This window comes from Gardnerella sp. KA00255 (genome assembly GCF_049244095.1).
Taxonomy (GTDB): Bacteria; Actinomycetota; Actinomycetes; order Actinomycetales; family Bifidobacteriaceae; genus Bifidobacterium; species Bifidobacterium vaginale_F.
The window spans coordinates 57,672-173,014 of record NZ_CP058374.1; the positions used below are offsets into that span (position 1 = coordinate 57,672).

Annotated in this window: 90 protein-coding genes, 1 tRNA gene, 5 pseudogenes and 1 riboswitch (1 of these 97 only partly in view); of the genes and pseudogenes, 58 read left to right on the forward strand and 38 right to left on the reverse strand. The window is 38.8% G+C overall.

Features of this window, described 5'->3' with window-relative positions; translation table 11 throughout:
- Both HXT51_RS00210 and HXT51_RS00215 read right to left on the reverse strand, forming a co-directional pair.
- Window positions 1-556: the 5' portion of a fructosamine kinase family protein gene (locus tag HXT51_RS00210; protein ID WP_415692194.1), read on the reverse strand. The gene continues 293 nt to the left of window position 1, outside the view; only the first 556 of its 849 coding nucleotides appear in the window; it begins with the start codon at window positions 554-556; the stop codon falls past the left edge of the window.
- A gap of 227 nt (window positions 557-783) precedes the next feature.
- A complete protein-coding gene (locus HXT51_RS00215; protein WP_103084978.1) occupies window positions 784-1,215 on the reverse strand; it encodes a hypothetical protein in 432 nt (143 codons plus the stop codon).
- A gap of 210 nt (window positions 1,216-1,425) precedes the next feature.
- Here HXT51_RS00215 and leuS point away from each other — a divergent pair, with 210 nt between their 5' ends.
- From leuS to metF, 13 genes are all read left to right on the forward strand, one after another.
- Complete coding sequence (leuS, locus tag HXT51_RS00220) at window positions 1,426-4,407, forward strand: leucine--tRNA ligase (RefSeq protein ID WP_415691908.1); 2,982 nt, start codon at window positions 1,426-1,428, stop codon at window positions 4,405-4,407.
- Window positions 4,408-4,655: 248 nt separating this feature from the next.
- Window positions 4,656-5,414 (forward strand): ComEA family DNA-binding protein, encoded by a 759-nt coding sequence (locus HXT51_RS00225; RefSeq protein WP_180978616.1) that lies wholly within the window; start codon window positions 4,656-4,658, stop codon window positions 5,412-5,414.
- Between the two features lie 165 nt (window positions 5,415-5,579).
- A complete protein-coding gene (locus HXT51_RS00230; protein ID WP_421776500.1) occupies window positions 5,580-6,848 on the forward strand; it encodes a ComEC/Rec2 family competence protein in 1,269 nt (422 codons plus the stop codon).
- Window positions 6,842-7,579: a ComEC/Rec2 family competence protein gene (locus tag HXT51_RS00235; RefSeq protein WP_421776501.1), complete on the forward strand. Its 738-nt coding sequence runs from the start codon at window positions 6,842-6,844 to the stop codon at window positions 7,577-7,579. The genes HXT51_RS00230 and HXT51_RS00235 overlap by 7 nt, the downstream gene beginning before the upstream one ends.
- 90 nt (window positions 7,580-7,669) lie before the next feature.
- A complete protein-coding gene (holA, locus tag HXT51_RS00240) occupies window positions 7,670-8,650 on the forward strand; it encodes a DNA polymerase III subunit delta (protein ID WP_415705665.1) in 981 nt (326 codons plus the stop codon).
- Between the two features lie 14 nt (window positions 8,651-8,664).
- Window positions 8,665-9,231 carry a tRNA (adenosine(37)-N6)-threonylcarbamoyltransferase complex ATPase subunit type 1 TsaE gene (tsaE, locus tag HXT51_RS00245; RefSeq protein ID WP_415691912.1) on the forward strand — a complete coding sequence of 189 codons (567 nt, stop codon included), beginning with the start codon at window positions 8,665-8,667 and terminating at the stop codon, window positions 9,229-9,231.
- 144 nt (window positions 9,232-9,375) lie between these two features.
- Entirely contained in the window at window positions 9,376-10,203 is an 828-nt protein-coding gene (tsaB, locus tag HXT51_RS00250; protein WP_421776502.1) for a tRNA (adenosine(37)-N6)-threonylcarbamoyltransferase complex dimerization subunit type 1 TsaB, read from the forward strand.
- Between the two features lie 26 nt (window positions 10,204-10,229).
- Window positions 10,230-10,802 (forward strand): ribosomal protein S18-alanine N-acetyltransferase, encoded by a 573-nt coding sequence (rimI, locus tag HXT51_RS00255; protein WP_421776503.1) that lies wholly within the window; start codon window positions 10,230-10,232, stop codon window positions 10,800-10,802.
- A gap of 22 nt (window positions 10,803-10,824) precedes the next feature.
- On the forward strand, window positions 10,825-11,868 hold the full coding sequence (gene tsaD / locus HXT51_RS00260) for a tRNA (adenosine(37)-N6)-threonylcarbamoyltransferase complex transferase subunit TsaD (RefSeq protein ID WP_004106430.1): 1,044 nt from the start codon (window positions 10,825-10,827) through the stop codon (window positions 11,866-11,868).
- A 108-nt stretch (window positions 11,869-11,976) separates the two neighbouring features.
- On the forward strand, window positions 11,977-13,026 hold the full coding sequence (locus HXT51_RS00265) for a tRNA (adenine-N1)-methyltransferase (RefSeq protein WP_421776783.1): 1,050 nt from the start codon (window positions 11,977-11,979) through the stop codon (window positions 13,024-13,026).
- A gap of 2 nt (window positions 13,027-13,028) precedes the next feature.
- Entirely contained in the window at window positions 13,029-13,583 is a 555-nt protein-coding gene (locus tag HXT51_RS00270; protein ID WP_421776504.1) for a SixA phosphatase family protein, read from the forward strand.
- 168 nt (window positions 13,584-13,751) lie between these two features.
- Complete coding sequence (metE, locus tag HXT51_RS00275; protein WP_421776505.1) at window positions 13,752-16,112, forward strand: 5-methyltetrahydropteroyltriglutamate--homocysteine S-methyltransferase; 2,361 nt, start codon at window positions 13,752-13,754, stop codon at window positions 16,110-16,112.
- Window positions 16,113-16,125: 13 nt separating this feature from the next.
- Window positions 16,126-16,980, forward strand: coding sequence for a methylenetetrahydrofolate reductase [NAD(P)H] (metF, locus tag HXT51_RS00280; protein ID WP_103084989.1), 855 nt, complete (start codon window positions 16,126-16,128; stop codon window positions 16,978-16,980).
- A gap of 101 nt (window positions 16,981-17,081) precedes the next feature.
- On the opposite strand, the gene HXT51_RS00285 is transcribed toward metF, so the two are convergent.
- The 3 genes from HXT51_RS00285 to HXT51_RS00295 all read right to left on the reverse strand — a co-directional run bounded on the left by HXT51_RS00285 (window position 17,082) and on the right by HXT51_RS00295 (window position 19,885).
- Complete coding sequence (locus HXT51_RS00285; RefSeq protein ID WP_103084990.1) at window positions 17,082-18,020, reverse strand: LysR family transcriptional regulator; 939 nt, start codon at window positions 18,018-18,020, stop codon at window positions 17,082-17,084.
- Window positions 18,021-18,066: 46 nt separating this feature from the next.
- Window positions 18,067-18,717, reverse strand: coding sequence for an HAD family hydrolase (locus tag HXT51_RS00290; protein ID WP_421776506.1), 651 nt, complete (start codon window positions 18,715-18,717; stop codon window positions 18,067-18,069).
- Between the two features lie 79 nt (window positions 18,718-18,796).
- Window positions 18,797-19,885, reverse strand: coding sequence for an ADP-dependent NAD(P)H-hydrate dehydratase (locus HXT51_RS00295; protein ID WP_421776507.1), 1,089 nt, complete (start codon window positions 19,883-19,885; stop codon window positions 18,797-18,799).
- A gap of 353 nt (window positions 19,886-20,238) precedes the next feature.
- Here HXT51_RS00295 and HXT51_RS00300 point away from each other — a divergent pair, with 353 nt between their 5' ends.
- The 15 genes from HXT51_RS00300 (at window position 20,239) to HXT51_RS00370 (ending at window position 35,913) form a co-directional block, all read left to right on the forward strand.
- Entirely contained in the window at window positions 20,239-21,378 is a 1,140-nt protein-coding gene (locus tag HXT51_RS00300; protein ID WP_374703774.1) for a metal ABC transporter substrate-binding protein, read from the forward strand.
- Between the two features lie 45 nt (window positions 21,379-21,423).
- Entirely contained in the window at window positions 21,424-22,245 is an 822-nt protein-coding gene (locus HXT51_RS00305) for a metal ABC transporter ATP-binding protein (protein ID WP_421776784.1), read from the forward strand.
- Window positions 22,246-22,250: 5 nt separating this feature from the next.
- On the forward strand, window positions 22,251-23,201 hold the full coding sequence (locus tag HXT51_RS00310; RefSeq protein WP_421776508.1) for a metal ABC transporter permease: 951 nt from the start codon (window positions 22,251-22,253) through the stop codon (window positions 23,199-23,201).
- A gap of 9 nt (window positions 23,202-23,210) precedes the next feature.
- Entirely contained in the window at window positions 23,211-24,104 is an 894-nt protein-coding gene (locus tag HXT51_RS00315) for a metal ABC transporter permease (protein WP_103084996.1), read from the forward strand.
- Between the two features lie 182 nt (window positions 24,105-24,286).
- Window positions 24,287-26,317, forward strand: a complete 2,031-nt coding sequence (gene thrS / locus HXT51_RS00320) for a threonine--tRNA ligase (RefSeq protein ID WP_421776509.1) — start codon at window positions 24,287-24,289, stop codon at window positions 26,315-26,317.
- Window positions 26,318-26,537: 220 nt separating this feature from the next.
- Window positions 26,538-27,194: a CDP-alcohol phosphatidyltransferase family protein gene (locus HXT51_RS00325; protein WP_421776510.1), complete on the forward strand. Its 657-nt coding sequence runs from the start codon at window positions 26,538-26,540 to the stop codon at window positions 27,192-27,194.
- A gap of 62 nt (window positions 27,195-27,256) precedes the next feature.
- Window positions 27,257-28,015 carry a YebC/PmpR family DNA-binding transcriptional regulator gene (locus tag HXT51_RS00330; RefSeq protein ID WP_103084999.1) on the forward strand — a complete coding sequence of 253 codons (759 nt, stop codon included), beginning with the start codon at window positions 27,257-27,259 and terminating at the stop codon, window positions 28,013-28,015.
- Between the two features lie 6 nt (window positions 28,016-28,021).
- Window positions 28,022-28,603, forward strand: coding sequence for a crossover junction endodeoxyribonuclease RuvC (gene ruvC / locus HXT51_RS00335; protein ID WP_103085000.1), 582 nt, complete (start codon window positions 28,022-28,024; stop codon window positions 28,601-28,603).
- Between the two features lie 122 nt (window positions 28,604-28,725).
- Window positions 28,726-29,364: a Holliday junction branch migration protein RuvA gene (gene ruvA / locus HXT51_RS00340; protein ID WP_421776511.1), complete on the forward strand. Its 639-nt coding sequence runs from the start codon at window positions 28,726-28,728 to the stop codon at window positions 29,362-29,364.
- A gap of 77 nt (window positions 29,365-29,441) precedes the next feature.
- Entirely contained in the window at window positions 29,442-30,536 is a 1,095-nt protein-coding gene (gene ruvB, locus HXT51_RS00345; protein ID WP_415692195.1) for a Holliday junction branch migration DNA helicase RuvB, read from the forward strand.
- Between the two features lie 58 nt (window positions 30,537-30,594).
- Window positions 30,595-31,041, forward strand: a complete 447-nt coding sequence (yajC, locus tag HXT51_RS00350) for a preprotein translocase subunit YajC (protein ID WP_415691924.1) — start codon at window positions 30,595-30,597, stop codon at window positions 31,039-31,041.
- Window positions 31,042-31,305: 264 nt separating this feature from the next.
- Window positions 31,306-31,887, forward strand: a complete 582-nt coding sequence (locus tag HXT51_RS00355) for an adenine phosphoribosyltransferase (RefSeq protein ID WP_103085003.1) — start codon at window positions 31,306-31,308, stop codon at window positions 31,885-31,887.
- Between the two features lie 167 nt (window positions 31,888-32,054).
- A complete protein-coding gene (locus HXT51_RS00360; protein WP_421776512.1) occupies window positions 32,055-33,686 on the forward strand; it encodes a DUF6350 family protein in 1,632 nt (543 codons plus the stop codon).
- A gap of 73 nt (window positions 33,687-33,759) precedes the next feature.
- On the forward strand, window positions 33,760-35,421 hold the full coding sequence (gene purH / locus HXT51_RS00365) for a bifunctional phosphoribosylaminoimidazolecarboxamide formyltransferase/IMP cyclohydrolase (RefSeq protein ID WP_415692196.1): 1,662 nt from the start codon (window positions 33,760-33,762) through the stop codon (window positions 35,419-35,421).
- Window positions 35,422-35,595: 174 nt separating this feature from the next.
- Window positions 35,596-35,913, forward strand: coding sequence for a DUF3017 domain-containing protein (locus HXT51_RS00370; RefSeq protein WP_103085006.1), 318 nt, complete (start codon window positions 35,596-35,598; stop codon window positions 35,911-35,913).
- A gap of 81 nt (window positions 35,914-35,994) precedes the next feature.
- On the opposite strand, the gene HXT51_RS00375 is transcribed toward HXT51_RS00370, so the two are convergent.
- Window positions 35,995-36,972: an MIP/aquaporin family protein gene (locus HXT51_RS00375; protein WP_415691928.1), complete on the reverse strand. Its 978-nt coding sequence runs from the start codon at window positions 36,970-36,972 to the stop codon at window positions 35,995-35,997.
- A 247-nt stretch (window positions 36,973-37,219) separates the two neighbouring features.
- On the opposite strand from HXT51_RS00375, the gene HXT51_RS00380 reads away from it, so the two are divergent.
- From HXT51_RS00380 to HXT51_RS00395, 4 genes are all read left to right on the forward strand, one after another.
- A complete protein-coding gene (locus tag HXT51_RS00380) occupies window positions 37,220-37,993 on the forward strand; it encodes a pseudouridine synthase (protein WP_103085008.1) in 774 nt (257 codons plus the stop codon).
- On the forward strand, window positions 37,990-40,194 hold the full coding sequence (gene der, locus HXT51_RS00385) for a bifunctional cytidylate kinase/GTPase Der (RefSeq protein ID WP_421776513.1): 2,205 nt from the start codon (window positions 37,990-37,992) through the stop codon (window positions 40,192-40,194). Before HXT51_RS00380 ends, der begins: the two co-directional genes overlap by 4 nt.
- 82 nt (window positions 40,195-40,276) lie before the next feature.
- Complete coding sequence (locus tag HXT51_RS00390; RefSeq protein WP_421776514.1) at window positions 40,277-42,805, forward strand: DEAD/DEAH box helicase; 2,529 nt, start codon at window positions 40,277-40,279, stop codon at window positions 42,803-42,805.
- 93 nt (window positions 42,806-42,898) lie between these two features.
- The gene (locus HXT51_RS00395; protein WP_421776515.1) at window positions 42,899-44,272 is read left to right on the forward strand and encodes a replication-associated recombination protein A; all 1,374 of its coding nucleotides are present in this window, start codon (window positions 42,899-42,901) and stop codon (window positions 44,270-44,272) included.
- Window positions 44,273-44,440: 168 nt separating this feature from the next.
- On the opposite strand, the gene HXT51_RS00400 is transcribed toward HXT51_RS00395, so the two are convergent.
- The 3 genes and pseudogenes from HXT51_RS00400 to HXT51_RS00410 form a co-directional block, all read right to left on the reverse strand.
- Window positions 44,441-44,944: a hypothetical protein gene (locus HXT51_RS00400; RefSeq protein WP_421776516.1), complete on the reverse strand. Its 504-nt coding sequence runs from the start codon at window positions 44,942-44,944 to the stop codon at window positions 44,441-44,443.
- A gap of 373 nt (window positions 44,945-45,317) precedes the next feature.
- A complete protein-coding gene (locus HXT51_RS00405) occupies window positions 45,318-46,085 on the reverse strand; it encodes a hypothetical protein (protein ID WP_415705684.1) in 768 nt (255 codons plus the stop codon).
- A gap of 229 nt (window positions 46,086-46,314) precedes the next feature.
- Window positions 46,315-46,464, reverse strand: a pseudogene (locus HXT51_RS00410) (phage portal protein); the annotation flags it as partial.
- Between HXT51_RS00410 and HXT51_RS00415 the strand changes: the two are divergent.
- A pseudogene (locus HXT51_RS00415) lies at window positions 46,456-46,779 on the forward strand (IS256 family transposase); the annotation flags it as partial. The pseudogenes HXT51_RS00410 and HXT51_RS00415 overlap by 9 nt on opposite strands.
- 224 nt (window positions 46,780-47,003) lie before the next feature.
- Here HXT51_RS00415 and HXT51_RS00420 read toward each other — a convergent pair.
- The 4 genes from HXT51_RS00420 to HXT51_RS00435 all read right to left on the reverse strand — a co-directional run bounded on the left by HXT51_RS00420 (window position 47,004) and on the right by HXT51_RS00435 (window position 50,850).
- Window positions 47,004-47,309: a YhbY family RNA-binding protein gene (locus tag HXT51_RS00420; protein WP_103084277.1), complete on the reverse strand. Its 306-nt coding sequence runs from the start codon at window positions 47,307-47,309 to the stop codon at window positions 47,004-47,006.
- A 238-nt stretch (window positions 47,310-47,547) separates the two neighbouring features.
- A complete protein-coding gene (locus HXT51_RS00425; RefSeq protein ID WP_421776517.1) occupies window positions 47,548-47,673 on the reverse strand; it encodes a hypothetical protein in 126 nt (41 codons plus the stop codon).
- Between the two features lie 123 nt (window positions 47,674-47,796).
- A complete protein-coding gene (locus tag HXT51_RS00430) occupies window positions 47,797-50,262 on the reverse strand; it encodes an energy-coupling factor transporter ATPase (RefSeq protein WP_421776518.1) in 2,466 nt (821 codons plus the stop codon).
- A gap of 15 nt (window positions 50,263-50,277) precedes the next feature.
- Window positions 50,278-50,850, reverse strand: a complete 573-nt coding sequence (locus tag HXT51_RS00435; RefSeq protein WP_421776519.1) for an ECF transporter S component — start codon at window positions 50,848-50,850, stop codon at window positions 50,278-50,280.
- A gap of 6 nt (window positions 50,851-50,856) precedes the next feature.
- Window positions 50,857-50,990: riboswitch (FMN riboswitch) on the reverse strand.
- A 172-nt stretch (window positions 50,991-51,162) separates the two neighbouring features.
- Here HXT51_RS00435 and HXT51_RS00440 point away from each other — a divergent pair.
- From HXT51_RS00440 to HXT51_RS00450, 3 genes are all read left to right on the forward strand, one after another.
- Window positions 51,163-52,392 carry a glycosyltransferase gene (locus tag HXT51_RS00440; RefSeq protein ID WP_421776520.1) on the forward strand — a complete coding sequence of 410 codons (1,230 nt, stop codon included), beginning with the start codon at window positions 51,163-51,165 and terminating at the stop codon, window positions 52,390-52,392.
- Between the two features lie 179 nt (window positions 52,393-52,571).
- Entirely contained in the window at window positions 52,572-53,342 is a 771-nt protein-coding gene (gene ppgK / locus HXT51_RS00445) for a polyphosphate--glucose phosphotransferase (RefSeq protein ID WP_103084274.1), read from the forward strand.
- A gap of 227 nt (window positions 53,343-53,569) precedes the next feature.
- On the forward strand, window positions 53,570-54,832 hold the full coding sequence (locus tag HXT51_RS00450; RefSeq protein WP_103084273.1) for a pyridoxal phosphate-dependent aminotransferase: 1,263 nt from the start codon (window positions 53,570-53,572) through the stop codon (window positions 54,830-54,832).
- A 34-nt stretch (window positions 54,833-54,866) separates the two neighbouring features.
- Here the strand turns inward: HXT51_RS00450 and HXT51_RS00455 are convergent, their stop codons facing one another.
- Both HXT51_RS00455 and HXT51_RS00460 read right to left on the reverse strand, forming a co-directional pair.
- Window positions 54,867-57,065, reverse strand: a complete 2,199-nt coding sequence (locus HXT51_RS00455) for a beta-carotene 15,15'-monooxygenase (protein WP_421776521.1) — start codon at window positions 57,063-57,065, stop codon at window positions 54,867-54,869.
- 131 nt (window positions 57,066-57,196) lie between these two features.
- A complete protein-coding gene (locus tag HXT51_RS00460; protein WP_103084272.1) occupies window positions 57,197-58,798 on the reverse strand; it encodes an ABC-F family ATP-binding cassette domain-containing protein in 1,602 nt (533 codons plus the stop codon).
- A gap of 433 nt (window positions 58,799-59,231) precedes the next feature.
- Between HXT51_RS00460 and uvrA the strand changes: the two genes are divergently transcribed.
- The 20 genes and pseudogenes from uvrA to HXT51_RS00560 all read left to right on the forward strand — a co-directional run bounded on the left by uvrA (window position 59,232) and on the right by HXT51_RS00560 (window position 81,625).
- Entirely contained in the window at window positions 59,232-62,180 is a 2,949-nt protein-coding gene (gene uvrA / locus HXT51_RS00465; RefSeq protein ID WP_415691938.1) for an excinuclease ABC subunit UvrA, read from the forward strand.
- A gap of 46 nt (window positions 62,181-62,226) precedes the next feature.
- On the forward strand, window positions 62,227-64,419 hold the full coding sequence (uvrC, locus tag HXT51_RS00470; RefSeq protein WP_421776522.1) for an excinuclease ABC subunit UvrC: 2,193 nt from the start codon (window positions 62,227-62,229) through the stop codon (window positions 64,417-64,419).
- A gap of 157 nt (window positions 64,420-64,576) precedes the next feature.
- Window positions 64,577-65,707 carry a GuaB3 family IMP dehydrogenase-related protein gene (locus tag HXT51_RS00475; RefSeq protein WP_421776523.1) on the forward strand — a complete coding sequence of 377 codons (1,131 nt, stop codon included), beginning with the start codon at window positions 64,577-64,579 and terminating at the stop codon, window positions 65,705-65,707.
- Between the two features lie 504 nt (window positions 65,708-66,211).
- Window positions 66,212-66,808: a hypothetical protein gene (locus tag HXT51_RS00480; protein ID WP_421776524.1), complete on the forward strand. Its 597-nt coding sequence runs from the start codon at window positions 66,212-66,214 to the stop codon at window positions 66,806-66,808.
- A gap of 418 nt (window positions 66,809-67,226) precedes the next feature.
- A complete protein-coding gene (locus HXT51_RS00485; RefSeq protein ID WP_415692197.1) occupies window positions 67,227-69,254 on the forward strand; it encodes an AMP-dependent synthetase/ligase in 2,028 nt (675 codons plus the stop codon).
- Window positions 69,255-69,599: 345 nt separating this feature from the next.
- Window positions 69,600-70,085: a peptide deformylase gene (gene def, locus HXT51_RS00490; RefSeq protein WP_103084267.1), complete on the forward strand. Its 486-nt coding sequence runs from the start codon at window positions 69,600-69,602 to the stop codon at window positions 70,083-70,085.
- Window positions 70,086-70,383: 298 nt separating this feature from the next.
- The gene (gene rpsB, locus HXT51_RS00495) at window positions 70,384-71,202 is read left to right on the forward strand and encodes a 30S ribosomal protein S2 (RefSeq protein ID WP_415705693.1); all 819 of its coding nucleotides are present in this window, start codon (window positions 70,384-70,386) and stop codon (window positions 71,200-71,202) included.
- A 103-nt stretch (window positions 71,203-71,305) separates the two neighbouring features.
- A complete protein-coding gene (gene tsf / locus HXT51_RS00500; RefSeq protein WP_103084265.1) occupies window positions 71,306-72,157 on the forward strand; it encodes a translation elongation factor Ts in 852 nt (283 codons plus the stop codon).
- Window positions 72,158-72,458: 301 nt separating this feature from the next.
- Entirely contained in the window at window positions 72,459-73,208 is a 750-nt protein-coding gene (pyrH, locus tag HXT51_RS00505) for a UMP kinase (RefSeq protein ID WP_103084264.1), read from the forward strand.
- 109 nt (window positions 73,209-73,317) lie between these two features.
- On the forward strand, window positions 73,318-73,872 hold the full coding sequence (gene frr / locus HXT51_RS00510) for a ribosome recycling factor (RefSeq protein ID WP_103084263.1): 555 nt from the start codon (window positions 73,318-73,320) through the stop codon (window positions 73,870-73,872).
- Between the two features lie 64 nt (window positions 73,873-73,936).
- Window positions 73,937-74,995 carry a phosphatidate cytidylyltransferase gene (locus HXT51_RS00515; RefSeq protein ID WP_421776525.1) on the forward strand — a complete coding sequence of 353 codons (1,059 nt, stop codon included), beginning with the start codon at window positions 73,937-73,939 and terminating at the stop codon, window positions 74,993-74,995.
- Window positions 74,996-75,135: 140 nt separating this feature from the next.
- Window positions 75,136-76,053, forward strand: a complete 918-nt coding sequence (gene lgt / locus HXT51_RS00520) for a prolipoprotein diacylglyceryl transferase (protein ID WP_415705694.1) — start codon at window positions 75,136-75,138, stop codon at window positions 76,051-76,053.
- A 31-nt stretch (window positions 76,054-76,084) separates the two neighbouring features.
- Complete coding sequence (rpe, locus tag HXT51_RS00525) at window positions 76,085-76,750, forward strand: ribulose-phosphate 3-epimerase (protein ID WP_415705695.1); 666 nt, start codon at window positions 76,085-76,087, stop codon at window positions 76,748-76,750.
- Between the two features lie 286 nt (window positions 76,751-77,036).
- Window positions 77,037-77,642, forward strand: coding sequence for a CDP-alcohol phosphatidyltransferase family protein (locus HXT51_RS00530; protein ID WP_103084259.1), 606 nt, complete (start codon window positions 77,037-77,039; stop codon window positions 77,640-77,642).
- Between the two features lie 206 nt (window positions 77,643-77,848).
- Window positions 77,849-78,799, forward strand: a pseudogene (locus HXT51_RS00535) (DUF881 domain-containing protein); the annotation flags it as partial.
- 18 nt (window positions 78,800-78,817) lie between these two features.
- The gene (locus HXT51_RS00540) at window positions 78,818-79,150 is read left to right on the forward strand and encodes a small basic family protein (protein WP_103084258.1); all 333 of its coding nucleotides are present in this window, start codon (window positions 78,818-78,820) and stop codon (window positions 79,148-79,150) included.
- Between the two features lies 1 nt (window position 79,151).
- Entirely contained in the window at window positions 79,152-79,985 is an 834-nt protein-coding gene (locus tag HXT51_RS00545) for a DUF881 domain-containing protein (protein WP_103084257.1), read from the forward strand.
- Window positions 79,986-80,003: 18 nt separating this feature from the next.
- Window positions 80,004-80,441 (forward strand): FHA domain-containing protein, encoded by a 438-nt coding sequence (locus tag HXT51_RS00550; protein WP_103084256.1) that lies wholly within the window; start codon window positions 80,004-80,006, stop codon window positions 80,439-80,441.
- 136 nt (window positions 80,442-80,577) lie between these two features.
- Window positions 80,578-81,210 carry a MerR family transcriptional regulator gene (locus HXT51_RS00555; RefSeq protein WP_415691946.1) on the forward strand — a complete coding sequence of 211 codons (633 nt, stop codon included), beginning with the start codon at window positions 80,578-80,580 and terminating at the stop codon, window positions 81,208-81,210.
- 28 nt (window positions 81,211-81,238) lie between these two features.
- Window positions 81,239-81,625, forward strand: coding sequence for a hypothetical protein (locus tag HXT51_RS00560; protein ID WP_421776526.1), 387 nt, complete (start codon window positions 81,239-81,241; stop codon window positions 81,623-81,625).
- Between the two features lie 329 nt (window positions 81,626-81,954).
- Here the strand turns inward: HXT51_RS00560 and HXT51_RS00565 are convergent, their stop codons facing one another.
- The 13 genes and pseudogenes from HXT51_RS00565 to hisS all read right to left on the reverse strand — a co-directional run bounded on the left by HXT51_RS00565 (window position 81,955) and on the right by hisS (window position 97,550).
- Complete coding sequence (locus HXT51_RS00565; protein WP_421776527.1) at window positions 81,955-82,662, reverse strand: HAD hydrolase-like protein; 708 nt, start codon at window positions 82,660-82,662, stop codon at window positions 81,955-81,957.
- A 45-nt stretch (window positions 82,663-82,707) separates the two neighbouring features.
- Complete coding sequence (locus tag HXT51_RS00570; protein ID WP_103084252.1) at window positions 82,708-83,055, reverse strand: RNA polymerase-binding protein RbpA; 348 nt, start codon at window positions 83,053-83,055, stop codon at window positions 82,708-82,710.
- Between the two features lie 196 nt (window positions 83,056-83,251).
- On the reverse strand, window positions 83,252-85,933 hold the full coding sequence (locus HXT51_RS00575; protein ID WP_421776528.1) for a DEAD/DEAH box helicase: 2,682 nt from the start codon (window positions 85,931-85,933) through the stop codon (window positions 83,252-83,254).
- Window positions 85,934-86,036: 103 nt separating this feature from the next.
- Window positions 86,037-86,405, reverse strand: a complete 369-nt coding sequence (locus tag HXT51_RS00580; protein WP_421776529.1) for a hypothetical protein — start codon at window positions 86,403-86,405, stop codon at window positions 86,037-86,039.
- Window positions 86,405-87,544, reverse strand: a pseudogene (locus tag HXT51_RS00585) (helix-turn-helix transcriptional regulator); the annotation flags it as partial. The pseudogene HXT51_RS00585 and the gene HXT51_RS00580, both read right to left, overlap by 1 nt.
- Before the next feature lie 74 nt (window positions 87,545-87,618).
- Window positions 87,619-88,342 (reverse strand): annotated as a pseudogene (locus HXT51_RS00590) (WYL domain-containing protein); the annotation flags it as partial.
- 451 nt (window positions 88,343-88,793) lie between these two features.
- Window positions 88,794-90,221, reverse strand: coding sequence for a UTP--glucose-1-phosphate uridylyltransferase (locus HXT51_RS00595; RefSeq protein ID WP_421776530.1), 1,428 nt, complete (start codon window positions 90,219-90,221; stop codon window positions 88,794-88,796).
- A 307-nt stretch (window positions 90,222-90,528) separates the two neighbouring features.
- A complete protein-coding gene (locus HXT51_RS00600) occupies window positions 90,529-91,632 on the reverse strand; it encodes an amino acid ABC transporter permease (protein WP_421776531.1) in 1,104 nt (367 codons plus the stop codon).
- 16 nt (window positions 91,633-91,648) lie between these two features.
- Window positions 91,649-92,326 carry an amino acid ABC transporter permease gene (locus HXT51_RS00605; protein ID WP_103084247.1) on the reverse strand — a complete coding sequence of 226 codons (678 nt, stop codon included), beginning with the start codon at window positions 92,324-92,326 and terminating at the stop codon, window positions 91,649-91,651.
- Entirely contained in the window at window positions 92,326-93,159 is an 834-nt protein-coding gene (locus HXT51_RS00610) for a glutamate ABC transporter substrate-binding protein (RefSeq protein WP_415691952.1), read from the reverse strand. Before HXT51_RS00610 ends, HXT51_RS00605 begins: the two co-directional genes overlap by 1 nt.
- Before the next feature lie 69 nt (window positions 93,160-93,228).
- Complete coding sequence (locus HXT51_RS00615; RefSeq protein WP_103084245.1) at window positions 93,229-94,038, reverse strand: amino acid ABC transporter ATP-binding protein; 810 nt, start codon at window positions 94,036-94,038, stop codon at window positions 93,229-93,231.
- A 221-nt stretch (window positions 94,039-94,259) separates the two neighbouring features.
- Window positions 94,260-96,056, reverse strand: coding sequence for an aspartate--tRNA ligase (aspS, locus tag HXT51_RS00620; protein ID WP_415692198.1), 1,797 nt, complete (start codon window positions 96,054-96,056; stop codon window positions 94,260-94,262).
- A gap of 93 nt (window positions 96,057-96,149) precedes the next feature.
- Window positions 96,150-97,550 carry a histidine--tRNA ligase gene (hisS, locus tag HXT51_RS00625; RefSeq protein ID WP_103084243.1) on the reverse strand — a complete coding sequence of 467 codons (1,401 nt, stop codon included), beginning with the start codon at window positions 97,548-97,550 and terminating at the stop codon, window positions 96,150-96,152.
- A gap of 94 nt (window positions 97,551-97,644) precedes the next feature.
- Between hisS and HXT51_RS00630 the strand changes: the two genes are divergently transcribed.
- A complete protein-coding gene (locus HXT51_RS00630) occupies window positions 97,645-99,015 on the forward strand; it encodes a DUF349 domain-containing protein (protein WP_103084242.1) in 1,371 nt (456 codons plus the stop codon).
- Between the two features lie 120 nt (window positions 99,016-99,135).
- Here HXT51_RS00630 and HXT51_RS00635 read toward each other — a convergent pair whose 3' ends face one another.
- The 4 genes from HXT51_RS00635 to HXT51_RS00650 form a co-directional block, all read right to left on the reverse strand.
- Window positions 99,136-100,284 (reverse strand): Mrp/NBP35 family ATP-binding protein, encoded by a 1,149-nt coding sequence (locus HXT51_RS00635; RefSeq protein WP_421776532.1) that lies wholly within the window; start codon window positions 100,282-100,284, stop codon window positions 99,136-99,138.
- A 3-nt stretch (window positions 100,285-100,287) separates the two neighbouring features.
- Complete coding sequence (gene ligA / locus HXT51_RS00640; RefSeq protein ID WP_421776533.1) at window positions 100,288-103,284, reverse strand: NAD-dependent DNA ligase LigA; 2,997 nt, start codon at window positions 103,282-103,284, stop codon at window positions 100,288-100,290.
- Between the two features lie 95 nt (window positions 103,285-103,379).
- Window positions 103,380-107,129, reverse strand: a complete 3,750-nt coding sequence (locus tag HXT51_RS00645) for a tetratricopeptide repeat protein (RefSeq protein ID WP_421776534.1) — start codon at window positions 107,127-107,129, stop codon at window positions 103,380-103,382.
- 449 nt (window positions 107,130-107,578) lie between these two features.
- A tRNA-Gly gene (locus tag HXT51_RS00650) sits at window positions 107,579-107,654 on the reverse strand.
- 312 nt (window positions 107,655-107,966) lie between these two features.
- Between HXT51_RS00650 and adhP the strand changes: the two genes are divergently transcribed.
- Window positions 107,967-108,977 (forward strand): alcohol dehydrogenase AdhP, encoded by a 1,011-nt coding sequence (gene adhP, locus HXT51_RS00655; RefSeq protein ID WP_103084239.1) that lies wholly within the window; start codon window positions 107,967-107,969, stop codon window positions 108,975-108,977.
- A gap of 290 nt (window positions 108,978-109,267) precedes the next feature.
- Here adhP and HXT51_RS00660 read toward each other — a convergent pair whose 3' ends face one another.
- From HXT51_RS00660 to HXT51_RS00685, 6 genes are all read right to left on the reverse strand, one after another.
- Window positions 109,268-110,035, reverse strand: coding sequence for a thiazole synthase (locus HXT51_RS00660; RefSeq protein ID WP_004108959.1), 768 nt, complete (start codon window positions 110,033-110,035; stop codon window positions 109,268-109,270).
- Window positions 110,025-110,648, reverse strand: coding sequence for a sulfur carrier protein ThiS adenylyltransferase ThiF (gene thiF / locus HXT51_RS00665; protein ID WP_421776535.1), 624 nt, complete (start codon window positions 110,646-110,648; stop codon window positions 110,025-110,027). The genes HXT51_RS00660 and thiF overlap by 11 nt, the downstream gene beginning before the upstream one ends.
- Window positions 110,649-110,846 carry a sulfur carrier protein ThiS gene (gene thiS / locus HXT51_RS00670; RefSeq protein ID WP_415707576.1) on the reverse strand — a complete coding sequence of 66 codons (198 nt, stop codon included), beginning with the start codon at window positions 110,844-110,846 and terminating at the stop codon, window positions 110,649-110,651.
- Window positions 110,847-110,906: 60 nt separating this feature from the next.
- The gene (gene allB / locus HXT51_RS00675; protein ID WP_421776536.1) at window positions 110,907-112,283 is read right to left on the reverse strand and encodes an allantoinase AllB; all 1,377 of its coding nucleotides are present in this window, start codon (window positions 112,281-112,283) and stop codon (window positions 110,907-110,909) included.
- A gap of 1 nt (window position 112,284) precedes the next feature.
- Window positions 112,285-113,769, reverse strand: a complete 1,485-nt coding sequence (gene allW, locus HXT51_RS00680; protein ID WP_421776537.1) for an allantoin permease — start codon at window positions 113,767-113,769, stop codon at window positions 112,285-112,287.
- Window positions 113,770-114,095: 326 nt separating this feature from the next.
- Complete coding sequence (locus HXT51_RS00685; protein ID WP_415705711.1) at window positions 114,096-115,337, reverse strand: hydantoinase/carbamoylase family amidase; 1,242 nt, start codon at window positions 115,335-115,337, stop codon at window positions 114,096-114,098.
- Window positions 115,338-115,343: the final 6 nt, after the last annotated feature.

The following is a 115,343-nucleotide window of genomic DNA, read 5'->3' on the forward strand; positions in this document are numbered from 1 at the left end:
TCTGCGATTCGCTCGGAGTTGAAGTCCAAAGCACGTTTCCGCTCCATAAATCTCCATGAACGCGTGCAGGCTTATCTTCGCTAGCTTTACCAAGTAAATCAGGAAGAGCGTCAATAACTTGATTAGTAAGTTCTAAATCAGCTTTTGATAGCTCGCCACGCTCAATTGCGAGATTTACCATAGGTTTTAATCTGCCTTCAGCTAAATAATCTATTACGTTATCCCATTTACCTGTATCCATTTTTACTGGATCTGAAAGTGGCCCAAAATAGCATGTTCCATCATAATCTGCTGGTGGTTCTCCAAAATATTTTGCACCATAATCGTGCATATGCGCTAAAGCGGCACCAAAACGATATGCTGCTAATGGTGTAGGCCTTGATGACATGTTTATGCGCTCAATATTTAAATAGTTAGCGCCCCAATCGTATACTTTTGCAACTCTAGGTCCGCCATGATCGTGAGCTTCTTGTAACCATTGCAAACCTTTGCCTTCGCACTCAAAAAATCGATTTGGCGCGTATAACCTGCTTTTCTTATACACATCATTATTCATAGCAACCTCATTATTCATAGCAATTCTATGCGTGATTATGCCTTTTAATACCTTTATACTATTCTACGTCTAAAGATTTTATTAATGCTATTTTGCTATAAATACTATTTGTATTATTTGTATTTTGCATTACTTATATAGGTACTTTTGCTAAATAGCACGATTTGTGTATGTCTTTTAGATATGTATTTTTCTATTTCTTCTTTTCTTTTATTTTAAGAGATTAGTTAGTTATCGCTTTTGTTTTTAGTGGAGAAGCAAGATTTTAAAAAGTTGTATCCGAAAAGTATGCCAGCTAAAAATAGCGCTCCACCTAATCCTGTGTAAAATACTGCTATAAATTGTTCAGGTGCAAGATTGCTTGTTCGTAAAAGTATTCCGCCTGTCATCATAAACGCCATAATTGCGAATGATTTCACATCAAAGAATTTGAGGAAAAATTGTTTTTCTGTATATGCGATAATCCTTGAAGTATGTTTTTTAACAAGCTTACTGAAAATGAATATATAGAATATTGCAAAAACAATCAAAGATAAGCCGTAATTAATTATGGATAAATAATTTGGGTATGCTAAAACTCCTATGCGCAATATGTTAAATCCTGCTGCTGCCCAAACTAAGCATGCTATTGCTAAAAGAGTATTTTTTGATACTTTCATGATTCTTTCCTTAAATTCAAGCTATAAACAATTTTTAGCAATATTTTTTATATTTAATTTATATATTTTAGCAATAGTATAATTAGGAAAGATTATTAAAATAAATTTAGTTAAAAGAATAGTAAAATTTTTATTTATTAATGTTTTTTCTTTGCTAAAGTTGTAAAAAATGTTGCATAATGACGATATGAGTCGCTATAGTCCTTATTTATGAACGACAACATTAAACAATATGCAACAGCTGAAAATAAGCCTGCAATTAGTGAGCCAGCTTTTCGTTATAATGCACGCTTGGCTCAAGATATTGAAAAGCGTTGGCAAAAACTTTGGGATGACCAGGGTACATTCTGGGCCGCAAATGTTAAAGGCGATTTAAAAGATGGCGATGGTAATAATGCTAATGGCCGTCCAGCTTTCTTCGCTATGGATATGTTCCCATATCCATCGGGTAAAGGTTTGCATGTTGGACATCCTTTGGGATATTTAGCAACAGATGTTGTAAGCCGATATCATCGCATGAAGGGCGAAAATGTACTTCATGCTATGGGTTATGACGCTTTTGGTCTTCCTGCAGAACAATACGCAGTGCAAACAGGACAGCATCCTCGCATCACTACTGAGGCAAATATTGCTAATATGCGTCGCCAGTTGCATCGCATGGGTTTGAGTTTTGATGATCGTCGTTCTTTCGCAACGATTGATACGAATTATGTGCGTTGGACGCAATGGATTTTCTCAAGGCTTTATGACGCTTGGTATGATCCTGAGTTTACGCGTAAAGACGGCGGTAAGGGTTCAGCTCGTCCTATTAGTGAGTTGGTTGACGAGTTTAAGAGCGGTAAGCGCGAAATTCCAGGTTTTGCTGGAAAGAATTGGGAAGATTTAAGCAAGATCGAAAAAGCTGATGTGCTTAATGATTTCAGAATAGCTTATATTTCTAAATCTCCTGTTAATTGGTGCCCAGGTTTAGGCACAGTGCTTGCTAACGAGGAAGTTACTGCAGAAGGTCGTTCTGAGCGCGGTAATTTCCCTGTATTCCAGCGTCATCTTCGTCAGTGGTCTATGCGAATTACTGCTTATGGTCATCGTTTAGTTGAAGATCTTGACACTATTGATTGGCCAGAAAAAGTTAAGCTTATGCAGCGAAATTGGATTGGAGAATCTCACGGTGCTTCAGTTCATTTTGATGTTGAATGCTCTGATGGAAAAACTCGTGATTTGGAAGTTTATACTACTCGTCCAGATACGCTTTTTGGAACCACTTTTGCTGTAGTTTCTGTTGACCATCCTCTTCTTGAACATATTCCAGATTCTTGGGAATCTGACGTTCCTGAAAGCTGGAAGGGTGGATACGAAAATCTTAAAGAAGGTTTGGCTAAGTATCAAGCTCAGACTCGTGCAAAAACAGCTAAGGATCGTACAGAAGACGCTGGATCTAAAACTGGTTTATTCACAGGCTTATATGCAATTAATCCTGTAACAGGTGCAAAGTTGCCAATTTTTGCCGCTGACTATGTGCTTATGGATTATGGTACTGGTGCAATTATGGCTGTTCCTGGAGGAGATCAGCGAGATTATGACTTCGCTGCAGCTTTCGGACTTCCTGTAATTTATACAGTTAAGCCTTTGCCTGAATCTGATGAGAAACTTTCGGATTATGAAGGAAAAGCACCATTTGTTTCGCACGATGGAATTGTTATTAATTCCTCTGTAGATAAGACTTACAAGCGCGGTGACGCGTTGTCTATCGATGGTTTGCGTGTGGATGATGCTATTGAAAAAGTAAACGAATGGCTTGAATCTGCAGGAGTTGGCAAGGGTAGAGTTTCTTATAGACTTCGCGATTGGCTGTTCTCTCGCCAACGTTATTGGGGAGAGCCATTCCCAATTGTTTACGATGAGGATTCGGTTGCTTATTTGCTTCCTGATTCTAGTCTTCCAATTGCGCTTCCAGATGTTCCTGATTACCAGCCTAAGACTTATGCTCCTGACGATGCTAATTCTGAGCCAGAAGCTCCGCTAAGTCGCAATGAGGATTGGGTTAAAGTACAGCTGGATCTTGGTGATGGTGTAAAAACCTATTATCGAGATACAAATACTATGCCTAATTGGGCGGGATCTTGCTGGTATTACATGCGTTATCTTGATCCTAATAACTCTGAAAATATGGTTGATTCCGAAGAATACAAGTATTGGATGGGTGTTAAGGATGGGCAGAATTCTAAAGCCGGCGGTGTTGATTTATATATCGGCGGTGTAGAACATGCTGTTTTGCATTTGCTTTACGCAAGATTCTGGCATAAAGCTTTGTATGATTTAGGCTATGTTGGCACTCCAGAGCCTTTCCATCGCTTATTTAATCAAGGTATGATTCAGGCTTATGCTTACACAGATGATCGTGGTCAATATGTACCAGCAGCTGAAGTTGAAGAAGGTGCTCCAGATTCTAATGGTGAACCAACTTTCACTTGGCACGGAGAGCATGTTAATCGTGAATTTGGCAAAATGGGTAAGAGCTTGAAGAATATTATTACCCCAGATGACATGTACGAGAATTATGGAGCAGATACGTTCCGCTTGTATGAAATGAGTATGGGACCTCTTGCTGAATCTCGACCATGGAATACTCGTAATGTTGTTGGTGGTATGAGATTCTTGCAACGCTTGTGGAGAAATGTTGTAAATGAAGAAACAGGAGCTTTGGCAGTAACTGAAGATGCTCTTGACGATAAAACTTTGAAGCTTCTTAACAACACTATTGCGGAAGTAACTGTAGAGATGGAAGCTATGCGTCCTAATACAGCAATTGCTAAGCTTATTGTGCTCAACAATCATATTACTTCTTTGCCGCATGTTCCACGCGCTGCTGTAGAGCCGCTAGTGCTGATGCTTTCTCCTATTGCTCCTCATATTTGTGAGGAAATGTGGAGCAAGCTCGGGCACAACACGTCTATTGCACACGCAAAGTGGCCTGTAGCTGATTCCAGATATGTTGGTGAGGATACTGTAACTGCTGTTGTGCAAGTAAAGGGCAAAGTTCGCGCAAAACTTGAAGTTGATCCGAATATAGAGGCTAGCGAGCTTGAAAAGCTTGCGTTAGAGGCTGTTGCTGATCGTTTGGGTGGTAAAGCTCCTCGAAAGGTGATTGTAAAAGCTCCTAAGATTGTTTCTATAGTTCCTGACGAAAGTTGAAATTGACGGAAGTTGAAAGATAATTTAAGTTTTATTTGCAATGTTTTTTAGTTTCTTTGAGACTAAAAAACAAAGCTGTAGTTGCAATGTGGTTTTGTTTTGGCAATAGCTTGGAACTTCTGACCACATAGCACGATTTTTCTTGAAAGTGCTCATTCCTTCATGCATAGTTGGAATGGGCACTTTTGTATTTATTAAAGCGAAAGTTGGGGAATTTTATAGGGTATATAAACAAGTTGGGGGTGTATATGCAAGTAAACAAAGTTCAATCTCTTAATGAGCTTATGACAAGCGATTCTTGCGTATTAAAAAGAAACAGAGAAGATGAAGATAGTGATATTAATCGCGTTTCAGGAGTTAGATTACGTTTTAAGCCAATTCATGCTCTTTCGTTACTTCTTGTTTTAGTTGCCGCTTTATGTGCTAGTCTTACGCTTCTTATTACGCAATCTGTGAATTATTCTCGAGCTGAAACTTATAGAATTAATTCTTTAAAATCACCTTCTCATGACGATTCGTCTTATTTGCATTACGATGAGCATGAATCGGCAAGTGAAAGTAATAAAGAAGCCGAAGATGATGATGCTAAAAGTGTTGGCGTTGATCGTGTTGGCGTTGAGCGTGTGAATGGTAAGCGTGTTGATAGTAAAAAATCTAATGTTTCAGAAAATGTTTCAGAAAATGCTTCAGTAGAGAAGTCAGAAAATAAATCAGCATCGAAATCAGAAAATAGGTCGGAAGGTAAATCAAAAAGTAAGTCAGAAAGTAAGTCAAAAAATAAAGTAAATTCTGAAAGTAGTGCCGAAAAATCATCTTGTATAAATTTAAATACTGCTAGTGTTGAAAAATTGCAACAATTACGCGGAGTTGGTCCTAAGATGGCTGAACGCATTATTGCGCATAGAAAGCGTTTTGGTAGTTTTAAACGAATTAACGATTTGATGAATGTCAAAGGCATAGGTGCTAAAACTTTAGCTAAATTCCGCGAAAAAGTATGTTTTAAATAAATATTTATTTTTGCTTTAGTGATTGCTTTAGTTGTGTTGGATTTATTTGTGTTGGATTCGCGGGCATTTTGCTTTAGTTGTTTGAGTTAGTGATTTTAGTTTTCTTTCTTTTGTTTTGGCTTTAGAAATTCTGTGTTTTCGTGCGTATTTGTAAAGGCGTTAATTATGGAAGATGTATCGAGATTAGTTGTAGCGAAAAAATTAAAAATAGAAGAAGCTATATTCTTAGAAAATGGAAATAAAGATTTTAGAATGTTGCCTATTGCTGTAAGCATATGGATTGGGTGCTTTTGCGGAAAGTATTTAAGTGACTCTTTAGGGTATTCATTTAAAAAGCCATTTAAAACTTTCTCTAATAATTCCAAATATGCTACGAATTTTACTTTATTCGTATGTTTGATTGTGTTTACAGTACTTTTATTATGCTTAATAATCTATGTTGTAGTTTCAAAAAGTAGTAGTAGGACGAGCTTAAAGCTGAAAAAGCTGAAAACTATACGATCTGTTTTTAAAGTTTTTATTAGTAATTTACAAATTTTTGTTAGACGCTATAACCTACTTTTTCTTCTTGTAATTTACGCAGTTATGTTATCTTGCGTAGTTAGTTTTGCGTATTCTCGCGTTGAATCCGCAGATATAGTTAGGAAAATAGCTTATGGCAATGCAAATAATGAGAATTCTTATTCTCGTGCGTTAAGTAATAATGCGAGTTTGTATTTGCAGAAGAATCCAAGTTCTAAGATTATTGCAGATTTGACTGTTATTTCTCCGCCTAAGGTTTCAAAATCTTTTCGCGCAGATTGCTATGCGAATGTTTCTGTGTCTTATTTAAGATTTGAGAATAGTCAATCGGATGCTGTTCATAATCTTCAGGCTGTTCATAATCTTCATAATCTTCATAATGAAGTTGGTTCAAAGAATTTTGCTTATAAATCATATGCGAGCGCAAGATTGTATTCATATAAGCCTTTGTGCTCAAGTTTGTCTTATGGATCATCTTTTCGCTCTGAAGTAACGATTGGAATTTCGAAATTTAATCCAGATATTGTTGAATTAAGTATTCCAAAAAATATTAGTAATATTCTTTCATTTAAGAATCCAAGTTTGTATCATTCTGCGTTTAATTCGTTATGGAAATCTTTTTATAAAGTTGCTGAAAATCTTGATGATCAGGGGAAAATATTGGTTCCAGGGCTTACTGTTGGTTTGCTTGGGCAAGAATATGTGCTAACTGATTCTAAAGATAGTAGTAATAGCAGTCTCAAGGTTGATTCTACTTATGCTGATTGTGTTAAAGATAATTTTCAGCATGCTGGCATTATGCATTTAATGGCGGTATCAGGAGGTCATTTTTTGCTTCTTTCTGCATTTATACGTAAAGTCTTCTCTTATTTTCTTATTTCTAGGCGTATTACTGCTTTTTTGAAATGTTAGCTTGTGTTGCTCTTGCTGGAATTGTTTACCCGTCTGCTTCAGTTTTGCGAGCGCTTATTATGGGATTAATTTCCGCTTTAGCTTTTGCGATTGGAAGGCCTTATCAATCTATTAGTGCTTTAAGCTGGACTGTTTGCTTTGTATTACTAGCTAATCCAAGTTTTGCATGGGATTACGCTTTTGCTCTTTCTTGTTCTGCAACTTTAGGAATTATTGTTATGGGAATTCCTTTAAGTAATTGTTTTAATATGATCATGCCTAAATGTTTATCTTCTGCTTTAAGTATGACTATTGCTGCTCAATGTTTTACTTTGCCAATTCAAATATTGATACAGCCTGAAATATCTTTTATGGCGACTTTTGCGAATCTCATGGTTTCGCCATTCGTGGATTGGGCTACTGTATGTGGTCTAATTTCACTAGCATGTTCTATTTTTAATGCAACTTTAGGATTATTTTTTGCTCGAGCTGCTTGTATTGGTACGGATATTATTTCCAGGTGTGCTCAGTTCTGTAGTCAATGCGAATGGGCAGTATTTCCTTGGTTAAAAGGATCTTTAGGATCTTGGCTTATTTTTGCTGTTGAATTAAGTGTGTTTGTATCTTTATCTGCTTTATCTCGATTATCAAAAAAGTGCGATATTAGAAGTGAGTGTTATTTATCAATGCAATTAGTTTTTAGTAAAACTAGAAGAATTATTGATGATTCATTAAAATTATTTGCTTCATAGTAACATGGTCTATGCGTTATTGCTTGATTTTCTTAGACAATATCGTGATATTTTAGCGAGTAAATATAATTAGCGAAATATGGGGGATTTATGGCGTCTAGTCATGTGATTGATCCTCTGACACTTGTTGTTGGAGGTGATGCATATCTTAATGAATTAAATGCTAAAGATGTGCGAGATAGTATTCGCTTAAAATATCCTGAGGCAGAAATATTAACTTTAGATGCGAGTGTTGCAAATAGTTATGCTTTTGATGAAGCTATTGGGCCTTCGCTTTTAGGCGATGAGACAATAGTAGTTGTTAATGATATTCAAAATGCAGACGATTCGCTTGTTGAAGCTATTGAATCGTTTGCTAAATCTTATTCTATTAATGATTCGTCTTCTCAAAATAATCGTTGGGTTATTGCTCGTCACGAAGGTGGGTTAAAAGGTAAATCTGTTATAACGCGTTTAACTCGTGCTGGTGCTCATGTTATTAACGTTCCCGATATGAAAAAGCCTGCAGCGCAATTGAATTTTATAATGAGCATTTTTGAAAGATCGTCTAGAAGTATTGATCCTCAAGCAGCTCAGCGCTTAGTTGCAGTGTTAGGGAATAAAACAGATGAATTAGCTTCGTTGTGTTCTCAGTTATGCTATGACTTTGATGAGAATCCTATTAGTTTGAAAACTGTTGACAAATATTTAGTTTCAGATCCTCAAGTAACTGGATTTTTTGTGGCGGATAAAGCTGTTGCAGGTCGTACTGGTGAAGCTGTTTTAGCTGCTCGTACTGCTATCAATCAGGGTGTTGATCCTATTGCTCTTATCGGTGCTCTTGCTGCCAAAATGCGCATTATATCTAAAGCTATTGCTGTAAGAAATGGTGAGATTTCTCAAGCTGAAGCAAAAGTGAATCCGTGGGCATTGAATATCGCTATGAAACAATTAGCTGGTTGGTATAGTGATGGAGTTTGTGAGTGTGTGAAATGTTTAGCATGGGCAGATGAGCAGTGCAAAGGCGGATCTAGCGATGCGAATTATGCTTTAGAAAAGTGTATTATGCTTATTGCGTCTCGCGGTAAATAAGGAAGAATAATACGATGGTATTAGATGAAGAAAAAAATGTAATTCTGCGCGTACCAACAGATTCTGATATGCGTGAATTGGGTAAATCTGTAGCGTCACTGGTTAAAGAGGGAGACGTTTTGCTGCTTTCTGGTCCTCTTGGGGCTGGTAAAACAACGTTTGCTCAAGGTTTTGGCGCAGGGCTTTCAATTAGTGAGCCGATTGTGTCTCCAACTTTTACTATTGCGCGTGAATTGCATGGAACTTTCTCTGATGGTAAGCCTGCGACTTTAATTCACGTTGACGCTTACCGTTTGGGTGGCGAAGATTTTGCTCCAGGCCAAGATACTGTTTCGCGTTTGCTTGACGAGCTTGAATCTTTGGGACTTGACGAAGCTTTGGAGGAGCCAGGAGATGGCACTGTTGTGCTTATGGAGTGGGGCGAGCAAATGGCTGGAGTACTTGCTGCTGAGCGCTTAGAGGTTCATATTGAAAGGCCTATTGACTCTTCACAAGTAGACGATTTTACTAGCGATGGCGAGCGAATCGTAACTTTGAAAGCTGTTGGCAAGGATTGGCTTAATCGACTTGCAAAATTGTAATTAAGAAATAGGTGAGTAAATATCGATATAAATACGCGAGTAAATATCGAGAATGCAATAAATATCGCAATAAATATCGCAATAAATAAAGCAAGTTGTGCTAAGCGAGTAAGCTAGTCTGGTACGTGATTTTGAGGAATAAACATGAGTAATACGCTGATTATTGACACTTCATTTGGTTCTACTGTTGGAATTGTTGGTCATGAGCCGATTGTTGAAACTGACTCACGCACTCACGTGGAGCGTTTACAGGTAAATATTGCGAAAGTTGTTGAGGCTGCTGGCCTTCAGCCTTCTGATATTAAACGCGTGGTTGTGGGAGTGGGGCCTGCTCCTTTTACTGGTCTTCGCGCAGGATTAGTTGCTGCGAAAGCAATCGCGTTTGCAAATAATGCTCAAATTTTGGGGTGTGATAGTCTTCTTCCTCAAAGTTTGATGATGCGCTCTGGTGCGTTTGAAGAAGCGATTAAGAATGGTGTTATAGAGAAGGATTTGTTGCTAAATATTCCGGATTCTGTGGATTCTTGCGACTCTAATATTCGTCACTACGTGCTTTCACTAAACGATGCGCGCCGCCGCCAAGTGTACATGTCTTTATACGACGATGAAGGCAATGCGCTAATCAATATGGATATTGACTATCCGCAAAATGTTGTGACTCGTGTAAACGAGTATTTAGCGAGCGAAACTAGCGAAAATTATTGCGTGGATGTGCTTGGACACGGTGCTAAAAAGTATGTTGAAGATTGGCGAAATATTGCGCATATTGGCGTTATTGCAGAAGTTTCTGCGCTTGACTTGGGTGTGCAAGGCTTGCAAATTTTCGAACAGTGCTCTTTGGAATGTGCGAATAAAGATGAGCACGTAAAAGCTGTTGAACCCCTTTATTTGCGCCGTCCGGATGTGTCTGTACCAAATCCGCTTAAGCATGTGCTTGGATCTGGCGAAGCGAATAAGGCAAAAGAAAAATAGAAGCGTTTTTAACGATTTGAGTAATTATGATTGTTGATATAACGCGTTCTAAATTTCCTGCAGTAGCCGAAAATTGCAATATAGTGCCTAAATGCGATTTTACATGCGATGAGTTAGCGCAAAAAATAGCTCCTATTGAAGCCGACTTATTTGGCAAAGGCTCATGGAATGAGAGCATGATTTCGCAAGAATTGCAAGCTCCTATGCGCGCGTATTACGCTCAAATAGACGAAAATACGCATACGTTATGCGGGTATGCCGGCTACTGGTTTGACGGCGACGATGTGCAAATAATGACAATTGGCGTTGCAAAACAATATCAACGAAAAGGCATAGCATCTAAGCTTTTATCAACCATGATTAAAACCGCAAAACAGATTGGTGCTAAACGCATGCTGCTAGAAGTACGCGTTGATAATGTTCCTGCGCTCGCACTGTATGAACGTTTTGGTTTTGTGAAAATGGGTTTGCGAAAACGTTACTATCAGCCAGAAGGCGTGGATGCGTACACGATGTGTGCTGACTTAAATGAGACTTTAAATGAAATTTTAAAAGAGAATAACTTAACTTCCGCAAAAAATAACGCAACTGAGGAATAACGAGGAATAACGAGGAATAGCAATGAGCGAAGCAATCGTATTGGGAATTGAATCAACTTGTGATGAAACTGCCGCCGCTATTGTGCGTGGACGTACGCTGGTGTCAAATGTGGTGGCATCTTCAATGCAGGAGCACGCGCGCTACGGCGGTGTGATTCCAGAAATTGCTTCTCGTGCGCACGCTGAAGCTTTCGTGCCGGTTGTTTCTAAAGCTTTAGCAGACGCAAACATGGATTTAAGTGATGTTGACGCGATTGCAGTAAGTGCAGGTCCTGGTTTAGCTGGCTGCTTAGCTGTGGGAGTTTCAGGAGCTAAAGCCTTAGCTTGGGCTGCAAATAAGCCAATTTATGGTATTAATCACGTAATAGGGCATATTGCGGTAACGCAATTGCAATTCGGTGACGTGCCGGAAGATGTGCTTGCTTTAATTGTTTCAGGCGGCCACACTTCGCTTCTTCACGTGAACGATATCGCTAGAAGTATTGATGTTGTTGGTACAACTTTGGACGATGCTGCAGGCGAGTGCTTTGACAAGGTTGCGCGCTTGCTTGGATTCCCATACCCGGGTGGCCCTCATATTGATAGGCATGGTCGTCTTGGTAACCCAGATACTTTAAAAGTTCCGCAAGGTTTGACGCAAGGCCGTTCCGGCAAAGAGCATCCGTACGATTTCAGCTTCTCGGGTGTAAAAACTGCTGTTGCTCGTTGGGTTGAAGCACGCGAGGCTCAAGGTCTTGAAATTCCTGTTGACGACGTGTGTGCTTCTTTGGCTAATTCTGTGGCGGAAGTGCTTTCCAGAAAAGCTATGATGGGTTGCGAGCAGTACGGTTCTAAAACGTTGATGATTGGCGGTGGATTCTCTGCTAACTCGCAGCTTCGTGAGCATTTGTTGGCTTGTGGCAAGGAGCATGGAATTGAAGTGCGTTTGCCAGAGCTTAAGCTTTGCACGGATAACGGTGCGATGGTTGCAATGCTTGGCGTGAATTTAGTGGAAGCAGGGGTTCGTCCTTCTGCTCCGGATTTTGCAATAGATTCTGCTATGCCGCTTACAACGGTGAGCTTATAATAGTAGAAATAATAAAAGTCGCGCTAAAAAGTAGCTAAAAGTAGCGATAAAAAATCGTTCTAAAAATAAGTGAGGTGTTTTGTGCAGTCAGTTAATTCGCGTAGTGGAATGTTGCGAGTAGGTGAGAAGATTCAGTTCACCGATCGTAAAGGTAAGCGAATTACTGCACAACTTGTTGCAGGCGGTGTTACACAAACTGAGCACGGTCTTATTTGTCATGATGACGTGATTGGAAAGAGCGAAGGAGTTGTAATTACTACTGTTAGCGCGAAACGTGAAGCTCAGCAAGCTATTGTTGATCCTTCTAAATCGTCCAATAAGCCTTGGAAGGCAGCACGCGCTATTGGTGGCTGGGATTATGTAGTTATGCGACCGCGCATGGTTGACTATGTGCTTTCTATGCCTAGAGGCGCGCAAATTATGTATCCGAAAGATATCGCGCAAGTAATAGCTTTAGGAGATATTCGCTCAGGTATGCGCGTTTTGGAGTCGGGTGCTGGTTCTGGTGCTATGAGCTTAAGTCTTTTAGATGCAGTTGGGGAGAGTGGAAATCTTACTACGATTGAGCTTCGCCCGGATTTTGCGCGAATTGCCGAATCTAACGCAACTTTGTACTACGGGAAGCGACCAGAATGGTGGAATTTGCTTACTGGCGATTTTGATTCTGTTGCAAAAACTTTAGAAGCTCATAGCGTGGATCGCATTATGCTGGACATGCTTGATCCTTGGAACCGCCTCGAACAAGCGCATAGAGTTATTGTGCCGGGAGGCGTACTAATTTCGTACGTGACGACTACTACGCAAATGTCTAGAATGGCTGAAGCTTTGCGAGAAAGTGGCATGTGGACTGAGCCAGAAATTCAGGAAACATTGGAGCGCACTTGGAAAGCGCAAGGTTTAGCGGTTCGTCCAGATCACGCGATGATTGGCCACACTGGATTTTTGATTGTTTCGCGCGCAATGGCAGAAGGTTTCAGCGCTTTGAAGAAGCGTGAGCATGGAACTAAAGATACTGTTAGCGATATTGACGATATGACAGAAGAAGAGCGCGCTGAACAGTTGGAAGACTTGTCTTTGCGCGATATTTCAGATCGTAAACTTCGTAAAGTATTACGCGATTTAGATATACAACTCGGATATTTGTCTGCCGGGAGGTAATTATGGCAACTTCAATAAAGAAAATTGCAAAAAAAGCTCGACATTCTGATTATATTTTATTGCTTATGCGACATGCAAAAGCTGAATCTCCTACTATGGGTAATGATTGGGGTCGCGATCTTACTGATAAAGGTCTGAAACAAGCGAAAATAATGGCAAAAGGTTTAGAGAATATGAAGCTTGTTCCAAACTATATAGTTTGTTCTAGTGCAAATCGTACTGAGCAAACAATGCAACGTATGCTTAAACGTTTTGGGGATAAACCTGTAGCATCTTCACGTAAAAGTCTTTATGATGGCGGTATGCAATCAGTTATGGATGAATTATCGCATGCTAATGATTCAAAAATAACAATGATTATTGGTCACGAACCTACTATGTCGATGGCTGCACAGTGGCTTTCGTCTGCTGAGTCTGATCCTGATGTTTTAAGTGAAATGCGCTTAGGTCTTTCTAATGCTTCGATTATTATTCTTGCATCGGAAAGACCTTTTTCTTTATGCGGATTACGAGGAGCTACAGCTCTTGCTGTTCTTAAACCACAAGATTTTGAGTGACTAATATAAAATTTAATAAAATTTATAAAAAAATAGTAAAAGATACGAAATAATATTAAAAAATAGCATATAAATTTAGTTTATAACGACACCCCAAGTTCTTCAATGACCGATTTGGGCATTTCTTTGCTAGGCTAAAGCGAGTCAAAAGAAATATTTGGAGGATTTATGTCTACGGTTCTTACTTCGGTTTCCGGTTTCCCGCGTATTGGCGCTAATCGAGAACTAAAAAAAATTATTGAACGCTATTGGAAGTCTGATGCAACTCTTGATGAAGTTCGTGAAGAGTCTAAAAAATTACGTATAAAGCATTGGAGATTACAAGCAGAAGCTGGAATCGATTTAATCCCAAGCAACGACTTTAGTTATTATGATCAAGTTTTAGATACTGCAATTTTGCTAAATGCTATTCCAAAGCGATATCGTGAGTTAGATTTTGAAAATCCTGAAGATACATTGTTTGCTATCGCGCGAGGATATCAAGGTGAGCATGGCGATGTAACAGCTTTACCAATGAAAAAGTGGTTTACAACAAACTATCACTATATTGTTCCTGAAATTGATAATCCTGAAGAATTGCGTTTGATTGGTACAAAGCCATTTGATGAGTTTATAGAAGCTCGTAATCAAGGTTTAGAAACTAAGCCTGTGCTAATTGGCCCTTATACTTTCTTCAAGCTAGCTAGAAATTCTAAAGCCGAAGAATTAGTTGCAAATGCTTCGATTATAAATGCCTTAAGCAATGCGTACGCTGATATCGTTAATCGTTTTTCGCATATTGGAGCATCATGGTTGCAATTTGATGAGCCATATTTGTCTATTGATAAAGAAGATGGCGATATTCAACTTTTCAAATCTCTTTATGAGCAGATTCTAAAATCTCGTTCTGGAGATGCAAAAGTATTACTTAATACTTATTTTGGCAATATTGCTGATATTTATGAAGTTGTAAATAATCTTGGCTTTGACGGTATAGGTCTTGATTTAGTAGAAGGTAAAGAAGAAAATCTTGCAGCTTTAGATAAATATGGTCTTAATGAAGAAACTACTCTTTTTGCGGGAGTTGTAAACGGACGCAATATTTGGCGCAATGATTATGCAGTTAGCTTAGGTCTTATCGATGCATTGCGCGCTAAAATTACGAATAAACTTGTTGTTTCTACTGCATGCTCGTTATTGCATGTTCCTTTTAGTACTTCTGGCGAAGAGGCATTGGGTGAAGATGTATTATCTCATTTCGCTTTCTCAGTAGAAAAATTGCAAGAATTGCATGATATTTCTCAACTTGCTTCAACAAGTGACGAAGATCGTAGAGTAAGCAGTGTTCTTGCTAAAAATCAAGCTTTATTTGACGGTTCTCGAGTACAAGCAGACGCAGATGTTGCCAATCGTTTGGCTAATCTTAAAGAATCTGATTTTGTGCGTGAGCCTGAAAGATCTGAACGTCAACGTTTGCAAAAGGAAGCTCTCGGCTTGCCTGATTTGCCAACAACAACTATAGGCTCATTCCCTCAAACAAAAGATATTCGTAATGCTCGAGCTTCTCTACGAAATGGTGAGATTACTCTTGAAGAATACAATGAGTTTATTCGCAAGAATATTTCGTATTGCATTGCTCATCAGGAAAGAATTGGATTAGATGTGCTAGTCCATGGAGAATTTGAGCGCAACGATATGGTTGAGTATTTTGGCCAGCATTTAAACGGATTTAAGTTTACTAAAAACGCTTGGGTACAATCTTATGGCACTCGCTGCGTGAAACCTCCAATCGTGTGGTCTGATGTTTCTAGGAAGGAACCAATTACAGTAGAATGGAGCTCTTACGCTCAAAGCTGCACGAAGCACGTTGTTAAAGGCATGCTTACTGGTCCTGTAACGATTCTTAACTGGTCTTGGCCTCGTGAAGATATTACGCACGAAGAGCAAACTCAGCAGCTTGCACTCGCTATTCGTGATGAAGTATTAGATTTAGAGAGAGCTGGGATTCGTGTAATTCAGATCGACGAAGCTGCTTTGCGTGAAAAGCTTCCTCTTCGTAAGTCTGATTGGCATAAGAAGTATTTGGATTGGGCTATTCCTGCCTTCCGCTTAGTACATTCTGCTGTATCTGCTACTACGCAAATTCACACGCATATGTGCTATTCAGAGTTCAACGATATTATTCGCGATATTGATGCTATGGATGCGGATGTGATTTCTTTCGAAGCTTCTCGTGGCGACTTAGTTGTTCTTGATGCTATTCATGATGCTCATTTTGAAACTGAAGCTGGCCCTGGAGTTTACGATATTCATTCTCCACGCGTTCCAAGCAAAGAAGAACTTGTGGATCGTATTCATGAGATTTTGCGTAAGATGCCTGCGGAAAAATTGTGGATTAATCCTGATTGCGGTTTGAAAACTCGCGGTAATGCTGAAACTTGGCCTAGCTTGGAAAATCTTGTTGCTGCAGCTAAAGAAGTTAGAGCGCAATTGCAATCAGATAAGCAATCTCAGCAATTAAGCCAAACAAGCCAAACAAGTGATATCTAATAGGGGGTGAGTGATGCATTACAGACCAAAGTTTTCTTTGGAAGTTTTTCCGCCTAAACGCACATCTCCTATAGGTACTATTTATGACACCTTAGATGGCTTGAAAGGACTTGATCCAGATTTTATTTCGGTTACTTATGGTACTGGAAAATTGAAAGATCGTACTGCTACTGCGCGAATTGCTTATACTATTCGCTCTGAATACGGTATTGACGCTGTTGCTCATTTAACTGCTAGATATCTTGATTATGATGCTGTTGATGAAGCCTTAGAAATGTTTGATAAAGCTGGTGTTTCTGGGGTTTTGGCATTGCGCGGAGATGCAGTTGCAGGTCAGGAAGATGCTGGAGTTTTTGAGCATGCTAGCGATTTAGTATCTTATATTCGTTCCAAGCGTCCGGATTTGCCTATTTTGGGTGCATGCTATCCAGAAAAGCATCCAGAAGCTAAGAGTTTGCAAGAAGATATTGATAATCTTAAGCGAAAAGTTGATGCTGGTGTTACGCATTTAATTTCTCAACTTTTCTACGATAATCAGGATTTCTTGCGTTTTCGTGATTTAGCTCGCGCTTCTGGTATTGATGTTCCAATTGAAGCTGGAGTTATGCCTGTTGCCAATGCTTCACAGGTTAAGCGTATGACAACCATGTGTTCTTCTCGCATTACTGCTCCAGTATATGCGATGATGGATCATTGGTCTGATAATGCAGATTGTTTACAAGATGCTGGTACTATTTTTGCTTCTCAACAAATAAATGATTTGGTTGCTGAGGGAGTAGATGGTATTCACTTGTATACTATGAATCGCCCTGGTGTTGCGCGTAGAATCTGGTCTAATGTCAAGCCGCTTTTTACGAAAATTATTTGATAGTTTTAACTAATATTATTTGATTGTTGCCAACGCGTTCATAAGTGTTGGCAACAATCGTTTCGTAATGAGTTTTGCATTTAGATTGCAAAATATTTAAATTAGTCTTTTATTGAACTATCGATAACTTTATAACCGTGTTGAGTTAGTACAGATTTTAGCTGTGAAAGATACGCGTGAGATGCTTCAGAAAGTTGTGTTCTTTCATTCTTAATCCAACCTACTAGCATTGTTTCATCGCATTCTAGAGGGATAGTAACAATCTTTTCATTATTAAGATCGCCATTATCTATTCCTGTGCAAACTGTGTATCCGTTTAAGCCAATAATGAAATTCAAAATAGTAGCGCGGTCAGTTACGTTTATTTTTTTAGGAGGATGATTTGGCAACACAGCTTCTTCTGCAAAGAAGAAACTCCCATCTTCTCCTTGTTCATATTGTATAAAAGGATAAGGCTTCAAATCCTCAAGACTAAGGCTTGTACGGCTTGCCAAAGGATTGTCTCGCGAAAGAAATACGTGAAGATTAGCTCTGAAAAGTGGATGAAATTCGAGATGCTTTTCGCGTAACATCTTACCAATAACATCCTTGTTATAGTCTGAAAGATAAAGCAATCCTAAATCTGCACGCATATCTGTGACTTGATTAATAATAGTTTTAGTGCGTGTTTCTCTTATAGAAAATTCATATTCTTCAGAATCTAAACTGCGAATCATTTCCACAAAAGCTTCAACAGCAAACATGTAATGCTGAGTTGCAACACTGCATAATTGTCGCCGAGGCTTTACGCTTTTATAACGTTCTTCTAATAAATCAGCTTGATCTAAAACTTGGCGAGCATAGGTAAGAAATTCTGCTCCATCAACTGTTAAAGCAATACCTTGAGAAGAACGAGTAAAAATCTCGATTCCTAATTCTCGCTCCAATTCTTTTACTGAGGAACTTAAAGCTGGTTGGGAAATATAAAGTTCATGTGAAGCTTCGTTCATAGATCCGCATTCAACGATTTTCACAATGTACTTTAATTGCAACAGCGTCATACTATTCAATGCCTTCCAAGTTGTAATTCATGAGTTGTTATTACAACTATAATCTAACGCCTAGCGATGCTAAATCTTTACGAGCTTGCTCTGCAGTAGTAAAAACAAAGCCATGCATGCCAACGTTATGAGCTCCATCAATATTTGCTGGCTTATCGTCGAAGAAAACAGTTGTTTGTGGATTCAATCCAAATCTACTTATAGCAAGTTCAAAAATTTCTGGTTCTGGCTTATGTAAATGCTCAACGCCGGAAATAATAGTTCCTTGCAAAAGAGTAGAAAGTTCTGGGAATTTACGTAACGCAAGTGGGAAAGTTTCTCTTGACCAATTCGTTAAGCCCCATACGCCGTATCCAGCTTCACGTAAATCGTGCAATAAATCAACCATTCCAGGCATTATTCGCGTCAAAACTTGATCATAATGAGCACAATACCAGCTGAAAGCTTCAGCGAGTTCACTTCCAAAACGGTGTTCGTATTCCGGCATAAGATCTTTCAAAAGTTCGCCGCCGTCCATGCGATCTTCAAACTCGTAGAATCCGGCTAAATCGTCCTTTCCAAAGCTCCCATTAGGGCAAATTGTATCAACCAAATTTGGGAACTGCTTTTGCAAGCAATTTCGGCAATTCCACTCGAGTAAAACTTTGCAATAGTCAAACATAACATCGCGGATTTCAACATTTTGTTCGTTAGTCATTTGTTATCCTTTTGTGTATTTTCCTTTGTACTGTATGGTTTTTATTTTATTTTCTTTTAAGTTTTATTGTATTTTTGCGTTATTTCATATTAATAAGAATCCCAAGAATATATGGGAGCGCATTAATAATATCGCTTGCTACAATTGGATGATCTAAAGTTGAAGTATCATTTGATTCCACTATGTCTTTTGCTAGTTGAGTGTAATTGTTCTCGCTGTTGATTCTAGATGCTAATGATGCTGAAATTCCGTGGATAACAGCTGCGTTCGCTGCAATAAAAGCATAGTTTTCGTTTTCTGCGTAATTTTCTGTGCTATTTTCCGCGTAGTTTTCTGTGTTATTTTCCGCGTAATTTGCGCTATTTTTATTATTTTCCGGATTGTTATTGCTTTCGCGTTGCGCTAATAATGCTCCTAGAATTCCTGCCAGTACATCTCCTGAACCAGCGGTTGCAAGCCAAGATGGAGCGCATTTTGCAATATAAATAGGAGAGTGTAGTTCTGATGGTGATGCAACTGCTGTTGTTGCGCCTTTAACTAGCACAGTTGCTCCAGTAAGATCGGCTGCTTTTTGAGCGTACTCAACAGGATTTTTCAATATTTCTTGAGCGCTTATTTCTAAATCGTATCTAGTAAAAAGTGAGCTTAATTCGCCTGCGTGTGGAGTGAGAACTACTTTTGTGCAAACCTGTTTTGGCAGTAAATCTAACGCTCCAGCATCTACGCATATTGTTGGAAGATTATCTTTTTGACTTATTGATTTTTCTATTGATTTTTCTTTCGAATTATTATTTTCTTTTGCGTATTGCGCAAGAATACTTGCAATGTATTTTCTTTGATTTGCGCTAGTTTCAGTATTGCAATGATTTGCATCTGGTATTCCGGATCCAACTGTTATGGCGTCGATTTTTCCGTTCAATTGTTCCGATGCCACTACTTCTGGAGATGTTTGTAATACTAAGTTTTGTGCGCGAAGAGGGCCGGCATAACGAACCATTCCAATATTTGCGTGGGCTGCGGCACTTGCGCTTAATATTGCAGCTCCAGGATACTCGTTAGAACCTGTGACTAAGCCTAGAACACCGCGCGAATACTTATTGTAGAAAGGCTCGGGCTTTTTTAGACATTTGCTTGCATCTTTTGCTTCTACGTTAAGAAGTTCACTCATGATTACGATTGTAGTGAATATCTGGGATTGTTATTTGCTGTTTTTATTGGTTGATTTTTCATTTGCTATATACACTATTTATTAGCAGAATGCAAGAAAAATCGAATTATATCAAACAAAAAAATCGCGACACGCCAATTTGGAGAAAAATATAATAAATTTTCAAAATTTCGTTGACCACGTGCAACTTTTTTTCTATGCTGTAACCGTTATTGCTAACGATAATCTTTCCTAATTACGAGTGGGAAGTAATGAAATATAAGTGATAACAGATATATTCCTGAGAGATAATTCCTGAAAGGAAGATAGTGAAAACTTATAAGTTTATAGCCGCAGCAGCAGCTGCTGCATTGATGGCAACATGCTTGGGTGCTTGCGGATCTAATTCTAAGAGCGCTGATCAAAGCAAAAAGGGTAATGAAGTAAATGTAGTTGCAACAACCACACAAATTTGCGATTACGTAACGCAAATTGCTTCTACAGCTGATGCAAATTCTGGTTTAAGCCTTAATAAGACCGATTCTCAGGGCAAGAAGTCTGTAATCGGAGCTCCTCAAGATAAAGCAAAGTCAACAATCAATTTGACCTGCTTACTTGCACCGAATGCTTCTGCTCACGAACATGAAATGACGCCAGCTCAGTCTAAAGCTCTTTCTAAGGCTGATTTAATGCTTGTTTCTGGCGTTGATCTCGAGCACTTCTTAGATCAGGCTGTGGAAGCAACAGGCTTCAAGGGCACTATGGGTGTTACTTCTGGCATTTTAACTGCAGATGAAATCAAGGATCCAAATGCGCAAGCTGCTAAAGAAAAGGATCTTCCATACAAGATTGATCGCGGTATTGCTAAAGTGCATGCTGAAAAGTGGCCATTCCCTCCAGAAGAAGGTGAAAAAGAGCCTGAATTCCAATATGATCCACATATTTGGACGAGTACTAAGAACACGATGATTCAGGTTAAGAATATCGGTAATTTCCTCGGTAAAGCTCTTCCTGGAAGCAAGTCTATTTTCGATGAACATGTTGAAAAATTCGTTAAGGCTTTGACGGACTTGGATTCATGGGCTACTGAAGCTTTGAACAGCGTGCCACAAGAGCATCGTGTTCTCTTCACTTCGCATGATGCTTTCGGTTACTTCTCTCGCGATTACAATGTGAAGTTCATTGGTGCTGCACTTTCTGATTTCAACAGTCAGCAGGATGCTACTGCGGATCACATTAAGAAAGCTGCAGAAGCTGTTAAAAAGTCTGGTGCTGTTGCTCTTTTCGCTGAAAATTCCAACAATTCCAAGTCAATCAAGGCTGTTGCATCTGCAGCAGGCGTGAAGGCAATTATTGGTGATGATGCGCTTTACGGAGATTCTCTCGGACCAGTCGGATCTGCAGGTGAAACTTATATCGGTTCGATCGTTCACAATGTTGAAACATTGGTGAAGGCTTGGAATGGTAAGGTTCCTGATTTACCTGATTCAGTCAAAACAGCATTGAAGAAATAAAATAATTAAAAAGGTTAGAAAACAGTGAATAAGAGCGTCCTTGCAATGAAAGATTGCGACCTAGCATACGGTTATAAAACTGTAGTGACTGGGATTAACGGCAGTGTAGAAGCTGGAGAAGCTTTGGCTTTAATTGGCCCAAATGGTTCTGGTAAAACAACGTTTTTACAAGCCATTATTGGCATTGTGCGCGTAAGTCGTGGCGAATTGCGCATGCCAAAAGCTATTTCTATTGGTTACGTGCCTCAGCAAGTTGATCTGGATTTGACCTTCCCAGTAACTGCTAGGCAAGTTGTCGCTATGGGCTTAAGCAGACAAACCGGTTTCTTAGGGATTTTAAAAAAATCTCAAAAAGCTGCTGTTGAGGACGCTCTTAATCATGTTGGTTTGCTTCATCGCGCAGATGTAAGATTTGGTGATCTTTCTGGAGGTCAGCGTCAGCGAATCCTACTTGCTCGTGCTATTGTTGCACATCCAACGCTTATATTACTTGACGAGCCATTTAATGGTCTTGATGAGCCGAATCGTAAAGAATTACTTAATATAATGAAATCCGCTAAAAAAGAGGGTATTTCATTTGTTGTGTCTACTCACGATTTGGTTATTGCAGATGCGATTTGTGAAAAAGCTTTGCTCTTGTCTGGAAAGCAGATTGCTTTTGGTCCTCTTCGTGAAGTAATGACTAAAGAAAATATAACTCTTGCTTACGGAGGTAGTGTTCCTGCAGATAGTGCTGGTCTTACGCTTTCGCAAATAGCACAGGAGGATTCTAAGTCTGATTCTAAGTCTGATTCCAAGTCTGATTCTAAGTCTGATTCCAAGTCTGATTCCAATGCTGATGGAAGCTCGCAGTTGTTAGAGGATTGATATTAATGATTGCAGAATTAGTCGAGGATTTAAGGCAAGAGTTAGAGCCAATACCGGGATTTGACTTTATAGCTTCCGCTCCTAATATTTTCCGCGCTTTTTGCCTTCTTATAGTACTTTCTATAGCTAGCGGAATTGTTGGCGTATTCGTAAATTTAAGATGTGCTGAATTTAATGCTGAAGCTATTGTTCACGGTATTTCACCTGGAATAGTAGTTGGTGCTTTATATGGTGGCATAAATCAAATAATTCCAGGAGCTTCAATTTGCGCAATATTTTTAGTTGCAGCATTGGTTTGGGCGTCTAGATCTACTCGTATTAATGAGTCTGTTATTGCCACTGTACTAACAACTTTCTTTGCGATTGGCGTAGTGATATCTCTTAAAAAAGGCGATATGTCTGGTCAGCTTGAAGCTTTGATGTTTGGGCGATTAACTGATGTTACTAATGAGCGTATGACTCAAGCTATGTTAATCTGCTTATTTGCAATTCTTGTGATGATAGCGACTTTTAAGCAGCAAATTATTGTTGCATTTGATCGTGCTAGCGCTCCGCTTATGGGAGCTAATACTTTAGTCGCTGATATTGTGCTAAACGTTGGTATTGCAGCCGTTGTAGTTTCTGCATCTTCAGCTGTTGGTGTTCTTCTTGTTATTGGATATCTTATTATTCCAGGAGCTAGTGCTCGGTTGGTGTCTCGTACGATAAGCCATATGGTTGCTGTTGGTATTGCTGTTGGTATTGCTGGAGTAATACTTGGAATGTATGTTATGAATCTTGAATTGGATCACCCTATTTCTCCGCAAGCTGCAGTTGCTTTAAGCATATGCTCAATGTTTGTAGTAGTTCTTGTACTTAGATGGTGTTTCCGATTTATTTCATCCCTAATTCCAGTGCATAAAACTCATGCTGATGATGCAGATATGCAAGCTATCACAGAATCTTCTAAAAAGTAGGGGAATTATATGGTAAGTATTTGGCAAGTTATTGCTCTACCTATAGTTGAGTCAATTGTTGTTGGAGCATTGTGCGGTTTTGTGGGATCTTTAGCATTGTTAAATCAGCGTATATTCTTCACAGAATCAATTACTCATGCTGCTTTTCCTGGTGCTGTTTTAGGTGTAGTTTGTACTTCTATGTACACGATTGATCAAAATATTTTGTCTCTCGGGTTGTTTATTGGAGCCGCAATTGCATGCGTTGTGCTTTCTTTTGTAATGCACGCGCTTTCATGTATTAAAGGTATTTCTTCACAAGCTGCAGCTGGAATTACGCTAACTGTTGGTTTTGCTAGCGGATACTTTTTAAATAGATGGTTTGCTCCACTTCCATTGCGTATTGAAGGATTTTTGACAGGATCTTTGATTAATTGCACTCCAGCAGATGTTATTTCAGCAACTGTTGCTTTTTTGTTAGTTTTATTAATTTGGATTTTCAATGTTGCTAATCTTGTGCATTGCTCTTTTGATCCTATTAATTACCGTGCTTCTGGCGGAAGATCTGGCTTTATACAAGTAATGGTTCTTGCGTTAATTATTATTACTGTTTCAGTAATTATCCCAGCAGTAGGTACTGTTGTTTCAGTATCTCTTATCGCTGCTCCCGCTGCAGCATTAAAGGGGAGAATCGCGTCTATAAATAAATTCGTACTTGCATGCGTAATTTCTTCTATTGCTATTTCAATTACAGGATTAGCGCTATCAGTAATATTTAAACTTTCGGCTGGTGGAACTATTGCGATTGTAGCTGGATGCTTCTTTGTAATAGTTAAAATTGGTGAAAGCATTTTTATAAAAATTAATGATTTTTTGTCAAGATTGCAATTGCAGCGCGAAAAAGCATCTGAAAACGCTATTTAGTAAAAGCGCTTTAAAAGTCGCTCTGTTGTCCTAAAGTATCAATGAATTGCGCGTGAAAAATGCGCGCGATTGACGTCGTTTTTGCGCGTTTTATTTATGTTTTAATCGCGTAAGTTTATCGACGCCACACAGGTCCAGGTCTGCACATTAGTAACGCAAGACCCCGATAGAAAAGGACAATTATGGCTGAAAATACCATCTCCATCACCGTAAACGAGGAACGCAAGGAGGTGGATGCAAGCTTCACTGGCGTTGAACTTTTCGCGGAAGATAAGAATATTATTGCCGTGCGTTTAAATGGCGAGTTGCGTGATTTGTACACGCCTCTTCATGACGGCGATACCGTGGAATCAGTAGCCCTTGATAGTGAAGATGGCATCGCAATCATGCGTCATTCCGCTACTCACGTGATGGCTCAAGCTGTTCAAGAAATTCGACCAGACGCAAAGTTGGGCGTAGGTCCTGTAATTAAAGACGGCTTCTACTACGATTTCGATGTTGATACTCCATTTACGCCAGACGATTTGAAGCAAATCGAAAAGCATATGCAGCGCATTATTAAAGAGTCTCAAAGCTTCCGTCGTCGCGTTGTAACTGAAGATGAAGCGCGCGAAGAAGAAGCAAATCAACCTTATAAGTTGGAGTTGATTGGAGATAAGGAAGCTGCTCTTGATCCAGCTGCTGCTGGCGAAATTAGCAAGCATGAGCTTAGCATGTACGACAATTTGGATCGCGAAGGCAATAAAGTCTGGAGCGATTTGTGCCGCGGACCTCATTTGCCAAACACTCGTTATATTAAGGCTTTTAAGCTCGAGCGTGTGGCTGCAGCTTACTGGCGCGGTTCGGAGCATAATCCTATGCTTCAGCGCATTTACGGCACTGCTTGGCCTAGCAAGGAAGAGCTTAAAGCTTATACAACTCGCATGGAAGAGGCCGCTAAGCGCGATCATCGTAAGCTTGGCCAAGAGATGGATTTGTTCTCATTCCCAGATGAGATTGGTCCAGGCTTAGCAGTGTTCCATCCAAAGGGTGCTGCAATTATTAACGCGATGGAAGATTATTCACGTGAGCAGCATCGTAAGCATCACTACAGCTTCGTACAAACTCCTCACATTACTAAGGGCGGCTTGTACGAGACTTCTGGCCACTTGCAGTGGTACAAGGATGGCATGTATCCTCCAATGAAGCTTGACGAAGAGCGCGACGAAAACGGTAACGTAACTCGTCAAGGTGCTGACTACTACTTGAAGCCAATGAATTGCCCAATGCATAACTTGATCTTCAAGTCTCGCCAGCGTTCTTATCGCGAACTTCCTTTGCGCTTGTTTGAGTTTGGTACAGTGTATCGCTACGAAAAGTCTGGCGTTGTTCATGGCTTAACTCGTGTTCGTGGATTGACTCAGGATGATTCGCATATTTACTGCACTCGCGAGCAGATGCGCGATGAGTTGAAGAGCTTGCTTAACTTTGTGCTTGGTCTTCTTAAAGACTTCGGTTTGAACGACTTCTACTTGGAGCTTTCCACTAAGGATGAGCACAAGTTCGTTGGTTCCGACGAGATTTGGGAAGAAGCAACTAATACTTTGGCAGAGGTTGCTAAAGAGTCTGGTTTGGAACTCGTGGACGATCCAGGTGGAGCTGCATTCTACGGCCCGAAGATTTCTGTGCAAGCTCGCGATGCGATTGGCCGCACTTGGCAGGTTTCTACTATTCAGCTCGACTTCAACTTGCCTGAGCGCTTTAAGTTGGAATACATTGCAGCTGATGGTAGTCACCAGCGTCCTGTGATGATTCACCGCGCACTCTTTGGCTCTATTGAGCGTTTCTTCGCTATTTTGCTTGAGCATTATGCAGGCGCATTCCCAGCATGGTTGGCCCCAGTTCAAGTAACTGGCGTTCCTGTTGCAGACGAATTCGCTCCACACTTGCAAAAGTTGATTAGCGATTTGGAAGAGAATATGGTTCGTTGCGAAATGGACAGCTCTGACGATCGCTTTGGCAAGAAGATTCGTAACGCTTCTAAGTCTAAGGTGCCTTTCACTTTGATTGCTGGCGAAGAGGATGTGAACAACAATGCTGTGAGCTTCCGCTTCCGCGATGGCAGCCAATTGAATGGTGTTCCAGTTGAGCAAGCTAAAGAGTGGATTTTGTCCATTATCAAGCAGCGCGTTCAGGTGAATACCGCAGAAGATTTCGAGCGCTACACTAAGTGATTTAAGTTAGCTAGGTAATTTAAGCTAGCTAGCTTAAATCTAAATGTAAGCTTAAAACTAAATGTAAGCTGAATCGTAAATAAAAAGCCCACACTTCTTAGCGTTGTGTGGGCTTCTTACTATCTTCTTACAGCCGATTGGCTAGTATGGTTGGCTAGTATGGGATTGTTTATTGAACCCGAGTTTTACTTGCTTGATTACGCTAGGAAGGTTGCATTCAATGTTGGAATCATTACGCATTGGGTTTAAGCGCGTTATTTCTCCTATTGCAAAATTGCTAGTGCGACTAGGCGTAAGTGCTAACTGTGTAACAATTGTTGGCACAGTAGCAGTAGTTATTACTGCTTTTATAACAGCTTTTACTAATCAGCTTGTTATTGGTGCCATATTTTTAACTATTTTTGTGCTTGCAGACAGCTTAGATGGTTCTGTTGCATCTTTAACAACAGGCGGCACAAAATTCGGTGCATTTCTTGACTCAACGCTTGATCGTATTGCAGATTGGTCGTTATTTATATCAGTCTGCATTTGTTTGTATAAAGCTAACGAAAAAGAAATGTGCACATGGATTCCAGCTCTGAATGGAAACATAATAAAATACGTAGGTTTGTTAAGTTGTTTAATTGCTCTTATGGGAGCTTTCGTAACTTCATACACTCGCGCTCGCGGTCAGTCAATAGATGTAGATCCTAAAAAAGGCTTAATTACTCGTGCAGATCGCGTAGCTGTTATTCTTATCGCTATGTTTTTTGCTGGCCTAACTCGTCAACTTATTTTGTTAAGTTTAGCTATGATTCTACTTGCTATAGGCGGTATCGTTACTGTTATTCAGCGTATTTTTGAAGTAAATCAAGGTCTTAAACAAAAAGTAAAGTAATATTTGTCGTGAAAGCGCAATAAAATCGTTTCGTTTGATTAACTGTACGTTTTAGGAGTATCATGTCAGGTCATTCCAAGTGGGCGACTACAAAGCACAAGAAGGCCGCTATAGACGCAAAGCGCGGCAAGCTTTTTGCCAAGCTTATTAAGAACATTGAAATCGCTGCACGTTTGGGCGGTGGCGATCCTGATGGTAATCCAACGTTGTATGATGCCATCGTTAAAGCTAAAAAGGCTTCTATGCCTGCAGATAACATCAAGCGCGCTGTAAAGCGTGGTTCTGGTGAAGAAGCTGGCGGCGCCAACTACGAGGAGATTGTTTACGAAGGTTACGCTCCTGCAGGTGTTGGTTTGATTATCGAGTGCCTTACTGATAACCGTAATCGCGCTGCTGCTGATGTTCGTTCAACTCTTACCAAGGGTAATGGTTCTTTGGCAACAAGCGGTTCTGTGAGCTTTAACTTTGAGCGTAAGGGCTTGATTGAAGTTCCATCTGAAGGTGTTGATTACGATAAGCTTTTCGATGTTGCAGCTGAAGCTGGTGCTGAAGATGTTGCTGATGATGGCGATGTGTATTCTGTATACACTGGTTCCAGTGATTTGGTAACAGTTCGTAAAGCTTTGCAGGAAGCTGGTTTCGACTATGATTCTGCAGATATCATCATGCATCCAAATAATGAGATTGAATTAGGTTTTGAAGATGCTCAGAAGGTTTCTCGCTTAATTGATAATCTCGACGACTTGGACGATGTTCAGAATATCTACAGCAACTGGACCGCTTCAGATGAAGTTATGGCTCAGCTTGAGGAAGCAGAATAGTTTTCTATGATGATTTTGGGCGTTGACCCCGGGCTTACTCGCTGCGGGGTCGGCGTGATTGAAGCCGGCGTTTCGCGTCGGCTTTCTTTTATTCACGTCGATGTATTGAGATCTGAGCCAGATCTTTCTCAAGATTTGCGACTTTTAAAGATTTATAACGGATTAGTTGAAAAGATTGAGCGCTTTTCACCTGATGTAGTATCTGTTGAACGCGTTTTTGCTCAAGAAAATCGAAATACCGTTCTTGGTACTGCGCAAGTTGCTGGACTTGCCATGCTTGCAGCAGCTCAGCGCAATATTCCGGTTGCTTTGCATACTCCTACTGAAGTTAAACTTGCTGTAGCTGGTAATGGTAAAGCAGATAAAGCACAAGTAGAACGTATGGTTGCTAGATTACTTGCGCTTAATATTCTTCCAACTCCTGCTGATGCTGCAGATGCCTTAGCTCAAGCTATTTGTCACGCTCTTCGTCCTGAAGGCGCGCTGCAAGGCGGTGAGCGTGAGCAACATTTAACTTCAGCGCAAAAACAGTGGGCTTTAGCTCAGCGCGCGGCACATTCCAAATCTAGTGTCTCCCGAGGTATGTAGGATATCTATAGAACAGATGTTCTACTTGTTTGTATTTTATTTGATAGTTTTAGTAATTCTTTAAAACTATCTATAAAGTATTTACATTAGATTTTGATTACAAATCAGAAAGGTTAGCGCTGATGATTGGCATGCTAAATGGGGTAGTAGAGTCAGTTGATTCTCGTTGTGCGCTTATAAGTGTTTCTGGTGTCGGATATGAAGTTTATATGCCTTCTACAGATTTAGCATCTTTGCATGAAGGGCAAGAAGTTAGAGTGTATACGTCTTTGCAAGTAAGCCAAGAGGCTATTACTCTTTATGGTTTTACTAATCAATCTGCTAAGCGTATTTTTCTTCAAATCCAGCAAAAAGTTAGTGGAGTTGGGCCTAAGGTTGCTCTTTCATTATTATCTACATTAAGTGTTAATCGTTTAATTCAAGCAATTAGCGATGGCGATATTGATGCTTTATCATCTGCTCCTGGATTAGGTAAAAAAGGTTCTCAAAAGATTATTTTGGAGCTTAAAGGTTCGATTGATATATCTAAATTAGACGAATATGATTCCTCCAAAGGTGTAAATCGTAATATTAAAGATTTTGACAATTCCGGAATAAGCAAGGTTATTGAAGGGCTTATGTCTTTAGGATGGAAGCAGTCAGATGCTCAAAAAGCTGTAGAAAATGTTTGCAATATAAATAATATTTCTTTGCCAGTTAACGATTCTGATATTCCGAATATTTTGCGTATGGCATTGTCTTCGCTTGATAGAGGTAGGTGATATAGATGAGTTTTGAAGAAAATATTTCTAGTGGTATTTCTAATACTAGTGGTATTTCTAATAGTGCTTCTAACAATATGACTAATGCTGCTTTTAACAGTACTTCTAATAGCACTATTAACAATATTCCAGCTTTAAATACTGGCGTATCTGAGGATTCTTTAAGGATAGTGTCTTCTTCACCTATTGGAAATGAACAGGTTAGCGATGAAGAATTAAGGCCTAATGCATTAGAGGGGTTTATTGGACAGCCGCTTTTAAAAGCGCAGTTACAACTTTTTTTGGATGCAGCAAAGTTACGTGACGTTCCTCCTGACCATATGCTTCTCGCTGGTCCTCCAGGTCTTGGTAAGACTACCCTTGCGATGATTGTAGCTAACGAGCTTGGTGTTTCTATTAGAGTTACATCTGGTCCTGCTATTCAGCATGCTGGTGATTTAGCGTCAATTTTGAGTTCTCTTGATACTGGTGAAGTACTGTTTATTGATGAGATTCATCGTTTGCCTCGAGCTGCAGAAGAGTTGCTCTATATTGCTATGGAAGATTTCCGAGTTGATGTTATGGTTGGCAAGGGACCTGGAGCTTCATCAATACCTCTGACTCTTCCTCGTTTTACCGTAGTTGGAGCTACTACTAGAGAGGGAATGCTACCTTCTCCGTTGCGTGCGCGTTTTGGTTTTACTGCTCATTTGGATTTTTATCCTCATGAAGAGCTAGAAAAACTTGTTAATAGATCATCAAATGTTCTCGGTATAAAACTTGTAGATCAAGCTGCTAAGGAACTTGCTGTTAGGTCTAGAGGTACTCCGCGTATAGCAAATCGTTTGTTAAGACGTGTTAGAGATTGGGCTATTGTTCACAATCTTAAAGAAGTAGATAAAGAATCTGTAATAGAAGCATTAGCTTTGTATCAAATTGATACGCAAGGGTTAGATCGATTAGATATTGCAGTACTTAAAGCTATTGTTTGTCAATTTAATGGTGGGCCTGTAGGTCTTAATAATTTGGCTGCAATGGTTGGTGAAGAATCAGAAACTGTTGAAACGGTTTGTGAGCCTTATTTAGTACGTGAAGGATTCTTAATTCGTACACCTAAAGGTCGTGTTGCTACTTCAAAAGCTTGGCAACATTTGGGTCTTGAGCCTCCTAGTAATGTCAGTGAGATAGCATAAAATGTTCATTTTGGACGGTGTTTTGCCGTCTTAGGGTTGGACACTTAAGGAGTTTATTGTGCCTCAATTTTTCCAGCAATATGGCATACTCATCGTGCTCGTTGTAGCGATGGTTTTCATGATGATTTTCCAGAGTCGTAGTGCTAAGAAGCGTCAAGCTGAAGTCCGTTCTTTTTATGATTCTTTGAAACCTGGTACTGAGGTTATCACTATTGGTGGTGTTATCGGTAAGGTTGTTAGCGTAGATACCAAGTATGAAGAAATCGTGATTGATTCTGAGGGAAGTTTATTGCGATTTTCCTTCAGAGCTGTGAGTAAAGAATATATTCGTCCAGCGTTTATTAGCGATGAAGAAGCAGAAAATGCTGAAAAAGATCAAGCTAAGGATCAAGCTAAAGAATTAGCTAATGAATCTGATTCCGATAAGTCTGCAGAAACTCTTGAAGAAAATAAAACTTCTGAATCTTCAAAAGTTGAAGACAATAAAGATGATAACAAGGAATAGTAAGTAATCTTTTTTGAAAGCAGTTCTATTGTTGATCAGCATTTTATAAACGCGACAATAGTTGTAAAAGCATAATTTAATCTAATAGCATTTTTCACTCATGTTTGCCTTATTAAGCTTTGCTTAAAAGAAGGAAGATGCTGAAAGTTGTGAAAATAATGCTATTTATTTCAAACAAGAATTCGCTTGCAACGTGTTCATGTTTGAATAATTAAAAATGCAATTGTTTTGTCGAAATATTCGGGAGAAAAGAATAGTAGGATTATGGCAAAATCGGATATCACAGTAAAGCAATTTAAAACAGTAAGCAAAGAAGATGCTGATTACTTAGCTTCTCTGATTAATACCGTACCGGGATTTCCAAATCCAAATATCATATTCCGCGATTTTCTTCCTGTATTCTCTTCACCTCGCGGTCTCGGTATTCTTATTGATGCGCTGATTGATTGCTTGCCTGTTTCAGTTGATTCCTTTGACTTAGTTGCAGGTCTAGAAGCAAGAGGATTCTTATTTGGTCCTGTTCTTGCTGAACGCTTAGGAAAAGGATTTATTCCTGTTCGCAAAGCTGGTAAGTTGCCTCCAGAAGTTATTAGTGAATCTTATTCACTTGAATATGGCGAAGCTAAAATCGAAATCGAGAAAAGTGCTATTAAGCCTGGTCAGAGAGTCTTGATTGTAGATGATTTGATTGCTACTGGAGGGACTGCTAAAGCTGCTGCTCGGTTAATTGAACGTTCTGAGGGAAAAGTTGCCGGATTTAGTTTTGTTATGGAACTTACAGGAATAAGTGGCATGAGTGAACTAAGTTCATACCCTTGCTCAAGTTTGATGACAATGCCAGCGTAACTAATCAAAATCGATATTACGAATGAACTTTGTACGAATGAGTGTTGTGAGTATTAACATAGTACGAATAAGCATTAGTAATATTGATGAGTTTATGTTTCTATTTTGACATATAAGTGTGATACAAGTATTAGTGATAATACGAATAGTTATATGAGGAGTTATGTATGAAAAGATTAAAAGAATCTGTCATAACATTCCTTAAAGGAATTGCATCTCCGCTTATTGCTATTTTCGTTTTTGCATTAACAATCGGATTGTTCTTGTCTCTTACTTTGCTTGTTATATCGATAGAAGAAGGAACTGGAAGTTTTTCTGATTCAGCTATGTCTATTATGTGTGCAACTTTAATGCTTGCACAAGGTGTTGGGCTTGGATTAGAAGGTTTAGTTATTACTGTTACTCCTCTTGGGTTAACATTCCTTCTTATAGCATTTTTAGCTTATCTTATTCGTAAATTTAAAGGCTCTATTCCTGTTTACATTATTGGTTTTATTTGCTGGATTATTATAAACGTAATTATTTATCAAAATACTTCTATTGAATTATTAGATTCTTTGCCGATAGTTCTTTTAAAAACATCAATAATATACATAATTTCAATTTGTTTTGCTGTTATTCCTCATAGTGATTTAATTAATTCTTTATACAATAAATTCAAGCAATATATTAATCCGATTGTTCCTAGGATTATAAAACTATCGGTTGTTGGTGCTTTATCAACAGTTCTTGTTTATACGATTGTTTCGTGTATTGCTGTTATTGTTTGGTCGTTTGTTGGTTATGAAAATGTTGAGTCGTTTTTCACTGTATTAGGAATGCAACAAGGTTCCAGGATTTTAACAACAATTGCATGCTTAGCGTGGTTGCCGAATATAGCTTTATGGGCTTTGTCTTGGATTTGTGGTGCTGGATTCTCTGTAGGAAGTGTTGCTCATTTTGCTATTGGTGTAGCGAAATATAAGCAGATGCCGCCTGTACCTGTTTTTGGAATATTCCCACATGCTATTTCAAATCATTCGCAGCAAATGTTAGTTTTAAGTGCTGTTCCTGCGGCTTTGTTTGTTTTATCTCTTGTAATACTGTTCCTTAAAAAGGGATGCAATATAAGAGTTCATATTAGCGATAAGCAGATTGATTATAAGAAGTCTCTTATTGATTTTGGCGTTTCTGCTGTTGTATTAGTTTGTGTTGCTTCACTTTCAACAATTGTTATGAATATTCTATTTAATTGTTGTAATGGATCTTTGGGGCAGTATCGTCTTAAAAACATTGGAGTTAAAGCTGTTGAGAGCGTGCAGGCTGTTGGGCACTATACCTTATTGCCTTTTATAGCTGCATGGCTTGTTTCATTAGTTGGAATTTGTTTAGCATACTTAATTCTATGGTTATTTAATGTTATTAAGGATAAATATTTTGCTCATAATAAAGATTCTGTTCATAATAAAGATTCTGAAAAGAGTAAATCAAAGTTAAGAACAATTGCGAATAAACCTGATGCTAATAATTCTGCTGTAGATAATTCTTCTGTAAATAAATCTACTTCTAATAAATTTGGCGCTAATAGATCTGGAGCTACTAAATCTGGAGCTAATTCTTCTGATAGTAATAAATACAATGAAGAATACTTTGAGGAAGTACTTTCTGAGGAAGTATTTTCTGAAAAACCTGATAAAGAATCTTTTGAACGAAAATCAATCGCAGATGAAAATATTAGCGATAAGAATTCTAAAAATAAGACTTTGTCTTCGAAACGAAATGTTCCTAGAACAATTCGATCGAAGGCAGTAAAAAAATAAATCTCATCCACTATAAGGAGGGAAGACCGCCGTGCAACAGACAACGAGCCAAGAATCATGTGCAAACGTGCTGATAACCACAGACAAACGGTCAATTAAAAGGGTGCTTGTTTCAGTATTTCGTAAAGAAGGACTTGAAACTTTAGCACAAGCTTTTATTAAAGAAGGAACGCAAGTTGTATCAACTGGTTCAACTGCAGCATTCCTTACTAAATTAGGTGTAAATGTTACTGAGGTTTCCGAAGTTACTGGTTTCCCTGAAAGTTTAGATGGACGAGTTAAAACTCTAGATCCGCATATTCATGCTGGTATTTTAGCTGATATGAATAATCCAGAGCATGTTCAGCAGCTTAAAGATCTGAATATTGCTCCGTTTGATGCTGTAGTAGTAAATTTGTATCCGTTTGTAGACACTGTTATGAATGGTGGAAACGAAGCTCAGATTATCGAGAAAATTGATATTGGCGGGCCTTCCATGATTCGTGCTGCTGCTAAAAATCATGCTACGGTGGCAGTTATTACTGATCCAAATGACTATAGTTTGCTTGCAAGTAGAATTCTTTCAGGAGAAGGTTTTAGTCTTGAAGAGCGCAAATATTTAGCTCGTAAGGCTTTTGCTCATACTGCTGCTTATGATGCTGCTATTTCTCAATGGACTAGTGATAATTGGAGTAAACCTGAAAGCTTGTCTTTGAATGCATCTGCATGTGAAGAATCTTCAGATAAAGTACAAAATTGCGATTTGGAGCATGAAGAAGATTTAACAATGCCATTAGATTTTACTCGTACTTATCGTAGGGAACGAGTATTGCGATATGGTGAGAATCCTCATCAGCAGGCTGGTTTGTATGTTGACCCATTGCATAAGGGTGGGCTAGCTCAGGCTGAACTTCTTGGTGGAAAACCTATGAGCTACAACAATTATGTTGATGCTGATGCTGCTTGGCGTGCGGTTTGGGATTTTGCTCCTAGAATTACTGTTGCTGTTTGCAAGCATAACAATCCATGCGGTTTAGCTATTGGAGCTACTGCTGCTGAAGCTCATAAGAAAGCTCATGCGTGCGATCCTGTAAGTGCCTACGGTGGTGTTATTGCAACTAATACTACTGTTACTTTGGAAATGGCAGAAAGTGTTCGACCAATTTTCACTGAGGTAATTGTTGCGCCAGATTATGAGCCTGAAGCTTTGGAATTATTGCGCACTAAGAAGAAGAATCTTAGGATTTTGAAAGTTGCAAATCCTCCTGTTTTCGGTTTACAGCTTCATCCAATTGATGGTGGTGCATTGGTTCAAACAGCAGATTTAATTGATGCTGAAGGGGATAGCCCAGAAAATTGGAAGCTTGTTTCAGGAGATCCTGCTGATGTTGACACTATGAGAGATTTGCAATTTGCTTGGCGTGCGCTTCGTTGCGTGAAGTCTAACGCTATTTTGCTTGCTAATAATAGTGCTACTGTTGGTATCGGTATGGGACAGGTTAATCGCGTGGATTCGTGCCATTTAGCTGTTGAACGTGCTAATACTTTGGCTGATGGCGTTGAGCGTGCTCGCGGAGCTGTTGCGGCTTCGGACGCGTTCTTCCCATTTGCTGATGGTCCTCAAATCCTGATTGATGCAGGCGTTCGTGCAATCGTACAGCCTGGTGGATCTATTCGCGATGAGGAAGTGTTTGAAGCTGCGCGCGCAGCCGGCGTAACGATGTACACTACCGGCACTCGCCACTTCTTCCACTAAATCCGGAATTCGTAAATTCGCGAAATAAGTAAATCCGCGAAATAAGTAAAATAAGTAAATCAATATTCTGAAAATGCAGTGTTTGATAACTTCAAGCGCTGCATTTTCTGCGTTATGCCCTAAAAGAATTTATGTCTTATTATCTAGTTATCGCGAAGCAGGTATGATACAAGTATGACTAATAGTGAGCAGCAGATTGAATCTAATAAAACTGAGCATCCTTATGTGTCAGAAAAACGTGAGGGTAAGCCTTATGCTGAGTGGATTGTAGCAATACTTGTTTTTATATCAGCGGTTTTAGCGTTCTTTGAATACACAATGGCCGCCACAGTTATTGTATCTGCAACGGCCATTGTTATTGGTGTTATGCGCATTATTTTACGTGATCGTAGTCCTTGGAAAGTTCGAACAGTATTTTTCGATTCTTTTGTGAGCATAGCTCTTGGAATCGGATTGCTCATAACATATTGTTCAATTATTTTTCTGTTTTAATATTCAATCCATTTAATACTTAAATTTTAACCAGAATATTAAAACTAAATTTATTAGTTATGTTGTGAATAATGATTAGTTTTATTTATTACTAACAGAGTTAGTTAAATAAGCTGCATTATTCGCATTGGTTGCATTATTCGCATTGTTTGTGTTTACATTTTTATTGTTTTGTGCAGAAATTCGCGAATCATTGTGATTTCCATGCTTATTAGTTAAAGCTGAAGGTGAATGTGGTTCACGTAATAACTTAGTAAGCAATACAGCGAAACTTACAATTGCTGCAGCAAAAATTGGAGCAACCCAGAATAACCAAAGTTGGGTTAGTGGATTAACTTCGAAATCATAGAAGTTTGCGAATAACGCGATACCAGTAGAGCGAGCAGGATTCAAACTAGCGCCTGTAATCTGGTAAGTAAGTAAGGATCCAGCTGCGTATGCAATACCAATATGTGTTGCGTAACCGCATTTAGTATTACCTTCATTGTCTGTGCTACGCAATGCAGTTGCAACAATCAAAATAACAGCAATAACTTCAACTAATAATGCGGAAACTATTCCGAAGGACAAGTTTATTTCTTTTATTTGACGCGAGAGAAGAGATCCCTTTTCAAAACCGTTTATTATTAAAGTAAGCCAGTTCTTTTTGTCAAAGCCTGAACCTTGATTAAGTTGGGATGGATCGACGTTTGAATTCATATGAGGAATAGTAAGAATAAATAATCCTGCAGCGACGATAGAGCCAATAACTTGTGCGACAATGTAGCATAATCCTGCAGCGTATGGAGTGCGTCCTGTAAGCATTGAAGCAACTGTTACTGCAGGGTTAAGGTGGCCTCCAGAAATTTTAGATGTAATATATGCTGCAGTAGCGTAAGCAAAGCCCGTGCCGGCAGCAATCGTTAGAACATTAACACCCCATATGACGGTAGTGAAAGAATAAAAAGTGTAAATTGTGAACATTGCTAAAGTTGTAGCAATGAATTCAGCGCCAATGCGAACAATAAGTGGTGCTGAATTTTTAGTTGTACTGCACTGTGTATCTGTAGTTTTAATCATAATTTTCCTTAATTTTTAGTTGTGCTGCTTTATTAATGATTACAACACAAAACATAGGCTATACTATCACGGCTAGGCTATACGGTAATATAGAAACTCATGGTAATTTCACTCAAATTATGAAATTGCTATAAATTATAAAATCATAGAAATATATAAAAGAATTTCAATTCTGTTGCGCTTATTGAACTTGTTGTGTTACGTAAGATGCGAAGAATTGTGATTCATAGGTCACGTTGGGAGAACGATGCCAAACGCATATTCCCGCGCCAATCAGGCGCATTCAGATGACAAAAACGCCATTCGACTGCAGAAGTTGCTTGCTGAAGCGGGATTTGGTTCACGTCGAAAGTGTGAAGAAATAATCCTTGATGGTCGTGTTGAGGTAGACGACGAATTGGTTACAACACTTGGTACTCGAGTGGATCCTAGTAAACAAAAGATTCGTGTAGACGGTGCTCGTGTGAAATTTAACACGAAATTAGTAACTCTTGCTTTGAATAAGCCTAAGCGAGTTCTTAGTGCAATGGATGATCCAAAAGGTCGCTTTACTTTAAGAGATATTGTTGGAGACAAGTACGAGCGAATTTTCCACATGGGGCGCTTGGATTACGATTCGGAAGGTCTTATTTTAATGACCAACGATGGTGAGTTAAGCCAGCATGTTATGCATCCAAAGTATGAAGTTGAGAAAACTTATATTGCAACTGTTGAAGGCAAGATTAACGGTTTGGTTTGCAGACGCTTGGTTTCGCAAGGCGTAAATCTTGAAGATGGTTGGATTAAGCTCGATCGATGCGCAATAATCGACCAGAATCACGATGCAACTATCGTAAAAGTTGTGTTGCACTCTGGTAAGAATCGTATTGTGCGCAGAATTTTTGGAGCCGTAGGATACCCTGTAAAGCGTCTTGTGCGTACTCAAATTGGTCCTATTAAATTGGGGGACTTAAAAGCTGGATCGTATCGAGTGCTTTCTCAAACGGAAGTGCGCTCTCTTTCTAAGGAGGTTGGCCTGTGATTTGCGTAGCAATTGATGGACCAGCAGGAGTAGGTAAATCTTCTACTTCCCGTGCTTTAGCGCAATACTATGGTTTTGCATATTTAGATACGGGGGCAATGTATCGAGCTGCTGCTTGGTGGTGCTTGAAGCAAGGTATTGATTTAAGCACGCAACTTGAATTAGATGAAGAAGGAAATCCTGTAAATCCAGCTGATACTGAACGTTTTAATCAAATTGTTGAAGCTGTTGGAGCCTTATTTACTGAAAGTGACGCTGACTTTAGCGTTGATCCTAAGAATCCTGTAGTGACTGTCGAAGGTGAGGATATTAGCGAAGAATTGCGTTCTGTTGAGGTTTCTTCGCACGTGTCTACTGTATCTTCAATTCCTGCAGTTCGCCGTATGCTTATTGCTGCTCAGCGCGCGTATATTGCTTCAGAGTCTAGTGAAGATTCTTTCTCAGGCGGAGAGGGAATAGTTGCAGAAGGCCGTGATATTACTACTGTTGTTGCTCCTAATGCGCAAGTTCGAGTGCTTCTTACTGCTCGTGAGGATGTGCGTCAAGCTCGCAGAAACAAGCAGGATATTGCGCAAGAAAATTTGCAAAATAATGAATCTAAGAATATTGAATCTGAAGAAGACGATATTCGCGCTCGTGACGCTAAAGATTCTAAAGTTACGCATTTTCTTCAAGCAGCAGACGGTGTTACAACTCTCGATAATTCTGATTTAACTTTTGAGCAGACTCTTGACGCTCTTGTTGAAATGGTTGATGCTGCTATCGAGCAGGATGAGTACGATCGCTATGCCGCTAATCTTGAAGGTTACGATCTTGACGATGAAGACCGTGCGCTTCTTCGAGGCGACGAAGTAAGTCAAGATGATGCGAAAGATTCTAAAGCTGTTGGAGTAATCGCTGTTATAGGCAGGCCAAACGTTGGAAAATCAACGCTTGTAAATCGTATTTTGGGTCATCGTGTAGCTGTTGTAGAAGATACTCCAGGTGTTACGAGGGATCGCGTAAGTTACGACGCTGAGTGGGCCGGAACCAATTTTAAGCTGGTTGATACTGGTGGTTGGGAAGCAGATGTCGAAGGAATTGATTCTTCTATTGCTCAGCAAGCGCAAGTAGCAGTGCGTTTAAGCGATGCTGTGATTTTCCTAGTGGATGGTCAGGTTGGTTTAACTGCTACAGATGAGCGTATTGTTTCAATGCTTCGCGCTGCCGGTAAGCCTATTACTTTGGCAGTTAACAAAGTTGACGACGCTAGAAGTGAGTATTTGACTGCAGAGTTTTGGAAGCTCGGAATGGGTGAGCCTTACGGAATTTCTGCAATGCACGGCAGAGGCGTTGGAGATTTGCTTGATGCAGCTCTTAACTCTTTAAAGAAAGCGAATAAAACTTCAGGATTCTTAACTCCAGAAGGACTTCGCAGAGTTGCTTTAGTAGGTCGTCCAAACGTTGGTAAGTCTTCGCTTTTGAATCATTTAGCTCACGAAGAGCGATCTGTTGTAAACGATTTGGCTGGAACAACTCGTGACCCTGTTGATGAGGTTGTGCGAGTTGACGGCGAGGATTGGCTGTTTATTGACACTGCTGGTATTAAGCGCAGGCAGCATAAGCTTACGGGTGCTGAATACTATTCTTCACTTCGTACGCAAGCTGCGATTGAACGCTCGGAACTTGCTTTGATTCTTTTCGATTCTTCTCAGCCGATTGCGGAGCAGGATTTGAAAGTTATGAGCCAGGCTGTAGACGCAGGTCGAGCAATCGTACTTGTGTTTAACAAGTGGGACTTGATGGACGAATTTTCCAGACAGCGCATGGAACGCTTGTGGAAAACTGAGTTTGAGCGCGTAACTTGGGCTGAGCGTGTGAACCTTTCTGCAAAAACAGGATGGCATACGAATCGTCTTGCGCGCGCTATGCGAACAGCTTTAGACAGCTGGGATAAGCGTATTCCTACAGGCAAGCTCAACGCTTTCTTGGGGCGTATCCAGTCTGCTCATCCACATCCTTTGCGAGGCGGAAAGCAAGCGAGAATCTTGTTCGCTACGCAAGCTTCTACGCGCCCACCGCGTTTTGTGATATTCACAACAGGCTTCTTAGAGCACGGCTACCGTCGCTTTATTGAGCGTTCTCTTCGAGAAGAGTTTGGATTCGAGGGAACTCCTATTCAAATCTCCGTAAAAGTACGAGATAAGAAGAAGCGCAAGTAAAGTCGCAGGTTAATCACAAATAAATCGCAAATAAATTTGCGATTAAAGTCACGAGTAAAGCTTAAGTAAAGTAGGAGCGTATATGGCTGGTTTGGGCGAGTTAGCTTTTGATTTGCATCATGCTAGCGAAGATGAGATTTTTCAAGCATTTGTTGATTGGGTTAAAGATAACAAGCATGTAGATTTGTGGCCGCATCAAGAAGAATCCGTTATGGATTTGCTTGCAGGGGATCACGTAATCTTAAACACTCCAACAGGTTCTGGAAAGTCGCTTGTCGCGCTCGGCATGCATTTTGCGGCACTCGCCACCGGCAGACGCTCCTACTATACTGCGCCAATTAAAGCTCTTGTATCCGAAAAATTCTTCGATTTAGTAGCTATTTTTGGGCGTGACAACGTTGGCATGATTACAGGCGACTCGCATATTAATGCTGATGCTCCAATAATCTGCTGCACGGCGGAAATCTTAGCAAATCAAGCCTTACGTGAAGGCGCAAACGCTGAAGTCGATTGCGTTGCAATGGACGAATTCCACTACTATGGTGATCCAGAGCGCGGATGGGCTTGGCAAGTGCCTCTGCTTACACTCCCAAATACGCAATTCTTACTTATGAGCGCAACTCTTGGAGACGTAACGGATATTGCGGAACGCTTAGAAAAATCAACAAAACGTAGTGTTGATATTATTGCTAATGCGCCAAGACCAATCCCACTCGAATACGAGTACACAGATAAGCCGCTAGCAACAACTGTAGAACTCTTATTTAACAAGGGTTTAACGCCAATATACGTAGTTCATTTTTCGCAAGACGCAGCTCTTGAAACAGCGCAAGCGCTCGCAAGCACTGGAGTTTCAAGCAAAGAGCAGCGAGACAAAATTGCTCAAGCCATTAAAGGTACTAAATTTACTACAGGATTCGGCAAAATCTTGCAAAGGCTACTGCGCACCGGTGTAGGCGTACATCATGCTGGTATGCTTCCGCGCTACCGTAGGCTTGTCGAACAGCTAGCTCAGCAGGGGTTGCTGCCCGTTATTTGCGGAACAGACACTCTCGGCGTTGGCATTAACGTGCCAATTCACTCGGTTGTGCTTACAGCTCTTACAAAATTTGATGGAAACCGTAGTAGAAAGCTTCGCGCTCGCGAGTTTCATCAAATTGCAGGTCGTGCAGGCAGAATGGGATTCGATACTGAGGGCTTAGTAGTTGCAGAGGCTCCAGAGTTTGAGATTGAGAATGCGCGCGCTGTTGCAAAAGCTGGAAATGATCCTAAAAAGCTTAAAAAAGTTAAGCGTAAGAAAGCTCCAGAAGGATTTGTTGTTTGGGGCGAGCCAACGTTTACTAAGCTTATTGAAAGCGCTCCAGAAACTTTGAATCCTCATATGGTTGTAACGCACTCAATGATTTTGAACGAAGTTACGCAAGGTGGGGATGCTAGAGCGCGCGTTGAAAAGCTTATTGAAGATAGCGCACAAAAGCCGCAAGATAAAGAAAAATTGCTTGAGCGTTGCGACGATATTTTCCAAACTTTGCTCGATACTCAAGTGATTGAATGCAGAGAGCGCGCTGACGGTTCTTGTGATTATGATCTTGATGTTGCTATGCCTGAAGGTTTTGCGCTAGATCAGCCGCTTTCTCCGTTCTTGCTCGCAGCTTTGGAACTTCTAGACCCAGAATCTCCAAGCTATGCGCTTGACGTAATTTCTATGGTTGAAGCAACTTTGGATGACCCTAAGCCTGTTCTTCGTGCGCAAGAGCGTAAGGCTCGCGATGCTGCAATGGCTGGCATGAAGGATGATGGCATTGATTACGAAGAGCGCATGGAACGCTTAGCTGAAGTTAGCTATCCTAAGCCTTTGGAAGATTTGCTAACTCCTGCTTTTGCGCAATATCGCAAAGATGTTCCGTGGGCAAACGACTACTGGCTAAAGCCTAAATCTGTGCTTCGAGACATGGTTGAAACCGCCTCCGATTTTACTGGATACATTTCTCGTTATGGCATTGCTAGAAGTGAGGGAACGCTTCTTCGTTACCTTTCGGACGCTTATCGTTCGCTTGCTCGCACTGTGCCAGAAGATATGCTTAACGAAGAATTGCGTGATATTATTTCGTGGCTTCGTCTTGTTGTGCGCTCTATTGATTCAAGTCTTGTTGACGAGTGGGAAAGTGCAGGAGGGTCGGACGCTGAAGCTAGCGCTGTAACTATGGCTGCTCCTGGAACTTCTGAGTCTGTAGTTGAGGATCGTCGTGGACTTATTGTGTTGATTCGAAACGCAATGTTTAGACGCGTGCAACTTATGGATTTGGAAGATGCGGATGCTTTGGGAGAGCTTGACAAAGCTTGGGGCTACGGCGTTCACGAGTGGAATGATGTGCTTGACGACTATTACGATGAGCACGAGTATGTTGGAATAGATGCCAAGGCTAGAAGTGGCGATCTGTTTATTTTGGATGATTCTCTTGAGAAGAGTGAGCATTCGTGGAAAGTTCGGCAGATTATCGACGATTCGGACGGAGATCATAATTGGGCTATTACTGGCGTTGTTGATTTGGATACAACGCAAGACGAAGGCGAAGTTGTGTTCTTTGATTATCAAGTTTCGCGTGTGTGATTTTTAAAAATGTGCTAACAGGCACAGAAGGCAAAACATGGAATTCAGAATGCAATCGAACGTTTGTTCTATATGTAGTGTAAGCTGGTATTTATGGAGCAAGATTTATTTTCCGCAAGTAGTGCGCCTAGCGATGTGACGCGTCCGTTGGCAGTGCGTATGCGCCCAAGCAGTATTGAAGACGTGTTGGGACAGTCGCATGCGCTAAAAGAAGGTTCGCCTTTACGCAGGCTTGCGAATCCGCAATCTAAAGGTTCTCTTACTGCTCCAAGTTCTGTTGTGTTGTTTGGCCCTCCAGGAGTTGGTAAAACTACGCTTGCTTATATTGTGGCTAGACAGTCTGGTCGAGTGTTTGAAGAGCTTTCTGCTGTAACATCCGGAGTTAAAGACGTTCGAGCTGTGCTAGACCGAGCGCATGAGCGTTTAGTTAGTAAAGGTCAAGAAACGGTTCTGTTTATTGACGAAGTTCACCGTTTTTCTAAATCTCAGCAGGATGCTTTGCTTCCAAGCGTTGAAAATCGCGACGTAACTTTTATTGGAGCTACTACAGAAAATCCAAGTTTTTCAATCATTAAGCCGCTACTTAGCAGATCAGTAGTTGTTAAACTTGAGTCTCTTAGTGTTGAAGATTTGCATACGCTTATAGAACGTGCGCTAACTAGCGAAAACGGTCTTAATGATCAGCTTAAAATCGACGATGATGCTATTGATTCAATTATTCGTTTAAGCGGGGGAGACGCCCGCAAAACTCTCACCATTTTAGAGGCTGCTGCAGGAGCAGTAACAGGAGATGTTGCGTTGCAACATGGCAAAAAGAAGCCTGTAATTACTGCTGATATCGTTTCTAACGTAATGGATACTACTACAGTTCGCTACGACAAAGACGGCGATGATCATTACGATGTGATTTCTGCTTTTATTAAGTCGATGCGCGGAAGTGATGTTGACGCTTCTTTGCATTATTTAGCGCGAATGCTTAGAGCTGGGGAAGACCCGCGTTTTATTGCCAGGCGAATTATGATTGCTGCTGCGGAAGAAGTTGGTATGGCAGCGCCGCAAATTTTACAAGTAACTGTTGCTGCAGCTCAAGCAGTTGCTCTAATTGGCATGCCAGAAGCGCGCATTATTCTTTCTGAAGCTGTGATTGCTGTAGCAACTGCTCCTAAATCAAACGCAAGCTATAACGCTATTAATAAGGCTTTGCAAGACGTTGATGCTGGAAATATCGGTCAAGTGCCTCTTCATTTGCGAAACGCTCCGACTGCTTTGATGAAAAGTTGGGGTAATCACGACGGTTACAAGTATGCTCACGATTATCCGGGTGCTGTGGCATCGCAACAATATATGCCAGATGAGCTGGTTGGTCGCGAATACTATCAGCCATCCAATCGCGGCTACGAGCATGAGCTTACTCAACGCTTATCTCAAATCCGCAACATTCTTCATAATTCTGAAGATAACAGTTAAATAAATACTCCGAATGGTTTATACAATAAATATGCTCCACGATTCGCTTGGCTATCAAATTGCTATGAATAAGCCTTAGAATCATGGAGCATTATTTATATTTTGGGACTATAGCCCTATATTTTATATCGACGATAAAATTACGTTTTGATTTTCGAACGGATAGTTTTATTGATTATTTGCTCCCGATGAGATATCCCTCATTAGGCCAGTTGTAAGCGAACGGAAGTCAGTGTGGTAAAGATCATCAACGTCTCCAACAACCATAACGTTTCCATACATTGATGGGAATATTAACACGCATGTGGTTTTACCTGCAATCATGATTCTTTCGCCGCCGCTGATAGAAAGCGGATTATATCCTTCATCGACAATTTTATCTATCTTTCTTTTGTTTTTCTCAGAAGAAGGGAATTCGTCTACTACACAGTCTGCGGCATTGCGGAAGTCGTCATTTGATCCAACTTTAACGATTGCTTCAGCTCCATTAAGAGCATAACTATGCGTTATAGGCATATTACATTTCTGACTAATTGCATTAAGATCTGGCTCAATATTAAACAGTTTTCGTAAACCGCTAAATGAACCATTGTGTGAAATGGAATAGCATGAAAATACTAGTACTGCTAAAAATACGATTGCCAATATGAAGCCTATAATTTTAGATTTCATGATCAGAAACCTCTCTCTTGCGCGCAATATAACTATGAATAAATAAGCATTATTGCTGAGTTTCTATAATTTATTAGTCTCTCTTAAGTGAAAACACTTAAACACGATTCTAATTGCATGTAGTGATAAGCATGCATGCATAACGCATTCCCTAAATTGTTTGCGATTTAACTTAGATTGAGTGCTGTTAAATGGCGCATGTGTTTAAAAACAGTAAAAGGCTCATAGTAAGTATCACAAACTGCCAACTTCCTCATTACCTTTTTCCTCCTTTCTTATATAAAGAAGCGACCAAGATTTTCTTGGTCGCTTCATGTTCGCATAACACTCAAATAATTCCTAACGAACTAGCTTTACAGTTAGATAATTCACCTTACTTGTACGCTTTTCCATTTAAGGAAACTAGAGAATCAAATAATTGTGTTTCATCTAGAATACTCTCAGTTGGAGTTCTTTCCGTTATTGCAAGTTCTTTATACTTACTAGTAATTCCCTTAACAGCTTCTAATATCGATGGTTTAGAAACTTTGGAATCACTTTTCCTATACTCTTTAATTAAATCAGAAACTGCAAAAATCCCTAATTCCTTAAATTTCTGAGTTCGGTCATGATCATTCAAAGTTTCATTATTACTGATTCTTTCAACATTAAACCTTGTATTGTTTACTTTTTCGTCATAAGCCATCCTAAACTCTAACGAATTTTTCCAACCATAGTCAGAATTGTAAACAAACTTTTCACCAGTTATGTCTTCAATAGCCATAGCTAGAATATATTCATAGCATCCAGCATCTCTACTATCATAAATAGCATCGTAAAGAGGTTTAATTGCCTTCAGTCCCAGTTTCAATATTCTTTGATAGTTTTTAGAATTCCTAATAAACTTTCCTGGATGTGCCTGCATAGCCACTTGTGGATTAGTCTTCGTCTCAGTTTCTATTTCCACCCTCAACTTATTCATGGCTCCCTTTATATCATCTAACTTTTCAGCATAAGCCACATTTACAGGCATCAATTTATGAGCTATATTCCCACTATTCTTTGATGCTTGATTATTTCCAATAATAAAAATTCCAGAAGATACAAATAGAACCAATAAAAGTAAAGTTCCTAGCGAAATATACATTTTTTTCTTAGACATAGTATTACGCCTCCTAGAATTCTATATTCTTAATTCGCTGTATACTCTCATAGTGTAGGATATTATCTTAGTTAAGTATCCATAGAGATTAGATTCTATTTTTCGCTTAACGTTAAGATAATTCGTTATGTCTTCGTTGCCTAAATGATTCATTCACTGTCTAAACAGTTATAATAAAATAATATTAATATAACATGTTATATTAATATTATCAAGACACAAATTCATCTTAATCACCTAACTTATTTCTACCAATTACAGTGAACGCTCCCGCACGGTTAAGTGGGAGCATGTTACCGTTAATCAAATACAAGTCACCACCCTCACAGGCGGGAATCTTATCCAAGTTTTCTAACTGTCTAATATCGTTTGCGCTCATCCTATTCCACCAACTAATAATGCTATTGAATCAATGAATAGTAGAATTCGTGATATGCTACGTAGTCATCGTGGATTAAGCTTGTTAAAACGTATACATGCTGTATGCTGGTGGTGTTATTTAAACACAAATGAGCCACAAGATAAGTCTTGGATAATTGCTCATTCTTTTACTAGTGAACGTATAGAACAACTTTATCAGCAAGCTTGGGAGCGTTCTGAGCAGGGTTTATCTGAAGTATTTGGCATACCAGCAAAATATGGTACTGGTGTTGATTGGAATGAGTTCCATAAGAGTCGTGAATACTACCAGTAGTTATTAAAAAGCTAAGCTGATTACTCCTATTTTCAAGAATATTCATCAGCTTAGCTTTACGCACTTTTTGGCCTATAACCCCAAGATTTAGAGCTTAATGGTGTTAAATACAAAAATTCTCCACGATTCGCTTGGCTATCAAATTGATTATGAATAAGCCTTAGAATCATGGAGCATTTTTATTTACGAAGTATCGCAAAAATATAAAATATTAAGAGAGAGTTTTATTCGCGCACGAGCACAATATGCTCAACGTTGTCTAATGTGGAGACGCGGAAAAGTACAAAACGATTTCCGATTACTTGCACGACTTCGGCTCCGAGCTTTTCAGCAAGTGCATCAGCAGCTTCTTTAGCGCTTAATCCGGAACCATCTTGCACAGCGCACTTCATGAGTTCATGATGCTGCATGGTCTCGTCTGCCTGCTTAACTGCTGCATCAGTAATATCGTTCTTGCCAACGTATAAAAGTGGGCTAAGCGTATTAGCGAGCGCGCGAAGCTGCTTAATCTGCTTCTTTGTCAATGCCATAAGTAGTCCTTTCAATAAAAGTAAAAGTATTGGTAATCTCAAAAGTATTCATACTTAGTACTAAGTGCTTAACGGATTATACAGTATATTGCGAATTGCTGCATAGATTCATTTACAAAATATGCTTTTCTACCAGTTAGGCAGAGATTTAAGATTTTTCGCAGCGAAAGAGGCGAGCCTCAGCGTCGCTAGATGGTGACTCGCCGAGAGAGCAAGAAAAATTGAAAAATCTCGGTGATTAACCGAAGATTAAAAGACTAAACATGCCAAGAGCTGTCGGAGTTTCTCTTAGAGCAATGTAAAAATCTTGCGATGAGAGAAACTCCGACAACTCAGCACCATCAGAAAGAATCTTAACGCGCACTATGCAACTTTAAGCTCCTTCGATTTGCAGCAACATTAGATGGGAAAATTTTGTAAGTGTATGCATATTTTAGTAGAAACTTATGTATTGCGTTTGCTGAAAAATGTGAAATGTTCGGAAAGTTTAGTATAAATACAATATTTTGCAAGCAATAATCGCGCTCACAATGATTAGAGAAGTTACCAATAACGATATATCTTTTATGCGTACTCTCCAAGTATGTAAGTGAGTTCTTTTAGCTCCAGGTGTGTAGCATCGTGAGTCTAATGCGAGCGCAAGCGTATCTGCATGGCGAATTACGCTAGCAAATCCTGGCACTATTATAGCCGTTATGGCATGTATTCTTTGCTTAAATGATCCGTCGTGAATACTGCTTCCGCGTGCGATTTGTGCTAGTGCAACAGCGTGACCTTCAGATGCAAGCGTTGGTAAAAATCGCATTGCCAAGCTCATAATAAGAGATATTTCCTGAGTTGGTATGCATATATGTTTAAGCGGCGAGAGTAGACGTGCGCAAGATTCAGTAAGTACTGTCTGACTCATAGTGAGCACTACAATAGCGCCAATAATAATAACGAGTGAAAATCGTGTTGCAAAAAGTATTGAATAATTAATTCCGTCACTAGTTATTGGAATGGTTGCAATGTTTGCGAGTACTGTACCAGTTCGAACTGAAAGAATATTAAGTAAGCCTGAGAAAATAAATACTGCGATAATCATATGAAGTGAAGATAACAGTTTTATAAGTGATATTCTTGCTATAAAAGTGAGTAAAATTGTTGCTATTGCTAGGATTGTTAATTGCGTATAGTTAGTAATACTAAAAGCGCTTAGCATAATGATAAAGCATGAAAATAAAGTTACTCTTGGATCAAAAGATGCAAGTAGTGATTTTTCTGGCTGTTCTACTGGCTTGATATTGCTTGTATTTTCGCGCTTGTCTTTTTGATTTTTATATACTTTACTTTTATCTACTTGATTATTTTTATTTTCGCTTTGCTCAATACTTACAATTCGTGCTCCTAAAGCTTTCGCTTCCTGAATATTATGCGTAATAAGCACTATTGTTACGCCTTGATTGTGCAAAGTGTAGAGAATTTCTAGAATGCGCGATGCTGCTTCAAAATCCAATCCTGCAGTTGGTTCATCCAATACAAGCACGCGTGGTTTGCATGCGAGTACTCCTGCTATTGCAACAAGTCGTTGCTGGCCTCCAGAAAGAGCAAAAGGTGATTTTTCAGCCAAATCCTCAATATGCAGTAAACGCAGAGTTTCATCCACACGTCTTTTAAGAGCATCGCTTTTTAATCCAAAATTTTGTGGGCCATAAGCAACATCATTCCGTACTGTATCGGCAAAAAGCTGTTGCTCTGGAAGTTGCATAACGTAACCAATAGTGCTGCGTAATTTACGTCGATCATCGCGAGAAGTTTTTCCGGTTACTGGTATGCCATCAACTGTTATGGTTCCGGAATCGGCTTTTAACAATCCGCAAATAGTTTTAGCAAGAGTTGATTTCCCACTTCCATTTTTGCTTATCATTGCAACGATTTCGCCACTTTTAACAGTGAGTGAATAATCGTCAATAACAGCTGGCGAAGTTTTATCATATTTAACAGTTAGATTAGAAATTTTTATAGCATCGTCAGATTTATTTACGCAATTGCTATTCTCAGTTGAATTTTTGCGCTCGCTAATTTTGATGAAATTATTATTCGCTGAATTAATATTCAAAAAATGAGTTTCTAAATCTTCAAAACTAATTTCTTTCAGTTTGCTATTTTCTAATAAAAGTATGCGATTTGCATTTTTGCATTCTTCAAGACTATGTGTAATTTGAACGATGCTAGTGCCATTTTTGTGCAAATTATTTAGTAGATCATCAACGCTTTTACGCGAATATGTATCAAGCATAGAAGTTGGCTCATCAAGAACAAGTAATTGAGAATTCATGGCAATAGAGGATGCCAGAGCAATTTTTTGTTGTTGGCCACCGCTCATAGAACTAGGGTTTGCATAACGTTTATTTTCCATGTGAATAGCTTGTAAAGCTTTGCTAATACGATTTTGCATTTTTTCGCGCGGAATTTGCAAGTTTTCTAGCCCAAAAGCAATATCATCTTCAACAACAGTAGTAATAATTTGATCTTCCGGACTTTGAAATAGCGTGCCGATATGCTTTCTTGCTTCTTTGTATGCTAAAGAGTGAGCAGTAGTATTATCAAAAACTTTTTCTCCGCATAGCTGTACGTAACCACTATCAGGTGCTGTAAGGCCGGAAATAATTTTCGACAATGTTGATTTTCCAGAACCGTTAGCTCCAACAATTGCCACGCGCTCGCCGGAATTAATAGTTAGATTCACATTATTAAGAATCCAAGTATTGCCATTATCGTAGCTAAAGCAAATATCTCGCAGTATTACTGGAGTAGTAATGCCAGCTTTGATTTCTTGACTTGCGTTTGTATTACTGCGACTTGCGATTCTGCTAATGCCGGTTGTATTACAAGCTGTAATGCAATTCGTATTTCCGTTTGTATTACAGCTCGTAATGCCAGTCGTACTACAGTTCGTATTTGTGTTACGCATGTTTGTCTGCGATAGTTAATTAACTTTATGAAGTAATTTAGAAATTGGCTTATAAATAATAATTGTTATTACTACGTGCAAAGCAAGTTTAATAATATTAAACGGCAATAAAACTGGAAGAATAAGTGCTGCAACATCAGCAAAATGCATGTGAGGAGCGTAAAGTGGAGTGATAATAAGATTTCCAACGATTGCGATAATAATAGCAACTACAGATCCTAAGATAAGACTTAGTGCAGCTCCCTTTTTTGTGCGCATTTTTTTGTAGATAAATGCTGCAGTAACGGAGAATCCTAAGGAGACCAGCACTGCCATTATTGTTCCTAATGGATTTGTGAATAAGTGTGGTGCAAATCCAAGTATGCTTACTATTGCTGCAGCTGCAGGTCCGTATGCGAATCCTGCTACGAGGCATACAATTCCTGAAGGATCGTATTTAAGATAGCTAACTGGAGTAATAGGGAATTCTATGAAGCTAACTGCCATAGATAAAGCTACGAACAATGCGTATTGCGCGATTCTTTTTGTTGACCAATAGTTTGAAGAATTAGCATCTGTGCTGTGCAGAGAATTACTTAAAGTACCCATGGTGGGCCTCCGTTTCTTCCATCCGGACTTTGACCGTTGGCTTCGGAATTTGACCGAATCTGCAGATTTTACTCCGCTCGCGGGCTTCAAGATTATCTTGCTACCGCCAGTAAGGATTTTCACCTTCCCTGAAACAAATATTCTTTTATACATTCCTTTTGTATATCATGCCGTGAACATTATGTGTTTATAAGACTAAATATGAAACTAAATATGAAATTAAATATTGAACTAAATATTGAACTAAATAAAGTAATCCATTTTATATTTTTGTAATTTAAATGTGGCGAGGGTAGGTGCGAGAATAACAGTATGAGCAATGTTAGCAGTACGAGAACTAGAAAATCTGTAAGCGTTAAAAAAACCAATGGTACTAAGAAGACTACTGGTGCTAAAGAATCTGAAGACGTTAAGGAAACTAAGGCAATCGAAGAAACTAAAGTAATCAAAGAGGCCAAAGAAGCTAAAAAAGCTAAAGAAACTACTGGTGTAGATAAAAGTTTAACTAAAGTAAATAACAATATTGAATCTACAGATAGTGAGTATTCGAAGCAAAGTATTGAGCGTTTAGCTGTTGTTGTAGTTACGTATAAGCGTCAAGAGTTGTTGGCTCGTTTGTTTAAGTCGTTTGAGAATTTAAATGAATGCCCATGGAGAATTATCGTAGTTGATAATGAAAAAAGCGAGAAAACTCGTGAAATGGTTGATTCGTTAAATGAGAATCTTACTAAAAAATGGGGTAATACGTATAGCGATGACGAAGGCAATTGTGAACATGTGCTTTATGAGCCTCAAGAGGATAATTTAGGTGGTGCTGGTGGATTCAGTGCTGGCGTTAAAAAGGCTTATGAGATTGGTGCTAAGTGGTTCTGGGTTATGGATGATGATGTTGAAACAGTTCCAGAATCTATTTCTCGTTTAGCTCCATGGACTAAAAAGCATTCTGTAATTCAAGGAAGCCGATTAGATTACGATGGTGGGAAATTCTACTGGCAATACGACTTCTTGGTGCCTATGGGCATACCAAATCCTTTCGCTCCTGCGGCTTTTGGACGTTCTGGATACCGTGTTATGAACACTTTGTGTTTTGAAGGTGGATTGTTTAGAAGAGATGTTGTTAAGAAAATAGGTTTTCCTGATCCTCGATATTTTATTTATTGGGATGATACTACTTATGGGTATCTTGCTAGTAAAGTGACAAATCCTATTGTTATTCCTGACATTGTTTTAAGACGTACTCGTGATATTCCTAATTGGGATATTGCTGGAGTGCGACAGTTAAATTCTACTTCTGATATGAATCGTTATCATATTATGCGCAATCGCGGTTTTATGGCGCGTTATTTCATGGTTCATGGAGATTATCATCCGGTTATGTTTGCTTTGGGAACTGCTGCTACTGCTGCGAAGGAATTTATTCGTTTGTTAGCAGTTGATCGCGATAACATATCTTCTGGCGTTGGAAAATTAATTAAAGGATGGTTTGCTTCTAGAAGGATTTTGCATGATTCACATTGGAAGCCTATGCCTTCTTTAGAATAAAAAACAAACGTGTTTCATAAATTTGCAAATTTGTATAATTCTTGGTTATTATACTTAGAAAAAATAGTATTGGAACCGTTGGCAATAATTAAGTTCGTGGCTACGCGTGTCGTTTATAAGATAATGTAGAATGAACTTGAAATTCCATTGTCAACACATTCAGAGGAGAGGTGTTAGCGATGATTAACACTGCACAAGCTTTTGGCGTAGATATCGGTGGTTCAGGTATTAAGGCTGCACCAGTTAATCTTGAAAAAGGCGAGTTCGCTGAACCGCGTTATAAGATTCTAACTCCTGCAGTTTCTACTCCTCAGGCAGTCGCTGATATTGTTCGTCAACAACTTGAACATTTCGAAGTCACTCCTGATGTTCCTGTTGGTATTGCTTTCCCAGCACCAATAAAGCCAGGCAAGAAGCTTGATTATATGGCAAATCTTGACCAGTCGTGGATTGGTGTTGATGTCACAGAAGTGTTTAGTGAAGCATGCGGCCGTCCTGTTACCGTTGTTAATGATGCTGATGCTGCAGGTTTGGCTGAACAGCATTTTGGAGCAGCAAAAGATAAGGATGGATTGGTTATTGCAACGACATTAGGTACTGGTATTGGTACTGCGTTGATTTATAACGGTGTTCTTATTCCTAACACAGAGCTCGGCCATATTCAGCTTGAAAAGGGTAAGGGTGATGCTGAGAAGTATGCTGCATCATCAGTGCGTGAAAAGCTTGATATGGGTTATAAGAAGTGGGCTAAGCGTTTAACTAAGTACTACGGATTGATGGAAAAGTATTTTAATCCAGATTTGTTCGTTGTTGGCGGTGGCGTGAGCCGCGTGAGTGAAAAGTTCTTGCCACATATTGATATTAAGACTCCTATTGTTGTTGCTTCTTTGCATAATGAGGCTGGCATTATTGGTGCAGCTTTCTATGCTATGCAACAGCGTGAGAAGTAATTAATTTAAATTAGATAATATTAGTTTATTATTTAAATTTATGTGCTAATTGCTTTTATACTCTGACATTTAGCTAGGCGCAGTCGCGATTTTAAATTGTTTGATTGTGCCTAGCATTTTTTATTAGTTTATTAGTTTATTAATTTATTAGTTTTACATGTTGTCTTACATGTATCGTTTTGCGTATCGTTTTATCATATATCTTTGATTCACTGTAGTGTAGTTGTGTGCGATTTTCTTCTAGAGTTGATGTAAGTGAGCCGAATCCTATTATCGTAGCTCAGCGACGTGCTTTATCTGAACATATAAAATTAACGAAGCTTAATGATTCTAATCCAACATCTCATAATCTTGCTCCAGAGTGTTTATCTAGCACATACAATGCAGATCCTAGAGGTCCTTTAGAAGTTAGAAAGCTATTATCGGATTTTATTAATAAAAGAGATAATCGAATTAGTGATGCGTGTGCTACTGATTCCGTAAGCGATTCTGTAAGTGATTCGTGCGCAAATGGCAAAAGTAAATATAACGTTCAAGCTGTTAATCCTGAAAATATTTATGTTTTGTCTTCCACTTCTCAAGCATATGCCTGGCTTATGATGCTTTTATGCGATGCTGGAGATGCTGTTCTTGCGCCTACTCCTGGGTATCCTTTAATTGAATCAATAGCCAGACTTAATAATGTGGTTTCGATACCTTATTTTTTGCGCTATGACGGATCGTGGACTATTGATTTATCTAATCTCCGCTACTTAATCGAAAATGATTCGCACAATATTAAAGCATTAGTGCTTATTAACCCAAATAATCCAACTGGTTCGTATGTGAAGCCACAAGAGCGAGAAACGTTGTTGGAACTTTGTAACCGTCATGGTATAGCTATTATTGCAGATGAAGTTTTTTATGATTATTCTTTAGAACCTTTTGACAATAACGCTCGTTTAGCTGGAGAATCCTCGACACTTGTTTTTGCTTTAGATGGATTTTCTAAAATGTTGGCAGCTCCTCATGCAAAAGTTGGTTGGATTGAAGTTTCAGGACCAACTGAAGATGTTAATGAAGCTAAAAAACGCTTAGATGTTATAGCTGATGATTTTTTGCCTATCGGTGCAACTGTTTCAGAACATATTCCGGAATTATTATCTTGCGCATCTAATCAAACTAATAAAGTTCGCGCTCGCGTACGTGAAAATCTTAAAACATTACGGTCAGTGTTATCTAAATGGCCTAATTGCACTGTTAGTGCTTTAAGAGCAGAAGGCGGATGGAATATTTTACTTCGTGTGCCTTCATGTATTGATGATGATGTTCTTGCGTTGCGTTTAATTAAAGATTATTGCTTGGTTTCCCAGCCTGGATATTACTTTGATATGCCTAATAATGGTTATCTTGCATTATCGTTATTGCCGGAGCCTGAACAATTTAATAGTAATATCGAGCGTTTATTAAAAACCGTTGATGTATTGCTTAGTGAAATTATAGGTGAGTGATCTTATAGGAGAGTGATCTTATAGGAGAGTGATCTTATAGGAGAGTTAGCCAAGCTCTTACGTTATACCATAAATCTGGATTGTATTTTACTAGTGAATCTTCTCTTCCTACAGTGAACCAGCTCAAGAATATTATTGCGATTGAGAACAGTAGTAGAGATATAAAAATAGCTCGTATAGAATATGCTGATACTTTATTTATCAACGTATCGTCATTGTTAAGTACAGCGATTTTTTCTAGGAATAGTGTTATTCCTACTGTTGCTCCTATTGCAAAAAGCCAGCTGAAATCTGCCATATATCTCCAGCCTATTCCAGCTTTCAAACTATCGAATATCACTAATATAAAAGCTGATGCAATTGAAGTAATCGCAATATTAGCTACGTATTTATTTTTAGTATGTTTGTAAAAAGCAATAGCTGAGATTATGCCTAATAAAACTAGAGGGCAAATACTAAAAATTCCGCCGATCATTGGTTCGCTATACTGCCACTTATTAAATGAGATTGGTTGAATTCCAATCCAAGGGAAATCAGGTATGATGCGTAAAGGCAATGCTAAATAGCTAATTATAGATGGGAGTATATTATCTGCCGGTATTCGCATTTTAGTCATGTCTGTTACTGTTATTTGATATTCGTTCCCAAATTTAAAAGGTGAGCCGAAGCGAATACTGTTATAAAAGCCTAGTGGTATTGCGATGATTGCTATTGGTATAAAAGTTATTGCAATAAATTTAGATAATTCTTTCCAGGAAGACGAATTTTTATAGTCGGCTAGAATATTTCTTAAAATGTCTAAAATTTTCTTTCCGAAAATAGGGAAAATAAAAATGAAAGCTATTGCGAATGTTGGTCTACAACCCAGATTAATAGCTATAAAGAATGTGCCTAAAATGAAGTATGTTTTACTGAAAGTCGAATCTGATTTTCTTGCATGAATCCAGCATAGTAATCCTATAGTTGTGAACATCATGGAAGCTGCTATAGGTACTGAATAGAATGATGGTCTAAACCATAAGTATGAAATATTAGAAGAAACCAGGAACATCGCAACGCAACAAGATGCGGTTCCTAATGAAGCTTGTGCTTGAACTCTTCGAACTAAGCTAATTACAAGTAAGGATCCTGATATGAGGAATCCTATAATGCATAAGAAAGTAACTGAAGATGTAGGTAAACTAATAGCGTTATGAGTGAATATTGAGCTTATTGCTTGGAAAGGTAAGAAGAATAATATTGTTGGAACAACGCCAAAATAAGAGTACCAATGTCCTTGATAATAAGAGTGATCCCAGTAAATATTACTAACGCCTCTTGCTAAAAGTTTGTCTCTTGCAGAAGGATCATATGGATTTGCTAATTGTGTAAGCTCATGCGGTACTGGTAAATCCAAGTAAGCATGACCGTTTAGGAAAGCTTTAGCTGTGTTATTGTATTGGTCGAAATCGTATGTATAATTTCCTTCTACGTCGAAATGCAATGGTGCTGAGTACATGAAGCTTTCAACAATAGATTTCACAGCGTTTAATATAAATGGCAAAATAATGATTATGAAAAATATTTGATGGTAAATATTAGATGTGTTAAGTTTTATTTTCCATAATTTAGACCACGGATTCCATGCTGCGATTATTAACGATATAAGAATTAGTATTCCTATGCGTCCCCATGAAAAGCTAAAAGGTACTCTTACGTTTGCTCTAGCGTCTTCCAAATCTATTATTGAATCAGCTGGATGTTGTATCCAGATTCTTAAAATGCCTGGTTTTCCAACGCCTTCTTCTGGTATTGGTATTATGGCGCCGTTTGTTGCACGAGGATTTGCACTAATGTATTTTCCAGCATGGCTATTTACGTCAATTCGTACGTGAATATCTTTAATAATTGGCACATTTCCCAATTTTTTAGGTGGCTTAGATGCTGGCTGTAAACGAATATAAGGAGATGACCCGTCTGAAATCACTTCAATATACGCTTCTGAAGGGTATAGGATTTTAAGTCCTCCAGAATGTAAACGCTGAAGTCCTGCTCCAATATTGTTGTGTGCAGAAAAACTATCCGTACTACCTGCGACGCTGTTCCAAAATGGGATATTGCCTAAAGTGCACTCAAACAAAACTATTAGTAATAATACGATTATTGGCATGCGTAGTTTTCGCAATATGTGTTTGTTGCGAAAGTATTTTCTACGTTGTGCTTCTATCAGAGTCTGAGATACTGAAATTGCCATAACGTATCTATCCTAACTGATTTGCGTAGCTTATTATTAATAAGCTTAGTTTTGTTCGTTAATTATTTAGTTTAAGTCTTATGCGTTTATTTTTTTTTATTATTTAATTATTTATTTATTGTTATTTAATTTTATTCCTCTGCGACAAGATCTAGATATTCATCGTTCCATAAATCTTCATCGCCATCAGGCATAAGAAGAACTCTTTCAGGATGTAATGCTTCAACAGCTCCTTCATCGTGTGTTACAAGCACAATAGCGCCTTCATATTTTGATATAGCTTTAAGAATTTCATTCCTAGAAGCTGGATCCAAGTTATTAGTAGGCTCATCGAGTAAAAGTACGTTAGCTTGTGAAGTAACTAAAGTTGCGAGTGCAAGGCGCGTTTTTTCGCCTCCGGAAAGCACTCGAGCTGGTTTCATTGCGTCATCTCCTGAGAACAAGAAACTGCCAAGCATAGAACGAGCTTGAGTGTCATTCAAGTTTGGTGCAACGTGTTGAAGATTTTCTAAAACTGTTGCGTCTAAATCTAGAGTATCGTGTTCCTGTGCAAAATAGCCGATTTTGCATCCGTGGCCATACTTTACTTCACCAGTATCTGCTGTTTCTTCGCCTGCTAGAATGCGCAGTGTAGTTGTTTTACCGGCACCGTTGTAACCGAGTATTACTACTCGAGATCCTTTATCTATAGCAAGGTTAATTCCAGCGAAAACAATATTAGATCCGTATGCTTTAGAAATTTCCGTTGCCATAATAGGCGTTTTTCCACATGGAGCTGGCTCTGGGAAACGGATGTCCGCCACTTTTTCTTGTTTTTGAGCTTCGCTTGTTTCGCTAAGAAGTCGTTCTGCTCTGCGCATCATGTTTTGAGCTGCTACAGCTTTAGTGGCTTTAGCGTGTAAGCGAATTCCTTGTTTCATAAGGCGTTCGGCTTTCTTTTCAGCTACTTCACGTTCCCTGCGCCTGCGTTCTTCGTCAACAACTCTTTGGTGCAAATATGCTTTCCAGCCCATTGAATACATGTCAATTTGTGCTGTTTGCGCATCTAAATGCCATACTTTATTAACAACTTCGTCAAGTAATTCTGTTGAGTGGGAAATTACGAGGAATCCGCCTTCAAATCGTTTAAGATAATTGCGAAGCCATATTATTGAGTCTGCGTCAAGGTGGTTAGTAGGTTCGTCAAGAATTAGCGTATCTGCGTCAGAAAAAAGTATTCTAGCTAACTCAATGCGCCTACGTTGGCCGCCTGAAAGAGTGCCTAGAGCTTGTTGCATGACTTCTTGTGGGAGTCCTAGGCTTGTTGCCATTGAAATTGCTTCAGATTGTACAGCGTATCCACCTGCTTTTTCATAGTCTTGCATGGCTTTGTCATAGCGATTCATAGCTTTTGACATAATATCTGGATCTGGATCCGTCATTTCTTTTTCTGCTTTGCGAATTCTAGAAACGATGGATGCTATGTCTCTAGCGCTCATAATGCGGTCGATAACGCTTTGTTCTGGATCTGCTGCATGAGTATCTTGTGGTAAGTAACCTAATTTTCCGCTTACTCGGACGGATCCTCCTGCAGGTAGCATGTCGCCTGTTATCACTCTTGTTAATGTGGTTTTTCCGGCTCCGTTTCGTCCGACTAAACCAATTTTGTCGCCTTTAGTAACGTGAAAATCAGAAGAATTTAATAGCGTACGCGCACCAATTTGTATGGTTAATGCTTGTGCGTCAATAGGCATATTATGTGTCCGTTTCCTGAAAAATAAGTCTTACTCATACTTAACTAAGTAAAATCTCAGCCAAACGAGCCATTATATCGTGTGGTGGTAACGAATTCTTAATAATCGCTTTTAAAATGCTATGTTTGGATTTTATGTGTGATGTTATGTGGGGGATTAAGTGTGATGTTAAGTGGGGACTTAAGTGTGATGTTATGTGTGACGCGATTGTGGATGTTATGTGGGATGTGTTGCTGGAATATGTTGTTTAGATGTGTTTAATGAGTATTTAATCACACGCGAATCGTATAACTTTACTTTTTCGAACAAGTGTTCTATACTTATTGGACTTGTATGATTTATTGTGAATTAAAATCGTTAATTGAATGTTGCATACAAGTATTGAACGTTGCATATGCGTATTGAGTTGCATATAAGTATTTCGGAGGCGGCTATGTCAAAGCTACAGCAGTCAGATGCGTTACAAGCATTATTGGATGATGCTCCGTTATGCTTATCGCAAGGTTCTCTTATATCTGATTTATCTAAAGTTCCTTCTGAATGGAAAATAACTATTCAAGGAGCTCGCGAGCATAATCTTAAAAACGTTAGCTTGTCTATTCCAAGAAATCGCATGGTTGTATTTACTGGTCTTTCAGGATCCGGTAAATCTTCACTGGCTTTTGATACTTTATTCGCAGAAGGACAACGTCGTTACGTTGAATCACTTAGTGCTTATGCTAGGCAATTTTTAGGCCGCATGGATAAGCCAGATGTAGATTTTATTGAAGGCTTAAGCCCAGCAGTTTCTATAGATCAAAAAACTACGAATAGGAATCCTAGATCTACAGTTGGTACGATTACGGAAATCTATGATTATTTACGTCTTCTTTTTGCTAGGGTTGGAACTCCATACTGTCCTGAATGTGGTGAATTAGTTAGTGCTCAAACTCCTCAGCAAATGACTGATACTTTGCTTTCTATGCCTGAGCGTACGCGTTTGCAAATATTAGCTCCAGTAGTTAAAGGACGTAAAGGTGAGTTTAAAGATGTTATAGAACTTTTGCGTTCAGACGGTTATGCTAGAGCAATTATTGACGGTAAGATGCGCGATTTTTCCGAAGATATTAATCTAGCTAAGCAAAAAAAGCACACTATTGAAGTTGTTATTGATCGTTTAGTTATTAAAGATGGAATTCGTGTACGTCTTACTGACTCTATTGAAACAGCATTAAAACTATCTCATGGAGTTGTAGTTGCTGATTTTGTTGATGAACCAGAAGAGTCTTCAAAACGTAGACAATCATTCTCAGAACATAGAGCATGTCCAAATAATCATCCTTTAGAGCTTGATGAAATTGAACCAAGAACTTTTTCGTTCAACGCTCCATATGGAGCATGCAAGGAATGCTCTGGTATCGGTTATAACCTAGAAATTGATCCAGAATTAGTTATTCCTAATCCGGAAAAATCTCTTTCTCAAGGTGCTATTGAGCCATGGGCTATGAATAAATCTGCTGGAATGTATTATCAGCATGTGCTTTCAGGACTTGCCAAAGATCTAAGCTTTAGCATGGATACTCCTTGGCAAGATTTACCTAAAGATGTTCAACAAGCAATTCTTTATGGGCATGATTTTACTGTTCAAGTTTCATATAGAAACAGATGGGGTCGTAATAGGGAATATTCCACTGGATTCGAGGGTGTAGTTCGTACACTCATGAGAAAACATGATGAAACTGATTCTGATCAAATGCGCCAATACTATGAATCTTATATGCGTGAAGTTCCATGTAGAGCTTGTGAAGGCAGACGTTTAAAGCCAGAAGTTCTTTCGGTTAAAGTTGGCGAATACTCAATTGCAGACGTGTGTGATATGCCTGTTTGTGAAAGTTTGAAGTGGATTAATTCACTTGAGTTAAAAGGTTCTCAAGCCATTATTGCTGGAGAAGTTCTTAAAGAAATACGTGCACGACTTGGATTCTTAAATGATGTCGGATTAAATTATTTAACTCTTTCACGAGCAGCAAAAACATTGTCTGGAGGAGAAGCGCAGAGAATCCGTTTAGCAACACAAATCGGATCAGGATTAGTAGGTGTTATGTATGTGCTTGACGAACCTTCAATCGGATTGCATCAAAGAGACAATGAACGCTTAATAGCAACATTGCACCATTTACGAAATCTTGGTAATACTCTTATAGTCGTTGAACATGATGAAGACACTATTCGTCAAGCAGACTGGCTTGTTGATATTGGTCCAGAAGCTGGAGAACGAGGCGGTGAAGTAGTATATTCAGGACCATCCTCGTGCATATGCAAAGCTGAACGCTCTATTACTGGAGATTACATTGCAGGAAGACGATCAATTAGTGTTCCTGAAAAGCGTAGAAAAGTAGATTCAAATCGTGTTTTAAAAATTATTGGCGCTCGCGAACATAATTTAAAGAATATTGATGTTTCTATTCCGTTAGGTGTTTTTACGTGTATTACTGGCGTTTCTGGGTCTGGAAAATCGACTTTAATAAATTCAATACTTTATCCAGTTCTTGCTGATAAGTTGAATGGTGCTCGAATTGTTCCTGGAAAGCATAAGGAAATAAAAGGCGTTGAGAAGTGTGACAAAGTTGTTCATGTAGATCAGAATCCTATTGGCAAGACTCCACGCTCTAATCCTGCTACATACACTGGCGTCTGGGATAAAATTCGTTCTTTATTTGCTCAAACGCCTGAAGCTAAAGTTCGAGGATATGGTCCGGGAAGATTCTCTTTTAATGTTAAAGGAGGTCGTTGTGAGGCATGTCATGGCGATGGTACTTTGAAAATTGAAATGAACTTCTTGCCTGATGTATATGTTGAGTGTGAAGTTTGTCATGGAAAGCGTTATAACCGCGAAACTTTAGAAGTTAAATATAATGGCAAAACAGTTTCAGATGTTCTTGATATGCCTATTTCTGAGGCTGCTGTTTTCTTTAAAGCATATCCATCTATAGCTAGATATTTAAATACTTTAGTTGATGTTGGTTTAGGATATATACGTTTAGGGCAGAGTGCTCCAACTCTTTCTGGAGGTGAGTCTCAACGTGTGAAGCTTGCTACAGAATTACAGCGCAGGTCTACAGGTAAGACTGTGTATATTCTAGATGAGCCAACAACAGGTCTTCATTGTGAGGATGTAAGAAAATTATTGCTTGTTCTTCAATCTCTTGTTGATAAAGGCAATAGTGTTATTGTTATTGAGCACAATCTTGACGTTGTGAAATCAGCGGATTGGATTATTGATTTAGGGCCAGAAGGTGGGGATGCAGGTGGAACTGTTGTAGCTTCTGGTACTCCTGAAGATATTTGTGAATGCGATTCTAGTTGGACTGGTAAATTCTTAAAACCAATGTTAAATCTTTAATATTTGACTTTAGAAGTTTATAGGATTTTTTAAGAAAGGGGGTGAAATGAATAATATCGACGATTTAGAATCTGATTCTTCTCATTGGCGTAAAACAAGTAAAAACAACAGTGACTCTCAAAATAACCACAGTGATGTTCAAAATATAGATGGTTTTAATTCTTTAGGAGCGCCTTTATTGGGGGATAGTCGTGACTTATTTAGACCAGCTTCGCGTGATATTCCAGCTCAACCAGGAGTTTACAAGTGGCGTGATGGTGAAGGAAGAGTTATTTACGTTGGAAAAGCAAAAAATTTGCGGAATCGTTTAGCTAACTATTTCCAACCTTTATATCAATTGCATCCTCGTACGCAATCAATGGTTTTAAGCGCAAGAAGCTTGGAGTGGACTGTTGTAGCCACAGAATTTGAAGCGCTTACACTTGAATACACTTGGATTAAAGCATTTAATCCAAAATACAATGTAGTTTTTCGAGATGATAAAACTTATCCTTATGTTGCAGTGTCTGTTAATGAGGAATTTCCAAGAGTCTGGATTACTCGTAATCGTGGTGCGCGAAGCGCTCGCTATTTTGGTCCTTATGCAAAAGTATTGCCGCTAAAACATAGTCTTGATTCACTACTAAAAACTTTTCCTGTTCGAACGTGTTCTTCAGCGATTTTTAATAAAGCTAAAAGAACTGGAAGACCGTGCTTGCTTGCATCAATTGGCAAATGTTCAGCTCCTTGTATAGGAAAAATAACTTCAAAAGATCATCGTGATTACGTTGAACATTTAGTTGGAATACTTACAGGAACAATAGGTTCTTCTTATGTTTCTAGTCTTGTTCATGAAATGAAAAAAGCCAGTGATGATTTAGAGTTTGAAAAAGCTGCAAAGTTACGTGACGATATTTCTCTATTAAATACAGTTTTGCAAAAAAATGCGGTAGTTTTTGATGACTACGTTGAAGCAGATGTATTTGGCTTATGTGGAGACGATTTTGAAGTTTCAATTCATGCATTTTTTGTGCGAGCTGGGATGATTCGTGGAGAGAAAAACTGGTCCGTTGAAAGGAATGAACAAGATGATGATAGTAATCTTTTAGCAGATTTATTAGCGCATGTATATTCAGAATACGATAACGGATATAAGTCAGAGTTAAATGAGTCTAATCACATTAAACAGTTGCGCGATGCTTTTGACGGAGTAAATAACACTATCGCTACTGATCCAATACTTCGTGCACAAGCAACTCGAGAAAGACGTGAAAGACAGGAAACAACAGGTCGTGAGGATTTATTAGCTCCAATATCGCCTGTTCCTCGAGAAATTATTGTCCCATTGGAAATACATGAAGATAGGCGTAAGGAATTAGAGCTTTGGCTTTCTAATATTCGAGGTTCGCAAGTTAGCATTCGAGTTGCTGAGCGTGGAGATAAACGCGCATTAATGCAAAGAGCTAATGAGAATGCAAGTCAAGCTTTAACGCGAATTAAATCTAGTCGAATAAACAGCATTGAAATGCGAACTGATGCCATGAATGAGATAGCTCAAGCATTAGGATTAGCAGAAGCTCCTTTGCGTATTGAATGTTACGATATTTCTAATACGATTGATGGCACGTATCAAGTTGCTTCAATGGTAGTTTTTGAAGATGCAATAGCTCGTCCAAGTGAATATAGGAGATTTTCTATTCATGGAGAATCTGGAAATGGGCAGCTGGATGATTTAAGTGCATTATATGAAACTATTTGTAGAAGATTTACTCATAGTGATTGCGAAAGTTCATCGTCTAGTTCCAATAAAGAGCAGAAAAGATTTGCTTATAAGCCGAATCTTATTGTTGTAGATGGTGGTAAGCAGCAGGCTATTGCAGCGAAAAAAGCGATGTTGGATTGTGGCATAAAAGATATTGCTGTATGTGGTTTGTCAAAGAAGCTTGAAGAAGTTTGGCTTCCAGATGATGATTATCCTATTATTCTTAAAAGAAGTTCTGAAGGATTATATTTACTTCAGCGTGCAAGAGATGAATCTCATAGATTTGCAATAGCGTATCATCGCAATAAAAGAAGAAAAGGCGTTTTACGATCTTCTCTTGACTCTATTCCTGGAATTGGTTTGTCTTATACAAAAAGATTATTGTCTGTTTTTGGTAGCGTGAAGGCAATTTCTTCAGCATCTGTAGAAGATTTGCAAAAAGTTCCAGGAATTGGTGCAGATAAAGCCCGTAGCATTTTTGAAGCTTTCCACAATTAATTTGATACTTTTCACAATTAATTTAAAGCTTTACGTAATTAATACGTGTAAGTATTTTTGTCTAAATATACGTTATAAAAAATGAGTATGTGCTTTACGATTGATTATTGCGACATTTTAATTTGTTTAGTCAACATCGAGCATTAGCCTAATAAGTATGTCACAGGAAATTGAAATTGGTTTGGGTAAAAAAGCCCGTGTAGCGTATTCACTTGATGATATCGCTATTCTTCCTTCTCGTCGTTCGCGTGATCCACAAGCTGTTTCTACAGCTTGGCAGGTTGATGCATATAGCTTTGATGTGCCTATTATTGCGGCTCCTATGGATTCAGTTACGAGTCCTGATACTGCAATTGCAATGGGACAAATGGGTGCTTTAGGTGTTCTTGATTTGGAAGGACTTTGGACTCGTTATGAGAATCCTGAGCCATTGTTAAAAGAGATTTCTGAATTGCCTTCTGAGTCTGCTACTAAGCGTATTCAGGAAATTTACTCTGAGCCGATTAAGCCTGAGCTTATTGTTAAGCGTTTGCATACTATTCGCGACGCTGGTGTTACTGTTGCAGGCGCTCTTTCTCCTCAGCGCACTCAGGAATTCTATGCTACTGTTCTTGAAGCTGGAGTTGATTTATTCGTTATTCGTGGAACTGCAGTTTCGGCAGAGCATGTTTCTAAAGATCATGAGCCTCTTGATTTGAAGAAGTTTATTTATGATCTTGATGTTCCAGTTATTGTTGGAGGATGCGCAGATTATACGTCTGCATTGCATCTTATGCGAACAGGTGCTGCTGGAGTTTTAGTTGGATTCGGTGGCGGTGCTGTTTCTGCCACAATGAATACTTTAGGAGTTCAAGCTCCACTTGCTACAGCTATTGCTGATGTTGCTGAAGCTCGTCGTGATTATTTGGATGAGTCCGGCGGCCGTTACGTTCATATTATTGCTGATGGCGGAATGGGTAATTCTGGTAACTTCATTAAGGCTTTGGCAATGGGAGCAGATGCTGTAATGCTCGGTACTCCTTTGGCTCGCGCTACTGAAGCTCCTGGTCATGGAATGCATTGGGGTGCTGAAGCTCGTCATCCTTCGCTTCCTCGCGGCATGCGTACTAATGTTGGTACTGTTGCTCCTTTGGAAAATATTCTTTTCGGACCAAGTCATAAAGCTGATGGAACTACTAATTTCGTTGGAGCTTTGCGACGCACAATGGCATCAACTGGATATGTTGATGTTAAGAGTTTCCAACGTTGCAGCGTAGTTTTTAAGCCATTTAATCAAGATAATAGGTGAGTAGATAGCTTCTTTAGAAGCGTTATTGCTGTATTATGGCGAGTTTGACATGAGTTGAACTCGCCATTTTATTAAATTGCTGTATAGGTTTGTGATACAAAGTTTGTGATGATATAAGTTTGGGATACCAAGTTTGGGATACCAGAAGCTTGCAATGCTAGAAGTTTGCGTACTCTAAGTTGAAGTTATAGTCTAAAAATCAATAAATCAACAATTTTTCTAATTTTTCAAATTTTTATAATATAAATGTTAGATTAAATCGATTTTGCATAAAAAATTAACATATCTTTTGTTATTTTTTTAGAATTGAAGTTCTATTTTAACAAAATGTGCATAAAACAATGTGTCAAAAACGTTGATTTTATTGGGAAAATAAGATTGTCGTATTTATTTATCCACATTTTTAATTGTTTTTTATTCTCTTTTTTAATTTCGTTGTATGCTGTACCTATTCCGCAAAAGAAATCATATTATATGCGGTATTTTAATGAAAAGAGGAAGAAAATGAAAAAGATATGTTTTGCGGATTCAGATCCGCTTGATGAGGATAAATATCTAGATTCTAAAGGTATGTTTACCAATAGTTCATCTGATGATGCGTCTGATTATGATACGGCACCGCCTCCTATTAAAGAGATGCCTAATAAGCTACCTACGTACGATGGAGTATTTTTAGTAGGAGTTTCTCAAAGAAAAGTCCCTTACCATATAAGCCTTGCTTATGACGACACTATTTCTGAGGAAAAAATGTTCTCGATGGCTATGCACACTTGCAGGGTTGCTTGTATAGCGCTCGATATAGCTCGAGGACATCCAATTATGCCTGTTATGAATAAAATGCTTTCAAGTGATTGCATAAAAAAGTTACATAATATGTGGGTTATGGTTGGAGAGCATCTTCGTGAGCTTAATGATCCTATTTTGAATTTTGAAGTGTGTAGACTTCCAGTTAATCCGCATTTAGTTAATGGAATTATGGTAGAGCCAACTCATTTTGAGGGAGTAGTTAGAATGACTACTGGCTATGAACAATATTGGACTTCGTTGTCTTTGAAATATAAGCGCGGTGAATGGATTTGTACTTATGCGGATATTGGCTGATTTAGTTGATTTTGTTAGTGAATTAAATATATCTCATTGCTAATAAAAGTATGTAAAAAATAAAAAATAAATTAAATAATAATTGAAATTATTTTATATGACTATTGATTTTAGAAATGGTGATGAGATGGTTATTAAAAATAAGCTGCGGATTAATTATTCTTATAATTCGCAGCTTTTTATATATAAGCTGGCTCATACCTTTAGTCATATCTTTAGCTACGTTTTTACTTATATTTTTATATTCTTAGTCGTATTTTTACTCGTATATTTACTCATACCTTGTTTTATAGTACTCATAAATTTCTGTATAAAATAATGCGCAATATGTTTATTTGTAGAAATTTCCAATATAAAAAATATTTTTTTGTATGAATTGCGTTCGTGTTGCTCTAATAATTAAAGTACAATGACAATTATGCTCCGAGAATTTTCTGTAGAAGCCATTCACCCAACTCAAGACGGTGATACCATTTATTCACTTCTTGCTAATAGGGCATTACGCTCTCCGCAAGGAACTATTGCTCAATGGCAAGACGAAGACACTAGACAATGGCATGATGTTACTGCTGTTGAAATGCTTGCCAAAGTTCGTGCTACTGCTAAAGGGCTGATTGCGCTTGGTGTGCAACAAGGATCGAAAGTAGTTATATATTCAGCTACATGCTACGAATGGGGTGTAGTTGATTTTGCTTGTGCAGCTATTGGTGCTGTTTCAGTTCCAATTTATGAAACTGATTCTGCGCTGCAAGCAACTGACATTATTGATGAAGTACAGCCTGTTATTGCTTTCGCTGGTGATGACGCTCATGCTCAGTGCTTAGAGTTGATTCGGAATAACAATAAAAATACTTCTTTCAAGACTTTTAATTTCAAAGCTGGTGGCTTAAGTGCTGTTATAGACTTTGGTAGGTCTTTGAACACTCAAGAGCTTGATAAAGCTATTGAAAATGTAAAAGCTGACGATTTGTCAACTATCGTATACACATCTGGTTCTACCGGTAAACCTAAGGGTGCAATGCTTTCGCACAGAAACTTCACTCATATTGTTTTCGCTGGTTATGATGTGTTGAATGACATGCTTTATCAGCCTAGCAGGCTTTTGCTATTCTTGCCTTTAGCTCATTGCTTTGCTCGCTATATACAATACGTATTAATCGGTTCCAACGGTGTAGTTGGATATGTTCCTAATGCTAAGCATCTTTTGACTGATTTGCGAAGCTTTAAGCCTTCTTATTTGCTTGGAGTTCCTCGAGTATTTGAGAAGGTCTATAACGCTGCTTCACAAAAAGCAGGTGCGGGTATTAGAGGTAGAGTTTTTGCTAAAGCTGTAAGGCATTTTATCCAGTGGTCGCGTGATGAAGTAAATGGCAAGTCGCATTCTTTGTCTGCAAAAATGGAACACAAGTTCTATATGAATACAGTTGGATCATCTATTCGTTCGGCTTTGGGTCCTAATCTTTCATGGTTAGCTTGCGGTGGTGCTCCTATAAGTGCAGATTTAGCTCATTTCTTTAATGGTCTCGATGGTATAACCTTCATACAAGGTTATGGTATGACTGAAACTGCTGCTCCATGCGTAGTTAATTTTGAACATGCTAATCAAGTTGGTTCAGTAGGTCGTCCTGGTCCTGGTATTTCTATTCGTCTTGCAGACGATGATGAAGTCTTGATTAAAGGCCCAAATGTCTTCATGGGTTATTACAACAAGCCTGAACTTACGGCTGAAGTATTAGATGAAGATGGTTGGCTGCATTCTGGAGATATTGGTGAGATTGACGATGAAGGATTCTTATCTATTACTGGCCGTAAGAAGGATATTATTATTACGGCTGGCGGTAAGAATATTAGTCCTGCTCCGCTTGAAGGCATTATCTCTAAGTGTCCTTTAGTGTCTCATGCAGTAGTTTTGGGCGATGGTAAGCCATTTATTTCTGCACTTATTGAGCTTGAACCAGATATGGTTCGTTCTTGGCTTAAAACACAGGGCATGCCAGAAAATATGCCTATGAGCAAAGTTGCAACTAATGAAGCTGTACGTTCTGTTGTTCAACAATATATTGATCAAGCAAATAGTACTGTTTCTAGGGCTGAGTCGATTCGTAAATTCGTAATTTTGGAAGATGAATTTACTCAAGATGCTGGTACTCTTACTCCAAGCATGAAAGTTGTTCGTCCAAAAGTATTGAAGCGTTATGCGAATATTATTGACACGCAGCTGTATGCTCCTAAGCCTAATACGAAGCCTTTTCCAGCGACTGTAAAAATTCTTGATAAGACTACTGAAACAGTTCGTCAGGCTCAAGAAGCTGTAACGCCTAGAGTTCGTCAAGCTTTTGATCAAGCAGCAAATCAGCTTATGCATTTCGGTGATGAGTCTGCTTTAGAAAAGCATGATGTGGCTGCGAATGAGGCGTCTAACAAGACTTCTTCCGATGCTCATTAGTTTTATAATTTAAGAATTTGATAGTTTAGTAATTTAATTACATATCAAAAATTATTTATTAGCGCAGTGTTAGTAAGCATTAAATCTTTTTTTCTGTTTATTAGCACTGCGTTTGTTTATTAGCACTGCTGTTTTATTTGTTTTACATGTTCTATGCGTTTATTTGTTCTATAAGTCTATTTGTTCTATACGTCTTATTTTTTTTTATTCGTGTTGTTTAAGTTTTTATTTGATTTTTTATAATTTTTATAATTTTATTAAAAAGATGTCTATCAATTATTGCGTGCTGTATACAATAATAGAGATTCTGTTTATAGTCTTCAGTAATAGTGATGAAGGAGAATTGTGACTATTCGTAAAATTCGCGTTGTACCTGATCCAGTATTGCGCACTCCATGTGATGAAATCAGTGAAATTACGCCTGCAATTCATAATTTGGTTGAAGATTTGCTGGAAACTGTTAACGATCCTGGTCGTGCTGGTTTGTCTGCAAATCAAATTGGTGTTAGCTTGAGAGCATTTTCTTATAACATTAATGGTCGAATTGGCTATATTTTAAATCCTGTTATTGAAGAAACTAGTGGTGAGCAATATGACGATGAAGGTTGCTTATCTGTTCCAGGATTGTGGTACAAAACTCGCAGAGCTAAATATGCTCGTGTTCGAGGCATTGATCTTCAAGGTAAAACTGTAGTTTTAGAAGGCGAAGGTTTGATGGCTCGTATGTTGCAACACGAATGCGATCATCTTGATGGACATATTTATTTAGATAGATTAGAGAAGGATGTCCGAAAGAAAGCTTTGAAAGAACTGCGAGATAATATTAAATAGTTCTAAATCTGTTTCTTAAATGTATTTCTTGAATATATTAAGAAATACATGAATCTTTAGTGTTATTTAATGATTTAGTTTAGTAGTTAGTTTCTGTTATAATCCTATTTCGCGTGTCCATTTGAGCATGAGTACTGTCGCGTTATATGATTGCTCGATTTTTATTGTCTACCGGATGCGCAAATACGCGCCATGTACGCGTCCATTCGTGTCGGTCGGCTTGATTTAGACGGATTGTTTAGACAAGTTGCATGCGAATAGACATGGCCAGGCAAGAACCGACAAGAAAGGTAAAGATATGTCGCAAATTACCATGAGCGAAATGCTGAAGGCTGGTTTACATTTTGGCCATCAGACTCGTCGCTGGAATCCAAAGATGAAGCAGTTCATTCTCACCCAGCGCAATGGTATTCATATCATCAATTTGTTCAAGTCTCTCGACATGATCGATAAGGCTTATGACTTCATCAAGCAGACTGTTGCTCACAATGGTACTGTTCTTTTCGTGGGTACTAAGAAGCAGGCTCAAGAAGCTGTGCAGAATCAGGCTACTCGCGTGAATATGCCTTATGTTTGCGAGCGTTGGCTTGGCGGTATGTTGACGAATTTCCAGACTGTTTCTACTCGTGTTAAGCGCTTGAAGGAACTTGAGGAAATGGACTTCAGCGATGTTCGTGGCTCTGGTTTGACTAAGAAGGAACTTCTTCTTTTAGAGCGCGAAAAGGATAAGCTTGCTAAGCAGCTTGGCGGTATTCGTAATATGAACCGCACTCCTTCCGCAATGTTTGTTGTTGACGTAAACAAGGAAGCTCTTGCTGTTGAAGAAGCTCATAAGCTTGGTATTCCAGTTGTAGCAATCGTTGATACTAACACTGATCCTGAGTCTGTTGAGTATCCAATTCCAGCTAATGACGATGCTATTCGTGGCGTTGAATTGTTAACTAGCTTGATGGCTGATGCTGTCGCTGAAGGTTTGCTTGAGCATGCTGGTAAGGGTTCTAAGTCCGAAGGTGCTGATGCTCAGCCAATGGCAGCTTGGGAAAAGGAATTACTTACTAACGAAAGCGAAGCTGCTTCTGAATCTGCTGAAGGTGAAGAAGCAGAAAAGTCTGAGTGAAAAACTAGAGCTTATCTTCTATAAGCTTAATAGTAAGGCGTTTATGTGGTGTAAGCGTTTTGCTTATGCCACTAAGCCCTACATATAATACGAGGAGAACAAAATGGCAGCTATTACTGCAGCGTTGATTAAGCAGGTGCGTGAAGAAACCGGCGCCGGCATGATGGACGTTAAAAAAGCTCTTACTGAAGCTGAAGGCGACGTTGCCCGCGCTAAGGAAATCATCCGCGCTAAGGGTATTCAGGCAGCTGGTAAGCGTGAAGGTCGTAAGGCTCAGGAAGGTACCATCGCTTCTAAGGTTGTTAAGTCTGCTGAAGGCGAAACTGGTTACGCAGTTGAATTGAATTCTGAAACTGACTTTGTGGCAAAGACACCAAAGTTTGTTGAATTCTCAAACACTGTTCTTGACCATGCTGTTGAAGCTTGCGCTTCTACTGCTGAAGAAGTACTTGCAGCCCCAGCTGATGGTGCAACAGTTAAGGAAGCTGTTGAAGAAGCAGCAGCTTTGTTCGGCGAGCATGTCAAGGTTGGTCAGGTTGCTAAGGTAAGCGGTCCACACGTTGAGATTTATGCTCACAAGAAGTCTGTAGAATTGCCTCCAAGCATTGTTTCTATGATTGCTACTGATGAAGCTGGTGCTAAGGTTGCTCACGAAGCAGCTTTGCAGATTTCTGCTATGGGTGCTCAGTGGCTTCGTCGTGAAGATGTTCCAGAAGAAGTTTTGGAATCTGAGCGTCGCGTTGCTACTGAAAAGTCTTTGGCAGAAGGCAAGCCAGAGAAGATTGTTCCAAAGATTGTTGAAGGTCGTATGAATGCCTTCTTCAAGGAAACTGTGCTTCTCGAGCAGGCTTACGTGAAGGATCCTTCCAAGAGCGTCGGCGACTTGTTCAAGGAAGTTGGCGGTACTGCTTTGGCCTTTGCTCGTCTTGAAGTTGGCAAGGGCTCTGCTGAGTAAGTATCGTTTTATATCGATTACTTGTAATTGATTATTTTATAAGAAGTGGGTTCGTACATGTACGTGCCCACTTTTTATATTTATAAGTAATCAAAATTTTATATTCACAAGTAATAATTTTTTTATTTGTTTCTTGTATTTATATTTCATAGTCATCTTTTTATTTATATTTCGTAATTCTATATTTTTCAGTAATCTGCTATTCTTTTGAAAACTTTTACTCTGCGTTTTGTAGTGTCGTTGTTGGCCGATAGTATGACAACGATATGCTTGCATTCGCTGTGAGGACTGGAGGAATGGTATGACTATCGAACAATCGGAAAGCAATGCTCGTAGAGTTCTCTTAAAACTTTCAGGTGAAGCATTCGGCGGTGGCGCTGTTGGCATAGATACAAAAGTTGTACGTAGAATTGCCAAAGAAATTATGACTGCAGTGCGTAGTGGCGTGCAAGTCGCAATTGTTGTAGGCGGAGGCAATTTCTTCAGAGGTGCTGAGCTTCAGCAAGCAGGTATTGATCGTAGCCGCGGCGACTATATGGGCATGCTGGGTACTGTCATGAATTGCTTGGCTTTGCAAGATTTCCTTGAACAAGCTGGGCAAGCAACTCGAGTGCAGACTGCCATTACTATGGGTCAAGTTGCTGAGCCATATATTCCATTGAAAGCAATTCGACATCTTGAAAAGGGTAGAGTTGTTATCTTTGGTGCTGGTGCTGGAATGCCGTACTTCTCAACTGATACTGTTTCTATTCAGCGTTCTTTGGAAATTCATTGCGACGAAGTGCTAATGGGTAAGAATGGCGTTGATGGAGTTTATAGCGCGGATCCTCGTAAAAATCCTGATGCCAAGAAATTTGTTACTCTTAATTACCATCGCGCTCTTGTTGACGGTTTGGCTGTTATGGATGCGTCTGCGCTTTCTATGGCTCGCGATAACAAGCAAAAAATTCGCGTGTTCGGCTTGGAAGGTGAAGGAAACGTCACTCGCGCTTTGATTGGTGAAGAAATAGGAACGCTTGTTTCTGATTTAGAGCCTAAGTTTGCTGAATAAGTTTGCTGAATAATTATATATAACTGTATTATTTTGCACTTATTGGTAATATTCGGTTACCATTGATATTAAGAAATGTTTTAAGAACTATATTTGCAAAGGAGAATAAATGTCTGCAATTATCGATCAAGCTCGCGAACAGATGAATAAGTCTGTTGAAGCTACTAAAGAGAATTTTATGGGTATTCGCACAGGTCGTGCTAATCCTGCTTTACTTAATGGAATTATGGTGGATTATTATGGCGCTCCTACTCCAATTAAAGCTGTTGCGTCAATTGGTGTTCCAGAGCCTCGTACTTTAGCAGTGACTCCTTTTGATGCTTCTCAAGCTAATGCTGTTGAAAAAGCTATTCGCGATTCTGATTTAGGTGTAAGCCCTAATCGTGATGGTAATGTTATTCGTGTTACTATGCCAGAGCTCACCGAAGAGCGTCGCAAGGAATATGTAAAGCTTGCTAAGAATAAGGCTGAAGAAGGCAAAGTCGCTGTTCGTAATATTCGTCGTAAAGCTAAGGAAAGTATCGATAAGTCTGTTAAAGACGGTGAATTAGGCGAAGACGAAGGCGATCGTTTACAAAAAGAGCTTGATAAAGTCACTAAGCAGGTTACTGATTCTCTTGATGTCTTACTTGAAGGTAAGCAAAAAGAAATTATGGAAGTCTGATTTATATTTGTGGCTATAAGCATGTAACTTATATGTTATTGCATGTTCTAAAGATGGGTGTCGCATGAAACAGCATAAAGATGATATTGTTGAGTCTTCTCAAAGTCATTTAGATGATGATAAAAATGTTAAAGGAAAATCGTCTTCTTCAGCATTTAATAATTCAGAATCTAATGGCTCGTCATCTTCTAAGCATGATGGTGGCACCCATGAAGCTTTAACTGATATAAATCGACGTACAGGGCGTAATATGCCACAAGCAATAGCGACCGCAGTCGTTCTTATTGCTATTATTGTGGCTTGTTTGCTTATTAGTATGGATGCTTTCATTATATTGATTGCATTGTTTATGGTTGGAGCATTATGGGAGTTGCATGTTGATTTTGCAACTATTGGATTGCGTATACCTTTTGTTGCGCTATCAATTTGCTCTGTTGTAACTATTTTGTCGACTTATTATGCAAAATGGCATGCTATAGCTATGGCGAGTGGAATAACAGTATCACTTATTCTTACTGTTATTTTTGCAACTCTTAATAGCACTATATCTGCTCGCACTCTTCAAGCTGTTGAAAAGAAATTGCAGCATTCTTCAGGAACTGTAACTAATAGCAGTACGTTTAATAATACTGCTGCATCCATGTTCGTAATATTGTATATACCTCTTCTTGCATCGTGTATTGTTCTTTCAATAGCAGGTAGTAAATATGCTATTGCACATGCAATGTTATTGGTATTTTTGCCGGCTTTAAGTGATACTGGTGGTTTATTTGCTGGCGCTTGGCTTGGTAAGCATAAATTATCTCCTAGAATTTCGCCAAAAAAGTCTGTTGAAGGTTTAATCGGTTCAATGCTTTTTGCAATAATCGGTGCGTACGCCATTGTTATTGGCTTCTATGGTATGAAGTTTGTTGAGTTTTGGTGGCTTCCTGCAGTTATGGGCATAATTTCTGGAATTGTCGGTACTTTTGGCGATTTGTGCGCATCAATGCTTAAGCGTGATATTGGAATTAAGGATATGGGCCATCTTCTTAAAGGACACGGTGGCGTTTTAGATCGCGTTGATTCAATTCTGCTTTGTGGCCCTGTTTTGATGGCGATTATGAAGTTTGCGAAAGTTTGATTCTTTAAGAATTCTAGTTTTGTATAACAATTATTTTGCTTAAGAATTATTTTGCTTCATACGCTTTAAAGTATTGTTCTTAAGTATTGTTCTTAAATGTTTTTGCTTAAGAATCATGATGTCAGTGTAGTATCGTTGCCATGAGTGTAGCATATATTCCTTCGCCAACTATTTCGTATTTTAAACTTGGTCCTGTTACTATCCGCTTTTACGCAATCTTTATTCTTATCGGAATAATTTGCGCAATGTATATTATTACGCGCAAATGGAAGCGCATGGGTGGTAATTTTGATCAAATATTAGATATTGCTTTAGTAAGTGTTCCCAGCGGAATTATTGGAGCTCGTCTTTATCACGTTATTACAACACCTGAAAAGTTTTTTGGCCCTTCTGGCGACTGGGTTGAAATGTTCCGTATTTGGAATGGTGGACTTGGTATTTGGGGAGGAGTGGTTTTAGGCTCACTAGCTGCTTGGGGAGTGTGCCGTTACAGGCATTATCCAACTGCTTTGCTTGCGGATGCAGCTGCTCCAGCTTTACTTATTGCTCAAGGAATTGGCAGATTAGGTAATTGGTTTAATCAGGAACTTTATGGTGCTCCGACTACTCTTCCGTGGGGTCTTAAATTAAATAATGTTGGTGGCGCAATCGGTCATAGTGAGAGTTGTTATGACGGACTTTCATGCCCTGAAGGAACATTATTCCACCCAACGTTTTTGTACGAGATGATATGGAATTTTATTGGTGCCGCATTAATTATTTTTTGCGCTAAAAAAGTAATGCAAAAATGTAAAGCAGGTTCGCTTTTCATTATTTATGTAATGTGGTACACGGCAGGACGTATGTGGATTGAATCATTAAGAATTGATTTTTCACATGTTTTCTTGGGAGTTCGCATTAACGTTTGGGTATCAATCGGTGTATTTATATGTGCAGCTATTATTTTCGCGCTTCTTCAACGTCATAGCTTATTTACTGATAAGTTAAGTGAGAAATTGATTGATGTGACGTCTGATGAGAACGAAAAAAATAGTGCAAAATCGGATTTAAAACGTTAACTCGTCTCTTGCTTTTCTTAGAATGGGAATCATGAATATACAGATAGCACCTAGTATCCTTTCCGCTGATTTTTGCAATCTTGAGCGTGATCTTGTTGCGATTTCAAATGCGGATCTTGTTCACGTAGATGTGATGGATCATCATTTTGTCCCTAATTTAACTTTAGGGGAGCCTATTGTTAAACGTATTTGCGAAGTAACAGATCTTCCAGTTGATGTGCATTTGATGATTGAAGATCCTGATCGTTGGGCTCCAGAGTATGCAAAACTTGGTGCTGATTCTGTGAGCTTCCATATGGGTGCTACTCATGCGCCTGTTCGTCTTGCTCGTCAGCTTCGAGATATGGGTTGCAAAGCGTGTTTTGCTGTTCGTCCTGCAGAACCGGTAGAACCAATTTTTGATATTCTAGATGAATTTGATATGGTTCTTATCATGACAGTTGAGCCAGGATTTGGCGGTCAGAAGTTCTTAGGAAATCAAATGGGTAAGGTTCGTCGTTTGCGCGATGAAATTACGCGTCGTGGTTTGCAAACACATATTCAAGTTGACGGCGGTGTTAGCCCGTCTACAGCTGCTACAGTTGCACAAGCCGGTGCTGACGTACTTGTTGCAGGTTCTGCTGTTTACGGTGCTAAAAGTCCTGCTGAAGCTATTGAATCAATTAGGAATATTGCTCAAGATGCTTGGCGTGAATAATTAGCTTTAATTGATTGGGGGCATGAAAATGTCCCCGATTTTCTTATTTATTAGTAAATAATTTAATATAAAGTGCGACAGTTTTAATATATTTGCAATAACAGGTGTTATTATAAAAACGTATTTAAGATGAATCTAATATGGATTTTATCTTAAATGTAAAGTTTAAATGTAAAGTGATTATACGGTGGTTATATAAATCTGGTAAGTGCAATAATTCCTGTGTTCGCATTTTGTATAACAGTTGTGATTTCAACAAGTTGTGATTTTTAATAAGGAAGGTGCTATGGTTAAGTCTGTTGAGAATCAGGAATATAGTCCTGAAGCGCTTAATCGGGTTTTTACTGTACCTAATCTTATTAGTTTTCTTCGCATTTGCTCTATTCCTTATCTTGCTTGGCTTATTGCGTGCAGAAGTATGGTTGTGGCGCTTGTTGTATTAGCTATTTCCGCTTTTTCTGATTGTGTAGATGGTTATATTGCGCGTAAATTTAATCAAGTAAGTAAGCTTGGTCAGATTTTAGATCCTATAGCGGATCGTTTACTAATTATTTGCAGTACTGTTGCTTTAGCATTTGCAAAAATAATACCTTGGTGGGCTTTGGCTTTAGTTGTAGCGCGCGATGTTATTATGACAGTGCTTATTGTGATTCTTGCTCAATATGATTATGGACCTTTGCCTGTTAATTTTGTTGGTAAAGCTGGTACAGCACTTCTTATGCTTTCAATTGTTTCTTTAATGATTGTTTATACTGTATCTGCTGAGTCTATGTTCGTGCTTCACGCTGCTGCACTTGCATGTGGAATATGGGGTATTTCGTTGTATTGGTATGCAGGATTTTTGTATATTAAACAGGCGTGCATGTTGCTAAAAGCAATAAAGAAGCAATAAAGAAATAGTAAATAATGGATTATTAGTAGAAATATTAGTAATAAGATATTTGGATTTATATTTTTAGTGAATGCACAAGCGAGTACAATAGAATAAGATTTAATTAAAGAGAAATAGCAAGTGAAAGAGAATACGTTAGCAGCATGAAAGAAGATGGGATTAATTCCGAAGACGTTGAAGCGTCTGATTCTATCATTGATGATCAGATGCCGTCTTTCCCTGCTGCTGATGGCTCTCAGCTGATTCGACGTAGAGCAGCTTTTTCTAAATCTGTTTTTGGGCTTAAGACTCATCACTCAACTCAAGTTCATAACCATTTAGTTCTGCATCATGATAGACGTCGTTATGTTGATGACTATTCTTTAAGACTTATTGATGATTTAATTAATCGCCCTGTAGATCCTTTATTTATGGATGCTCGTTTAAATAAGCAAAAAGTTAGTGGATTTAGCTTGTGGGCAACGCGAATTATTGTTTTTATTGTTTGCGTAGCTGTTGGAACAGTTGGAACTCAATTTGTTCGTAGATTGCATGTTGATACTAGAAAAGCAATTCGAACGTCTTTGGCAAATGAATTGGTTAGCCATACAACGAAGTTTGATAATCTTCTTAAAGAAGTTACGAAATTGCATAATAGCGTTGATCGTGAATCGAAACGAATTACAACTCCTGAAGAAAATCAAGTTACGAAAAATGACGATATGGTTAATGGCGTAAATCCTGTTGAAGGTCCAGGAATAAGCATTACTATAGCAAATCCTATTTCTGCTGGCTCTGGATCTTCTGGGGGCTCTCTTCCTAGGGAATCTATGGGAGCGAGGATGCGCGTTATTACAGATAGGGATATTCAAACTTTTGTTTCTTTGTTATGGGAAGGCGGTGCTGAAGCTATAGCTGTTAATGGCCATCGTTTAGGTGTACAAACCTCTATTCGTATAGCTGGCCAGGCAATACTAATAGGTGTAAATCAAACGCAGAGCCCATATGTTATTGAAGCAATCGGAGATGCTAATACTTTAGCATCGAAAATTTATGATAAGAAACATTCAGCATGGTATTCATCACTTACGAATGCCGGCATTAATCCGCAAATTTCATATTCAAGTAAATTAAAATTACCAGTAGCTGGTACTGGTGATATTAGGTTCGCTCAAAAAAGTAAGGGAGTAAATATTATGACAGCGATTCTTGGTTTGATTTTGGGCGTACTAATAGGTATTGTGGTTCATCCTGATATTCCTGTTGTTATTCAGCCTTATTTGCCTATTATGGTGGTTGCTGCGCTGGATGCTTTGCTTGGCGCTGCAAGAGCTTATTTTGAACGTAACTTTTCGGATAAAGTTTTCGTTATATCATTCTTCTCGAATGTTATTGCTGCTACGCTTTTAGTTTTATTAGGCAATCAGCTTGGTGTTGGTGCTCAGCTTCAAACAGCAGTGATTGTTGTGCTTGGCATACGAATCTTCTCCAATGTGTCAGCAATTAGACGTTTTATTTTGAGGAGTTAAAGTGTCTTTTTCTTTTTCTCGCAAACAAAACGATGAAAATATTGTTGGAAAACTACATCGTCAGCATGCTAAGGATCGTGAAAGCGATAGAACTCAAACAGGTTCTTTTCCTGTTGTATCAAAGCGTGCTAAGCCTTCTCTGAGTTCGCATATTACTAGAGCTCGTATTTTTACAGGCTTTCTCATTATGCTTATGTGTGCTTTATTGGGTTTTGCATACATGATTCAGGTGAATCGTAGTTCTTCCATATATGAAACTATGAGTGAAGATGAATTAACTAGGCTTATTACTGAAACTAATTCCCAGATACAGAATCTAGAACAGCGTAAAAGTGAATTAAGTGGGCAATTAGAGTCTTTAAAAGCTTCTGTTAATAAGCAGGAAGAAGCTCGTCGTATTGCTCGTCAAAATGCTGAAACTAATGGATTATTATCAGGTCGTTTGCCTGCTACAGGTCGTGGAATAATAATTCATATTACTGGCGGTGAAAAAGAGAAAATCGATGCTTCTACGATGTTCCAGCTTATTGAAGAATTGCGTAATGCTGGTGTAGAAGTGATGTCTATTAACGATATTCGTATTATCACTTCAAGTTATATTTCTGAAACCAAGCACGGTTTAGTGTGCGATGGTAGGCAAATAAATCCGCCTTATATAGTTAAGGCGATTGGAGATCCTCAAAATTTGCAAAATGCTGTAACTATTGCAGGTGGAGTAGGATCTAGGCTAAAAGTTAAATTTGGCGCGTTGGTGCACGTTATGACGCCTGATGAGGTTGAAATTAACGCGACACGCTCTGCAAAACAATATCAATTTGCTCAACAAGTCGAGTAACAAGGTACAATAAAAATTATGACAGAACCGATTCCTACAGCTGGAGAAACAACCATAATTGGTATGCCAGCAATACATATTCCTATTACATCTACTGCAGATCGTCCTTTGAAGAAAGATGATCTTGATACGATATCTAAGTTGGTACCAGGAACTGCATTGTTGATTTCTACTAGGGGAGCAGTTTCAGGTTCTAGGTATCTTCTAGATGAAGATGTTATTTCTGTTGGTAGAGATCCTCGTGCGGATATTCTTTTAGATGATTCAACTGTTTCTCGTGCGCATGCTGTTTTCCGCAGGAATGGTAATGTTTTTACTATTGCTGATTCAGGAAGCTTGAATGGTACGTATGTTAATCGTGAACGTGTTGACGAAGCTGTTTTGCATAATGGCGACGAAATCATGATTGGAAAATTCAGGTTAGTTTTCTTTGGAACTGACGCTTTTTCGAATTAATATAATTTTTTAAACAATTCTTATGATAGTTTAAATGATAGTTTAAATTGTTTTGTTTAAATTTTATTTAAGTTTGTTTGAATTGGCTGGGATTTTTTCTCGATGAATAAGAGATTTGAGATACAGGGGGATTTTTATGTGTGTTAATAGCTCTGATAAAAAGTCTTCTAAAGTTGATTTAGTATCTCAATCTCTTAATTTTTCTAATGTTAACAGTATTTACGGGGATTTCGATGATGTAGAAAATTCCAGTAGAGGAAAATATTCTAAAAAGACGTCTAATAATTCTTCGGCTGTGCAAGGCGTACTTTTTAGTTTTTCTGCTGGAGTTGATTATGAGAAGGGATATCGCGGTACTGTTGCTATGAAAATAGCAGGCATAACGTATCGCCAACTTGATTATTGGGCTAGAAAGCACATTATTGAACCTTCGATTACACCTTCTCATGGTTCAGGATCTAGAAGGTTATATTCTTTTAAAGATATTGTAATTATGACAGTTGCAAAGAAATTGCTTGATGCTGGCGTAAATTTACAAAATGTAACTAATGCTATTCTTTTTCTTTATTGTCATTCTGAGGAAAGTCTTAATAAGATGACTATTATCTGTGATGGCAATAATGTTCAAGAATGCGATGTTGATAAGAATAATATTTTAGATATGCTTTCAACAGGTTCAGCAGTTTTTGCGATTAATGTAGGTCAGATTTGTAAAAGAGTTGAATCAGATTTGGAATCTGAGAATTTTACTCCGCTGCAACTAGATTAGTATATGGTTTCGTATTGTGTAGTGATTAGTGATTTATATGAGCGCTTTTCTATATATTATTCCGGCGGTATTTTGGCTTCTTGCAGTCGCGTTTCTTATATATAGCTTTTTGGGCTCATGTGTTGCGTTATTTAAATTTAAACAATCTAATAGGGAAGATTTAATTCCAAAAGTAAGCTGGCTGAGTGTTGTATTGCATTGTTTTGCGCTGCCAATAGCGATGGTTTCTTCTATGATTTATCGAATAATGCAAGGATTTGTGGCAATTAACTCAGATATGGCACAAATGTTCGATTTTATTTTTGTTGTTTCTGGGATTATTTTCATAGTGATTTGGATTTTAAGTATTACGGTAATAATCGTCCATTTATCTATTGCGACTAAGCAAGAAGATTCTATTAATGGATACAGATAGAAATAATGAAATAATTAGATAGTATTTTTATCTATAGTTTTTTGTGCATGTGATTTTTAAATAATATTTTTTTTAATACAGAATTCTCGGAATTCTTGGAATTGGAATCGGAAGAGGATTCTGAGTGGTAGTAATAAGCGTATGTGTTATATAGGAGTATTTAAAATAATCTAATTTGACATAACGTACATTATCGGTTATATAAATAAGTTTTCTATTTAAGGCCAGTCAGATAATAAAACATATTATTTCATTTACGCTTAAACGGAATCTTATTATTAGCAAGAATATCGCTCTAATAGCAATAATATCGCTCTAATAATCGTAAACTAATTCAGCTTATTAAAATATTCAATTACTGCAGAAGATAACTCATTTACGTTATCTATAACACGATATGCTTCATGCTTATTTAATTCTCCAGGCTCTGCATAACCCCATCCACAACCCAAGCAATCTATGCCGCATTCTTTAGCTCCGTCAGCATCAGTCCAACGGTCGCCAACCATTAATGCTCTATCGCCAGAGTCATAATTAAATCCTATATTTTTAAATGCATAACGTATAACTTGCGATTTTTTAATACGAGACATATCTCGACTTGCACCGTAAATTGCATCAACCATATTTTCGATGTTGAAACGTTTTGCTATAGGAATAATTTGATATTCAGGTTTACAAGATGCAATAGCAAGATAAAAGCCTGAATCTCGAAGAATATTAAGCTGATTTTCTATTCCATCGTAAAGACGATTTAAGAAATTGCCTGTAATAAGCGTGCCCGGATTATTAGGATCATCAAAAGTTGGAACTTCTGAATAATACTTACGATATAAATTAACACCTAAAGTTTGCAAATTTTCAGGCATATGATTTCTTTGGAAAGATTCCAGAATAGACGGACCTATAAAACGATGCATTTCAGCGTCATCAGGGATTTGCATGTTAAGCTCTTGCATAGCTTTTTTCGCGCACGCAATAATTCCCTCATGAGATTGTGTAATAGTACCGTCTAAATCTAACAAGACGACTTTCATAGCATTTCCTGTATTACTTGTACTTGAACGTCGTTTTGTAGAATATCACTCATAATCTGGAATCCAGCCTTCTTTGTGCATTTTCAAGCGTTTCTCAAGAAGAGTTTTCAGTTCTTCTTCGCTACGACGTTCTAAAAGCATATCCCAGTGAGTACGAGATTGTTTGTTAAATTCGTCATCTTGGATATCTTCATCGCCTTCTTTGTGAGCAATGTTTCCACAGCGGCATTCCCATTCTTCTGGTATATCTGCTCCTTGAGCAAAAGGAAGAATAGTTCTATGACCTTTAGGACATACGTAAGCAACGTCAACGCGTGCAGCAAAATCAACGTTGTCATCTGATTCCAAAGATTTTGCGCCAATACTCATTCCTCGCAAACTGCGTTCTGCCATTTTTTCTCCTTAAAACATAATACCTATTTAAGCTATCGAATCACTCGGACGAACTTGTGCAATGTTACGTTTCAGAGTTATCTAAGTCAACGATACACCACAATTTATTGATAGCAATATTTTTTAGTTAATTCTTTATACGTATTGAAAATGCAAATTATAAACTGCAAATTACAGAAAATATAAATTATGCAAATCATAAATCAGAATATGCAACCACTCCTCTATTTATTAAATTAGCAGCTTTTTTAGCTTTACTTGCCAAAGAAGAGTCAACGTTTCCAATAGCGTTTAAATAGCTTTCAGATGATGATAATTGTGTAAGAATATCGATTAAGCGCTTTGCTTGACGTACAAAATCGCCTCCAGTAACATCACTGTTTTGCAAAATCATTGACAAATCTGCGCCCTGAGCCCAGTCATACATCATGTCAATTGCTCCGCATTCAAGCGGTCTTAAAGGTTCCAATTTATACTTAACGCACAAGTTATTTATATCCATAAATAAAGCTTTAAGCTTATCTATTGTTATAAATACAGCGCCATCTGATCCGCCTGGATATCTTTTAGGTTCTGAATAAGAAATACCTCTAGATTCATAAACTAATGAAGATAAGCATGAAGCTAACTCTACAGGAGAAAGATCGTTAAACAATCCTTCGCAAATAGCTTCAGAAAATACGATGTCACGCTCGTTGTATAGCCTGCGCAATAATTGACCTTTATCTGTCAAATAAGCATTATCTTCACTTACAAATGACTTATTTTGCTCAGAGTGTTTTGATTGGCTTTTATTTACGGATAAATAATCCAGTGAGTAAAGTACTTCACAAATATGATCAAAGCAGCGAGCTACAGATCCAGTTCTAGATTCATATCGTTCTTTAACTTGATCTAATTCTTTCTTTTCGCGTGCCCAATGGTATCCCCATCTTAAATGATCTTGTATGTCTTTACATCCAGCGCATGGGTGTGATCGTTCTTCTTCGCGAAGCTTAGCAATAGTATTATCTAACTCTTTAAATGCAAGAGATCGTTCAGAATCGTTTGCAAAGAAAGTGTGCTTAAGTTTTTTACGCTGATCATGTTGAGCATATTTAAGTTTCATTCGAAGATTCATAAACTCAGCAAAATCACCGTTTTCACAGTGGAAGGCATCTTCGTAAGCTTGAAGAGCTTCTGTTAACTCTTTTATTCTAGAGTGTAGTTTTTGAGCTGAAGAATTTGCTTCCCATTGTGCAAAAGACGCGTCTAAAGTAGCTCTAGCAGTATTAACATCGCTGTTATTTAATAAGTTAACAGCCATATTAAATGTAGGAACAAAGCTTGAATGTAATGGGTATACTCGTTTACTTGATAGCGCTGCTGCTTGGTTAGGGTCAAAATCTGAGTGATCCACTAAAACAGCGTGTCCTATAGTGTCGATACCGCGTCGTCCTGCTCGTCCAGTTAATTGAGTGAATTCTCCAGGCGTTAAAGGAACATGACCAGTTCCGTCGAATTTTACGAGTTTTTCTACAACAACACTTCTAGCTGGCATATTTAAACCTAGAGCAAGAGTTTCAGTTGCAAAAACTACTTTTATAAGACCTTTTTCGAATAATGTTTCAACAATATGTCTGAATAATGCAATCATTCCGGCATGATGTGGCGCAAAACCTTGTTCTAAAGCGTAACGGAAACGCTCAAAATTTAATGCGTGTAGATCTGATTTAGTTAGCTGATTTGCGACTATTGAATCAACGATTCTTCGTATTTCATACATTTCTTCGTCGCTTGTAAGAACTAAGCCTGCGTTTAAGCATTGTTGCACAGCTTGATCGCATCCTGATCTAGAAAAGATAAAATAAATACCGGGAAGCATGCCGCAATAGTCTAATTCGTCAATAACAGCCCATCTGCGAGGCGTATAACGGCAGGCTGATAATTTATCCTCAGATTTTTTTAGCTTGTGATTTACGCGTCCATTTTCTTTTAATGTTATATGAGATTTTTTGCGCGCGCTAAAACGTTTTCCTGCTCTTTTGTCAAAAGACATTCTTCTTCTTATAGCGCGATCTTCCCATTGTGAAAGCGTTCTAGTTAGGGCAGGGTTCACTCGCCTATTGTCGCCTTTTTTAGTGTCATAAAGATCTAATATTTCAGGCTCTGTTTCGTAATCTTCTTGAATAATTACGTGTCGTTCTAATGGTACTGGTCTATGCTCGTCAACAATTAAATGAGTTTTTCCGCGAACTGAAGTTATCCATGCTGAAAAATCTTCTACGTTAGAAACAGTAGCTGAAAGACCGATAATAGTAACGTATTTAGGAAGATGAATTATTACTTCTTCCCATACTGCTCCCCTGAATTTATCTGCTAGGAAGTGAATTTCGTCTAGAATTACATATCCTAAAGATTGTAATGTAATAGAACGCTCATAAAGCATATTTCGCAACACTTCAGTAGTCATAACTACTATATCTGCTTCAGGATTAACAGATGTGTCTCCTGTGAGTAAACCTACATGATCTGAACCATAAATTTCGCATAAATCATGATACTTTTGGTTACTTAAAGCTTTTATAGGAGTAGTGTAAAATGCTTTTACTCCTTTATTTGCAGCAAGAAAAACAGCAAAATCTGCTATAACAGTTTTTCCAGCTCCAGTTGGCGCTGCAACTAATACATTGTCGCCTTTTTCTAATGCGTTATTAGCTTCTTTTTGAAAATCGTCAAGTTCAAATGGCAAAGTTTTTTCGAATTTGGATGCCATTGTTTGCTTATATTCTTGATTTTTACGGAAAGACGCGTATCTCTGTGCTGGTGAAAGATTATCGCTGTAGGAGTTTGAAGTATCACTTGTTTCTTTATGTTTATGAGATGAAGAATTGTTCATTATAACAAGTGCAGCTTTCTTACTATTGTATTTATTTTTAACTTAAATATGGCTAGCCACCATAAGTATTAATGACTAGCCATATTCAATCTTCTTTTAATTACTAATCAGATGATTTATTAGAATTTGCTAATTTCTCAGCGTTAAGATCTTCTTCGCGCAAAGATTTTTCGCCCCAACGCTTCCAAGTTGCTTGGCGACGCTCATTTTTACGTTCTTCTTTTATAAGAACTCTTTGATAAACAGCTTCATAACGTCGAGCCGCGTCAACAATAGGACGCGTGAAGAATGGCCTATCGTCCCTAGGTTCTGGTTCGTCATTTTCTGCTGCTTCATAAATAGCAGAAAGCTTATCCGCTGTTTCAGCTACAACAGTAAAATCTTCATTAAATCTCCACGCAACATAAAGCAATCCTGCGCAAAGCATAATAAGGAAGAATAAAACAAGAATCAGCCAAATCCACCAAGGCATTAGCGCACCTCCGAACTATCTTCAGAATGCTCTACACCGCCCTGTTCAATACTTAATTCGCGCTCTGTACGAGCAAGAATCATTGTGCGCAATGTTTCTGGTGCAACAGCTTTAATATGGCGCGCATGTGCAATGCAGAATGCTACAAACCAAGAATCTGAAGACACGTTTAAGTGTATTTTCAATCCATTTCCATATGGTTCTACACGCGCTCCTGAAAGATTCTTTACAAAGTTCAAATCTGTTTCGTCAGTTATAAATGAAGTTTCTGTTCCATTGTCGAAACTCCAGGTTCGTAACTCACTAACAGGAACATCAGGTATTGTAACTTCAGACAATGGCTTAATAACTTCTGCGCGTTCAATTCTTGCTACTCGAAGTACTTGCCAAATTCTTGGCAAACCGTTTGCCTTGTTAATTGAAGTATCTTTAGCAACCAAAGATCGCTTATCTTCAGGCGTCTGCTTTTCTACATCGGTCCAAACAGCAACGTAATAAACGCCTTCATCAACATAAACTTTAGAAGGTGCTACTACTTTACGACGAGTCCTACCAGCGCCATCTGTGTATTCCATATCAAGCAAAGAATGAGATGCAATTGCGCTTCTAACGATAGAGCAATTGCGAGGCTCTATCTCATATCCAGTTAAGCTTAGCCATGGTGTTTCACCAGGACGAACATGCTTGCGCAAACGCATATATAAGGATTCTGCTTGTTGACGCTGAGCATCAGGAAGCAATGGTGAGTGTGCAAGATAATTTACAGATGCAGTTAGCATACTCATATATTGCTGTGAAATTCCTGCTAAACGTTCAAGACCCAAAGAATTTGTTGCTGAAACAATGCCTTCGGATTCAAGCAAAGACCAGTCAATCTCAAAGAATTGACTTCCAGCCATTTCTCCGTCATCAGAAACTGTAAGAAGAGTGCTCACATCCTTTTGTAGAATGGCAACAAATCGACGCAACTCATCTTCATTCTTAGGGTTTCCAATAAAGCGAACAGCAAGTTCGTTCAGCGGGAATTCCTCGCCTAAATGAGCTGAGAGGAATAGCATTAAACGCAATCTACGGTCAACTTCACTTCCTGTTTGGAATGAAGTGCCTTTCTTTTGATGTGGCTTATCGTTCTCAGGATCTACAGGTAGATTATCTGCATTTTCTCCTTCATCAGTATTTTCCTGAGCATAAGGAGAATTATCATCGCAAGATTCAAATTGAGTAGCGGCATGAAGTCTACGATGGAAAGCATCAACTGCTTCTTTAGGACTTACAATTGAAGAACCAGGATGTTCAAGCACGAACATAGCTAAATCATCTGAATCTGTATATGCAACATTCAAATGTTCGCCATCAACGTCAACAGTTGCAGCGAAGCGACGTGAATCAATAACTTTTACCAAGTCATCAGGAATAACTTGAGTACCTAATCCTGGAGCAATAGAATCTAATCCTAATCCTGGAACAGGAGCCTGTGGAACGCGTGGAGCTGTTCTAGATGTATGTGGCTGCTCGTGATGGTTGGATTCAGAAGACGAAATCGACATAGAACGTGCTAAATAATTAGCTGCGGCAAGCACTGCAAGTTCATCTTGCTTAAAGCGTAAACGAACTCTAGGTTCATCGCCAAGCTGTAGACGATATGAAGCGAAGTCCTGTCCTTCAGACTTTGAAGAATATTCTGGTTGACGCGATTCGATTGCAATTCCCATAGCCGCAAGTTTTGCGCGATCTCTTTGGAACTGTTTTGCAAAGGCTGCTTTAGCTGCTTGATCTGCAAGCTCCCCATAAGAATCGGCATATGCTTTAACTCGTTGTGCTATTTGCCTTGAAGTTAACCATTGCGGGAATGCGGAAGATAATACAGCGAGCACATCTAATTCATGCTTGCCCCATTTATCGGAAAAACGTCGCCTTCCGTTAGTTCCTTCTGCCATTATTCCTCACGTATCGTTGCTTGGTGTATTTTCTTTCATGCTATTAACGCTATTAATAACAGCGTTTGTTTGAAGCTTTTGTACTTCTACTTACAAGCATGCCTTTTCTATTTTAATGGTGTTTTCTCATACGTGTGGACATTTTTAGAAAAACATTATATTTTTCTTCTATATTTTTTAATGTACACGCCAAAAACGTTGATATTAAGCCAATTTTACGCGACACGCCCATATATTGTTTAATAGCTAAAAACTGTATTTTGTTAAGATTTTTCTTAATATTTGCTGTTTGTTGTAATTTTTATGCTGGTTTTTATAGTATTTTTACGTTTTAATATGGTTAAATCGAAAAAATATATAATATTTCACCTATTTTACATATAAAAATAGGCATAGCTTTTATAAGTTATGCCTACAATTTGCGAATAAAAATTAAATATTTAAATATGAATTATACCCATGAATCAGGTTCAATTCCTTGAGGACCTACGAATTCTCCGTTAGGTACATAGCTTGGCTCTCCTGTATCTTCTAAAACAGCGTCAGCAAACATTGAAACTTGATTGCCAAAGGTCCAATCTCCCTTTATGGTAACCGATTTAGCTGCAGCTAATGCAGGAACAGAGTATGGGAATCTTTCGTTGAAATCATTAATATTGCGATAATATCTTGGATCTAAATCAATATCAGGAAATATGTAATTGCCATCTTCCATTTCATAAGAATCGGTTAAATGGAAACGATCAGAGCGCATAATAAACAAATCGTTTGTAGTTTTAACCGGTAAGAATCGCATTCGATCAACTTCTACACAAATTGCTTCGTCAAAAAGTGATACGGCTGCTCCCATAGCTGTTTCAAGTTGTACAACTTTAGGACTTTCCAGATTAGTAGGGTCTACAGTTTTATTGTTGCAAATAACTGGTAAAGGTAAAACGCCATCATATTTTTTAAGCAGTTTTTTCAAAGCATCTATTCGAATCCAAATATTATTCGTATTAAAATACGGATGCTTATTTATGCTTTGAGCAGATCTACGATCTTCAGGATGCACTTGGCTCATTTCTCTCAAAAGCATGCGTCCGGTTTCAGCATCTCGAACAATATGTCCGCCTTTTCTATCTGCTTGAGTGCGTTTGGCAACCTCGATCATAAAAGGCGCATGAGTGTTTTCAAAATATTGTGCAAGAGTCCTAGATGGACGAGCACCTAAGTTATCTGAATTTGATATAAACAAATACGAAAAACCGTGATCAGACAATATATCTAATATGCCCGATTCCCAAAGAGTTGAATATAAATCACCGTGTCCAGGAGGGCACCATTCTAAAGTAGGATCTTCAGGATAGGAAACAGGCTCCCCCGTTTCGGCTAGAATCTTAGGCTCTTGATGCTGAATAATTTCTACCGGAATTTCGTTTTGTACAAATTTTCGATTGCGCTTTAAAACTTGCAAAGTGTCTTTAGAAGTTCGGAAAGAATTCATAAGAATAAGAGGCAATTCGACGCCTAAGCGTTGGCGAGCCGTAAGAACCTGTCCGATTATGATATCTATAAAACGCATTTGGCGAGCTTTATGCCTGCGAACCGGTAGTAAAGATTTCGCGCACGACAATCCCATTGAAGTGCCTAAACCGCCATTAAGTTTTATAAAAGCTGTTTTTGCAAAAGCTTTAACTGCTTTATCGTGATCTATAGTTTCATAAATTTCATGAAAACTTGGAACAGTTTTTATTGGCTCGACATCATGTTCACGAATAAAAGATCCTGCTTTATTGTTATTCCAAATATCGTATAAGTGTGAAAATTGTGCTATTGCTGTGTCACTCATGCCCTGTTTACGCATCTTTGCGGCAGACAATTCGAACGCTTCATCCATATTATTAGCCTCCTATTTACACACTTTTACATATCAGTCTATCTATTTGCACAAAGTGACGCAAATACTCGGATTAATTTTCCCAATTTAAGAGTATTGCAAATAAATGAAATGCCGTTAACACGTCTCCGTTGACGCATTAACGACATTTCAAACCAAAATAGATTTTATTGGCATCAGTGTAACTAGCTTGAATTCAAATATGCTATTAAAATTTAAACTCAAGATAATTCACTTATTAATATGAGGTTATTATACCAATACTCATCTATTAGGTGCAATCAGTAACAAATCACTATTAGCATAATCATTCGCTACTATGACTTGAATAGTTGGTTTCTTCACCTTCTTCGTTTTCTTTGTTTTCTTCATTTTGAAGCCCGTTATGATGCTCATCGTAGCCTTGCAAGTAGCGAGTTTGGCGCCAATGATGAATCGAAGCATTAGTACCGCGATGATGTACGTGATAACGGCGTGGAGTACCACCATGAGGTAGTTCTTCAACTTCTTTAGCAACAGCAATCTGATTAACGTTAGAAGGATCCATAATTGCGATAGGTGCAACAGGTTCAGGCTCTGTTGGAGCTGCAGTACGGTTCTTAACGTGTTCTGGAAGCCATTGTGCAAACCACGAAAGTACCCAGCATATGAAGAAGTACACTATTGATGCAACGAAAAGAGTTTGCAAAATGTTAAAATACATTGAACCCAATCGTCTTGATTCTTGTAGCAAGTCAGTGTACATGATGATTGAGCCCAGAGCTGTATCCTTTAACACAACAACAATTTGAGTTACAGCTGCAGGCATCATAGCTATAACAGCCTGTGGCATTTCTATTTGAGTTAAGGATTGATAGTGGCTTAATCCAAGAGCAAGAGATGCTTCGCGCTGTCCATTTGGCAAGTTGCCAACTCCTGCACGAACAAGCTCAGCAACAACAGAACCGTTGTACAAGATTAAAGCAAGAACTACAGCCCAGTATGATGCGTTTTTTATTCCAGAAAAAGCAAATCCTCTCCATAAGAAAATCATAAGCAATAAAACTGGAACAGCTCTACAAAATTCTACGATAATCGACGATATTCCTCGTATAACTATATTCGGTAGTAACCTACATAATCCGAAGAATAATCCAAAGATTATAGATCCAACTATTGCAAGTAATGATGCTTTTAGAGTCATCCATAATCCAGGAAGATAGAAATCAACCCATGCTTCATATTCTATTGCTGGTTTCCAAAGTTCCCAGGATAATTGATTTTCTCCCTGTGGCGGATTAGCTAAGCGCATAAGAATCGCAACAATAAATAATGCGAATATTATTCCTGCAACAATGTTAGCTATGCGTATCTTTTTTAAAGCTTTTGGACCCGGAGTATCAAATAAAAGTGACTGTTCTTTATTAGACATAATATTCACCTTCTTTTTACCTTCGTACTGCCAATTTGTTTGAAAGATACGTTGTGAGAATTCCGATCGGGATAATTAAAATAACGTATCCAAAAGCGAAAATGAGGAATATAGGTATGATTAAATCTGCGTGTTTTTCAATCATTTCGCTCATCATTGTTGAAGTTTCAGTAGCAACGGACGCGGCTGCCGCAACTGTGGAATTTTTCAGCAATGCAATAAATGTATTTCCTAAAGGCGCAACAGATCCACAAAAAGTCTGTGGAAGAATTACTTGCGTTGCAGATTGGAAGAAATTTAATCCTAATGCTCTGCACGCTTCCGCTTGCCCAACAGGAACAGTATTAAGGCCTGAGCGTAAAGATTCACAGACAAATGCTGCGGTGTAAAGCGATAATCCTGTGATAGCGAGCCAGAAGAAATTCACATCAAATATTGGCGAGAAGCCAATTTTTAATTGAGCATACACGCCTAGAACCATAGAAACCATGATTATCGTTAAAGGCATATTTTTGAAAAATTCTACATAAATAGTTGAAATAAGACGTAATGACGCAATAGGACTTATTCTCATAACAACTAATATGATGCCGAGAATTGTAGAAAATAGTATGCTCCACAGTGTTATTTCTATATTAACGAGGAAGGCACCAGGAACGTTATATGATGAAAAAAGTTGAATAAAATCTTGCATTACTCCTCACCTTCCTTAGGAATAGGTGGATTATAAGTTGCGTTTGGCTTAAAACCAGTTCCGCGCAAATTATCATCTAAAGCTCGTTTCCATGATCCATTTTTAATCATGTCTTTTAGTGCTTCATTAATGCGTTTAGCTAGTTTCTTATTGCCTTTTTTAATCCCAATGCCGTAATGTTCTTCGGTAAATGGCTTGTTTACAAGCTTTAAACGACCTCGAGAAGCAGTTGCTAAACCAGCAAGAATAATATCGTCTGTTGTTACCGCATCCACAATTCCTGAGAATAATGCAGTTGCACATTCTGCATAACCAGGCTGTTGCATAAGCTGTACTTTTGAAGAGTAACGCTCTTTGATAGCAATTGCAGACGTTGAGCCTGTTACCGAGCATAAACGCTTTCCGTCCAAATCATTTGGACCGCTTACTTTATGCTCATCTTTTCGAACTAGTAAATCCTGACCAGCAACAAAATATGGTCCTGCAAATGTCACCATTTTTTTACGAGCATCCGTAATGGAATACGAAGCAACAATCATATCAACATCGCCATTTTGTAGCATTGCTTCTCGTTGCTTAGAAGGTGCTTCTTTCCACACAATCTGATCTTCAGAATATCCAAGCTTTTTAGCAACATACTTTGCAACATCGACGTCGAATCCAACATAAGTTCCAGCTTTTTTAAAACCTATGCCAGGCTGATCGAATTTGATACCGATCCGTATGACTTTTTTACCATCGCTACGATCGCATGCTGTAAGTGGCATAACGCAACATATGGTACAAAGCATTGCTAGTATCGCACGAAAAATGCGATTTTGTAATATTTTCATATCTTTTCCCTTCATAAGAACTGTTTTAAAGTTTCAGGATTTTTACTGAAAGATAAAACAAAAAGCAGATTAATGCGTAAGAATCTTGGAAAGGAAATCTTTTGCGCGATCAGTTTTTGGATGTTCGAAGAATTCTTCAGGAGTAGATTTTTCTAGTATTCTTCCATCTGCCATGAACACTATTTGATCTGCAGCTTTGCGTGCGAAGCCCATCTCGTGAGTTACGCAGATCATTGTCATTCCTTCTTTAGCTAGTTCGACCATAACGTCAAGAACTTCGTTAACCATTTCTGGATCTAATGCTGAAGTTGGTTCGTCAAAAAGCATAACTTTTGGTTGCATTGCAAGCGCTCTAGCTATAGCTACGCGTTGTTGCTGTCCGCCAGAAAGTTGTGAAGGCATTTTATTTGCTTGATTGTCTACTCCAACTCGTGAAAGCAATTCCATTGCGAGAGATTCAGCGCTTTGCTGATCCATATGGCGTACTTTCATAGGAGCAAGAGTTACATTTTCTAAGATTGTTTTATTTGCAAAAAGATTAAAAGATTGGAATACCATGCCAACTTCGGCTCGCAAAGCTGTAAGCTCTTTTCCTTCTTGTGGAAGCGGTTTCCCGTCGATTCGTATATCTCCGGAGTCAATGGTTTCAAGGCGATTTATAGTGCGGCACATAGTAGATTTTCCTGATCCAGAAGGACCTACTATTACCAAAACTTCACCTTTATTAACAGTAAGATTTATGTCTTTAAGAACGTGAAGCTTGCCAAAATGTTTTTCAACATGGCTTAATTCAACTAGAGGCTGTTCTGATTGTTCACTATCAGAACTTGTATAAACATCTTCTGAAATATTTTTTTGTGTTGATTCTTGTTTGTTCATAGCGAAAATTTTAATAGATTTGTGTTACGCGTAGTTGTCAACATAGTTACTTTTTGTAACTCTTAAGTTACAAAAATGCCGCCGATATCGAAGAATTGGCGTTTCTCGTTATCAACGGCATATATTTTCGTAACATATATTGATTATTGTATGAAAATGTAATTCAAACAATAAAATTTATTTATATATTACACGTTTTTAGTATTTTTTATTTTTTAACTTTACTCGTCTTCATCTGGATCGTAATCAACGCCAGTTTCAGCACGCTGCTCGTCAGAAATTGGAGCAGGAGCGCCAGTTAGAGGGTCGCGTCCGCCGCCAGCCTTAGGGAATGCGATTACGTCGCGAATCGAGCTTGCGCCTGCCAAAATTGCAGCAGTACGATCCCAGCCCAAAGCAATACCAGCGTGAGGTGGAGCACCATACTTGAAAGCTTCAAGCAGGAAGCCGAACTTTTCGTCAGCCTCAGCCTTATCGATTCCAAGAACGTTAAGCACACGATCCTGAATATCGTCGCGGTGAATACGAACGGATCCACCGCCCATTTCGTTACCGTTGCACACGATATCGTAAGAATCGCTCATAGCATGCTCTGGATCTTGATCAAACTTATCAATCCAATCAGCAGATGGCATTGTAAACGGATGGTGCATAGAAGTCCACTTTGAGTGGCCAACAGCAACGTCGTCATCATCTGGATCATCAGTGCGCTTGAACAGTGGGAAGTCAACAACCCAAGTGAAAGCAAACTCATCTGGGTGAAGTAATCCTGCGCGGCTAGCAAGCTCTACACGAACAGCGCCGAGCAAAAGCTGCGAAGACTCGCGGGAGCCTGCTGCGAAGAACACTGCATCGCCATCTTCTGCTCCAACGGCTTCCTTAAGACCTGCGCGCTCTTCTTCGCTAAGATTCTTAGCAACAGGACCCTTTAACTCGCCATCTTCACCAAAGACAACGTAAGCCAATCCCTTAGCTCCACGCTGCTTAGCCCAATCCTGCCATGCGTCAAACTGGCGACGAGGCGTATCTGCACCGCCCTTAAACAGCACAGCGCCAACGTATGAAGCCTGGAACACGCGGAATGGAGTGTTCTTAAAGAAGTCAGTTAATTCAACAAGTGGGTTTCCAAAACGCAAATCTGGCTTGTCGGAACCATACTTATCCATTGCTTCCTGCCAAGTAATACGAGGCAAAGGAAGAGTAATTTCGTGACCGGCTTCCTTCCAAATAGCAGCGATAACGCGCTCTGCCATAGCCATAACATCTTCTTGGCTTGCAAAGCTCATTTCCATATCAAGCTGAGTGAACTCAGGCTGACGATCAGCACGGAAGTCTTCATCGCGATAGCAACGAGCAAGCTGATAATAACGTTCAACACCAGAAACCATGAGCAACTGCTTTAGAAGCTGAGGAGACTGTGGAAGTGCGTACCAAGAGCCTGGAACCAAGCGAGCTGGAACAACAAAGTCGCGAGCGCCTTCTGGAGTGGACTTAATAAATGTTGGTGTTTCAACTTCAGTAAAGTCCATGTCTTCCAAAGCGTGACGAGCAGCCTTAGCCATATCAGAGCGAAGCTTCAAATTGCGTTGCATAGATGGGCGACGCAAATCAAGATAGCGATACTTCAAACGAACATCTTCGCTTGGTAGCTTGTTTTCGGACTCGTTTTCCAAAGCAGTTGAAACTTGGAATGGCAAAGCGTCTGATTTTGCGAGAATAGTAACAGTGTCTGCAACAATCTCAATCTTTCCAGTAGCTAAATGATCGTTTTCATTGCCATCTGGACGCAAGCGAACTTCGCCGGTTACTTGTACAACGAATTCGCTACGCAATGGTCGTGCAGTTTCTTCATCGTAAATAACAACCTGAACTAAACCTGTGTTATCACGAACATCGACAAATGCAACGCCACCATGATCACGGCGACGATCAACCCAACCAGCGATGGTTACTTTTTGCCCGACTAATTCTTCAGTCACTTCAACGGCATGATGTGTGCGATACGCCGTCTGGCTCATAAGTCCACTTCCTCTACAATCTAATATTGATATATTCATTTGTTTCTATTGACATGATTTTGCGCGCAACATTCAAGCAAATTTGCAAGAATATTATTTAGCGCAAGAAACTGTCTGCCGGGCATAAACAGTATCCGGTTGCCAAGACGTGGCATCCGCTGTTTCCTGCTCGCCAGTAATAATATTTTTTACTTCATCATGAGATGATTCTGATTCAGTGCTATCTGCAGGGAACCATACATAAGGAATGCCGAGCTTGTCAGCATATTTTATCTGCTTACCAAGCTTTGCTGCACTAGGAGCAACATCGGTTGCAATACCACGTTCTCGCAAAGTTCTAGCGATAGCATTGCACGCAGGACGATCCTCCTCATTCCAAACTGCAACAAGTACTGCAGCAGGAGAAACTCGAGAAACTGTAGTGCCTGCTGTATGAAGCATATAAGAAAGCAGTCGAGACATGCCTATTGAAAGTCCTACGCCCGGATACTTCTTCTTACCCTGTGAAACTAAATTATCGTAGCGGCCGCCAGAGCAAATTGATCCAAGAGATTCTGCGTTGTCAAGGAAAGTTTCGTAGACAGAGCCAGTGTAGTAGTCAAGTCCACGAGCAATCTTCAAATCAGCAACAACAGCGCCTGGGCGAATACGTGCAGCTTCATCGACAATCATCGCAAGAGTTTCAACACCTTGTGAAGCTAAAGCGTACGATTCGTTATCTTCATTTCGAGAAATATTATGCTTGTCGCATAATCCGTCGAAACGAGACTTCAACTCATCTCCTGTTTCGGCGGTAAGCTCAGCCAATTCTAAGCATGCAGCAGCTTGAGAAGCTGTAGCGCCGCACTCTTTTACCAAAAGCTTAGCAACTTCTTCAGCGCCAATTTTGTCAAGCTTATCGATTTCTCGAAGAACTCCCTCAATATCGCTTAAGCCAATACCGCGATAAAAACCTTCAGAAAGCTTACGATTATTGGCGTGAACGGTAGCTTTTGGTAAACCAAACTCTCTTAAACGTTCAAGAGCTTCAACCATAACAAGAGGAAGCTCAACTTCGTAGTGTGAAGGCAATTCGCCATTTCCTACAACGTCAATATCAGCTTGAACAAACTCACGGAAACGACCTTCTTGAGGGCGCTCTCCTCTCCAAACTTTTTGCATTTGCCAACGCTTGAATGGGAACGCTAAATCACCCGTGTGTTCAACAACATATCGACTTAAAGGAACAGTTAAATCAAAGTGTAAACCGATACGATCTTCTACTGGAGTGTCGGATTCTTGACCTACTTCTTGCAACCTTGATAATAAGTAAATTTCTTTGCTAGTTTCACCTTTTTTTAAAAGACTCGAACCCTGTTCAACAGCACGAGTTTCAATGCCTATGAAGCCGTTGAGTTCAAAAACTTCTCGAAGTGTATCGATGACACGCTGTTCTACAGCGCGCTCACTAGGAAGCCATTCAGGAAAACCAGATATTGATGAGCCTTGTACCATGCACACTATAATAGGTTATGTTACGGAAAATTATGGCCAAAAGTTATACTATTCGTAATACTGTTACCGTGCATATGCTGTAAGGAGTCGTCCCGTGACCGAACAGACTAAACCAGAAGAAAATACCCAAGTCAACGCTACACCAAAGCCGCATGCGCCGTCGCCTGCAAACTTTGCTCATAAGACCCGCGTTATTGCCCAAGCCCCTACTGTTTCATACAGCGAGGAAGATGTAAAAAGCGCTGAAAAATTTGGTAGAGTTGACGAAAATGGCACTGTTTACGTGCGAGAAGGTGACGCTGAACGCGAAGTAGGACAGTATTCAACTGGAACTCCAGAAGATGCTCTTACTTTCTACGTACACCGCTATCTAGATTTGAAGATAAAGCTGGATCTTTTTGAAAAAAGGCTCGAATCTACTAACGTAAAACCTAAAGAAATTGATGAATCAGTTAACACTTTGGAAGCTGAATTAGCTGAGCCAGCAGTTGTTGGTGATATCGCTGCTTTACGTGCGCGACACGCCGAACTCAAATCTCGTGGTGAATCAAAGAAAGAAGAACTTGCTAAAGCTCGTAAAGATGCTATTGACAAAGCATTAAAAGAACGTACTGCGATTGTAGAGCAAGCTGAATCCTTAGTTGCAAATATGAGTGATTCAACTAATTGGCGTTCTCTAGGAGATAAACTGCGCTCGCTTTTCGACAAGTGGCAGCAGCATCAGCGCAATAGCATTCATTTGAATAAAGCGGATGCAGATGCTTTGTGGCAGAGATTCTCCAAGGCTCGTTCAACATTTACTCAAGCACGTAATGCATGGGTTAAAGAGCGCGATACTGAACGCGATAGCGCTAAGAATGCCAAGGAAGCAATTATTGCTGAAGCAGAAACTTTGAAGAATTCTACCGATTGGCGTGAGACTTCTATGAAGTTCAATGCTTTGATGGATCGTTGGAAGAAGGCTGGAAACGCTGGTCGTCAGCATGATGATGAATTGTGGACCAAGTTCCGTGAAGCGGCAGATGTCTTCTATCATGCTCGTCAGGCTGATCGTGAAAAAATGAATGCTAGCGAGAAAGAAAATCTTGCTAAGAAGGAAGCATTATTGAAGCAAGCTGAAGCATTGCTTCCTGTTGAAAACGAAGAAGCTGCTAAACAAGCACGTAAAGAATTGTCTGCTATTCAAGAACAGTGGGATGCTATCGGATACGTTCCTCGCGAAGATATGCGTCGTATTGAAGCTCGTTTGAACGATGTAGATAAGAAAATTAAAGCTGTTGAAGAGGCTGCGTGGAAGGATGAAGATCCTGAAGCTAATGCTCGTAAATCTAGCTTTGCTATGCAATTACAAGCACAACTTGATGAGCTTGATGCTGCAATTGCAAAGGAAACAGATAAGAATCGTAAAGCTAAGCTTGAAGCAGAAAAAGCCACTAAGGAACAATGGCTTAACGCTATTAAGTAATTCTTTTTAAGAAGTACTATTAGCTAGTTCTATTAAGTAATGGTTTAGTTTTATCTTATAAAATTTTCTGAATAAATATGAGGCTGCTTGAAATTCAAGTGGCCTCATATTTGTATATTCTTAATTACGAGTTGAATCTTTCATTAAGGAATTAGCTAACTTAACAAAAGTATTAGCTAATTCGGTGTCTGCTAATTCACCTTTTTCTGTTAGTACTGCAGGCCTACCGCTTTCACATAATTCTCGAATTGACGTATCTAACGGAATTTGCGCTAAAAGAGGTATATTCTTATCTAAGGCTTTGCAAAGCTGCTCACTTACTCGTTTTCCTCCGCCTGACCCAAAAATTTCTAGGCGTTCTCCATTGTTTTCAAACCAACTCATATTTTCAACAACACCTGTAACGCTAACAGGAATTTGTAAGGCCATAAGACCAGCGCGAACTGCTACATCTGAAGCGCTTGGCTGAGGTGTTGTAACAACAATAATTTCAACATTTGGCAATGATTGAGCAACAGCTAAAGCCATATCCCCTGTTCCTGGTGCTAAATCTAGAAGTAAAATATCAGGATTCCCCCACCAAACATCTGAAAGAAACTGTTCTAAGGAACGTTGTAATCGCGGTCCTCTCCATAAAATAGCGCGATCTGTGCCTGCAAACATGCCGATAGAAATAAGTTTCACTCCCCAAGCTACAACAGGCATAAGCATGCCATTTAAATTTGTAGGTTGCGAATTGACCCCAAACATTCGAGGTAAAGAAAAACCATAAACATCTGCATCAATCGCGGCAGTATCGTATCCTAATGCTGCAAAAGTCGCAGCTAAATTAGCAGTTATAGAAGATTTTCCAACACCGCCTTTACCTGAAGCAATAGCGAAAACTCGGGTATGATTTCCAGATTTATTAAAAGGGTTTTCTTTGCGTTCAGCTTTTAAATCAGATACAAGTTTTGCAAGTTTATCTTCGCTCATAGCTGCAGTACTAATATGCGGTATAAGTTTAATCTTAGGATATTTAGATACTGCTTCTTTTACTCTTTCTGTTATAACTTCCGCTAGAGGACAGTTTGGAACTGTAAGTTCAAGATTGATATCAACATTGTATGTTGGCTGTGAATTTTCGCACTTTGAAGTATCGCATTGCGCTTCAGATACACTTACGCCAGTTACCATATTCAGTTCTGTTACTGAACGCCCTAACTCCGGATCTATTACACTACCAAGAAGGTCGTAGACTTTTGTCGCTAGCTGATTTGAATCTTCCATTTATTAAGATTCCATTTCGTTTTCTTTTATATTCGTATTTACATTGTCAAGCGAAGTGTCAATAAATTCATCTAGTGTTAGATCCGCCTGAGATGCTTCTTCTAAGCTACCTGTTTCCAATAAAATCTTAAATTGTTTTTCATTTAACATAGGTATGCCGAGTTCTTGTGCTTTAGTTGCCTTTGATCCAGCATTTTCACCAATGATTACACAATAAGTATTTTTGCTAACAGAAGACGCGGCTTTACCGCCTCTAGAAGAAATAGCCTCTTTAGCAGAATCTCTAGTAAAATCTTCTAAAGAACCTGTAACAACAACAGTTTTTCCACTAAGCGTTTGTTCAAACTTATTAGAAGAATCAGGATTACCGACTACGCCAGCTTCTTTCCAATTGCGTAAAATTTCACTTCGCCAATCATTAGGATCCTTAGATTTTTCAAACCAATCATAAACAGCTTGAGCAATCTCAGGACCAACTCCATTAATATTTGTAAGCTCTTCAATAGAAGCATTAGAAATATTATCTAAAGACCCAAAATGCTCAGCAATTAATCGAGCAGTTGGAGGGCCAAGTCTGCGTATAGAAAGCGCTACTAGAACTCTCCACAAAGTTGCAGATTTACCTTTTTGTGATATTTCTTCTAGCATGCTTCTTGTAGTTTCACTAGGGCGCTTATAAAAAGGCACACCAATCGTAACAAGACAACCATCTTGACGTATTTGCTTATCTCTTATTTCGGTTACAAAAGCATCGCGCGGAACTTCAAATCCAGGATAATTAGGGTCAAATTGTTCTATAGAAGTATTTTCAGAAATATCAGTAGAGTTATTTTCATATTCATTTCTAGAACTAGATAATATCGTTTTTTGCTCTACGCGCTTAGCTTCCAGTTTACGAGTCCAAAAAGCAGGTACCAGATTCCATAATCCAGATCCGCCAATTTTCTTTGATCTCTTCTTTAATTTTCCGTCTTTTCCTACTTCTTCCCATTCTTCAACAAGAGGAATTTCCTTCCAAACTTTAACATTGCGTAAATCTTCAGCACTAATATTGAAAATATCAGCTTCGCTAGTTAAAACAGGAGTCTGAGGAAGAGGAAGATCGCAACTTGACTTTGGAAGAGTAGGAGTAACAGAAGATCCTCGTTGAATAGCAATTCGCTTTATATTCTCATCTTCTATATAAACCTCTGAAGTTGCTGGCCTAGAATCTTCAGGATTGGTTAAAGCTAAAGCTGAAGCATCACCCAAATTCTCAATATCAAAAGCTTGTCTAGAAGCCAAGTGAATTATTCGCTCAGTAAGTTGAGCTGGGCAGTTTTCAACATTAGGACAACGAATATCTTTATCCCCCTCTTTTGCAGGAGCAAGCTTTGCGCCGCAAGACGGGCATAATTCCGGCATTACGAATTTTCTTAATTCTTTTTCATGACCATTACGCGCTGCAAGAACTGGACCCACGAGTTCTGGTATTACATCTCCAGCTTTACGCACGACGACGGTATCCCCTATAAGAACGCCCTTGTGCTCAACTTCATACGCATTGTGCAAAGTTGTACGAGAAATAGTAGATCCTGCCACTGTTACCGGTTCGAGTATTGCTACAGGAGTTACTCTTCCAGTTCTTCCAACTTGTACAACAATATCTTTAAGAAGCGTATTCACTTCCTCAGGCGGGTATTTATATGCAATAGCCCATCTTGGCGCTCGCGAAGTTGCTCCAAGTTTACGTTGTAAAGCGCGATCGTCTACTTTAATAACAATTCCATCCAAAGCATGTATTACGCTCGCTCGATGTTCGCCATAATAATCAATCATATCTTGAATTTGTTCAAAATTATTGACGTTGCGAGTATAAGGAGAAACAGGAATACCCCATTGTTTATATAACGAATAAGCATCAGATTGATTAAATGTTGTTTCGCTATTTGCGTGACGAGTTGAATTTTTCCAGCGCAATTCCCCTAGGCCATGTGCAAAAAAGCTTAAATGACGAGATGCTGTAATTCTAGGATCTTTTTGACGCAAGGACCCAGCTGCTGCATTTCTTGGGTTAGCAAATAGTGGTTTTTCTGCATTTTCTTGTTCTTCGTTAAGTTTGCGGAAATCTTCCCATGTCATAAATACTTCGCCGCGTATTTCCACAAATTCTGGAATATCATCGGAATTTTCAGCATGTAATTGTGTAGGTATAGCGTCAATAGTTCTTACGTTAAGTGAGATATCTTCGCCTGTTACTCCATCCCCTCGAGTAAGACCTTGTTCAAGAGTTCCATTTCTGTAAATTAAATTCAACGCTAAACCGTCAATTTTAACTTCACATGTCATAGGTAGAGGCTTGTTTTCTGGCCAGTTTAAATCGCGAATTACGCTGTCATACCAGTCTTTCAATTCATCAAAAGAAAATACATCATCTAAACTCATCATTCTAGATGGGTGTTTTACAGAAGCGAAATCATTCGAAAAAGTTCCACCCACGCGGTGCGTTGGAGATTGTGGGGTGTCTAATGTTGGGAATGTTGCTTCAAGAGTGCTTAACATTCTCATACGTGCATCGTATGCTGCATCTGAGCTTGTAGGCGAATCTTCTACATAGTAAGCAATCTGATCAGATTGAGTCCATGCTGCTAATTTTGCCCATAGTCTAGCGGCTTGTTCTGTTGTTAATAATGATGGCTGTACATTTTCTAATGCGAGCGCATCTGCATCTGTTGGTTCTAGTTTAGAAATCCATTCGTTTATATCTATATTCGGACTCCAAGTATGTGCAGTATGTGCAGTATGTTCAGTTTCAGTATGTTCGATGGAATTGTTTCTGTCTGTATTGCTATTGCTGCTGTCCGTATAGCTAGCATCTGTATAGCTAGCATCTGTATCGTTGTCTGTGATATTAACTGTATTTGTGTTTGTATTAGAGTTCTGAGCATAAGTTTGATTGTCAAAATCAAAAAGTGACAGTTGCACGTCTTGGTTATCTGCAGCTTTTTTGCTTATACTCATTGTTATCCCTTTCGCTACTCCACGCCCAACAGTGGAATAAAATTAAACAAATCGCAACCATCATTTATATAATATGATAATCGCTGCTTGTAATGTTATGCATTTAGTGAACGTAAAAATTGCATTTGCGTAGCATTGTTGATTTCATTATCGCTTTGAGTGTATTTCATTCGCGCAGATGCTACACACAGTGTTCTAGCTATAACGAACATTCCACTGTTTACAGTACTTTTCGCGGCAGAATCAATAATAGAATGTGCGTTTGTATTAGGCCATTCCGGTATGTTTTTCTCTTTGAGAATTTTACTAATATCATTTGTATTTTCAGGTATAGGCATGCATTGCGATGTCATGCGTGATATAAGCTCGTTTTTCTCAATTTGAAGAGTTCCAATATTATCCGGGGATATATTTTCGGCCATTTTATACGCTGCTAAAGCGCTGTAAAAATTATCTCTCATCCATTCTGTGTAAGCTAACCTATAATATGCAAATGCTGCATCATCTTGATCCAAAGATACTCGCAAAGCGTTTAAGCAAGCTGCGTATGCAGAATCCCAATCTTCATTATTTGATAATTCTGTAGCTAAGCGTAAGTGCGAAAGCGCATATGTAGGAGCGTATGAGACCATAGTGCGCAAGTGTTGCAAAGTTTTATTACTATCATGCAATTGTGAGTAAATATCAGCTAATTCCATATGAGCGTAGAATAACCCATCTGGAATTAAACGCATTGATTCGTTATTGTTTGCGAACATGCGATTATATATGACTCTTTCAGCATATGAATTGAAATATCTAGGTATAGATTTTCCTTCTGAAAACATTGAATCGTAATATGCTATTTTCTTCTCATACTCTTCGATTCCGCTTGTAACTTCCCCGCGTTCAAATTGATTATGAGCTTTTAATTGCGTATTTCGAATTTCCTTAGAAATATTAAAAGTGATTTCAGGAATTGGTTCCTCGTCAATAATTGCTTTAGTTATTATTTCCGCTTTTTCTGTTAATTCTGGGTCATCAATATCGTTTATTATGCTCATTGCCATACGTGCTTTTTCGGCAGTCGTAGGCATTAATTCTGAAGAAATATGATGGAAATCAGAAACAGCTTGCTGCAGTAAATCTTCTCTTTGTATTGCAAGTCCTTGAGATGTAGATGTTCCTAACAAATCTTCAATATTGCTATCAAACACTGAATCTGAAAATTCTGGTTCTTCTTGCGCGCCACGAGGAGCAAAGCATGTATCGCGTAAATCAAATGTAGGCTCTACAGGTTTTAAAGCGTGATTTTCATCTATATCAATATTTGCGCAAAATTCGCGATATGTGTTTATTGGATTTCGCAAGCCATTTTTACGCAGATGTTCTACGAATTTTTGCCTTTCAAAGTTCACGGTCATTAAGGTTTTGCGTGTCTTTTCTATTTGTATAGGTTGATTAGATTCATCTTTTTGTGCATCTTGAATGGTCGCATTAATTTGATTAGCTAAATTATTTTGGTTATTTTGGTTATTTTGGTTAGCTTGGTTAGCTTGGTTATTCTGATTGTTCTGATTTACTTCTGACGAATCAAAATTTTGTGAATCGTGAATTTGATCAGGATTACCATGAACGTCACCATCTTTAGGCTCACCTTTTGATGGAGTTTCATGATTCATCATGTTATTAAGAGCGCTAATAGTACGGCTTAAAAGTCTGTTTATAGCATTGTTGTTTGCTACTACCATATCTTCAAGTCCAATAGAATCCAATCGCACTGATACGTTTTGTATTGCAGGATTAGCAGCAAAAGCTAAGGTTGCTAGAATAATTCCAAGTCGCAAATTGTATTCTGTTGACATAGCAGATCGATCTGAATCATTTAAATTGACCCAATGCTTTTTTGCTTTGTCATACTTTCTTTTAGGCATAACAGAAGATTCCGTTGCCATGAAACCAATAGCAACATTTCCGTCTTCAATATTTGATCGGAAGTCTGCATCAAATCTGAACGGAGTATACATTGTTTTAATCAAGCGTGAAAGTCTTTGCCTATATGACCATTCATTATTAGATTTATAGTCACGAATCATTGCTTTTTTGCGTTCTTGACGAATATGCTTCCATATAGCTTCAATAGGCTTGATTTTATCGTCGTTAAGTGGATCTCCTAGATTTTTAAAAAGATCTGGATAAGCAGAAAAAGCAGGATCTTCAAGTAGTGCTATATCTATTTGTGCTGCCTGCTTGAAAGTTATTTCATCCTCAGTTAGATTATCTCCATTAAACGCATTTGTTTCCAAGTAATTACTAATAGTATTTATTCTGTTTAAGGCGCCTTCAATGTTTAGGACCGTGATTGCTGTTTCTGGATCTAATGCATTATCCCAAGAAATAACATAGTTCCTGGAAACTTTCGACTTATCTAAATGTAGAGTTTCAGCTCCATGATGTTGTTCTAGTGATCTAATAGGTTTAAGTGCTTTTGATTCGTGCATTAAACGTTCGTAATAAGCTTCTAATCCCGAATATCTAAGACCAGAGTATCTAGCTTTCTTTATATCTTTAACACTTCCTCGTATAGCGCACAGAGGAGCTTCTTTTTGGAGTCGGCGGAATATATTTTCAACTCCAAAACTGGTTAATGAACCTGAAAGATCAGGAATTAGATAAGTAGCAAAAAATGCAATAGCTATAGCGTCTTGATAAGAAAGATTATGCCTTAGGGACTCAGGTAAAGGCGTACGAATTTGTTCAATAGTATAAGTTCTGTGGTTATTAAGACTTGTTGAAAGCCATGAAGCAGCCCAATGTAGTCCGTCAAACGGCGATGACTGTATAACAACATCTCCGCATAAAGCATTTAAAGAAGATTCTTTTTTCAATCTAGAAAATGTTTGTAATAAGAACTTAATTCTTCCAAGAAAAGTATGTGATTTTTCTTCAAAATTAGTGCTTTTTACGCTGTTTTCATCTGTTGTTTTCGCTCTTGTTGCTCTTTCGTCTTTTGTTTGTGCTTTATTATCGTTTTCTGCGTTGCTTTCCGTATCGTTTTCTATACCTATGTTAGAGTTTTTAACGCTTCCTGTAATTACGCAGTCATCTTCGTCAATTTGATCTTCATCAATGCAATCATCGTCATTATCGTCATAGAACGGATACTTGTATACGTAAGGAGTATTAAATATTTTCGATATTTTTTCTACTTCATGAACGAGTTCTGGGCAGTTTATACGCATATCCTCGATTTCTTTGCCCATTTTCTTTGTGCTTTTATAATCTTCAAAATATATATTATTTTCGCTTTTAGGATCGTAAGTTTCTTTCCAAGACTTTTTAATATTTTCCAATAAAGTATTAAAGCTACTAGGAGTGTTTCTTCCGTAAAAGCGAGATTTATCTTTAAGTGTGATTTCTTGCTGTTCTATAAGGGAAACAGATGGGAAATTGTTATACGTATCTTCAACAGATATGTCGTTTCCAACGTATACGCGACCTTCATAATCAGCTATTGCTAGTTGTCTAAATTTTTTATTTTTATCTTCAAATAAGCCTAATGAAAGTATCGGTTTAGAAGGTTTGTTGTTAAAAATAGATTTTTCTGATTCATCCGATTTTGCGTATTTATTATCGTAATGAATCCAACCATAAGAAATGCCCTCTGGAAGGCCTTTTATATCATTAAGAATGTGTTTTTTAGCAAAACGAGGGACATTTATTAAACCGCTATTTAAAGTTGATTCGGTTGATTCGTCTAAATCGTTTGAATCGGTTGAATTGTTTGATTGATACGAGTGATTAGTCGAGTAATTTAGGTCAGTTGTGTCAGTTGTTCTATCGTTCAGTGGCATCTTGTCTGTCATGATCCCCCAATTCTTTTAAGTCTTCCAAGTCTTTTAAATCTTCTAAGTCTTCCAAATCTTCTAAGTCATGCGAAATGCATGCTACCTTTGTTCTTTTAACGCCACATGTAACTTTATGCACTCTTCACACTAGTAACATTATATTCAGTATATAAGTTGTATATAAGCAGTATATATGAAAACTATTTTTCTTGCATTGAATGTTGGCTGATTCTATTTTTTGGTAATAACCATCTATTTTGTTTATGACTCAGTGTTTTTGCCTATAACCCGTGTTTTTGTCGCTTTTGGTATTTTTATATATTTTGATGTCTTTATATATATTGATATTTTGGAATTATCTAGGATTAATTTGGGATTTACTTCAAAGCTTGCACATGCGCTTAAGATATGTAATGGCGAATAAAAAAACTCAGCGAAATATGGGACATATTCGCTTAAGATTCACATGGAGCGGACAACGGGACTCGAACCCGCGCTCTCAACCTTGGCAAGGTCGCGCTTTACCAACTAAGCTATGTCCGCAAACAAGTAGACATATTAGCTTTATTTTTAAGCAATTGCAAGTTGAAGAATCGAATAAAATTTTATTTTTACTTTTTGGCTACATAGTAGCGTTTTTACGGAGTGTTGTGAGCTGTAAAATTATCTGCTATTAAATACAATAAGAATTATTATCATTAACTATAAAAATATTTATAATTTTTGTCTATAATTTGATTTTTCTATGAAAAAAATTAAAAAGTAATGTAGAATAAAAAAGTGGTTTCGCTCAATGAAAGAACGAAAGCTATAAAAGAACAAAATAGCAATGTGATATAGAACGAGGAGGTATCTATGAAGGCTATTGTTGCTACCAAGGATAAGAAAGCTCAGGTCGTTGAGAAGGAATTGCGACCTTTAGAGTTCGGTGAAGCTTTGCTTGATATGGAGTGCTGCGGTGTATGCCACACTGATTTGCATGTTAAGAACCAGGATTTTGGAGATAAAACTGGTGTAGTACTTGGACACGAAGGAATTGGTGTTGTACGCGAAGTAGGTCCTGGAGTTACTACGCTTAAGCCTGGTGATCGCGCTTCTGTAGCTTGGTTCTTCAAGGGTTGCGGACATTGCGAGTTTTGCACTACAGGTCGTGAGACTTTGTGTCGTAGCGTTTTAAATGCTGGTTATACTGCTGATGGTGGTATGTCTGAGCAGTGCATTGTTGCAGCAGATTATGCTGTAAAAGTTCCTGAAGGATTGGATCCAGCTCCAGCAAGCTCTATTACCTGTGCAGGCGTTACTACGTATAAAGCTATTAAGGAATCCGGAGTACATCCTGGAGAATGGCTTATTCTCTTTGGACTTGGTGGCTTAGGCAATCTTGCCTTGCAATATGCTAAGAATGTTTTTGGCGCTCATGTTATTGCTGTTGATATTAATGAGGGTCAGCTTGAATTTGCACAGAAGTATGGCGCAGATTTGTGCGTTAATCCGCTTAAAGAAGATGTTGCTGAATTTGCGATGAAGAAGGTCGGCGGTGCTCACGGCGCTGTGGTCACCGCCGTTAATAAGGAGGCATTCAACGCAGCTGTTGATTCAGTACGCGCTGGCGGAACTGTTGCAGCTGTAGGTCTCCCACCTGAGAATATGGAGTTAAGCATTCCTCGTTTGGTACTTGACGGTATCCGCTTGGTCGGTTCTCTTGTAGGTACTCGTAAGGATTTGGAGGAAGCATTCCAGTTTGGTGCTGAAGGAAAGGTTGTTCCACAATGCCACATGCGTAAGATGGAAGATATTAATGATATCTTCGATGAGATGCTTGCAGGCAAGATTCGTGGACGCATGGTAATCGATCTTTCGCACTGAGTAAAAACAACTCGTTTAATATAAATGATTTATGATTTTTGAATTGTTTATATAAACCTGGAGCTTAAAGGATATTAATCTGTTGCTTAATTAAGTGCTGAATATTTAGATAGATAGAAGAATATAACTGAAGACATGATATGAATTAATGGCCACTTCCCTATTGGATTTGGCCATTAATTTTTTGGACTGTGTATGTAGTAAGCCTTACAAGCACTGGATGCACTTGTAAGGCTTACTTGTTTCAGATTTTTAGTGTTTTAACTTGAAGACTTATTTTATTTGCTTGCTTACTTGCTTTCGTCATCGCGCTTTGGAGAAGATGGTGTTGCACCTTTTTCAAGCACTCGACCAGGGCCTGCAAGATAAGCTGCGCGTCCTGCCTCAATACCAAGCTTGAAAGCTTTAGCCATAAGCACAATATCGTTTGCAGTAGCAACTCCAGTATTTGCCATTACAGCTGCAGCACCCATTTCCATTGCTTCAGCAGCCTGGCTTGGAACACCAATGCCGGCATCGACAATAACAGGAAGATCGATTTCGTCGATAATAAGCTGAATAAACTTCTTAGTTTCAAGACCCTTGTTAGAGCCAATCAAAGAGCCGAGAGGCATAATTGCAGCAGCGCCAGCGTCGCGCATTGCCTTAGCAAAGTACAAATCTGGATACATGTAAGGAAGAACAGTAAAGCCTTCGTCAGCCAAAATCTTTGTTGCTTGCAAAGTAGCTTCATTGTTTGGCAACAAATACTTGCGATCAGGAATAATCTCAAGCTTGATGAAGTTACCGCAACCCATTTCGCGAGCAATATGAGCAGTGTTAACTGCTTCCTCTACAGTTACGCATCCGCTAGTATTAGGCAAAATGGTAACGCCTTCTGGAATATGCTTTAAAATTCCTGCAGCTTTCTCACTATAGCGAATTGCTACAGTAATCATTTCAGCTTTAGCACTATTTACTGCTGCGTCAATAAGTTCTTCAGAATACTTTCCAGAACCCAAAATGTATCGAGAAGTAAACTTCTTACCACCTAATTCTAAATAATCTTCATTCTCCATAATTTCCTCCATTTTTTATCCATTTCAGCGCTTCTAAGGCTTCTAAACTCGCGATAATCGAAACATAAGGCAAATACAAGCCTTCTTCAGGAGAAGACTCAAAATCACCCACTAAGCACACGTTTGAGAGATGCTTAATTTTTACGTTCCTAATATCTCCTAGTCCAGATAAGCCAGAAGCAGTAATAATATATTTGTTAGGATGATTCATGAAATAGTCAAGAACCATTGATTTCGATTCGCGATTGTCGAATGCTTCAATAAACAAGTCGGAGCGCTCAGCAATCTCATCTAATGATTCCGGCGTAACTTTCTGCACAAAAGCTTCCACTTCAACATACGGCAAAGTTTTATTAAGTCGAGCTTTAGTAGCAGACACTTTGTGTTGTCCAATTTCGTTAATCATATAATTTTGACGGTTTAAATTCGAATACTCGACACTGTCAAAATCGTAAATGAACAACTTTTTTACGCCGGCTCGCGCAAGCATAAACGCAATATTTGATCCCAAACCGCCACAGCCAAGTATTGAAACTGATTGTTGCGCAAACAAATCATTATCTTCCTTTAGCTGACGCTTAAGAACTTTTGCGCGAATATCGTCACTTTCCATTCATCCTCCTCCCATAATGCTAAATACTTCAATTTTTGCGTTATCTTTAACTATGAAAGTTTCAAAATCTTTGCGTTTTACTAATTCACCATCAACTTCTATTGCAACAAAAGTACTGTCGTAACCTTCGCGCTTAAGTAGTTTAAGTAAATTCTCGTTCTCAACATAATCCACAGTATCGTGATTAAGTTTCAGCACACTTACCTCCTTTCTGTAGAATATGCTTTAAGCTTTAAATATTACGTTTAAATATTCTACCTAATCCTTAGCTGGATGAAGAATAAACTTGCCTTTAAAGTCTTTGCAAACACCATTTTCTTTGCTGTAAATTTCTTCACCGCGAAGCAAAGTTCTTACCACCTGGCAGCCAATAGTGCGACCAACGTACGGGCTGAACTTGTTGCGATACTCAAGATCCTCAGCTTTAAGAACATAAGGAGCATTTGGTTTAATGAATGCAAGATCTGCGTCATAACCCAAACGTATGCTGCCTTTTCCTTTCAAATCGAAGCGTTTTGCAGAATTGCTAGAATTCAATGCCACAAATTGAGTTAACGACATTCCGCGCTTTTGCACAGCCTCATCAAAGAACACGTCAACATCATTTTGAACGCTACCAATACCGCCCCAAGCTGTGAAAGCATCATCAGTTTGCTTCAAACTTAGAGGAGCTGGCGAATGGTCGGAAACAATGAAGTTAATAGAACCGTCAAAAACCTTTTCCCACAAGCCATTCTGGTTTTCCTTGTCACGAATTGGCGGAGTGCACTTAGCGATATTTCCAATCTCGTCAAGCTCAGAAGTATCGAAATACAGGTAATGGTTGCAAGTTTCGCAGCTTACGTCAACGCCATTCTTACGAGCATCAGCAACAGCTTGAGCGCCTTCTGGTGAAGAAACATGAACAATATGAATTCTGCATCCAGTTTCTTTAGCAAAAAGGCAGGCGCGTTCAATAGCTTCAACTTCAGTGAAAACAGGTCTGGTTGCTACGAACTCAGAAAGTTTTCTAGCTCCCATTTGATGAGCTTTCTTTCCAAGCTGATCGGTAATAGGAGCATTTTCGCAGTGCATAATCAAAATTTTGCCTGTTTTAGCAATCTGCTGCATACCTGTGTACAAGGAGTAATCGTCGCAATTATACAAATCAACTTGCAAATCCTTGTCGCCGGTAGTGCCAAGGAAGGCCTTGTAATTAACAACACCCTGCTTATCTTGCTCACATATTCCGCCATTGAGGTTTTGTGGTTCCAAGCCACCAGTTTGACCAACATCAACCTTGAGCTTTCCGTCGGCTTCTTCAAGCACTGCTTCAAATGACTTTCCATCAGTAGTAGCAGGAATTTGATTGCAAGGCATTTGCAGCATTGTAGTAATACCGCCTTTTGCGCCGGCAGAAGTTGCTGTTACAAAACCTTCCCAATCATCGCGAACGCCTCCGCCTGGAGCGTTAATATGAACATGAGAATCAACTTTTCCAGGAATAACTATTAAACCAGTTGCGTCAATAGTTTTATCGGCTGCAAAGTTGCTTCCAAAAGCGGCAAACTTGCCATCTTTAATTGCTATATCTGCTTTAGTTGCTTCATTATCGAATACAACCAAACCATTTGTGATTACTACATCGTAGTTCATATTATTTCCTTTCTTTAGCCATTGTTGACTGAAAAACTTTTGATAGTAATATTTGACACACGAATCCTACAGCGCATCCCACAATCCATGAGATTTGCGTAAGTGGTGAAAATATAGGAATTATCTGCCCGGAAAGAGCAAATAAAAGACCAAGTATCGTAGCAGTATAAGATATCCAATTAGTTCCAGAATAAGCAGATTTTGACGAACTATTTGTATCGTAATAAATTTGATCAAGATCAATATGAGTGTGCTTTACTACGTAATAGTCAGCAAGTAGAACACCTACAATAGGACCTAAAAGCATACCAATAAGATTTAAGAATCCTGTAATATTAGCCATAAACTTCCACGGCATTAGCACAGTGCTTACAAGAGCTGCAATAATTACGCCACGTTTATAATTTACAAATCGCGGAGCTAAAGCAGTTAGCTGGTATGCTGCAGGAACAATATTGCCAGTAGCATTTGTGCAAACTGTAGTAAGTAGAAGCAACCCAGTAGCTATTGCAATTGCAGGAAGATTATCCCACTTGTTTATGATAACAAGAACATCTGTAATAGTTTCATGGTAAAAAAGCGATCCGCCCACTAAAATAACTACGCTTGTAAAAGCAAAAAGCGCGTAACTCAGCAAGAAGCTAGCAATTTGACCTTTTAGTTGAGCCATAGTTGACTTTGCGTTTTGCGTAAAATCAGCAATAGAAACGGCAGGAGCAGCCCACACGCCCAATACAGAATTTACAACCATCATCATGAAAAGACCAAGACCGTAATTAGTTGGCGCTTGAACAGTAGCACGATATTGCATGATTGCAGATAATCCACCAGCACAGCTAATAGCCCATACGCTCATACAACCAAAAACAACGTAAATAAGTGGGCTTAATACTACAGTTAGCTTATTAAGAGTATTTCCTCCGCCTAAACCAATCGCCAAATTAAGCAACCAAAATATTGCGAAGCAAATAATAATAGGTATGTGCGAACCTACGAATGGTATTTCGTTTCCAAACGTAAGAAACCCATGGCAAATTTTGCCAACTAGAATCTCTAAAGCTTTCGCACCTATATATGTTTGAATTCCATACCAGCATATTGCAGCAACTACTCCCCTGAGGAATCCTGGTAGTTGAGCGCCTGCTTTTCCGTATGTTGCGCGCAAATGCATTGAAAACGGTATGCCGTATTTGGAACCTACAACACCGTTAGCAACCATGACAATTGCTGTAAGAATTGCGCCAAGCATGATACCAATCATTACGTAAATTGGAGAGTATCCCATTAAAAGGAACGCGCCAACTGCAGCATAATTAGGAATATTGTGTACAGACTGCATCCACAAAGTGCAGAAATTAAGAGCGCTCATTGTGCGTTTTTCTTGCGGCTTTGGCAGTAAATCTTCGTTAGTGTAGCCGCGCTCGCGGTAACATTCCAAGTTTTTGTTATCTACTGGCTCATCTTGTAACAGTTTACTAATTTGCATGCGCACCTCCTTACTTTTCTTGTTTGTATATTTGATTCTTTTTTGTGTTTTGAGTTTTTTATTTTGAGTTTTTTTGAAAGTAATAATCGCAACTTTGCTCAAAAATAAAAAAGATACGAAAGGATGTCGTACCCGTGGTGGTGCGCCCCTTCGTATCAGCCTCTTATTCGTGAATAAGCGTTGTACTCTCATTCGATATTCACTTTTCTTCGCTGCGATTAATTAAGCAGTGAAGTTTGCATCGTATATGCCTTTTGCGTCCTTTCTAGATTTCTATTTCTTTGGTTTTTGTTTGGTTTTCGTTATCTTTTTAGTTGGTTTTTTAGTTAGTCCTCATAAGCCAAACTATGCAGAGCATCTCGTAAAAGCTTTACTCCGTGAACAGCGTCTTGTGGATCTGTGTACTCTTCTGGAGCGTGACTAATACCATCTTTTGAAGGAACGAAAATCATTCCGGATTTTACAAACGGAGCAAAAATTTGCGTATCTTGACCAGCACCTGAATGCATGACTCTGTACGCATAACCTTGCTCATTAGCTTGATCTTTCAAAAGATTAATAATATCGTCGCTAAGTGGTGTAGGATCATCAGACATCCACTTATCAATCCGCGCTGTAATTCCATAAGACTTGGCAGTTTCGTGAATATCTTCGTCAAGTTCCTGCAAGAATTTATCAAGAAAAGCTTTATCTGTATGACGGCAGTTCATTGAAAAAGTAACTTCTCCAGGAACAATATTTACTTGATTTGGAACTACGCTGATTCTACCGAAAGTAAGTACCAGTGGGTCGCCTGCTTGCTTAGCTTTGTCAAGATTCTTGGCGATTATATGAGACATGCAATCTACTGCATCGTGCCTGTAGGACATCATTGTTGTGCCAGCGTGATTTTGTACGCCTTTAAGATGAATATCCCAACGGTGCTGACCGGCAATGCTAGTGATAATACCTAAATCTTCGTGATTGCTGTAAAGCGTTGGTCCCTGCTCAATGTGTAGCTCAATCCAGGCTTCAAGATTTGCGAACTTAGGTTGAGTTGTTTGATAATTGAACCCAGCTTCACGCATTGCTGTTTCGAAAGGAACACCTTCACTGTCGCAAATATTTTCTACGTCCTCTTTTTTGGCAAGTCCGAAGAAATTCTTTGAACCCCAGAATACGTATGGGAAACGTGAGCCTTCCTCTTCTGCTAAGCAGATAATGCGAAGACTTTTCTTTGGCTTTCCATATCTAGTAAGTAAATTCTTAATTGCTAAATAGGCTGCAACTATTCCAAGTTGGCCATCGAAACGGCCTCCTCTTGACACTGTGTCAATATGCGAGCCACAAGCTATTATGCTTTCTGGCTTTTCACATCCTTCAATAGTTGCAATTAGGTTTCCAACTTGGTCGAATTCTACAGTCATACCGAGTTTTTCAAATCGTTGACGAAGAGAAAAAAGAGCCTGTTTCCAAGATTTTGTGTAAAGAGGTCGAGTAACTCCTTGCTCTCCTGGTTTTTCTGTGAATCCTGCAAGCCAGCTTATGGCTGATTCTATAGTTTCAGCACTTATGCTGCTATCAATCATGTGCAG

Coding starts and splice junctions, on each gene's coding strand:
- pyrH (WP_103084264.1), top strand. CDS start 72,459: ATGACTATCGAACAATCGGAAAGCAATGCTCGTAGAGTTCTCTTAAAA.
- HXT51_RS00315 (WP_103084996.1), top strand. CDS start 23,211: ATGGTAAGTATTTGGCAAGTTATTGCTCTACCTATAGTTGAGTCAATT.
- rimI (WP_421776503.1), top strand. CDS start 10,230: ATGATTGTTGATATAACGCGTTCTAAATTTCCTGCAGTAGCCGAAAAT.
- HXT51_RS00390 (WP_421776514.1), top strand. CDS start 40,277: ATGGCTGGTTTGGGCGAGTTAGCTTTTGATTTGCATCATGCTAGCGAA.
- HXT51_RS00605 (WP_103084247.1), bottom strand. CDS start 92,326: ATGCAAGATTTTATTCAACTTTTTTCATCATATAACGTTCCTGGTGCC.
- HXT51_RS00540 (WP_103084258.1), top strand. CDS start 78,818: ATGACAGCGATTCTTGGTTTGATTTTGGGCGTACTAATAGGTATTGTG.
- HXT51_RS00460 (WP_103084272.1), bottom strand. CDS start 58,798: ATGCCTATTGACGCACAAGCATTAACCATACAAATTGGTGCGCGTACG.
- adhP (WP_103084239.1), top strand. CDS start 107,967: ATGAAGGCTATTGTTGCTACCAAGGATAAGAAAGCTCAGGTCGTTGAG.
- HXT51_RS00310 (WP_421776508.1), top strand. CDS start 22,251: ATGATTGCAGAATTAGTCGAGGATTTAAGGCAAGAGTTAGAGCCAATA.
- HXT51_RS00360 (WP_421776512.1), top strand. CDS start 32,055: ATGAAAAGATTAAAAGAATCTGTCATAACATTCCTTAAAGGAATTGCA.
- HXT51_RS00435 (WP_421776519.1), bottom strand. CDS start 50,850: ATGGGTACTTTAAGTAATTCTCTGCACAGCACAGATGCTAATTCTTCA.
- HXT51_RS00395 (WP_421776515.1), top strand. CDS start 42,899: ATGGAGCAAGATTTATTTTCCGCAAGTAGTGCGCCTAGCGATGTGACG.
- holA (WP_415705665.1), top strand. CDS start 7,670: ATGGCGTCTAGTCATGTGATTGATCCTCTGACACTTGTTGTTGGAGGT.
- metE (WP_421776505.1), top strand. CDS start 13,752: ATGTCTACGGTTCTTACTTCGGTTTCCGGTTTCCCGCGTATTGGCGCT.
- HXT51_RS00550 (WP_103084256.1), top strand. CDS start 80,004: ATGACAGAACCGATTCCTACAGCTGGAGAAACAACCATAATTGGTATG.
- lgt (WP_415705694.1), top strand. CDS start 75,136: ATGAGTGTAGCATATATTCCTTCGCCAACTATTTCGTATTTTAAACTT.
- HXT51_RS00355 (WP_103085003.1), top strand. CDS start 31,306: ATGGCAAAATCGGATATCACAGTAAAGCAATTTAAAACAGTAAGCAAA.
- metF (WP_103084989.1), top strand. CDS start 16,126: ATGCATTACAGACCAAAGTTTTCTTTGGAAGTTTTTCCGCCTAAACGC.
- hisS (WP_103084243.1), bottom strand. CDS start 97,550: ATGGTACAAGGCTCATCAATATCTGGTTTTCCTGAATGGCTTCCTAGT.
- HXT51_RS00330 (WP_103084999.1), top strand. CDS start 27,257: ATGTCAGGTCATTCCAAGTGGGCGACTACAAAGCACAAGAAGGCCGCT.
- HXT51_RS00610 (WP_415691952.1), bottom strand. CDS start 93,159: ATGAAAATATTACAAAATCGCATTTTTCGTGCGATACTAGCAATGCTT.
- HXT51_RS00645 (WP_421776534.1), bottom strand. CDS start 107,129: ATGACAGACAAGATGCCACTGAACGATAGAACAACTGACACAACTGAC.
- HXT51_RS00325 (WP_421776510.1), top strand. CDS start 26,538: ATGTTGGAATCATTACGCATTGGGTTTAAGCGCGTTATTTCTCCTATT.
- HXT51_RS00225 (WP_180978616.1), top strand. CDS start 4,656: ATGCAAGTAAACAAAGTTCAATCTCTTAATGAGCTTATGACAAGCGAT.
- thrS (WP_421776509.1), top strand. CDS start 24,287: ATGGCTGAAAATACCATCTCCATCACCGTAAACGAGGAACGCAAGGAG.
- HXT51_RS00600 (WP_421776531.1), bottom strand. CDS start 91,632: ATGTCTAATAAAGAACAGTCACTTTTATTTGATACTCCGGGTCCAAAA.
- HXT51_RS00265 (WP_421776783.1), top strand. CDS start 11,977: ATGTTGCGAGTAGGTGAGAAGATTCAGTTCACCGATCGTAAAGGTAAG.
- HXT51_RS00570 (WP_103084252.1), bottom strand. CDS start 83,055: ATGGCAGAACGCAGTTTGCGAGGAATGAGTATTGGCGCAAAATCTTTG.
- thiF (WP_421776535.1), bottom strand. CDS start 110,648: ATGGAAAGTGACGATATTCGCGCAAAAGTTCTTAAGCGTCAGCTAAAG.
- uvrC (WP_421776522.1), top strand. CDS start 62,227: ATGAATAATATCGACGATTTAGAATCTGATTCTTCTCATTGGCGTAAA.
- ruvB (WP_415692195.1), top strand. CDS start 29,442: ATGACTAATGCTGCTTTTAACAGTACTTCTAATAGCACTATTAACAAT.
- HXT51_RS00400 (WP_421776516.1), bottom strand. CDS start 44,944: ATGAAATCTAAAATTATAGGCTTCATATTGGCAATCGTATTTTTAGCA.
- HXT51_RS00595 (WP_421776530.1), bottom strand. CDS start 90,221: ATGGATGAAGCGTTCGAATTGTCTGCCGCAAAGATGCGTAAACAGGGC.
- HXT51_RS00420 (WP_103084277.1), bottom strand. CDS start 47,309: ATGGCATTGACAAAGAAGCAGATTAAGCAGCTTCGCGCGCTCGCTAAT.
- HXT51_RS00555 (WP_415691946.1), top strand. CDS start 80,578: ATGTGTGTTAATAGCTCTGATAAAAAGTCTTCTAAAGTTGATTTAGTA.
- frr (WP_103084263.1), top strand. CDS start 73,318: ATGTCTGCAATTATCGATCAAGCTCGCGAACAGATGAATAAGTCTGTT.
- HXT51_RS00635 (WP_421776532.1), bottom strand. CDS start 100,284: ATGGAAGATTCAAATCAGCTAGCGACAAAAGTCTACGACCTTCTTGGT.
- tsaE (WP_415691912.1), top strand. CDS start 8,665: ATGGTATTAGATGAAGAAAAAAATGTAATTCTGCGCGTACCAACAGAT.
- ppgK (WP_103084274.1), top strand. CDS start 52,572: ATGATTAACACTGCACAAGCTTTTGGCGTAGATATCGGTGGTTCAGGT.
- allW (WP_421776537.1), bottom strand. CDS start 113,769: ATGCAAATTAGTAAACTGTTACAAGATGAGCCAGTAGATAACAAAAAC.
- HXT51_RS00580 (WP_421776529.1), bottom strand. CDS start 86,405: ATGCCTTGGTGGATTTGGCTGATTCTTGTTTTATTCTTCCTTATTATG.
- HXT51_RS00515 (WP_421776525.1), top strand. CDS start 73,937: ATGAAACAGCATAAAGATGATATTGTTGAGTCTTCTCAAAGTCATTTA.
- leuS (WP_415691908.1), top strand. CDS start 1,426: ATGAACGACAACATTAAACAATATGCAACAGCTGAAAATAAGCCTGCA.
- HXT51_RS00565 (WP_421776527.1), bottom strand. CDS start 82,662: ATGAAAGTCGTCTTGTTAGATTTAGACGGTACTATTACACAATCTCAT.
- HXT51_RS00575 (WP_421776528.1), bottom strand. CDS start 85,933: ATGAACAATTCTTCATCTCATAAACATAAAGAAACAAGTGATACTTCA.
- HXT51_RS00230 (WP_421776500.1), top strand. CDS start 5,580: ATGGAAGATGTATCGAGATTAGTTGTAGCGAAAAAATTAAAAATAGAA.
- HXT51_RS00300 (WP_374703774.1), top strand. CDS start 20,239: ATGGCAACATGCTTGGGTGCTTGCGGATCTAATTCTAAGAGCGCTGAT.
- HXT51_RS00455 (WP_421776521.1), bottom strand. CDS start 57,065: ATGGCAATTTCAGTATCTCAGACTCTGATAGAAGCACAACGTAGAAAA.
- HXT51_RS00685 (WP_415705711.1), bottom strand. CDS start 115,337: ATGATTGATAGCAGCATAAGTGCTGAAACTATAGAATCAGCCATAAGC.
- HXT51_RS00290 (WP_421776506.1), bottom strand. CDS start 18,717: ATGACTAACGAACAAAATGTTGAAATCCGCGATGTTATGTTTGACTAT.
- HXT51_RS00270 (WP_421776504.1), top strand. CDS start 13,029: ATGGCAACTTCAATAAAGAAAATTGCAAAAAAAGCTCGACATTCTGAT.
- HXT51_RS00615 (WP_103084245.1), bottom strand. CDS start 94,038: ATGAACAAACAAGAATCAACACAAAAAAATATTTCAGAAGATGTTTAT.
- ruvA (WP_421776511.1), top strand. CDS start 28,726: ATGATTGGCATGCTAAATGGGGTAGTAGAGTCAGTTGATTCTCGTTGT.
- HXT51_RS00305 (WP_421776784.1), top strand. CDS start 21,424: ATGAAAGATTGCGACCTAGCATACGGTTATAAAACTGTAGTGACTGGG.
- HXT51_RS00440 (WP_421776520.1), top strand. CDS start 51,163: ATGAGCAATGTTAGCAGTACGAGAACTAGAAAATCTGTAAGCGTTAAA.
- HXT51_RS00215 (WP_103084978.1), bottom strand. CDS start 1,215: ATGAAAGTATCAAAAAATACTCTTTTAGCAATAGCATGCTTAGTTTGG.
- HXT51_RS00480 (WP_421776524.1), top strand. CDS start 66,212: ATGAAAAAGATATGTTTTGCGGATTCAGATCCGCTTGATGAGGATAAA.
- allB (WP_421776536.1), bottom strand. CDS start 112,283: ATGAACTACGATGTAGTAATCACAAATGGTTTGGTTGTATTCGATAAT.
- HXT51_RS00370 (WP_103085006.1), top strand. CDS start 35,596: ATGACTAATAGTGAGCAGCAGATTGAATCTAATAAAACTGAGCATCCT.
- HXT51_RS00380 (WP_103085008.1), top strand. CDS start 37,220: ATGCCAAACGCATATTCCCGCGCCAATCAGGCGCATTCAGATGACAAA.
- rpsB (WP_415705693.1), top strand. CDS start 70,384: ATGTCGCAAATTACCATGAGCGAAATGCTGAAGGCTGGTTTACATTTT.
- HXT51_RS00475 (WP_421776523.1), top strand. CDS start 64,577: ATGTCACAGGAAATTGAAATTGGTTTGGGTAAAAAAGCCCGTGTAGCG.
- tsaB (WP_421776502.1), top strand. CDS start 9,376: ATGAGTAATACGCTGATTATTGACACTTCATTTGGTTCTACTGTTGGA.
- HXT51_RS00485 (WP_415692197.1), top strand. CDS start 67,227: ATGCTCCGAGAATTTTCTGTAGAAGCCATTCACCCAACTCAAGACGGT.
- ruvC (WP_103085000.1), top strand. CDS start 28,022: ATGATGATTTTGGGCGTTGACCCCGGGCTTACTCGCTGCGGGGTCGGC.
- HXT51_RS00375 (WP_415691928.1), bottom strand. CDS start 36,972: ATGATTAAAACTACAGATACACAGTGCAGTACAACTAAAAATTCAGCA.
- HXT51_RS00285 (WP_103084990.1), bottom strand. CDS start 18,020: ATGACGCTGTTGCAATTAAAGTACATTGTGAAAATCGTTGAATGCGGA.
- HXT51_RS00530 (WP_103084259.1), top strand. CDS start 77,037: ATGGTTAAGTCTGTTGAGAATCAGGAATATAGTCCTGAAGCGCTTAAT.
- HXT51_RS00405 (WP_415705684.1), bottom strand. CDS start 46,085: ATGTCTAAGAAAAAAATGTATATTTCGCTAGGAACTTTACTTTTATTG.
- uvrA (WP_415691938.1), top strand. CDS start 59,232: ATGTCAAAGCTACAGCAGTCAGATGCGTTACAAGCATTATTGGATGAT.
- tsf (WP_103084265.1), top strand. CDS start 71,306: ATGGCAGCTATTACTGCAGCGTTGATTAAGCAGGTGCGTGAAGAAACC.
- HXT51_RS00660 (WP_004108959.1), bottom strand. CDS start 110,035: ATGGAGAATGAAGATTATTTAGAATTAGGTGGTAAGAAGTTTACTTCT.
- ligA (WP_421776533.1), bottom strand. CDS start 103,284: ATGAGTATAAGCAAAAAAGCTGCAGATAACCAAGACGTGCAACTGTCA.
- rpe (WP_415705695.1), top strand. CDS start 76,085: ATGAATATACAGATAGCACCTAGTATCCTTTCCGCTGATTTTTGCAAT.
- HXT51_RS00295 (WP_421776507.1), bottom strand. CDS start 19,885: ATGAGTGAACTTCTTAACGTAGAAGCAAAAGATGCAAGCAAATGTCTA.
- aspS (WP_415692198.1), bottom strand. CDS start 96,056: ATGAGCCAGACGGCGTATCGCACACATCATGCCGTTGAAGTGACTGAA.
- tsaD (WP_004106430.1), top strand. CDS start 10,825: ATGAGCGAAGCAATCGTATTGGGAATTGAATCAACTTGTGATGAAACT.
- HXT51_RS00430 (WP_421776518.1), bottom strand. CDS start 50,262: ATGCGTAACACAAATACGAACTGTAGTACGACTGGCATTACGAGCTGT.
- HXT51_RS00235 (WP_421776501.1), top strand. CDS start 6,842: ATGTTAGCTTGTGTTGCTCTTGCTGGAATTGTTTACCCGTCTGCTTCA.